The sequence below is a fragment of the Streptomyces sp. NPDC002779 genome (assembly GCF_042888685.1).
Lineage (GTDB): Bacteria > Actinomycetota > Actinomycetes > Streptomycetales > Streptomycetaceae > Streptomyces.
This window is the reverse complement of record NZ_JBIAQC010000001.1, coordinates 513,516-628,448: the sequence shown is the minus strand read 5'-3', so window position 1 is coordinate 628,448 and position 114,933 is coordinate 513,516. Positions and strand designations below refer to the sequence as shown.

96 protein-coding genes (2 of these 96 running past the window's edge) are annotated in these 114,933 nt (G+C 71.6%); 62 read left to right on the top strand and 34 right to left on the bottom strand.

The window, feature by feature from the left end:
- Positions 1 to 459 carry the 5' end (the start) of an APC family permease gene (locus ACFYW5_RS02815; RefSeq protein ID WP_389415134.1) on the bottom strand. Its footprint begins 906 nt before the window's first position, so the window shows 459 of its 1,365 coding nt (coding positions 1-459); the start codon lies at positions 457 to 459; its stop codon lies beyond the left edge, outside the window.
- A 63-nt stretch (positions 460 to 522) separates the two neighbouring features.
- Here ACFYW5_RS02815 and ACFYW5_RS02810 point away from each other — a divergent pair, with 63 nt between their 5' ends.
- On the top strand, positions 523 to 1,533 hold the full coding sequence (locus ACFYW5_RS02810) for a 4-hydroxy-3-methylbut-2-enyl diphosphate reductase (RefSeq protein WP_389415133.1): 1,011 nt from the start codon (positions 523 to 525) through the stop codon (positions 1,531 to 1,533).
- Positions 1,534 to 1,562: 29 nt separating this feature from the next.
- On the top strand, positions 1,563 to 2,306 hold the full coding sequence (gene ppgK / locus ACFYW5_RS02805; RefSeq protein ID WP_389415132.1) for a polyphosphate--glucose phosphotransferase: 744 nt from the start codon (positions 1,563 to 1,565) through the stop codon (positions 2,304 to 2,306).
- Position 2,307: 1 nt separating this feature from the next.
- Here the strand turns inward: ppgK and ACFYW5_RS02800 are convergent, their stop codons facing one another.
- Positions 2,308 to 2,886: a DUF6542 domain-containing protein gene (locus tag ACFYW5_RS02800; protein ID WP_389415131.1), complete on the bottom strand. Its 579-nt coding sequence runs from the start codon at positions 2,884 to 2,886 to the stop codon at positions 2,308 to 2,310.
- A 168-nt stretch (positions 2,887 to 3,054) separates the two neighbouring features.
- Between ACFYW5_RS02800 and ychF the strand changes: the two genes are divergently transcribed.
- From ychF to ACFYW5_RS02785, 3 genes are all read left to right on the top strand, one after another.
- Complete coding sequence (gene ychF, locus ACFYW5_RS02795; RefSeq protein WP_250077448.1) at positions 3,055 to 4,143, top strand: redox-regulated ATPase YchF; 1,089 nt, start codon at positions 3,055 to 3,057, stop codon at positions 4,141 to 4,143.
- A gap of 131 nt (positions 4,144 to 4,274) precedes the next feature.
- Positions 4,275 to 6,455, top strand: a complete 2,181-nt coding sequence (locus ACFYW5_RS02790) for a DEAD/DEAH box helicase (protein WP_389415130.1) — start codon at positions 4,275 to 4,277, stop codon at positions 6,453 to 6,455.
- Positions 6,456 to 6,594: 139 nt separating this feature from the next.
- Positions 6,595 to 7,773 carry an NAD(P)/FAD-dependent oxidoreductase gene (locus tag ACFYW5_RS02785; protein WP_389415129.1) on the top strand — a complete coding sequence of 393 codons (1,179 nt, stop codon included), beginning with the start codon at positions 6,595 to 6,597 and terminating at the stop codon, positions 7,771 to 7,773.
- A 10-nt stretch (positions 7,774 to 7,783) separates the two neighbouring features.
- Here ACFYW5_RS02785 and ACFYW5_RS02780 read toward each other — a convergent pair whose 3' ends face one another.
- Complete coding sequence (locus tag ACFYW5_RS02780; protein WP_389415128.1) at positions 7,784 to 9,085, bottom strand: M14 family zinc carboxypeptidase; 1,302 nt, start codon at positions 9,083 to 9,085, stop codon at positions 7,784 to 7,786.
- 222 nt (positions 9,086 to 9,307) lie between these two features.
- On the opposite strand from ACFYW5_RS02780, the gene ACFYW5_RS02775 reads away from it, so the two are divergent.
- Positions 9,308 to 10,483, top strand: coding sequence for a HesA/MoeB/ThiF family protein (locus ACFYW5_RS02775; protein ID WP_389415127.1), 1,176 nt, complete (start codon positions 9,308 to 9,310; stop codon positions 10,481 to 10,483).
- Positions 10,480 to 11,721, top strand: coding sequence for a hypothetical protein (locus tag ACFYW5_RS02770; RefSeq protein WP_389415126.1), 1,242 nt, complete (start codon positions 10,480 to 10,482; stop codon positions 11,719 to 11,721). The genes ACFYW5_RS02775 and ACFYW5_RS02770 overlap by 4 nt, the downstream gene beginning before the upstream one ends.
- On the opposite strand, the gene ACFYW5_RS02765 is transcribed toward ACFYW5_RS02770, so the two are convergent.
- The 3 genes from ACFYW5_RS02765 to ACFYW5_RS02755 all read right to left on the bottom strand — a co-directional run bounded on the left by ACFYW5_RS02765 (position 11,701) and on the right by ACFYW5_RS02755 (position 16,624).
- Positions 11,701 to 12,000: a hypothetical protein gene (locus tag ACFYW5_RS02765; protein ID WP_389415125.1), complete on the bottom strand. Its 300-nt coding sequence runs from the start codon at positions 11,998 to 12,000 to the stop codon at positions 11,701 to 11,703. The two genes, ACFYW5_RS02770 and ACFYW5_RS02765, sit on opposite strands and share 21 nt — an antisense overlap.
- Positions 11,997 to 15,563 carry a WGR and DUF4132 domain-containing protein gene (locus tag ACFYW5_RS02760; RefSeq protein WP_389415124.1) on the bottom strand — a complete coding sequence of 1,189 codons (3,567 nt, stop codon included), beginning with the start codon at positions 15,561 to 15,563 and terminating at the stop codon, positions 11,997 to 11,999. Before ACFYW5_RS02760 ends, ACFYW5_RS02765 begins: the two co-directional genes overlap by 4 nt.
- 149 nt (positions 15,564 to 15,712) lie before the next feature.
- Complete coding sequence (locus ACFYW5_RS02755; protein WP_389415123.1) at positions 15,713 to 16,624, bottom strand: LysR family transcriptional regulator; 912 nt, start codon at positions 16,622 to 16,624, stop codon at positions 15,713 to 15,715.
- A 95-nt stretch (positions 16,625 to 16,719) separates the two neighbouring features.
- Here ACFYW5_RS02755 and ACFYW5_RS02750 point away from each other — a divergent pair, with 95 nt between their 5' ends.
- The 8 genes from ACFYW5_RS02750 to ACFYW5_RS02715 all read left to right on the top strand — a co-directional run bounded on the left by ACFYW5_RS02750 (position 16,720) and on the right by ACFYW5_RS02715 (position 26,138).
- The gene (locus ACFYW5_RS02750; protein WP_389415122.1) at positions 16,720 to 17,550 is read left to right on the top strand and encodes an oxidoreductase; all 831 of its coding nucleotides are present in this window, start codon (positions 16,720 to 16,722) and stop codon (positions 17,548 to 17,550) included.
- Between the two features lie 235 nt (positions 17,551 to 17,785).
- Positions 17,786 to 19,357: a S8 family serine peptidase gene (locus ACFYW5_RS02745; protein WP_389415121.1), complete on the top strand. Its 1,572-nt coding sequence runs from the start codon at positions 17,786 to 17,788 to the stop codon at positions 19,355 to 19,357.
- Positions 19,358 to 19,602: 245 nt separating this feature from the next.
- Entirely contained in the window at positions 19,603 to 20,787 is a 1,185-nt protein-coding gene (locus ACFYW5_RS02740) for a DUF4190 domain-containing protein (protein WP_389415120.1), read from the top strand.
- Positions 20,788 to 20,934: 147 nt separating this feature from the next.
- Positions 20,935 to 21,687, top strand: coding sequence for a GntR family transcriptional regulator (locus tag ACFYW5_RS02735; protein WP_389415119.1), 753 nt, complete (start codon positions 20,935 to 20,937; stop codon positions 21,685 to 21,687).
- Positions 21,688 to 22,015: 328 nt separating this feature from the next.
- Positions 22,016 to 22,207: an SPOR domain-containing protein gene (locus tag ACFYW5_RS02730; RefSeq protein ID WP_389415118.1), complete on the top strand. Its 192-nt coding sequence runs from the start codon at positions 22,016 to 22,018 to the stop codon at positions 22,205 to 22,207.
- 33 nt (positions 22,208 to 22,240) lie between these two features.
- Positions 22,241 to 22,645: a (deoxy)nucleoside triphosphate pyrophosphohydrolase gene (locus ACFYW5_RS02725; RefSeq protein WP_389415117.1), complete on the top strand. Its 405-nt coding sequence runs from the start codon at positions 22,241 to 22,243 to the stop codon at positions 22,643 to 22,645.
- Positions 22,646 to 22,813: 168 nt separating this feature from the next.
- Positions 22,814 to 23,239: an ATP-binding protein gene (locus ACFYW5_RS02720; protein ID WP_389415622.1), complete on the top strand. Its 426-nt coding sequence runs from the start codon at positions 22,814 to 22,816 to the stop codon at positions 23,237 to 23,239.
- Between the two features lie 259 nt (positions 23,240 to 23,498).
- Complete coding sequence (locus ACFYW5_RS02715) at positions 23,499 to 26,138, top strand: SpoIIE family protein phosphatase (protein ID WP_389415116.1); 2,640 nt, start codon at positions 23,499 to 23,501, stop codon at positions 26,136 to 26,138.
- Between the two features lie 67 nt (positions 26,139 to 26,205).
- On the opposite strand, the gene ACFYW5_RS02710 is transcribed toward ACFYW5_RS02715, so the two are convergent.
- On the bottom strand, positions 26,206 to 27,663 hold the full coding sequence (locus tag ACFYW5_RS02710) for a hypothetical protein (RefSeq protein WP_389415115.1): 1,458 nt from the start codon (positions 27,661 to 27,663) through the stop codon (positions 26,206 to 26,208).
- Positions 27,664 to 27,833: 170 nt separating this feature from the next.
- Here ACFYW5_RS02710 and ACFYW5_RS02705 point away from each other — a divergent pair, with 170 nt between their 5' ends.
- Positions 27,834 to 28,757, top strand: a complete 924-nt coding sequence (locus ACFYW5_RS02705) for a class I SAM-dependent methyltransferase (RefSeq protein WP_389415114.1) — start codon at positions 27,834 to 27,836, stop codon at positions 28,755 to 28,757.
- On the opposite strand, the gene ACFYW5_RS02700 is transcribed toward ACFYW5_RS02705, so the two are convergent.
- The 4 genes from ACFYW5_RS02700 to ACFYW5_RS02685 are packed head-to-tail and all read right to left on the bottom strand — an operon-like array spanning position 28,749 to position 32,608.
- Positions 28,749 to 29,528 carry a succinate dehydrogenase/fumarate reductase iron-sulfur subunit gene (locus ACFYW5_RS02700; RefSeq protein WP_389415113.1) on the bottom strand — a complete coding sequence of 260 codons (780 nt, stop codon included), beginning with the start codon at positions 29,526 to 29,528 and terminating at the stop codon, positions 28,749 to 28,751. The genes ACFYW5_RS02705 and ACFYW5_RS02700 overlap by 9 nt on opposite strands.
- A complete protein-coding gene (locus tag ACFYW5_RS02695) occupies positions 29,525 to 31,477 on the bottom strand; it encodes a fumarate reductase/succinate dehydrogenase flavoprotein subunit (protein ID WP_389415112.1) in 1,953 nt (650 codons plus the stop codon). The genes ACFYW5_RS02700 and ACFYW5_RS02695 overlap by 4 nt, the downstream gene beginning before the upstream one ends.
- Complete coding sequence (locus tag ACFYW5_RS02690) at positions 31,477 to 32,298, bottom strand: hypothetical protein (protein ID WP_389415111.1); 822 nt, start codon at positions 32,296 to 32,298, stop codon at positions 31,477 to 31,479. The genes ACFYW5_RS02695 and ACFYW5_RS02690 overlap by 1 nt, the downstream gene beginning before the upstream one ends.
- A gap of 19 nt (positions 32,299 to 32,317) precedes the next feature.
- Positions 32,318 to 32,608 carry a hypothetical protein gene (locus tag ACFYW5_RS02685; RefSeq protein ID WP_389415110.1) on the bottom strand — a complete coding sequence of 97 codons (291 nt, stop codon included), beginning with the start codon at positions 32,606 to 32,608 and terminating at the stop codon, positions 32,318 to 32,320.
- Positions 32,609 to 32,931: 323 nt separating this feature from the next.
- Here ACFYW5_RS02685 and ACFYW5_RS02680 point away from each other — a divergent pair, with 323 nt between their 5' ends.
- From ACFYW5_RS02680 to ACFYW5_RS02625, 12 genes are all read left to right on the top strand, one after another.
- Positions 32,932 to 35,091: an ABC transporter family substrate-binding protein gene (locus ACFYW5_RS02680; protein ID WP_389415621.1), complete on the top strand. Its 2,160-nt coding sequence runs from the start codon at positions 32,932 to 32,934 to the stop codon at positions 35,089 to 35,091.
- Between the two features lie 195 nt (positions 35,092 to 35,286).
- Complete coding sequence (typA, locus tag ACFYW5_RS02675; protein ID WP_389415109.1) at positions 35,287 to 37,194, top strand: translational GTPase TypA; 1,908 nt, start codon at positions 35,287 to 35,289, stop codon at positions 37,192 to 37,194.
- 361 nt (positions 37,195 to 37,555) lie between these two features.
- Positions 37,556 to 38,602 carry an ABC transporter permease gene (locus ACFYW5_RS02670; protein WP_389415108.1) on the top strand — a complete coding sequence of 349 codons (1,047 nt, stop codon included), beginning with the start codon at positions 37,556 to 37,558 and terminating at the stop codon, positions 38,600 to 38,602.
- Positions 38,603 to 38,703: 101 nt separating this feature from the next.
- On the top strand, positions 38,704 to 40,494 hold the full coding sequence (locus ACFYW5_RS02665; RefSeq protein ID WP_389415107.1) for an ABC transporter substrate-binding protein: 1,791 nt from the start codon (positions 38,704 to 38,706) through the stop codon (positions 40,492 to 40,494).
- A 97-nt stretch (positions 40,495 to 40,591) separates the two neighbouring features.
- Positions 40,592 to 41,569, top strand: coding sequence for an ABC transporter permease (locus ACFYW5_RS02660; RefSeq protein WP_389415106.1), 978 nt, complete (start codon positions 40,592 to 40,594; stop codon positions 41,567 to 41,569).
- A 16-nt stretch (positions 41,570 to 41,585) separates the two neighbouring features.
- On the top strand, positions 41,586 to 42,647 hold the full coding sequence (locus ACFYW5_RS02655) for an ABC transporter ATP-binding protein (RefSeq protein WP_389415105.1): 1,062 nt from the start codon (positions 41,586 to 41,588) through the stop codon (positions 42,645 to 42,647).
- A 14-nt stretch (positions 42,648 to 42,661) separates the two neighbouring features.
- Positions 42,662 to 43,771 (top strand): ABC transporter ATP-binding protein, encoded by a 1,110-nt coding sequence (locus ACFYW5_RS02650; RefSeq protein ID WP_389415104.1) that lies wholly within the window; start codon positions 42,662 to 42,664, stop codon positions 43,769 to 43,771.
- A gap of 211 nt (positions 43,772 to 43,982) precedes the next feature.
- Positions 43,983 to 45,611: an ABC transporter substrate-binding protein gene (locus tag ACFYW5_RS02645; protein ID WP_389415103.1), complete on the top strand. Its 1,629-nt coding sequence runs from the start codon at positions 43,983 to 43,985 to the stop codon at positions 45,609 to 45,611.
- Positions 45,612 to 45,617: 6 nt separating this feature from the next.
- Positions 45,618 to 46,541 carry an ABC transporter permease gene (locus ACFYW5_RS02640; RefSeq protein WP_389415102.1) on the top strand — a complete coding sequence of 308 codons (924 nt, stop codon included), beginning with the start codon at positions 45,618 to 45,620 and terminating at the stop codon, positions 46,539 to 46,541.
- A complete protein-coding gene (locus tag ACFYW5_RS02635; RefSeq protein ID WP_389415101.1) occupies positions 46,534 to 47,511 on the top strand; it encodes an ABC transporter permease in 978 nt (325 codons plus the stop codon). The genes ACFYW5_RS02640 and ACFYW5_RS02635 overlap by 8 nt, the downstream gene beginning before the upstream one ends.
- 3 nt (positions 47,512 to 47,514) lie before the next feature.
- Complete coding sequence (locus tag ACFYW5_RS02630) at positions 47,515 to 48,498, top strand: ABC transporter ATP-binding protein (protein WP_389415099.1); 984 nt, start codon at positions 47,515 to 47,517, stop codon at positions 48,496 to 48,498.
- Positions 48,491 to 49,528 (top strand): ABC transporter ATP-binding protein, encoded by a 1,038-nt coding sequence (locus ACFYW5_RS02625; protein WP_389415098.1) that lies wholly within the window; start codon positions 48,491 to 48,493, stop codon positions 49,526 to 49,528. Before ACFYW5_RS02630 ends, ACFYW5_RS02625 begins: the two co-directional genes overlap by 8 nt.
- Positions 49,529 to 49,650: 122 nt before the next feature.
- Here ACFYW5_RS02625 and ACFYW5_RS02620 read toward each other — a convergent pair whose 3' ends face one another.
- Complete coding sequence (locus ACFYW5_RS02620) at positions 49,651 to 51,765, bottom strand: prolyl oligopeptidase family serine peptidase (RefSeq protein WP_389415097.1); 2,115 nt, start codon at positions 51,763 to 51,765, stop codon at positions 49,651 to 49,653.
- Between the two features lie 177 nt (positions 51,766 to 51,942).
- On the opposite strand from ACFYW5_RS02620, the gene ACFYW5_RS02615 reads away from it, so the two are divergent.
- From ACFYW5_RS02615 to ACFYW5_RS02600, 4 genes are all read left to right on the top strand, one after another.
- Positions 51,943 to 52,137: a hypothetical protein gene (locus ACFYW5_RS02615; protein ID WP_250077487.1), complete on the top strand. Its 195-nt coding sequence runs from the start codon at positions 51,943 to 51,945 to the stop codon at positions 52,135 to 52,137.
- Positions 52,138 to 52,170: 33 nt separating this feature from the next.
- Positions 52,171 to 53,064, top strand: coding sequence for an N-acetyl-1-D-myo-inositol-2-amino-2-deoxy-alpha-D-glucopyranoside deacetylase (gene mshB / locus ACFYW5_RS02610; protein WP_389415096.1), 894 nt, complete (start codon positions 52,171 to 52,173; stop codon positions 53,062 to 53,064).
- Positions 53,064 to 53,477 (top strand): DUF6113 family protein, encoded by a 414-nt coding sequence (locus ACFYW5_RS02605; protein WP_389415095.1) that lies wholly within the window; start codon positions 53,064 to 53,066, stop codon positions 53,475 to 53,477. Before mshB ends, ACFYW5_RS02605 begins: the two co-directional genes overlap by 1 nt.
- 158 nt (positions 53,478 to 53,635) lie before the next feature.
- Positions 53,636 to 55,837, top strand: a complete 2,202-nt coding sequence (locus ACFYW5_RS02600; protein WP_389415094.1) for a hypothetical protein — start codon at positions 53,636 to 53,638, stop codon at positions 55,835 to 55,837.
- Between the two features lie 60 nt (positions 55,838 to 55,897).
- Here the strand turns inward: ACFYW5_RS02600 and ACFYW5_RS02595 are convergent, their stop codons facing one another.
- The gene (locus tag ACFYW5_RS02595) at positions 55,898 to 56,764 is read right to left on the bottom strand and encodes a tetratricopeptide repeat protein (protein WP_389415093.1); all 867 of its coding nucleotides are present in this window, start codon (positions 56,762 to 56,764) and stop codon (positions 55,898 to 55,900) included.
- Between the two features lie 30 nt (positions 56,765 to 56,794).
- Positions 56,795 to 57,805: a GNAT family N-acetyltransferase gene (locus ACFYW5_RS02590; RefSeq protein ID WP_389415092.1), complete on the bottom strand. Its 1,011-nt coding sequence runs from the start codon at positions 57,803 to 57,805 to the stop codon at positions 56,795 to 56,797.
- A gap of 140 nt (positions 57,806 to 57,945) precedes the next feature.
- Here ACFYW5_RS02590 and fdxA point away from each other — a divergent pair, with 140 nt between their 5' ends.
- Both fdxA and ACFYW5_RS02580 read left to right on the top strand, forming a co-directional pair.
- Positions 57,946 to 58,266, top strand: a complete 321-nt coding sequence (gene fdxA / locus ACFYW5_RS02585; protein ID WP_003985062.1) for a ferredoxin — start codon at positions 57,946 to 57,948, stop codon at positions 58,264 to 58,266.
- A gap of 109 nt (positions 58,267 to 58,375) precedes the next feature.
- Positions 58,376 to 59,470 carry a bifunctional succinyldiaminopimelate transaminase/glutamate-prephenate aminotransferase gene (locus tag ACFYW5_RS02580; protein WP_389415091.1) on the top strand — a complete coding sequence of 365 codons (1,095 nt, stop codon included), beginning with the start codon at positions 58,376 to 58,378 and terminating at the stop codon, positions 59,468 to 59,470.
- A 62-nt stretch (positions 59,471 to 59,532) separates the two neighbouring features.
- Here ACFYW5_RS02580 and ACFYW5_RS02575 read toward each other — a convergent pair whose 3' ends face one another.
- Both ACFYW5_RS02575 and ACFYW5_RS02570 read right to left on the bottom strand, forming a co-directional pair.
- Positions 59,533 to 59,988, bottom strand: coding sequence for an ATP-binding protein (locus ACFYW5_RS02575; protein WP_389415090.1), 456 nt, complete (start codon positions 59,986 to 59,988; stop codon positions 59,533 to 59,535).
- Positions 59,989 to 60,300: 312 nt separating this feature from the next.
- The gene (locus ACFYW5_RS02570; RefSeq protein ID WP_389415089.1) at positions 60,301 to 61,269 is read right to left on the bottom strand and encodes a heavy metal transporter; all 969 of its coding nucleotides are present in this window, start codon (positions 61,267 to 61,269) and stop codon (positions 60,301 to 60,303) included.
- An 83-nt stretch (positions 61,270 to 61,352) separates the two neighbouring features.
- Between ACFYW5_RS02570 and dapE the strand changes: the two genes are divergently transcribed.
- Both dapE and ACFYW5_RS02560 read left to right on the top strand, forming a co-directional pair.
- Positions 61,353 to 62,432, top strand: coding sequence for a succinyl-diaminopimelate desuccinylase (gene dapE, locus ACFYW5_RS02565; RefSeq protein ID WP_389415088.1), 1,080 nt, complete (start codon positions 61,353 to 61,355; stop codon positions 62,430 to 62,432).
- Between the two features lie 101 nt (positions 62,433 to 62,533).
- Positions 62,534 to 63,292 (top strand): TIGR00730 family Rossman fold protein, encoded by a 759-nt coding sequence (locus tag ACFYW5_RS02560; protein WP_389415087.1) that lies wholly within the window; start codon positions 62,534 to 62,536, stop codon positions 63,290 to 63,292.
- 30 nt (positions 63,293 to 63,322) lie between these two features.
- Here the strand turns inward: ACFYW5_RS02560 and folP are convergent, their stop codons facing one another.
- Positions 63,323 to 64,183: a dihydropteroate synthase gene (gene folP / locus ACFYW5_RS02555; RefSeq protein ID WP_389415086.1), complete on the bottom strand. Its 861-nt coding sequence runs from the start codon at positions 64,181 to 64,183 to the stop codon at positions 63,323 to 63,325.
- A gap of 133 nt (positions 64,184 to 64,316) precedes the next feature.
- Here folP and ACFYW5_RS02550 point away from each other — a divergent pair, with 133 nt between their 5' ends.
- A complete protein-coding gene (locus ACFYW5_RS02550; protein WP_389415620.1) occupies positions 64,317 to 64,661 on the top strand; it encodes a DivIVA domain-containing protein in 345 nt (114 codons plus the stop codon).
- Positions 64,658 to 65,287 carry a DNA-3-methyladenine glycosylase I gene (locus ACFYW5_RS02545; protein ID WP_389415085.1) on the top strand — a complete coding sequence of 210 codons (630 nt, stop codon included), beginning with the start codon at positions 64,658 to 64,660 and terminating at the stop codon, positions 65,285 to 65,287. Before ACFYW5_RS02550 ends, ACFYW5_RS02545 begins: the two co-directional genes overlap by 4 nt.
- A 14-nt stretch (positions 65,288 to 65,301) precedes the next feature.
- On the opposite strand, the gene ACFYW5_RS02540 is transcribed toward ACFYW5_RS02545, so the two are convergent.
- A complete protein-coding gene (locus ACFYW5_RS02540) occupies positions 65,302 to 66,093 on the bottom strand; it encodes an enoyl-CoA hydratase/isomerase family protein (protein WP_389415084.1) in 792 nt (263 codons plus the stop codon).
- Positions 66,094 to 66,437: 344 nt separating this feature from the next.
- Here ACFYW5_RS02540 and ACFYW5_RS02535 point away from each other — a divergent pair, with 344 nt between their 5' ends.
- A complete protein-coding gene (locus ACFYW5_RS02535) occupies positions 66,438 to 66,605 on the top strand; it encodes a DUF3117 domain-containing protein (RefSeq protein ID WP_003966491.1) in 168 nt (55 codons plus the stop codon).
- Positions 66,606 to 66,691: 86 nt separating this feature from the next.
- On the opposite strand, the gene ACFYW5_RS02530 is transcribed toward ACFYW5_RS02535, so the two are convergent.
- The gene (locus ACFYW5_RS02530; RefSeq protein WP_383312304.1) at positions 66,692 to 67,390 is read right to left on the bottom strand and encodes an O-methyltransferase; all 699 of its coding nucleotides are present in this window, start codon (positions 67,388 to 67,390) and stop codon (positions 66,692 to 66,694) included.
- A gap of 162 nt (positions 67,391 to 67,552) precedes the next feature.
- On the opposite strand from ACFYW5_RS02530, the gene sigE reads away from it, so the two are divergent.
- The 5 genes from sigE to ACFYW5_RS02505 all read left to right on the top strand — a co-directional run bounded on the left by sigE (position 67,553) and on the right by ACFYW5_RS02505 (position 72,619).
- Complete coding sequence (gene sigE, locus ACFYW5_RS02525) at positions 67,553 to 68,326, top strand: RNA polymerase sigma factor SigE (RefSeq protein WP_389415083.1); 774 nt, start codon at positions 67,553 to 67,555, stop codon at positions 68,324 to 68,326.
- Positions 68,323 to 69,297, top strand: coding sequence for an anti-sigma factor family protein (locus tag ACFYW5_RS02520; RefSeq protein ID WP_389415082.1), 975 nt, complete (start codon positions 68,323 to 68,325; stop codon positions 69,295 to 69,297). The genes sigE and ACFYW5_RS02520 overlap by 4 nt, the downstream gene beginning before the upstream one ends.
- A gap of 140 nt (positions 69,298 to 69,437) precedes the next feature.
- Positions 69,438 to 71,156 (top strand): trypsin-like peptidase domain-containing protein, encoded by a 1,719-nt coding sequence (locus ACFYW5_RS02515; protein WP_389415081.1) that lies wholly within the window; start codon positions 69,438 to 69,440, stop codon positions 71,154 to 71,156.
- Between the two features lie 153 nt (positions 71,157 to 71,309).
- Entirely contained in the window at positions 71,310 to 71,741 is a 432-nt protein-coding gene (locus ACFYW5_RS02510) for a sec-independent translocase (protein WP_389415080.1), read from the top strand.
- 221 nt (positions 71,742 to 71,962) lie between these two features.
- Positions 71,963 to 72,619 (top strand): hypothetical protein, encoded by a 657-nt coding sequence (locus ACFYW5_RS02505; RefSeq protein ID WP_389415079.1) that lies wholly within the window; start codon positions 71,963 to 71,965, stop codon positions 72,617 to 72,619.
- A gap of 44 nt (positions 72,620 to 72,663) precedes the next feature.
- Here the strand turns inward: ACFYW5_RS02505 and ACFYW5_RS02500 are convergent, their stop codons facing one another.
- From ACFYW5_RS02500 to ACFYW5_RS02490, 3 genes are read right to left on the bottom strand one after another with little or no spacing between them, the layout of a single operon-like run.
- Complete coding sequence (locus ACFYW5_RS02500) at positions 72,664 to 73,797, bottom strand: Mrp/NBP35 family ATP-binding protein (RefSeq protein WP_389415078.1); 1,134 nt, start codon at positions 73,795 to 73,797, stop codon at positions 72,664 to 72,666.
- Positions 73,798 to 73,840: 43 nt separating this feature from the next.
- Complete coding sequence (locus tag ACFYW5_RS02495; RefSeq protein ID WP_389415077.1) at positions 73,841 to 74,428, bottom strand: DUF1003 domain-containing protein; 588 nt, start codon at positions 74,426 to 74,428, stop codon at positions 73,841 to 73,843.
- Positions 74,418 to 75,716, bottom strand: coding sequence for a magnesium transporter MgtE N-terminal domain-containing protein (locus tag ACFYW5_RS02490; protein WP_389415076.1), 1,299 nt, complete (start codon positions 75,714 to 75,716; stop codon positions 74,418 to 74,420). Before ACFYW5_RS02490 ends, ACFYW5_RS02495 begins: the two co-directional genes overlap by 11 nt.
- 177 nt (positions 75,717 to 75,893) lie before the next feature.
- Between ACFYW5_RS02490 and ACFYW5_RS02485 the strand changes: the two genes are divergently transcribed.
- Positions 75,894 to 76,625: a hypothetical protein gene (locus ACFYW5_RS02485; protein WP_389415075.1), complete on the top strand. Its 732-nt coding sequence runs from the start codon at positions 75,894 to 75,896 to the stop codon at positions 76,623 to 76,625.
- A gap of 5 nt (positions 76,626 to 76,630) precedes the next feature.
- Here ACFYW5_RS02485 and ACFYW5_RS02480 read toward each other — a convergent pair whose 3' ends face one another.
- Both ACFYW5_RS02480 and ACFYW5_RS02475 read right to left on the bottom strand, forming a co-directional pair.
- Positions 76,631 to 77,143, bottom strand: a complete 513-nt coding sequence (locus ACFYW5_RS02480) for a hypothetical protein (RefSeq protein ID WP_389415074.1) — start codon at positions 77,141 to 77,143, stop codon at positions 76,631 to 76,633.
- Between the two features lie 33 nt (positions 77,144 to 77,176).
- A complete protein-coding gene (locus ACFYW5_RS02475) occupies positions 77,177 to 78,304 on the bottom strand; it encodes a magnesium and cobalt transport protein CorA (RefSeq protein ID WP_389415073.1) in 1,128 nt (375 codons plus the stop codon).
- Positions 78,305 to 78,769: 465 nt separating this feature from the next.
- On the opposite strand from ACFYW5_RS02475, the gene ACFYW5_RS02470 reads away from it, so the two are divergent.
- From ACFYW5_RS02470 to ACFYW5_RS02455, 4 genes are all read left to right on the top strand, one after another.
- Positions 78,770 to 79,354 (top strand): suppressor of fused domain protein, encoded by a 585-nt coding sequence (locus ACFYW5_RS02470; protein WP_389415072.1) that lies wholly within the window; start codon positions 78,770 to 78,772, stop codon positions 79,352 to 79,354.
- Between the two features lie 222 nt (positions 79,355 to 79,576).
- Positions 79,577 to 80,218 (top strand): DUF6758 family protein, encoded by a 642-nt coding sequence (locus tag ACFYW5_RS02465; protein ID WP_389415071.1) that lies wholly within the window; start codon positions 79,577 to 79,579, stop codon positions 80,216 to 80,218.
- Positions 80,219 to 80,424: 206 nt separating this feature from the next.
- Positions 80,425 to 81,282, top strand: coding sequence for a PHP domain-containing protein (locus ACFYW5_RS02460; RefSeq protein ID WP_389415070.1), 858 nt, complete (start codon positions 80,425 to 80,427; stop codon positions 81,280 to 81,282).
- A gap of 53 nt (positions 81,283 to 81,335) precedes the next feature.
- Positions 81,336 to 81,941, top strand: coding sequence for a MarC family protein (locus tag ACFYW5_RS02455; RefSeq protein WP_389415069.1), 606 nt, complete (start codon positions 81,336 to 81,338; stop codon positions 81,939 to 81,941).
- 81 nt (positions 81,942 to 82,022) lie between these two features.
- On the opposite strand, the gene ACFYW5_RS02450 is transcribed toward ACFYW5_RS02455, so the two are convergent.
- Positions 82,023 to 82,175 (bottom strand): hypothetical protein, encoded by a 153-nt coding sequence (locus ACFYW5_RS02450; protein WP_202485837.1) that lies wholly within the window; start codon positions 82,173 to 82,175, stop codon positions 82,023 to 82,025.
- A gap of 194 nt (positions 82,176 to 82,369) precedes the next feature.
- Between ACFYW5_RS02450 and ACFYW5_RS02445 the strand changes: the two genes are divergently transcribed.
- The gene (locus ACFYW5_RS02445) at positions 82,370 to 83,260 is read left to right on the top strand and encodes an NYN domain-containing protein (RefSeq protein WP_389415068.1); all 891 of its coding nucleotides are present in this window, start codon (positions 82,370 to 82,372) and stop codon (positions 83,258 to 83,260) included.
- A gap of 50 nt (positions 83,261 to 83,310) precedes the next feature.
- Here the strand turns inward: ACFYW5_RS02445 and ACFYW5_RS02440 are convergent, their stop codons facing one another.
- Positions 83,311 to 84,168 (bottom strand): alpha/beta fold hydrolase, encoded by an 858-nt coding sequence (locus ACFYW5_RS02440; protein WP_389415067.1) that lies wholly within the window; start codon positions 84,166 to 84,168, stop codon positions 83,311 to 83,313.
- A gap of 398 nt (positions 84,169 to 84,566) precedes the next feature.
- On the bottom strand, positions 84,567 to 87,299 hold the full coding sequence (locus tag ACFYW5_RS02435; RefSeq protein ID WP_389415066.1) for a DEAD/DEAH box helicase: 2,733 nt from the start codon (positions 87,297 to 87,299) through the stop codon (positions 84,567 to 84,569).
- A gap of 491 nt (positions 87,300 to 87,790) precedes the next feature.
- On the opposite strand from ACFYW5_RS02435, the gene ACFYW5_RS02430 reads away from it, so the two are divergent.
- Positions 87,791 to 88,546, top strand: a complete 756-nt coding sequence (locus tag ACFYW5_RS02430) for a ferritin-like fold-containing protein (protein WP_389415065.1) — start codon at positions 87,791 to 87,793, stop codon at positions 88,544 to 88,546.
- A 74-nt stretch (positions 88,547 to 88,620) separates the two neighbouring features.
- Here ACFYW5_RS02430 and ACFYW5_RS02425 read toward each other — a convergent pair whose 3' ends face one another.
- The 4 genes from ACFYW5_RS02425 to ACFYW5_RS02410 form a co-directional block, all read right to left on the bottom strand.
- On the bottom strand, positions 88,621 to 88,890 hold the full coding sequence (locus ACFYW5_RS02425) for a hypothetical protein (protein WP_389415064.1): 270 nt from the start codon (positions 88,888 to 88,890) through the stop codon (positions 88,621 to 88,623).
- Between the two features lie 203 nt (positions 88,891 to 89,093).
- Positions 89,094 to 89,321 (bottom strand): DUF3107 domain-containing protein, encoded by a 228-nt coding sequence (locus ACFYW5_RS02420; protein WP_351979974.1) that lies wholly within the window; start codon positions 89,319 to 89,321, stop codon positions 89,094 to 89,096.
- Positions 89,322 to 89,456: 135 nt separating this feature from the next.
- A complete protein-coding gene (locus ACFYW5_RS02415; protein ID WP_328873700.1) occupies positions 89,457 to 90,101 on the bottom strand; it encodes a TetR/AcrR family transcriptional regulator in 645 nt (214 codons plus the stop codon).
- A 197-nt stretch (positions 90,102 to 90,298) separates the two neighbouring features.
- A complete protein-coding gene (locus ACFYW5_RS02410; protein ID WP_389415063.1) occupies positions 90,299 to 90,523 on the bottom strand; it encodes a hypothetical protein in 225 nt (74 codons plus the stop codon).
- A 201-nt stretch (positions 90,524 to 90,724) separates the two neighbouring features.
- Between ACFYW5_RS02410 and ACFYW5_RS02405 the strand changes: the two genes are divergently transcribed.
- The 7 genes from ACFYW5_RS02405 (at position 90,725) to moeZ (ending at position 99,716) form a co-directional block, all read left to right on the top strand.
- Positions 90,725 to 91,795 (top strand): alpha/beta fold hydrolase, encoded by a 1,071-nt coding sequence (locus ACFYW5_RS02405; RefSeq protein WP_389415062.1) that lies wholly within the window; start codon positions 90,725 to 90,727, stop codon positions 91,793 to 91,795.
- Between the two features lie 7 nt (positions 91,796 to 91,802).
- The gene (locus ACFYW5_RS02400; protein WP_389415061.1) at positions 91,803 to 93,251 is read left to right on the top strand and encodes a DUF3152 domain-containing protein; all 1,449 of its coding nucleotides are present in this window, start codon (positions 91,803 to 91,805) and stop codon (positions 93,249 to 93,251) included.
- Between the two features lie 190 nt (positions 93,252 to 93,441).
- Positions 93,442 to 95,154: a DUF3492 domain-containing protein gene (locus ACFYW5_RS02395; RefSeq protein ID WP_389415060.1), complete on the top strand. Its 1,713-nt coding sequence runs from the start codon at positions 93,442 to 93,444 to the stop codon at positions 95,152 to 95,154.
- Positions 95,155 to 95,480: 326 nt separating this feature from the next.
- Positions 95,481 to 96,647 (top strand): hypothetical protein, encoded by a 1,167-nt coding sequence (locus ACFYW5_RS02390; RefSeq protein ID WP_389415059.1) that lies wholly within the window; start codon positions 95,481 to 95,483, stop codon positions 96,645 to 96,647.
- 130 nt (positions 96,648 to 96,777) lie between these two features.
- Complete coding sequence (locus tag ACFYW5_RS02385; protein WP_383312041.1) at positions 96,778 to 97,737, top strand: NAD-dependent epimerase/dehydratase family protein; 960 nt, start codon at positions 96,778 to 96,780, stop codon at positions 97,735 to 97,737.
- A complete protein-coding gene (locus ACFYW5_RS02380; protein WP_389415058.1) occupies positions 97,725 to 98,474 on the top strand; it encodes a spherulation-specific family 4 protein in 750 nt (249 codons plus the stop codon). The genes ACFYW5_RS02385 and ACFYW5_RS02380 overlap by 13 nt, the downstream gene beginning before the upstream one ends.
- A 63-nt stretch (positions 98,475 to 98,537) precedes the next feature.
- A complete protein-coding gene (moeZ, locus tag ACFYW5_RS02375; protein ID WP_389415057.1) occupies positions 98,538 to 99,716 on the top strand; it encodes an adenylyltransferase/sulfurtransferase MoeZ in 1,179 nt (392 codons plus the stop codon).
- Between the two features lie 62 nt (positions 99,717 to 99,778).
- Here the strand turns inward: moeZ and ACFYW5_RS02370 are convergent, their stop codons facing one another.
- The 3 genes from ACFYW5_RS02370 to ACFYW5_RS02360 all read right to left on the bottom strand — a co-directional run bounded on the left by ACFYW5_RS02370 (position 99,779) and on the right by ACFYW5_RS02360 (position 105,815).
- Positions 99,779 to 101,329 carry an alpha/beta hydrolase gene (locus ACFYW5_RS02370; RefSeq protein ID WP_389415056.1) on the bottom strand — a complete coding sequence of 517 codons (1,551 nt, stop codon included), beginning with the start codon at positions 101,327 to 101,329 and terminating at the stop codon, positions 99,779 to 99,781.
- 137 nt (positions 101,330 to 101,466) lie between these two features.
- Positions 101,467 to 103,011, bottom strand: coding sequence for an alpha/beta hydrolase (locus tag ACFYW5_RS02365; protein WP_389415055.1), 1,545 nt, complete (start codon positions 103,009 to 103,011; stop codon positions 101,467 to 101,469).
- A 74-nt stretch (positions 103,012 to 103,085) separates the two neighbouring features.
- The gene (locus ACFYW5_RS02360) at positions 103,086 to 105,815 is read right to left on the bottom strand and encodes a YbhN family protein (RefSeq protein WP_389415054.1); all 2,730 of its coding nucleotides are present in this window, start codon (positions 105,813 to 105,815) and stop codon (positions 103,086 to 103,088) included.
- A 186-nt stretch (positions 105,816 to 106,001) separates the two neighbouring features.
- Here ACFYW5_RS02360 and ACFYW5_RS02355 point away from each other — a divergent pair, with 186 nt between their 5' ends.
- The 4 genes from ACFYW5_RS02355 to ACFYW5_RS02340 form a co-directional block, all read left to right on the top strand.
- Complete coding sequence (locus ACFYW5_RS02355) at positions 106,002 to 106,388, top strand: MGMT family protein (protein WP_389415053.1); 387 nt, start codon at positions 106,002 to 106,004, stop codon at positions 106,386 to 106,388.
- Positions 106,389 to 106,645: 257 nt separating this feature from the next.
- Positions 106,646 to 109,981: an ATP-dependent helicase gene (locus ACFYW5_RS02350; protein ID WP_389415052.1), complete on the top strand. Its 3,336-nt coding sequence runs from the start codon at positions 106,646 to 106,648 to the stop codon at positions 109,979 to 109,981.
- 91 nt (positions 109,982 to 110,072) lie between these two features.
- On the top strand, positions 110,073 to 113,603 hold the full coding sequence (locus ACFYW5_RS02345; protein WP_389415051.1) for a UvrD-helicase domain-containing protein: 3,531 nt from the start codon (positions 110,073 to 110,075) through the stop codon (positions 113,601 to 113,603).
- A 10-nt stretch (positions 113,604 to 113,613) separates the two neighbouring features.
- On the top strand, positions 113,614 to 114,933 hold the 5' portion of the coding sequence (locus ACFYW5_RS02340; protein ID WP_389415050.1) for a dipeptidase. 93 nt of this gene lie beyond the right edge of the window; the window shows 1,320 of its 1,413 coding nt (coding positions 1-1,320); the start codon lies at positions 113,614 to 113,616; its stop codon lies beyond the right edge, outside the window.

Genomic DNA, 114,933 nt, shown 5'->3' with positions numbered 1-114,933 from the left:
TACGCCCCACAGGTTCAGCAGCGTCGTCAGGACCACCGCGATCGCCGTCCACACCCAGCGTGAGACCTCCGGGACCAGCGCCTCCATGGCGATCCCGGAGAAGAGGTAGGCGACCGCGGGGATCAGCAGATAGTCCAGCATCGCCATCCAGCCCGCGACGAACCCCGCCCGCGGCCCGAGCCCGGCCCGCGCGTAGGCGAACACCGAACCCGCCTGGGGGACCACCCGCACCATCTGCGCGTAGCTGAATGCGGTGAACGCCATCGCCACGGTGGCGACGAGATAGACGAGCGCGACCGCCCCGTGCGACCTGGCGTCCAGCGTGCCGAACACGCCGACCGGGGCCATGGGCGCGATGAACAGCAGCCCGTAGACCACCAGGTCCCGGAAACCGAGGCTGCGCCGCAGAGCGGAGGGCTCCGCCTCGGCCGCGGAGGAGGCCGTACCGATGTCGGACATGCCGCCAGTGTCCAGAGCCGTCCTGCCCGGCGCGATCTTTGACCCGCCGAACGCGGCCTTACGATGGGACGCATGACTGCTTCGCCTGGCCGCCGTGTCCTGCTCGCCGCCCCCCGTGGCTACTGCGCGGGTGTGGACCGCGCCGTGATCGCCGTCGAGAAAGCCCTGGAGCAGTACGGGGCCCCGGTGTACGTCCGGCACGAGATCGTGCACAACAAGTACGTCGTGCAGACCCTGGAGCGCAAGGGCGCCGTCTTCGTCGAGCGGACCGAGGAGGTGCCGCCCGGGAACATCGTGATGTTCTCGGCGCACGGCGTCGCCCCCGTCGTCCACGAGGAGGCCGCCCGCGGCAAGCTCGCCACCATCGACGCCACCTGCCCGCTCGTCACCAAGGTCCACAAGGAAGCCGTCCGCTTCGCCGATGAGGACTACGACATCCTCCTGATCGGCCACGAGGGCCATGAGGAGGTCATCGGCACCTCCGGCGAGGCCCCCGACCACATCCAGCTCGTCGACGGCCCCGAGGACGTCGCCAAGGTCGAGGTCCGCGACGAGTCGAAGGTCGTGTGGCTGTCGCAGACCACGCTGAGCGTGGACGAGACGATGGAGACCGTCGACGCCCTCAAGGAGAAGTTCCCCCAGCTCATCTCCCCGCCCAGCGACGACATCTGCTACGCCACCCAGAACCGCCAGCTCGCGGTGAAGCAGATGGGCGCCGAGGCCGAACTGGTCATCGTGGTCGGCTCGCGCAACTCCTCCAACTCCAAGCGGCTGGTCGAGGTCGCCAAGCTCGCGGGCTCGCGCGAGGCGTACTTGGTGGACTTCGCGAGCGAGATCGACGAGGCCTGGCTGGAGGGCGTCACCACGGTCGGCGTCACCTCCGGCGCCTCCGTCCCGGAGGTCCTCGTCGAGGAGGTCCTGGAGTGGCTCGCCCAGCGGGGCTACGGCGATGTCGAGCTGGTGAAGGCGGCCGAGGAGTCGATCACCTTCTCGCTGCCGAAGGAGCTGCGCCGGGATCTGCGCGAGGAGGCCGCGGCCCTGATCGCGGAGCGGACCGGCACCTCGCCGGAGTGACTGTCGGTCCCGCGTCGTAACGTAGAGCCATGCAGATCTTCGGTGTGGACATCGGTGGGTCCGGAATCAAGGGTGCCCCTGTGGATCTCGACAGGGGCGACCTTGCCGAGGAGCGCTTCAAGGTGCTCACCCCGCATCCGGCGACGCCCGACGGGGTGGCGGACGGCGTCAAGCAGGTCGTCGACCACTTCGGCTGGACGGGACCGGTCGGGCTGACCTTCCCCGGCGTGGTGACCGACGGGGCGACGATCCGTACGGCGGCCAATGTCGACAAGGGCTGGATCGACACCGACGCGCGCGCGTTGTTCGGCGAGCGTCTGGGCGGCCTGCCGGTGACGGTGGTCAATGACGCGGACGCCGCGGGCGTCGCCGAGATCGCGTTCGGCGCGGGGCGGGACCGCAGAGGCACCGTCATCCTGCTCACCTTCGGCACCGGCATCGGCAGCGCCCTGTTCGTGGACGGCACCCTGGTGCCCAACACCGAGCTGGGCCATCTGGAGCTGCACGGCCATGACGCGGAGAAGCGGGCCTCCAGCAAGGCCAAGGAGGACGGCGAGCTGACGTGGGAGCACTGGGCGCACCGGGTCCAGAAGTACCTCGCCCATGTGGAGATGCTGTTCTCGCCGGAGCTGTTCATCATCGGCGGCGGGGTCAGCCGTAAGTCGCAGAAGTTCCTGCACTACATCGAGGGCATCAAGGCGGAGATCGTCCCGGCCCAGCTGCAGAACAACGCCGGCATCGTGGGCGCGGCGATGCGGGCGGCGCAGCGGTAGGTCACACCGGCGGCCGGCTCCTGGCCACCTGGTGCCGCATCAGCCGCACCTTGCGCACGGTGACGATCACGCCGGTGACCAGGGTTCCGCCGTACAGCCACCCGGCCTGCGTCGCCAGCGCCGTGAACAGGCCCATCAGCCGGTCGCCGGTCCCGTCCCCGCCGTCGGCGACCGGCACCAGACCCAGCGCGAAGGCGATCGGCACGACGATGACCGCGGTCACCAGGTCCGCGCGGCGCACCCATGCCGCGGTCAGGACGCACACCGGCAGGAACAGCACGCCGTAGACCGTCAGCGACGACCCGAACAGCAGGGCGACCAGGCCGCCGAGCGTGATCGTCAGGGCGGTGCAGAACAGCCCGACGCCCAGTCCGGTGAGCCGGGGGTTCGGCATCCGGCGCACCGCCCGCACCCACGGGGGCAGCGGCCGCCGGACGGCGGCGGGGGGACGGCGGGGGGCGTCGGCGCGGGCCGGCGACCCCGGGGCGCTGCCCCTGGCCTGCGGGGGCAGCGGCGGGGTCCCGCGGCGCGTGCCGTGCTGCTGCCCGTGCTGCGCTGGGCGCGTCCTGTGTTGCTCCACTGGACCAACTTAGGTCTGTTTATGTGTCGAACGGCCCTCGGGACACGCCGAGGGGCGGACCTTGGCCAAGCGTTCGATACGTCGCCGATGGGGGGCGGGGCACGCCGTAGACTGGTGGATCGGCCCCATCGGCCGCCAGTCCTCCACTCACGTACGGGAAGTCGCAACGTGTCGCTCACGATCGGAATCGTCGGTCTGCCGAATGTCGGCAAGTCGACCCTGTTCAACGCCCTGACCAAGAACGACGTGCTGGCGGCCAACTACCCGTTCGCCACGATCGAGCCGAACGTCGGAGTGGTCGGCGTCCCGGACGCGCGCCTGGCCAAACTGGCCGAGATCTTCTCCTCCCAGCGGGTGCTCCCGGCGACCGTCGACTTCGTCGACATCGCGGGCATCGTGCGCGGCGCCTCCGAGGGCGAGGGGCTGGGCAACAAGTTCCTCGCGAACATCCGCGAGTCCGACGCGATCTGCCAGGTCATCCGCGCCTTCAAGGACGAGAACGTCGTCCATGTCGACGGCAAGGTCTCGCCCAAGGACGACATCGAGACGATCAACACCGAGCTGATCCTCGCCGACCTCCAGACCATCGAGAAGGTCCTGCCCCGGCTCCAGAAGGAGTCGCGGATCAAGAAGGACATCGCGCCGAAGGTGAAGGCCGTCGAGGAGGCCAAGGAGATCCTGGAGAAGGGCGACACCCTGTTCTCCGCGGGCATCGTCCAGGGCTCCGGCAACGAGGAGCTCCTGCACGACCTGCATCTCCTCACCACCAAGCCCTTCCTCTACGTCTTCAACGTCGACGAGGACGAGCTGACCGACGAGGCCTTCAAGGAGGAGCAGCGCGCCCTGGTCGCCCCCGCCGAGGCGATCTTCCTCAACGCCAAGCTGGAGGCGGAGCTCGCCGAGCTGGACGAGGCGGACGCGCTGGAGCTGCTGGAGTCGGTCGGCGCCGAGGAGCCCGGCCTCGCCACCCTCGCCCGGGTCGGCTTCAACACCCTCGGCCTGCAGACCTACCTCACCGCAGGTCCCAAGGAGTCCCGCGCCTGGACCATCAAGAAGGGCGCCACCGCCCCCGAGGCCGCCGGAGTCATCCACACCGACTTCCAGAAGGGCTTCATCAAGGCGGAGGTCATCTCCTTCGCCGACCTGGTGGAGACGGGCTCGGTCGCGGAGGCCCGCGCGAAGGGCAAGGCGCGCATGGAGGGCAAGGACTACGTCATGCAGGACGGGGATGTGGTGGAGTTCCGCTTCAACGTCTGACGTCTCGCGTGTGAAGACCTGTGCCCGACCCGCCTGCCGACGGGTCGGGCATGTGTTTCTGTCCGCGAAGATCCCCGCCGCCTGCTCGTAGTCGGGGAGGATGCGGGGACTGCGAGAGAGGGGCGGGGCGCGTGGGGCGTGGGGAACGGGACGCGGTCGCGAGGGGAGCACGACTGTACGAGGCGGCCCAGGCAGTGGCCGTCGACCACGGCAGGGCGGTCGAGGCGGTGCGGGCGGCGCTGAAGCCGATTCATGACGCGGAGGTCGCCCGGGAGCTCGACGCCATCCCCGTCGCCCGGCTGCAGGACGTCACTGAAGGACGGCTTCGGCTGGGGAACGTCGAGAAGAGCGGCCTCGGCACGGTGGGCCGTGTCCTCGAAGCCGGTCCCTACAGGTTGCGGCAGATTCCCGGTGTCGGGCAGCGCACTGTCGACCAGATCATCGCCGCCGCACGCCGGCTGTCCGAAGCGGTGCACGAGACGGTGGCCGTCCACATCGACGTGGACCGGCCGGAGCCGAGCACCACCGCGCTCGTCATGGCCCTGCACGTACTGGTGGAAGCAGGCCCGGACGCCCGGCGCGCGGTGGACCGCGCCGCGGCCCTGTCGGAACGGCTCGGCCCGTTGCTGGTCGACGCGAGGCCCGCCACGGGACATCTCAGGATGCTGCTGGCCGGCCGGGAGAAGAAGGCACGTGCGCTGGCGGCGGTGGCCGACCTCCGCTCACTGGTGGACGAGGCGGAGCAGGCCGGAGTGCCCGAGCTGCTCGCCCAGGCCTCGGTGGACCTGCTGCGTGGATCGTCGTCCGACATCGCGGCATGGGTGGACTTCGAACTCCGCTCCGCGGAGTACTACAGCCTGCTCGCCGAGATCTCCGGGCGGCAGCCGGACGCGGCAGCCGCCGAGGGGTTCCTGCCGGAGGAGATCGCCGAGCGGGTACGGACGCAACAGCTCGACGACTCGCACCGGCGGGTTTCCCTTCGCGGTTACCAGGCGTTCGGCGCTCGATTCGTCCTGGCGCAGCGCAAGGTGATACTCGGCGACGAGATGGGGCTCGGGAAGACGATCCAGGCGATCGCCGTGCTGGCACACCTGGCCGCGGAGGGGCAGAGCCATTTCATGGTCGTCTGCCCGGCGAGCGTTCTCGTGAACTGGACCCGCGAGATCGAGGCCCGCAGCGCTCTTCGCGTCATGGTGCTCCACGGCCCCGACCGGCACCACGCGTTCGCCGACTGGAAGGGCCGGGGCGGGGTGGGGGTGACCACCTTCGACGCACTGCGCGGTTTTCCGGTGCCGGGCGGCGGGGAGGTCGGGCTGCTCGTCGTCGACGAAGCGCATTCCGTGAAGAACCCCACGACCAAGCGGTCCCGGTCGGTCGCCCTGTGGACGGAGCGTTGTGAGCGCAGCCTCTTCATGACCGGAACCCCGATGGAGAACCGGGTCGCAGAGTTCCGCACCTTGGTCCGGATGCTCGATGAAGACGTGGCGGACTCCCTCGGCGAGCGGGACGCGTTGGCGGGTTCCGTCGCCTTTCGCAAGGCCGTCGCGCCGGTCTACCTGAGGCGCAACCAGGAAGACGTGCTGACGGAACTCCCGAGCCTTCAGCAGACCGACGAGTGGGAGGAACTGAGCGCGTCGGACGAGGAGGCCTACCGCGAAGCCGTCCGCGAGGGCAACTTCATGGCGATGCGCAGGGCCGCGTACCTGCGCCCCGAGAAGTCGGCCAAGCTGGACCGGCTCCGCGAGATCGTTCAGGAGGCCGGCGAGAACGGGCAGAAGACAGTGGTCTTCTCCTACTTCAAGGACGTGCTGGGCGTGGTGCAGGCGGCGCTCGCCGAGGGGCCCACCGCCGGCACCCCGATGCTGGGTCCGCTCACCGGCGGCGTCCAGGCCGGGCGGCGGCAGCAGATCGTCGACGACTTCGCCGGGATCCCGGGGCCGGCGGTGCTCCTGGCGCAGATCCAGGCGGCCGGCGTCGGCCTCAACATGCAGGCCGCGTCCGTCGTCATCATCTGCGAACCGCAGATCAAGCCGACCATCGAACACCAGGCGGTGGCCCGGGCCCACCGCATGGGCCAGGTCAGGCCGGTTCACGTGCATCGCCTTCTCGCCACCGGGGGAGTGGACGAACGCATGGTACGGATGCTGGAGTCGAAGACCCGCCTGTTCGATGCCTACGCCCGCCGCAGCGCCGTCGCCGAAGCCACCCCGGACGCGGTCGACGTGTCGGACACCGAGCTGGCCCGCCGGATCGTCGAGGAGGAGCAGGCGCGCCTGGGTATGACGAGCGGGAGGCGCACGGCAGCTGAGTGAGGACGGCCTCCAACTGCCCTGGAACCGGGCCCTGGCCGGTGTGACGTGGGTCTCGTCGGGCCCATGTCGCGCCCGGGGCGGGTCGCTCGTCTCATGGGCGTCACCGGTACGGAGCCGGTGCGAACAGTGGGAGATCGAGATGACCGACCATCACCACATCGTCGTTCTCGGCGCCGGTTACACGGGCATGTTCACCGCGGTCCGGCTGGCCCACCGCATCCGCCGGACCGGCGTGAGGATCACCCTGGTCAACCCGTCGAGCCGGTTCGTCGAGCGGCTGCGGATGCACCAGATCGCCGCCGGGCAGCACCTGGCCCACCACCGGATCCCGAGCCTGCTCGACGGGACCGGCGTCCGGTTCGTCGAGGGCACCGCCACCACCATCGACCCCGAGGCGCGGCGCGTCACCGTCGACGGTGACATGTCCCTCGGGTACGACACCCTCGTCTACGCGCTGGGCAGCTCCACCGACACCGGCACGGTCCCCGGCGCCGACACCCATGCGTTCACCCTCGACGGCCCGGAGTCCGCCGGCCGGTTCGCCGCCCGGCTGACCGAGGTCGCGGCGGCCGGCGGCACGGTCACCGTCTGCGGCGGCGGCCTGACCGGCGTCGAGGCGGCCGCCGAGATCGCGGAGAGCCACCCCGGCCTGAACGTCACACTGATCAGCTCGGACGAGGTCGGCGGCATGATGGGCGCCAAGGCGCGCGCCTACCAGCACCGCGTGCTGGACCGCCTCGGTGTGACCACGGTGACCGGCGCCCGGGTCACCAAGGTGCTGCCCGACGCCGTCGAGCTGTCCGACGGCCGGACCGTCCGCTCCGACGCCTTTCTGTGGACGGCCGGGGTCAAGGTGTCGCCGCTGGCCGCCGACGCCGGGATCGCCACCGACGAGCGCGGTCTGATCCTGGTCGACGGCACCCTGCGGTCGGTGTCCCACCCGGAGATCCACGCCATCGGCGACGCCGCCGCCGTACGCCTGGCCTGGGGGCCGGTCCACGGCACCTGCCAGAGCGGTCTGCCCACCGCCCAGTACACCGCCGACACCATCGCGCGACTGCTGCGCGGCAGGACGGTCGAGCCGTTCCGCTTCGGCTACTTCCACCAGCCGGTCAGCCTGGGCCGCCGGGACGCCGTCATCCAGTTCACCAAGGCCGACGACAGCCCCGCGCGCTGGTGGCTCAGGGGTCGCGCGGCCGTCGCCTACAAGGAGTTCGTCAGCGGCAGCCCGCTGCTGACGTACCGGCTCAGCAAGCGCATGAACGTCACCACCGTCGTCTCCAAGGGCGGTCGCGCCACCCGCAGGCCCGCGATGTGAGGGGGTCGTCCTACCACCCCAGAGCCCGCAGCGCGCTGTCCGCGGTGGCCACCACCGTGCGTGCCTGGTGCTCCACCTGATGGCGTACCGGGACCCAGCGCAGGCGCAGGGCCTTCTCGAAGTCCGCGCACCAGAGGGTGAACAGTTCGGTCAGCTCACGGTGGAGCTCCGGAGCCGCGGCGTGGTCCGCCGCTCGCAGCAGGCGGAGCAGAAGGCCCGCCGCCCGCAGCGGTTGCCGACGGGCGACCACGTCCAGCGAGCAGATCTGTGCCGTCGTGAGCGGCACCGGGCCACCGGGGCCCGCCTGCCGGGCGAGCGGCTCCCAGGAGTCGGCGACCAGATCGTAGAGGTCGTCGGCCATCCACTCCAGCACGCGTCTGAGCGCGTTCTCCCGGGCCGGCGGCAGGAACGGGCGCGCCCTGTCGAGTACGGCGGTCACCTGCCGTCCGCCGTCGCGCACCAGGCCGGACAGGTCGCGCAGCGCCTCGGCGGCCGCCGGATGCGGGGACAGGTCGTCGGCCAGATCGGTCGCCCACATGGGCACTTCGACGATCGCGGTGACACCGCCGTACCGCATCGGTGCGCACCAGGTGGACGAGGTGATGTTCTCGGACCCGGCGGCCAGCCGGGCGGTGCTGTCCGGCGGGGGCAGTACGTGGATCCCGGGGCTGGGGTTTTCCCAGTACAGGGCGTCGTACGTGCCGTGCTGGACCGGGATGCCCAGCGTGCCGGCGGACGTCTGGAACGGCGCGGCGAGTTCGGGCAGGGCGTTCGTCAACTGCACCCAGCTGCCGCCCGCTTCGACGCTGTGCAGGGAGCACTGGAGGAACGGCCGCAGTTCGTCGATCGCCCGGAACAGCGCCTGGCTTTCGGGCAGTTGGCGCGAGACGATCGGTGCCCACTCCGGCTGTTCCGCCGCGATCGGGCGGAAGGCGGCGCCGTAGTAGCTCTCCAGGGTGGGCGCGGGCCCGGCCGTCGCCGCCTCGACGCCCTCGCTCAGCGCGGCGCCGTCCGGGTCGAGGCACAGCACGATGTCCCAGGTGACGAGGGTGGGGTCGGTCGCCGGGGAGCGCCCGCGGCCGTGTGCCACCCGCTCCGCCAGCGCGAGCGCGGTGGCGCCGCCGACCGGTTCGTCGGGGTGCGGCCGGGCCACCACCAGGACATGGCGTGGCCCGTGTCCCACGGACAGCATCAGCAGCGGACGGCCCGCGCGGGACGTACCGATCCGGCGCAGGCGGCCGGTGCCCGGGAACCGGGAGACCAGCCGCCGCGCCGACTCGGCGACGTCCGCGACCGTGGGGTAGCGGTCCATCACCGGCGTCCGGTCAGGAACCGCCGTTGCCACCGCTGTCGCCGGTGGTCTCCTTCTTGTCCAGCGGACGAATCTCGATCTTGTTCGGCATGCCGTGTCCTCCCGGTGGTGGCTGTGGCGTGCAGTGATCCGTTGTGCTCTTGCAAGACTTCGTTGCCCCGGTCACTGTTGTCAATGTCCGTTGATCACGGGTCAGTTGGGGCTGAGGAGATTGGCGCGAAAGTGACGGTGCACAGGATGCGGCGGCCCCGGATCAAGCCGGAGCACCGGGCGTACCGGACGGTCGAGGGCCATCTGCGGATCGGCAGCGTCGTCCACGGCATCGGTGCCGAGGTCAAGGATCCGGACGGCTGGGTGTGGACGCTGGTCGAGGCCATGGACGGCACGCGCAGCGCCGCGGACGTCGTCGCCGAGGTGACCCGCCGCCACCCCGAACTGCGGCTGCCCGCCCCCGACATCGCCCAGGCGATCACCGACCTCACCATGGCCGGTTACGTCGAGGACGCCGGCGCCCCGCCCCCCGCCGAGCTGTCCGAGGACGAACGCGAGCGCTACAGCAGGGGCATGACGCTGCAGCGCTGGATGGACCTCCGGCCGAGACAGAACCCCTGGGAGCCGCAGCTGCGGCTGCGCCGTGCCCGGGTCCTGCTGATCGGGGCCGGCGGGACGGGCGGGGCCGCCGCCCGGGACCTGGTGGCCTCCGGCGTGGGGCGGCTGCACTGCGTCGAGCCGGACGTCGTGGAGCTGTCCAACCTCAACCGGCAGACCCTCTACCGCGAGTCGGACCTCGGCGCACCCAAGATCGACGCGGCGCTGACGGCGTTGCGCGCCCTGAACCCGCACCCGACGGTCACCGGCGAACGCCGTGAGGTACGCGGCCCGGCCGACCTCGAGGAGCTGCTGGCCGACGGCTCCGGCACGGGTGCGGCGTACGACGTGCTGCTGCTGGCCGCCGACCGGCCCGCCGCCATCCGCCGCTGGACCAACCAGGTCTGCCTGGCCTCGAACACACCCTGGGCCGAGGCCGGTTACCGCGGCCCCCTGGTGAGCGTCGGCGTCTTCACCCCCGGCCGGGGCGCGTGCTGGGAGTGTCTGCGCAGCGCCGAGATCGAGCGGCGCGATCTGCGGCTCGCCCCCGGCCAGGACGAGGACGTCGCCTCGCCGCGCATGCCGTGGAACCCGGTCAACGCCGTGACCGCCGGCCTCTCCGGCAGCCTCCTCGCCCACGCCGCCCTCGCGCTGCTGTGCGGTGTCCCGCGGATCGACCCCGGATGCCGCTTCGGCCTCAACCTCATGCTGCCCGGCGACCCGGTCCTGCAGCGCGCTGACCGCCGTACCGACTGTGCCGCCTGCCGCCCGGAACCGGCGGTGAGCACCGGCCCGCAGGAGCCCGCGTGACGGACACCGCGGCGGAGGGCCGCCCCCGTATCGAGCCGTCGACCCGGGTCCGGCTGCACGACCTGGCGGTACGGCGCGACCGGGACGAGTGGATCGTGGGCCGGATGGCCACCCGCACCTTCGTCGCCCTGCCCGCCGCCGGGGCCCGCGCGGTGGAACTGCTGGGCGAGGGGCTGAGCGTGGGCCGCACGGCTCAGCGGCTGCGGGAGGAGACCGGTGAGGAGTTCGAGATCCCGGACTTCGTCAGGGATCTGACCGCGCTCGGGTTCGTGGCACGGATCGGGGACCGCCCGGTACCGGACCCCGAACCGCCGCGGGCGACCCTGCCGTGGCTGCGCCCGGCCCATGTCCGCCTCGCCCTGCACCCGGTGCTTCCGGTGCTCGTCGGCGTGCTGATCACGGCCGCCGTCGTCGTGCTGCTGCGCCGCCCCGATCTCCTTCCGGGCTACCGCGACCTACTGTGGAGCCCGCACGGCAGCCTGGTCCTGCTCAGCGGGGCGGCGGCCGGGTGGACGCTGCTGCTGGCCCACGAGCTGGCGCACCTGGTCACCGCCCGCGCCGCGGGCGTGCCGGGGAGGATGCGGCTGGGCACCCGGCTCCAGTTCCTCGTCATGCAGACCGACATCAGCGGCATCGAACTCGCCTCGCGCAGACACCGGCTGACGGCGTATCTGTCCGGCATCGCCCTCAACCTGTCCGTGGCCTCGGCCCTGATCCTGGTCCTGGCCGGGACGGACCCGGGGACGACCGCCCACCGGCTGCTCGCCGCGGCCCTGCTGCTGGCCCTGCTGCCGCTGCCCTTCCAGTGCATGGTGTTCACCAGGACCGACCTGTACTTCGTCCTCCAGGACCTCACCGGCTGCCGGGACCTGTACGGCGACGGTCTCGCCTACGCGCGCTACGCCTTCCGGCGCGCGATGCGCCCCGTGCGCCGGAAGGCGTACCGCGCCGGGACGGCCGACCCGAGCACCCGGCTGCCGCCGCACGAGCGCCGGGCCGTCCGCCTCTACAGCGTCGTCCTCGTGATCGGTACGGCGGCCTGCCTCGCCTTCATGGCCGCCGTCACCCTGCCGCTCGACATCGCCCTGCTGGTCGCCGCCGCCCGGGGTATCGGGCCGGACCACGGGCTCGCGGGCAACGCGGACTCGGCCGCGGTGCTGATCGTCCTCGGCGGGATCAACGTCCTGTGGCTGGTCACCTGGTGGCGCAATCGCCGCTCACGCCGGAGCCCGGTGTAGTTCCAGCGCGGTCACCAGATGGATCTGGGCCTCCACCCAGGCCGGGACGGCCGCCCCTCGGCCATCCCGCACAGCTTCCCCTACGAGCATCAGACCGCGGTTGGTGGCGAGCGTGACCAGGGCCCGCTCCACCAGGGAGACGTCGCCGACGAACTTGCGGCTGATCCCGGCCGCTTCCTCCCCGACCACGAAACGGCGGGCGGCGCGCAGGGCGGCGAGCTCGCCGGTGTGCCGGACCTCGGCGGGCGGGCGCTGGAGCTGCTCCTCGGTGACGGTCACTTCGCGGTCACCTCGGTGAGGTCGGCGAGCAGCTCGGAGGCGATGACCGGATCGAGCCCCGCGAACGTGAGCCCGTTCTTCCGGTTGTGCCAGTAGTCGTCGGGCATCGTGTTCAGCCATACGGCGTTGAAGGTCTGGTCGCCGAGCATGTCGACGGCGCCGACGGCGATACCCGGGTCGAGGTCGATGACGAGGTACCGGCCCTCGTCGATCCGCCGGTGGAACCAGCGCTCCACGCCCGCGTCCTGCGGGGTGCCCCGTTCCCAGCCGCGCTTGGTGAGCCCGAGGAGCTTGCCGACCGGCACGGTGGCGCCCTCGAAGCGGGCCAGCCGCTGGTCGGCGGCCTCCTCCTCGGTCAGGGCGTGCACGGCACGGCCCAGCTGCGGGAAGGGCTGCAGGATCTCGTAGCCGGCGAACAGCTCCGACCAGGCGGCCAGTTCGGCACCCAGGTGCAGCGGATGGGCCAGCCGGACGCTCGCCTCCTCGGGCAGCGTCAGCTCGTCGTCCCGGACGTCGGCGAACGTACGGTCCTCCGCGACCCGGAACGCCGTCACCGCGCCGTCGGCCTCACCGAGCCAGACCAGCCGCCGCACCAGATGCCACACCAGCGGATGGGCGACGAACAGGTCCCGGAACTCCCCGGCCGTCCAGGTGCGCTGCGACACCATCGCCGCCTCCAGCCGCCGTACCTGGTCGGCGGCGACCGTACGGACGTCCTTCTTCAGCGCGGCGAACCGCTTGCGCTCGGCCGGGGCCAGCTCCGGGTCGTCCTTGGCGGCCGGGGCGGGCAGGGCCTTGCGGTGCTTGCCGTCGGCGTCGCGGACGTAGGGCCGCAACTGCTCGTCGAAGCCGACCGTGAACCGCCGGGTGCCGTAGTCGATGACCGTGCTGCCGTCCGCGTCCAGCCCGAAGTCCGGCACCAGCCGGTCGCCCAGCTGCTCGGCGCTCAGCCCGAGTCCCTCGGCGACCTCGGCGATCTTCTCCTGGGCGCGGGTCTTCAGCGCCTTGAACGGCACCCGCTGGGCGATGCCGTGCAGATGCAGCAGCGCCACATCGCTGCCGATCGCGGCGAGGACGTTCAGCCCCTCCACCGCGCGGTGGTGGGCGGACTCGCCGGGCCAGGCGCGCACCACGGGCGTGAGCCGCCGTACGGTCTCGTCGTCGCCGAGCCAGCCCAGGGCGTGCAGCGCCCAGCTCTCCTTCGGGGGCATGCCGGCCAGCCGCCACTGCTCGAACAGGCCCCAGGCGAACGCGGCGAGCGAGTCGGCGGTGCAGTGCTCGGTCAGCACGTCGAGGCCGGGGTAGACATCGCCGGGCTTGGACAGCGCGAGGACGGTGAGCGCGTTGCGCACCGCGTCGGCGGGCAGGGCGCCGCCCTCCTTGAGCAGGATCTGCGGCATCAGCGCGGGCTCGGCCCAGGCGCCGACGGCCGGCATCCGCGCGGGCAGGGCGCTCTCCAGCGGATCGGCGGCCAGCGCCTCGGCGACGATGTCCGCCGTCTCAGGCCCGCATTCGGCGGTGGCCGCCAGCACGGCCTCGCGGCCGTGGGCGTCCGCCAGCAGGCGCAGCGCCCGCTCGGCGCCCCGCCGGGCGATCCCGGCCTTGCCCACCGCGTGCGGGAGCAAATAGGGGACCGTGGCGAGGCCGTGCCGCTTCAGCCAGGCGCGGGCAAAGGCGTCGGCGGACTTCAGCCGGGCCAGCCAGTCGCTGACCAGAGCGGCGACCCCGACGCTGAGATACGGCATGACCAGCATGCTCAGGGTGGCCGGGTGCCGGGTCGCGGCGCGCAGCATCAGCGGCAGGGCGTCCGTCCCGAACCGCGCGGCCACCGGCTTCAGCGCTGCCTCGCCGTCCCAGTAGTCCTCGGGGGCGCAGTGCGCCAGCAGCGGGCGGACCACGTCCGCGGGCGCGGTGACGAACAGCCGGGCCGCGCGGACGTCCGCCAACTGCCCGCCGTTCTGCAGGGCGTTGATCTCCTCCTTCCATTCGTACGTGCCCCGCCACTTGGAGTACCAGGAGGTGACCCCGGCCCAGCGCTGCTGCTCGTCGGGTTGCCAGACGACCCGCGGCTCCGGAACGAGAGGCGCCTCCGCCGCCACGCGCGCCTTCGCGGCCTTGCGCTGCTTCGCCCACGGCGGGCTGACCAGCAGCGCGGGCAGGGCCTCGGCCGGCGCCTCGGCCACCCGGTCCCGGCGGGCGAGCCGCGGCTCGACGTACTCGGCCACGTGCGCGGGAAGTCGGGGCAGCACCGCCGCGGTCAGCTCCGGGTGCGCCTGGATGTGCGCGGCCAGCAACTGCCCCACCATCGAGGCGTTCTTGGCCGTACCGGTCGCCGCCGCCCCCATCAGTCGCAGCGCGCGCACGGGCCAACGCCGCATCGCCTCCATCAGATACGGCCGTACGTTCTTGTCCTCGACGCGGGCCAGCAGCACCCGGAACGCCTCGTCCGTCGGCAGTTCCACCAGGGCGGCCGAGAAGGTGCGCACCCGGTCGGAGCCGTACGCCTGCTCGACGCCCTGCTCCAGCACGGGTGCGATGTGCCCGCCCACGCCCTCGGCGAGCGAGGCCACCATCGGCATCCCCCAGTCGTTCCAGCCGAGGCGGAAGGAGGTGCCCACCACACGGTCGAGCTGCCCGGGGGAGTTCAGCGAGCACAGCAGCATGGCGCGCAGGGTCTCGTCGATCGTGTCCGCGTCCGCGCAGGCGTCCTCGACCCAGTCGTGCTCGGTGGGCACGACGTACGACACGACGACCCGGCGGCGCACGCTGTCCCGGCACTTCTCCAGCACGGTCACGGCCTGCCGGTAGGCGTCCTCGTCGGCCACGGCCAGCAGGTCGCGCAGCCGGTCGGCGAAAGCGCGGGCCCAGTGGCCGTCCGCGGTGGTCCCGCCGACGCGGAAGCCGATCCAGGGGTCCTGCCGCTGCGAGCCGTACTGGATCCAGTGCGGCTCGACGTCGAAGTACTCCACCACGGCCCGCGCGGCGAAGGGCAGGCCGTACTCAGTGGCCCAGGCGTCCACGAACACGCCGTCGGGCAACTGGTAGTGCATGGTCAGCGACGCCAGGGCGGCAGCCCCGAGCGGGTTGCGACTGCCGTTCAGATGCGCACTCAGGGCCTCGACGATCCGCGGCTCGCTCTGCGGGGCGGCGAGCATCTCCTCGATCCAGCCGGCCTCCTCCTTGCGGCGGCGGGCGACCGACTCCAGGGCGTCCGCACGCAACGGAGGCACCGTACGCGGGATCCCGCCGCGCCTCGGGTGGACGAGCCGGCGCCAGGAGGCCGGCATGACGAAGGTGTCCTCGTCCGGAGCCTGCGCCGGGTCGGCAACCGCCGCGGTGGCCGCCGCCCGCTCGGCAACCATCACCTCCTGGTACCCCTTGCGCTCCTTCTCCGCGATCACCTTCGCCAGATACGCCTCGGCCGCCTCCGCCGAGGCCAGCTCCTTCGGCTGTGTGCGCCCCTGCGTCCCGACCCGTCCGTAGCGCACGGTGACCGTCGTCCCCTCGGCCTCCGCCTCCCAGAACTTCGCCGAGCCGTCACCCGCAAACTCCCAGCGCCGCACAGCCCCTCCCCTCCGTCCGGCCCCCCGGCCGACCGCTCGATCATCTGGCTGTCACCGTAGCCGCCCCCACTGACAGTGACCGTCCGCAGCCCGCGGCGCCCGAACCCCGGGCACTTGAACGGCTGGGGGCCCGTCACGGCCCCCGCCCGTCACAGCCCCCCGACCACCCGCGCGCACACCTCCGCATACGCCCGTACCGCCGCCCGCCCCCCGTCCTCCCGTCGCCATGCCAGCGCGTACCGGCTCGGTGAGAGCCCCCGCACCGGACGGGTCGTCACCCCGCCCAGCGTGATCAGCGGAGCGTTCCCGGTGGCGACCAGGCAGACCCCGAGCCCCGCCACCAGCGCCTCGTACGTCTCCTCCGTCCCCGCGATCTCCGCGCCGATCAGGGGCGGACGCCCCGCGCGTTCGTCCATCGCGAGCCAGTGGTCCCGCAGCGGTCCCGCGCTCGGGGGCAGCGCGAGGAACGGCTCCTCGAAGAGGTCGGCGAGGTCGATCTCCGCGTGCCCGGCGAGCCGGTGGCGCTCCGGGAGGGCGACCAGCCGGGGCTCCTCGGCGACCACGACCCAGTCGTAGCGGCCCGTGTCGGGCAGCGGCAGCCACACGAAGGCCACGTCCGCCTCACCGTCCGCGAGCCCCGCCGTGGGATCGTCCCAGCTCACCTGGCGCAGCCGCAGCACGGTGTCCGGGTGCGCGGCCGTGAACCGGGACCGGATCGCGGGCAGCAGTCCGCCGCGTCCGGGACTGGTGCTCATCCCCACCACCAGCGTCCCGCGCGCCGCGGCCCGCGCCGATTCCAGCGCCGCCGACCCGTCCGTCCAGGCGTCCAGCACTCGCCGGGCGTGCGGCAGCAGGGCCGTACCGGCCGGGGTGAGCGTGACGCCCCCCGGCCCCCGGTGGAACAGCGCCACGCCCAACTGCCGTTCCAGCGCGCGCACCTGCTTGCTGAGGGCGGGCTGGGAGACGTACAGGCGCTCGGCGGCGCGGGTGAAGTGCAGTTCGTCCGCCACCGTCACGAAGTAGCGGAGGTCGCGCACATGAACGTCCGTCGTCATGCCCATCGGTTATCACCGTAGGTCTTGGACAGGCAACTCGCCCATCCCACAGCCTTGTTCACGCAAGCCGACTGCGACTGACGGGACCACGGGGAGCTGTGATGAACAAGGTGTGGCTGATCACGGGTGCGAGCAGCGGGTTCGGCCGGGCGATCGCCGAGGCGGCGCTGGCGGAGGGCGATGTGGTGGTCGGCGCGGTACGGCGCCCGGAGGCGCTGGACGAGCTGGTGGCCGCCCATCCGGACCAGGTGGAGGCGCTGCGCCTGGACGTCGGCGACACCGCCGCCGCCGAGGCCGCGGTCCGGGACGTCCTCGCCCGGCACGGGCGGATCGACGTCCTGGTCAACAACGCGGGCCGCACCCACGTGGGCGCCTTCGAGGAGACCACCGAGCAGGAACTGCGGGACCTGTTCGACGTGCACGTCTTCGGACCGGCCGCCCTCACCCGCGCCGTGCTGCCGCACATGCGGGAGCGGCGGTCCGGGGCGATCGTGCAGATGAGCAGCATGGGCGGGCAGATGTCCCTGGCGGGTTTCTCCCTGTACAGCGGGACGAAGTTCGCCCTGGAGGGCATGTCCGAGGGGCTCGCCGACGAGGTCGCGGAGTTCGGGATCAAGGTGCTGATCGTGGAACCGGGTGCCTTCCGCACCTCGCTCTTCGCGGCGGACCGGGCCGGGGCCAGCGCGGACAGCGGGCTGTACCCGAAGGTGAGCCGGACCCGAGGCTTCGTCTCCGGCGGCGACGGCTCCCAGCCCGGTGACCCGGCGAAGGCCGCGGCCGCCGTCCTGGCCGCGCTCCAGGCCGAGCGGACCCCGCTGCGGCTGCCGCTGGGAGCCGACGCGGTGGACGCCGTGCTCGGTCATCTGGACCAGGTGCGCGAGGACGTCGTCGCCTGGGAGAAGCACACCCGCGCGACCGCGTTCGACGAGTAGGAACAGCCGGGACCAGGGCCCCGCGCGGGATGACCGCATGTCATGTCTGGCACATGGCACGTGTGTTACGTCCGTGCAGGGCCCTTGTGCAATTCCTGTGGAAGCCTCAATCTTTCGGCGGGTGCACCGAGTCCGCCCGGGATGCAAGTTGACATGATCACGCCCATTCGGGCGGTCTTCGGCGTGCCTGCACCGCCCCCCACCAGCGCACCACCGATTGAGGAGGACCCCTCAGATGGCAGTGATGCGTTCTACCCGGCGAAGACTGGCCGCGATCAGTGTGGCCGCCTCCGCGGTCCTGACCGCGGGCCTCGTCTCCGCCCTCCCCGCCGGCGCCGCCCCGACCGCCGACGAGGGCCGTGTCCTGTACGCGGGCGCGGCCAACGCCGTTGCCGAGAGCTACATCGTGACCCTCAAGCCGGAGGCCCGCGCGGGCTCCGCCGAGGGCCGGGCGCTCGCCAAGAAGTACGGCGCCGACATCGAGCGCACCTACACGAAGGCGCTCAACGGCTACGCGGTGGACGCCTCCGCGGCCGAGGCGAAGAAGTTCGCCGCCGACCCGGCCGTCGCCTCCGTCGTGCAGAACCGTACCTTCAGCATCACCGCGACCCAGCCGAACCCGCCCTCCTGGGGCCTGGACCGGGTCGACCAGCGCAACCTCCCGCTGAACAGCTCGTACACCTACCCGGACACGGCCGGGCAGGGCGTGACCGCGTACGTCATCGACACCGGCGTCCGCATCACCCACAGCGACTTCGGCGGCCGTGCCTCCTACGGCTACGACGCCGTCGACAACGACAACACCGCCCAGGACGGCCACGGCCACGGCACGCACGTGGCGGGCACGGTCGCCGGTACCGCCTACGGCGTCGCCAAGAAGGCGCGGGTCGTCGGCGTCCGGGTGCTGAACAACTCCGGTTCCGGTACGACCGCGCAGGTCGTCGCCGGTATCGACTGGGTCGCCCGGAACGCGGTCAAGCCGGCCGTCGCCAACATGTCCCTCGGCGGCGGGGCGGACACCGCGATCGACACCGCGGTCCGCAACGCCATCGCCTCCGGCGTCACCTTCGCCGTGGCGGCGGGCAACGAGTCCACGAACGCCTCGACCAGGTCCCCCGCACGCGTGACGGAGGCCATCACGGTCGGCGCCACGACCTCGTCGGACGCGAGGGCCAGCTACTCCAACTACGGCACGGTCCTCGACCTGTTCGCGCCCGGCTCGTCCATCACCTCGGCGTGGAGCACCAGCGACACCGCCACCAACACCATCTCCGGTACGTCGATGGCGACCCCGCACGTGGCCGGCGCGGCAGCGCTCCACCTGGCCGCCAACCCCGCGGCCACCCCCGCGCAGGTCGCCTCGGCCCTGACGACAGCGGCCACCCCGAACGTCGTCACCAGCCCCGGCACCGGCTCGCCCAACCGGCTGCTCCACGTCGGCGGCGGCACCACGAACCCGCCCGGACCGCGCTTCGAGAACACCGGTGACTACACGATCGGCGACAACGCCACGGTCGAGTCCCCGGTGACGGTCTCCGGCGTCTCCGGCAACGCGCCCTCCGCGCTGGCGGTCCAGGTCAACATCGTCCACACCTACATCGGTGACCTCCAGGTCCAGCTGATCGCCCCCGACGGCACGGCCTACACCCTCAAGGCCTACGGCACCGGCGGCAGCGCGGACAACATCAACACCACGTACACGGTGAACGCCTCCTCCGAGGCCGCCAACGGCACGTGGAAGCTCCGGGTCAGCGACAACGCCACCTACGACACCGGGCGGATCGACGCCTGGGCGCTCCAGTTCTGACGCTCACCGTTCGCTGAAACTCGTCCTCGTCGCACGGCCTGGGATCCGTTCCCCGGCCCGCGGCGAGGACGAGTCGCGTTTCCGGGCACGGCGAAAAAGGGCTGCCTGGATCGTCCCCTTTGCGGCCCGCATTCCGCGCCCGCCCCGGCCGCGCTTACCATGCGCGTGCATTCCGTCGTACGTCAGTTCCGCGCCGCCCGGCCCCGCAGCCCGGCCCCGCCGCCCGAAACAGGAGCACGGTCCTCGTGTCGATACCCCCGCCCCACGGGCCCTACCAGCCACCCGGGCCCCAGGACCCCGCGGGACCCCAGGGACCGTACCCGCCGGGCCCGTACGCGCCGTACCCCTACCACCCCTACGGGCCCTACGGGCCCTACGGCCGTCCCGCGCCCGTGAACGGCGTCGCCATCGCCGCCCTGGTCCTCGGCATCCTCTGCTTCCTGCCGGCCGTGGGCCTGGTCCTCGGTCTGGTGGCGCTCGGTCAGATCAAGAAGAAGGGCGAGCGCGGCAAGGGGATGGCGATCGCCGGTTCCGTGTTGTCGTCCGTCGGGCTCGCGCTGTGGACGGTGACGCTGTCCACCGGTGTCGCCTCCGACGCCTGGGAGGGCTTCAAGGACGCGGCGAGCGAGGATGGCACCGCCTACGCCCTCGCCGAGGGCGACTGTTTCGACTCCCCGTCCGGCTCCCTGGAGGGCGCCACCTACGACGTGGAGGAGGTGCCGTGCGCCGGCCGGCACGACGGCGAGGTGTTCGCCGTCGTCACGCTGCCCGCCGGACCGTTCCCGGGCGACGACTCGGTGACCCGGACCGCCGAGGACAAGTGCTACGCGCTGGAAGCCGAGTACGCCATGGACCCCTGGGCCGTACCGGACGACGCGGGCGTCTCCTATCTCGTCCCGACCAGCCGGAGCTGGCGCTTCGGCGACCGCGAGATCACCTGCCTGTTCGGCAGCACCGACGACAAGGGCACCCTCACCGGTTCGCTGCGCAACGACGAGACCACCCTGGACGCGGACCAGATCGCCTTCCTGAAGGCCATGAAGGCCGTCGACGACGTGCTCTACGAGGAGCCGGAGGACTTCCCCGAGGACGACCTGCCGGTCAACCAGGACTGGGCGAAGGACGTCGAGGCCGTGCTCGGCGAGCAGATCGAGGCGCTGGAGGCACACGGCTGGCCGTCCGCGGCCGAGGAGCCGGTCGCCGGCCTGGTCGCGGAGATGGAGGACGCCCGCACGTCCTGGGAGAAGGCGGCCGCCGCCGAGGACGCGGACACCTTCTACGAGCACTACGACACCGGTTGGGAGTACGTCGACGGCCCGACGACAGTCACCGCGCGCGAGGCTCTGGGCCTCGCCACCACCGTGCCGTCCTACGACGAGGAGTACGACGACGGGAGCGAGAGTCCGGGCAGCGGGGGACTCGATGTGTGATCGCGGCTATAGCGGGGAGAAAGTGCCTGCGTAAAGGCTGCTGCGGGCAGAAGTCATCACATCGAGTGATTCTCTGGCCTTTGCTTGCATGGCACAACCCACGGTTGCCACGCTGTTGCTGTCTGTACAACCTGATGGGAGCGGCCAGTGACATTCGGTGAGCAGCCGGCGTACCTGCGTGTCGCGGGTGATCTCCGCAAGAAGATCGCCGACGGTTCGCTGCCACCGCACACCCGCCTCCCCTCCCAGGCGAGGATCCGCGAGGAGTACGGCGTATCGGACACCGTCGCCCTGGAGGCGCGCAAGGTGCTGATGGCCGAGGGCCTGGTCGAGGGCCGCTCCGGCTCCGGGACGTATGTGCGCGAGCGCCCGGTGCCCCGCCGGATCGCCCGCTCCGGGTACCGCCCCGCCGGCGGGGCCACGCCGTTCCGGCAGGAGCAGGCCGACGGCGCGGCGCGCGGCACCTGGGAGTCCAGCAGTGAGCAGGCCGAGGCGAGCGTGGCGGTCGCCGAGCGGCTCGCCATCAAGCCCGGCGACCGGGTCATGTGCACCCGCTATCTCTTCCGCGAGGCCGGTGAGGCGATGATGCTCTCCACCTCCTGGGAGCCCCTCGCGGTCACCGGCCGCACCCCCGTGATGCTGCCCGAGGAGGGCCCGCTCGGCGGCATGGGCGTCGTCGAGCGGATGCGCGCCATCGACGTCATCGTCGACAACGTCACCGAGGAGGTCGGCGCCCGCCCCGGCCTCGCCGAGGAATTGCACGCCCTCGGCGGCGTCCCCGGCCATGTCGTCGTCGTCATCCAGCGCACCTACTACGCCTCCGGCCGCCCCGTGGAGACCGCCGATGTGGTCGTCCCCGCCGACCGCTACCGGATCGCCTACCACCTGCCCGTAAAGTAGCGCACAACCCCGGGGCAGTTGCCCCCGGCACCGACCCAACCCGCGCCCGTTCCACGGGGGTTGGAATCTGGTCGTTCTCGCAGGTCGTCCCCGATGTGTCCGGCATGCCGCTGACTTGATGCGTCGGCGTGCGCGGGGGGCGCGGTCGACCCCGTGCGCCCCCTGTGCCCTGGCCGGTTGCGTACCTCTTTGTAAAAAGCCGTATTCGCTGCGTAAAGGTTAGGCGTAGGCTCGGGCATATGCGGATTGCGGTTTCCTTGGCGGGCGGGGCACGGCACAGGCCGCGAGCGGGACTCGGGCCCGGTGCGGGAAGGAGCGGTGGGGCGTGATGAACGACAGCACGATCACTCTTCCCTGGCTCGTCATACGACAGGACGACAACGGCAATCGGTACCGCGTGGGCCGGTACGCGACCCGGGCCGAGGCCCAGAAGACCGCGGACAGCCTCGACTCCCGCGGCCACAAGCAGCTCTACTGGGTCGAGCGGATCGCCCAAGGGGGCACCGACACCGCCGACTGAGGTGCGCCCCCCGGTTCCCGTAGGCTCCGGCGCATGACGGAACCGATCGTGGTGGTGGGAGCCGCCCTCCTGGACGACGGCCGCCTCCTCGCCGCGCGCCGCAGCGCCCCGCCCGAGCTGGCCGGCCGCTGGGAACTCCCCGGCGGCAAGGTGGAACCGGGCGAGACCCCGCAGGCGGCCCTGGTCCGCGAACTGCGCGAGGAACTCGGCGTGGAGACGGAACCGCTGGAGCGGGTCCCGGGCGAGTGGCCGCTGCGCGCCCCGTACGTCCTGCAGATCTGGACGACCCGCCTCCGCCCGGGCTCCCCGGCCCCGCAGCCCCTCCAGGACCACGACGACCTGCGCTGGCTGACCCCCGCGGAACTGTGGGACGTGGAGTGGCTGACCCAGGACGTCCCGGCGGTACAGCAGATCGAAGGGCGCCTGGGACTCCCTTAGGGGCGCGGGGAACTGCGACAAGCCACGACGGCGCCGCACGCGCACCACCACACCACCCCGAGTTCGCAGGCGCACTCGGAACACGGCGTACGCCGTTCGTGCTCCAACGCCCCCAACCCGGCGATACGAGATCCCAAAAATCGGGTATGTGCCCATTAACCCCGTGAAATAGGACACGCTGCCTGGGAAGTGATCGGTGTGATCGACACCGAAGGCGACTGCGTCGAGTGGACCTTCTCCGCCGAACCGGGCGCCGTCCGTGCCGCCCGTTCCGCCGTCCGCGGCCGACTGCACGACTGGGACCTGGACAGCCTCGCCGACATCGCGGCCCTCCTGGTCAGTGAACTCGTCACCAACGCCCTGCGGCACGCCACCGGCCCCATCGGCGTCCGCCTGGTCCGCCCCGCCCGTCTGGGCGGTGTCCTGCTGGTCGAGGTCTCCGACCCGATCCCCGGCTTCCCGCGCGAACGGATCGCGGCCCCCGAGGACGAGAGCGGCCGCGGTCTGCAGTTGGTCGCCCATTCCTCGCGCCGCTGGGGTACCCGCCCCGGGGGCGCCGGGAAGACGGTCTGGTTCGAGCTCGCGGTGCCCTGAAACGGGTCCGGACGCTGTACGGTCCGCCGGGCCCTGTAGACGGACTGGTTCAGGCCACTGGCGGCTGTCCGAGTCGGTGATTCGACAGCGTGTCGGCTGGTTAGAAGAGTGGAAGTGTTTCCGCGGTCCGGTCCAAAAACGATCGGGAACGTGCTGTGATCGTGAACACCGTGTCGTGCGGCGCCGTAGTGCTGGATACTGCGGGCAGCCGCCTCCGGTGACCGGTGCCGGACGCGGTGAGCTGGAGGGGACGGTTCGCGTGAGCGAGATACCAGCGAAGGCCACGGAGTCCGAGGACCCGTCGGGCGGCGCGAGGGCGGCGGCCACGGCTGCCGACAGGGGCGCCGCGGCCGACGTGACGCGCGCCTCCGGCGACGAACCGGCCTCCGACGGCATCTGGCAGAGCAGCCCGCCCGGCTCCATGTACGACTACATCCGGGTCGCGTCCTTCTCCATCGGCCCCGACGGTCTCGTCGAGCAGTGGAGCCTGCGCGCCGAGCAGCTGTTCGGCATCCCCGCGGAGCGCGCCGTCGGGATGGACCCCATCGCGGCGTTCATCGATCCCGACCGGCGCGAGCAGGGCCACCGCAAGATGGCGGAGATCCTGGACGGCCGGGAGTGGACCGGAGTCGTCCCCTTCCGCAAGCCGGACCCGGAGACCGGCGGGCGCGGCGAGGAGGCGCTCGCCGAGGTCTACGTCATGCCGACGCGGACCGAGGAGGGCGAGAAGGCGGCCGTCTGCATCGTCGTCGATGTGCGCACCCTGCGCAGGATCGAGACCGACCTCGCCGCCTCGCAGGCGATATTCGGCCAATCTCCCTTCGGCTTCCTGCTGATCGACACCGACCTGCGGGTGCGCCGCGCCAACCAGCGGTTCGCCTCGCTCTTCGGCGGCACCCCCGACGACCACCGGGGCAAGGGCGTCCACGACTATCTGCCGAGGCCGGAGGCGGATCGGGTCACCGCCACCCTGCGCCGGGTGCTGGAGACCGGCGACTCCATCACGGACATGCACGTCACCGGCTTCCTGCCCGAGTCGGACGAGCGCCGTCACTGGTCCATCAACCTCTACCGGGTGCACAGCGGCTCCGGCCGGCCCATCGGCATCGCCTGGCTCGGAACCGACATCACGGCCCGTCGGGCCGCCGCCCGCGAGGCCGCCGCGGCACGGCGCAATCTCGCCCTGCTGAACGAGGCCGGCGCCCGGATCGGGAACTCCCTCGACCTGGAGACCACGGCCCGCGAACTGCTCGACGTCGTCGTCCCCGGCTTCTGCGACCTGGCCACGGTCGACCTCTACCAGGGCCTGCTGGCCGGCGACGAGACCCCGCCCGGGCTCGCCGACGGCAGCGCGGAACTGCGCCGGGTGGCCTTCGCCAGCGCGGTCTCCGACGCGCCCTTCGTCGGTGGCGGCGCGGCGGTGGCGGTCGGCGCGGTCCATCACTACCCCTTCAACTCCCCGTGCGCGGACGCCCTGCGCACCGCCCGCCCGCGGTCCGTGCCCGCGGAGGAGGGCGGGCTCGTGCAGTCCACGCTGGCGGTGCCGATGGTCGCCCACGACACCGTCGTAGGGCTGGCGCAGTTCTCCCGGACCAAGGGCAGTGAGCCGTTCGGGGACCGGGACCGGGATCTGGCGGTGGAGCTGGCGGCGCGGGCGGCGGTGTGCATCGACAACGCCCGGCTGTACCGCAGGGAGCACGAGCGGGCGCTGATACTGCAGCGGTCCCTGCTGCCGCCGGGCGACCCGGTCGCCGCGGGGCTGGACATCGCCTGCCGCTATCTGCCGGGCGCCTCCTCCGCGGACCGGCCGAGCGAGGTGGGCGGCGACTGGTTCGACGTGATCGAACTGCCGGGACACCGTACGGCGTTGGTGGTCGGCGACGTGATGGGGCGCGGCCTGCGCGCCGCGGTGGCGATGGGCGAACTCCGCTCGGCCGTACGGACCTTGGCACTGCTGGACCTGGAACCGGCGGAAGTGCTCAGCGCGTTGGACGAGATCGCGCGGGGCCTCGGTGCGCCGGGAGGCGTCCAGCAGGCGACCCGCGCCGCGCGCCGCCCCCGCGAGGCCGACCTGTCCGAGGTCTACCTGGCGACCTGCGTGTACGCGGTCTACGACTCGGTGACCCGTCGCTGCACCTTCGCCAACGCGGGCCATCTGCCGCCCGTCCTGGTCGAGCCGGGCGAGGACGCGCTGATGCTGGACGTACCGCCGGGCATGCCGCTCGGGGTGGGCGGGGAGCCCTTCGAGGAGGTGGAGGTCGAACTGCCCGAAGGCGCGCTGCTGGCGCTCTACACCGATGGACTGGTCGAAAGCCGTGACCACCCCCTGGACGAGGGCCTGCAAGCCTTCGTCGGCGCCCTGACGGACCCTTCCCGTCCCCTGGAGGACGTCTGCGACCACGTCCTCAACACCCTCGACACCCACCACGGCGAGGACGACATCGCCCTGCTCATGGCCCGGGTCCAGGGCCTGCCCGCCGACTCCGTCGGCGACTGGACGCTGCCGCGCGAGCCGCGCAGCGTGGGCCGGGCCCGTGAGCACGCCCGCGGCCGGCTCCAGAGCTGGGACCTGGAGCCCTTGGTCGACACGACGGAACTCCTGGTCAGCGAGCTGGTGACGAACGCGTTGCGCTACGGCGAGGGCGACATCCGCCTCCGCCTCCTCCTCGACCGCACCCTGGTCTGCGAGGTCTGGGACGCCGGCCTGGTCCAGCCCCGCCGCCGCAGGGCCCGCGACACGGACGAGGGCGGCCGGGGCCTGCAGCTGGTGGGCCTGCTGAGCGCGGCCTGGGGCTCCCGCCGCACCCCCCGCGGCAAGACGGTCTGGTTCGAACTCCCCCTCCCCGACGGCGAAACAGGCCTCACAGACCCAGCAGAGGCCCTCCTGAGCCTCTTCTGACCCTCACCGGCGGAGTGCGAAAGCCGGCGGCGGTGAGGCCGGGGGCCGGGTAAGGGCCCCACGCCGGTCACTCGCGGCGGGTGTGGGTGTGGGGGCCGCCGTAGCTTGGGGGTGTCGGGGTGGGTGGGTCGTGGGCTTGGGCCGCCAGTTCGCGGGCTCGGCGGGCCAGGGCGTCGGCGGTGAGGTGGTCGGTGAGGCCGGGGTTGGTGGTGAGGAGGCGCCGGGCCTCCGCCAGCCGGGTGCGGGGAGTGCAGCCCGCCGCGCGGTGCGTGGCGATGTGGTCCTCCGCCGCCTCGGTGGAGCTGCGGGCCAGAAGCGCCGCGGCGGCCGCCAGCACCCCGGCCCGCCCGTCCGCGACCGGCACGACACCCCGCACGATCCGCCGCAGGGCGTCCATCGGGTCGTACGGCCCCCCGGTCACCTCTTCCCGTACCTCCGCCAGGACACCGTCCGCATGGCTGATCCGGGCGTCGGAGCGGCCCCGCTCCCGCGCCCCGGCGATCTCGGCCTCCCCGCCGGTCAGCGCGGGCGCGACGAGCCCCGCCGCGGTCGCCAGCTCCGCCGCACGGCGCTCGACGCCGTCGATGAGCACGGCGGCCTGGGCGACGGCTCCCTCGGCGGCCCGCAGGTTCCGTACGGCCCGCGCCGTCTCGCCCAGGTCCGCGCCCTGCCGGGCCTCGTTGAGCCGGGAGGTCGCGCACACCAGCCGGTCCTTGGCCAGCTCGACGTAACCGGACACCTCGGCCCCGGCCGCGGGACCGTACCGCTCGCCGAGCTCGACGAGCGTGGCGTCCGCGCTTCCCGTACGGGCGGTCAGTTCCCGGAACCGGGCCTCCGCGACCTCCAGCGCGCCGCGCGTATCCCCCTCCAGCCCGCGCAGCTGATCGAACCCGGCCGCCTCCGCGTCCAGCCGTCGCCCCGCCTCCTCGCACCGCCCGACGATCCCCGCGAGCACCTGGCGCCGCCGGGTCTCGTCCTCCGGGACGCCGTCGTCGTAGCGCTGCCGCATGCGGAAGGCGGAGGCCAGCTCGGTCTCGGCGTCGTGCAGGGCCCGCGCCCAGGGCGCCACGGCCTCGGCCCCCGCCCGGGCCTCGGCGAAGGAGAGCTCCTCCCGGCTGGTGCGCACCCATTCGTCGGCGTCGACGAGGAGCTGCCGCGCCCGTTCGTCGAGCTCGGCGAGGGGCGGACCGGCCGTCCGGGCGGGCTCACCGCCGGGAGTGGTCCGGGTGCGCGCCCGCCGGGTGCGCCGCAGATAGCCGTACCCGGCGACCGCCACGGCGGCCACGGCCGCGACGAGCGGCAGCACGAGATCACCGGCGGCGGAGTCCGCCGGTTCCTGCTGGGCGGAGGCGCTCGCCAGGGGCCGCTGCGAGCCGACCGCGACCGGAGCCTTCGGCCCCGACGTCATCCCCGGCCACACCAGCCACGCCACGGCGATCAGCACACCCACCACGGCATGCGCCACCAGCACGGATATCCGCCCGGTGGCCCGCCGAGGCCGGCCCCGGATCAAGGGTGAGGTCACCTTTCGGAGCGTATGAGGAGGAATCCGAGTACGCGACCGGGGGCGTCCGGGACACGGGCGGCGAAACCTGGGTGAGGTGAACATGTCGTGACCGGAACGTCATATGTGATTTAACTCGACGCACCCTTTTGTTTGTTGTGGAGGGGCTATGAGCGACCTACCGTCCACCAATGCGAACGCTAATCACCAGCAAGGCCGCTCGACGGGCCCTGCGTCCGATCGTTCAGCTGATCGACCAGCGCATCGAGCGAGAGGTCCGCCGCCATGTCGAGATCGCCTCGAAGGACGCGCTCCAGAAGGAACTGAGAACGCTGCGCAACCGGCAGCGTCCCCTGGAGCTGTTCTTCGACGGCACCGGGCGGGGCGCGTCCCGGCTGCCCTCGGCCTCCCACCTCAACACCACCATCTCCGAGCTGGAGCAGGTCACCGGCGCCGAACGGCAGGCCTGCGAGCGCACGGTCGCCCAGGCGTTCCGGCTGCTCATCGCGCTGGAGGCGCTCGGCGTCGGACGGATCGCCGGCGGCACCATGAACATCGTCGGCAAGCTCTCCGCGGTCCCGCTGCTCGACGCCCCGAACGACGAGATCCTCGAGATCGGCACTCTGTACGGGATGTTCGGCGCCGCGCTCATCCGGATGTCGGAGCGTGCCGGGCGGGCGCCGAGCCTGACCATCGTCGACCCGCTCGCCGGGACCCAGCTCCAGCCCGGCGCGACCATGGGCCACGACGCCTCCGGCACCCCGGTCGACCTGGCCGCCGTGCGCACCAATCTGAGCCTCGCCGGAGCGGCCGGTGCCGCCGCCCGCATCCAGCCCGGCTTCTCCGAGGACCCGGAGGTCAGGTCCCTGGTCTCGGACCGTTCCTACGGCGTGGTCATCGTCGACGGCGACCACTCCGCCGCCGGTGTCGCCGCCGACCTGGAGTGGGCGGAGCAGATCGTCGCACCGGGCGGGATCGTCGTACTCGACGACTTCGGGCACCCCAAGTGGCCCGGGATCAAGGAGGCGTTCGAGAAGCACATGATCACGGACACCCGGTTCAGGTTCCTGGGCCAGGTGGCGCACTCGGGGTACCTGCGGGCCGCCTCAGCCTGAGGACGCGGGCCGCCGCCGGATCTTGTTCCCCAGCCACACCAGCGGGTCGTACTTGCGGTCCACGGCCCGCTCCTTCAACGGGATCAGCGCGTTGTCCGTGATCTTGATGCCCTCGGGGCAGACCTCCGTACAGCATTTCGTGATGTTGCAGTAACCGAGGCCGTGTTCGTCCTGGGCGCTGCTCTTGCGGTCCAGGCCGGACTCGGCGGCGGCGTCCAGCGGGTGCATGTCCAGCTCCGCCACCCGCATCAGGAAGCGCGGCCCGGCGAACGCCTGCTTGTTCTCCTCGTGGTCACGGACCACATGGCAGGTGTCCTGGCACAGGAAGCACTCGATGCACTTGCGGAACTCCTGTGAGCGGTCCACGTCCTCCTGCATCATCCGGTACTCGCCGGGGCCGACCCCCTCGGGCGGCACGAAGGCCGGGATCTCGCGCGCCTTGGTGTAGTTGAAGCCGACGTCCGTGACGAGATCCCGGACGACCGGGAAGGCGCGCAGCGGAGTGACGGTGATCGTCTCCTCGCGGTCGAACACCGACATCCGCGTCATGCACAGCAGCCGCGGCCGGCCGTTGATCTCCGCCGAGCACGAACCGCACTTGCCCGCCTTGCAGTTCCAGCGGACGGCGAGATCCGGGGCCTGGGTGGCCTGGAGGCGGTGGATGATGTCCAGCACCACCTCGCCGTCGTTCACCTCGATCCTGAAGTCCTCGAGGCCGCCGCCGCCGACGTCACCCCGCCACACCTTGAAGCGGGCCTCGTAGCTGCTCACTCGTACAGCTCCTCTTCGGCGAGGTACTTGACCAGCTCCTCCTTGTCGAAGAGGGCGAGCAGGTCCGGGCGGATGGGGTCGGTGTGCTCGCGGCCGAGGTCGATCTGGCCGCGCTCCGGGTCGGTCGCCGCGAGACCGCCGGTGGGGTCGGCCAGCCGGCACAGCAGGTTGACGTTGCGCCAGGTGCGCTCCATGCCGGGATGGTCCTCGCGGGTGTGGCCGCCGCGCGACTCGGTGCGCTCCAGCGCGGCCCGCGCCACGCACTCGCTGACCAGCAGCATGTTCCTGAGGTCCAGGGCGAGGTGCCAGCCCGGGTTGAACTGCCGGTGCCCCTCGACCCCGGCCCGCCGGGCCCGGACCCGCAGCTCGGCCAGCTTCTCCAGCGCGTGCGCCATCTCGCCCTCGCGGCGGATGATGCCGACCAGGTCGTTCATGGTCTGCTGGAGCTCCTGGTGGAGGGTGTACGGGTTCTCCGGCGCGGCCTCGTCGGGGCTCTCCGCGGAGAAGGGGCGCAGCGCCTCGGCCGCCGCGGCGTCCACCTGGGCGTCGTCCACCTCGGGGCGCTCCACGGCGAGGGCCGCCGCGTACTCGGCCGCGTGCCAGCCCGCCCGGCGCCCGAACACCAGCAGGTCGGAGAGCGAGTTACCGCCGAGCCGGTTGGAGCCGTGCATCCCGCCCGCGACCTCACCGGCCGCGAACAGCCCCGGCACCCCGCGGGCCGCCGCCGTGTCGGACTCGACCGCGATCCCGCCCATCACGTAGTGACAGGTCGGCCCGACCTCCATCGCCTCGGCCGTGATGTCCACGTCCGCCAGCTCCTTGAACTGGTGGTACATGGACGGCAGTCGGCGCTTGATCACCTCGGCGGGCATCCGCGTCGAGACGTCCAGGAACACCCCGCCGTGCGGGGAGCCGCGGCCCGCCTTCACCTCGGAGTTGATCGCACGGGCCACCTCGTCGCGGGGGAGCAGCTCGGGAGGGCGCCGGTTGTTGTCCGGGTCCTCGTACCAGCGGTCGCCCTCTTCCTCGGACTCGGCGTACTTCTCCTTGAAGACGTCCGGGACGTAGTCGAACATGAACCGCTTGCCCTCGGAGTTCCGCAGCACCCCGCCGTCGCCGCGGACGGACTCCGTGACGAGGATGCCCTTGACCGAGGGCGGCCAGACCATGCCCGTCGGGTGGAACTGCACGAACTCCATGTTCAGCAGCGGCGCTCCCGCGAGCAGCGCCAGCGCGTGGCCGTCGCCGGTGTACTCCCACGAGTTCGACGTCACCTTGAAGGACTTGCCGATGCCACCGGTGGCGATCACCACGGCGGGCGCTTCCAGCACGAAGAAACGGCCGGTCTCACGGTCGTAGGCGAAGACGCCCGAGACGCGGCCCGCGGCGGAGCCGCTATGGGATGCTGTGTCTTTCAGCACCCTCGTGACCGTGCACTCCTGGAAGACCTTCAGCCGGGCCTCGTAGTCGCCGGTCTCCTTGAAGTCCTGCTGCTGCAGGGACACGATCTTCTGCTGCAGGGTGCGGATGAGCTCCAGGCCGGTGCGGTCGCCGACGTGCGCGAGCCGGGGGTACTCGTGGCCGCCGAAGTTGCGCTGGGAGATCCGGCCGTCCTTCGTACGGTCGAACAGGGCGCCCCAGGTCTCCAGCTCCCACACCCGGTGCGGGGCCTCCTGCGCGTGCAGTTCGGCCATCCGCCACTGGTTGAGGAACTTGCCGCCGCGCATGGTGTCGCGGAAGTGGACCTGCCAGTTGTCGTGCTCGTTGGCGTTGGCCATGGCGGCGGCGATGCCGCCCTCGGCCATCACCGTGTGCGCCTTGCCGAACAGCGACTTGCAGATCACCGCCGTACGGGCGCCCCGCTCGCGTGCCTCGATGGCCGCCCGGAGGCCCGCACCCCCGGCACCGACCACGACGACGTCCCACTCCTGCCGGTCCACCACGGACATCAGAACAACCTCGGATCGTCGAAGGCACCGGACGCGACGAGATAGACGTAGAAGTCGGCGAGCGCCACGCTCACCAACGACGACCAGGCGAGCAGCATGTGCCGGGCGTTGAGCTTGCCGACCCACTGCCACATCCGGTAGCGCACGGGATGCTTGGAGAAGTGCTTGAGCTTGCCGCCGACGATGTGCCGGCAGGAGTGGCAGGAGATCGTGTACGCCCAGATCAGCACGATGTTGACGAGGAACACCAGGGTGCCGAGGCCCATGTGGCCCCACGCGTAGTGCTCGTCGCGGAAGGTCAGCACGGTGTCGTACGTCAGGATGCCGGCGACCGGGATCGCGGCGTAGAAGAAGTACCGGTGGATGTTCTGCAGGATCAGCGGGAAGCGGGTCTCACCGGAGTACTTCTTGTGCGGCTCGGCCACCGCGCAGGCCGGTGGGGAGGCCCAGAAGCCCCGGTAGTAGGCCTTGCGGTAGTAGTAGCAGGTCAGCCGGAAGCCCAGCGGGAAGATCAGGATCAGGACGGCGGGCGAGAGGCCCCACCAGCTGCCGAAGATCTCCCAGTTGGGGCCGTTGCGCATCGGCTCGCAGTTCTCCGCGAGGCAGGGGGAGTAGAACGGCGAGACATAGGGCGCCGCGTAGTAGTCGGCGTTGGCGAACGCGCGCCAGGTCGAGTAGACGATGAACGCCAGCAGACCGGCCGCGGTGGCGGCGGGCGCCAGCCACCAGCGGTCGGTCCGCAGATGCGGGGCGGTGATCGCGGCGCGCGTACCGCTGCGTACACCGCCGCTGTTCAGATGGGGTTCCGTACCAGTGGCCAACGTTTGACTCCGGTCGGGTTCAGGGGGCTCGTCGGTCCCGGGCGCCTAGACCCTCGTCGTCCGTGTCGATCCACAGAGAGTCGTCGTACGGGGTGTCGGGGATGGTGACGAGATCGGGGCGCTTCTGTGCCGCGGGGGCGCTGGCCGCCGCGCGCAGCAGGGCCACGCTCTCGCGCAGGTGATCGCAGTCGGTGCGGACGCGGCGGATGTCCAGACCGTCGCTTCCGAGCTGCTGTTCCAGACGGCTCACCGACCTGTTCAGGTCGTCGAGGCACCGCTGCAGTGCTGTCAGGTCGTCGTGCACGGACATGACGTGACCTCGCTTCCGTCGGCCGCGCGGCCGTGGGTGGCAACGTTCATGCGCCTGCGAGTGTCGCGCGTCACACCTGTCGCTGTGAAGGGATGTGCACCGATTGGCCGAGGCGCATAGGTGCATCGCGTGGTGCGTTGCGCCGCACGGGTGGGGTTCCTGGCGTGGCCCGCCGTGTCGCCGCCCGTTGCCGAACCCTTTCCTCTTCAGTGGCCGCATAGATGTGATCAGCACCATATACCGCCAAAAGTGATCATAACCCCCGCGGCTCACGGAGGTAAGCAGAGATGTCCGACCAGCCACGACGCGCCCGCAGACAACCGATGGCCCCGCACGGCCTTTCCCGCGGAGCGCTGCGCTCGGTCATCTTCCTCACCGCGGGCGCGCTCGCGGTGACCGCCCTGGCGGGCTGCGCCTCCGAGGACCCCGCGGGCAAGCCGCTCGCCGGGCAGGACATCGCCCCCGCCGCCCGCTCCCTGGTCGCCGACGGCGGCACCCTGCGCTGGGCCGTCGACTCGGTGCCGGAGACCCTGAACACCTTCCAGGCCGACGCCGACGCCACCACTACCCGGGTCGCCCAGGCCGTCCTGCCGTCGATGTTCCGCCTCGACGAGCGCGGGCGCCCGGAACTGAACCCCGACTACCTGGAGTCCGCCAAGGTCGTCGGGACCGAGCCCAGGCAGGTCGTGCTGTACAAGCTCCACCAGCAGGCCGTCTGGAGCGACGGCCGCGAGATCGGCGCCGCCGACTTCGCCGCCCAGTGGCGCGCCCTGTCCGGCAAGGACTCCGCCTACTGGACCGCGCGCAACGCAGGCTACGAGCGCATCGAGCGGATCGAGCGCGGGGCCAACGACCTGGAGGTCAAGGTCACCTTCGCCCGGCCCTACGCCGACTGGCGCTCGCTGTTCTCGCCGCTGTACCCGAAGGACGTCATGGGCACCCCGGACGCCTTCAACGACGGCGCTCGCCGCAAGCTCAAGGTCACCGCCGGACCCTTCTCCGTCAAGAAGGTCGACCGCGAGGACGACGAGATCACCCTCACCCGCAATCCGCGCTGGTGGGGCAGCCAGGCCAAGCTGAACGAGATCGTGCTGCGCGCGGTGCCCCGCGACAAGCGGGCCGCGGCGCTGACCGCCGGCACGCTCGACCTGGCCGAGATCGACCCCGAGACGGTCCGCCGGATCGGGCTCGCCGCCCGCGCCGGCGGCAACGGCGCCGCCACCCCGCGCCAGAGCGCCACCCCCCTGGCCGGCCCCGGCAGCGACGGCTCCGACGAGGAGGCGGCCGAGGACGAGATCAGCGCGCGCAAGAAGGAGCGCCGGGCGCTCACCAAGGACGAACGCCGCCAGCAGGCCCTGCGCGGCTTCGAGGTGCGCCGCTCGCTGGAGCCCGCCTTCACCCAGCTCGCCCTCAACGGCGCCGACGGTCCGCTCGCCGACGAGCGGGTGCGCCGGGCGGTGGCCCGCGCGCTGGACCGCAAGGAGCTCGCCGGGGCCGTCCTGAAGCCGCTGGGACTGCCCGCGGAGCCCGTCGGCAGCCATCTGGCGCTCGCCGGACAGGCCGCCTACGCCGACAACAGCGGCGCGCTGGGCGGCCAGGACACCGCGGAGGCCCAGGCGCTGCTCGCGGACGCCGGGTGGGTGCGCGGCGGACCGGTGAAGCAGAAGAAGAACGAGAAGGCCGCAGGCGCCGAGGGCGAGCAGGACAGCGGGAAGAAGAAGGAGAGCAAGGAGAGCAAGGAGGAGAAGGAGAAGGAGTCCGGGGGCGGCGACGACGGCACGTACATCGTCGGTGACGACAAGGCGCCCGCCGAGGCGGACCGGGAGAAGAAGCGGCACGAGCTGAAGCAGGGCGGCGCGCCGGGCGCGTACGCCCCGAAGGGCACGGCGGCTCCCGCGGGCGCCGCGGCCGGAGCGCTGGCCAAGGACGGCAAGGCCCTGACGCTCCGCTTCGTGCTCCCCTCGGGCCCGGGCTCGCAGACGCTGCAGACGGTCGCGGAGCGCATCCGGCGGATGCTGGACCGGGTCGGCATCCGCACGGAGCTGTCCAAGGTGTCGGACGAGAGCTACTTCAAGGACCACATCGCCTCCGGCGAGTACGACCTGGCGCTGTACTCCTGGCCGGCCTCCGCCTTCCCGGCCACCGACGCCCGCCCGATCTACGCCAAGCCCGTCCCGGCCGCCGACGGCTCCCTGAACGTCGAGCAGAACTACACCCGGGTGGGCACCGACCAGGTGGACCAGCTGTTCGACCAAGCTGTCTCCACGCTGAACGAGGGCGAAACGAAGAGCCTCATCCGCAAGGCGGACTCGAGGATCTGGGCCGCGGCCGGCTCGATCCCGCTCTACCAGCGCCCTCAGCTGACGGCGGCGAGGAAGAACCTGGCCAACGCGGGTGCCTTCGGCTTCCAGACCCCGGTCTACGAGGACATGGGCTTCGTGAAGAAGGGCGCGCGACCGGCGGCGGGCCCGTCGAAGAAGTAGGGGTGACTTTTACGGGGCCGACGGTCGCCGTCGGCCCCGTAAACCCGCGTTCACCTGCACGGATGTATCCCGGCGCGCTTGCACACCGTGGGCCCCGTACCATGGGGTGAGGCCGTGGCATGTCAAGCCCGGCAGGGCCCGCGTAACACCTAGGTACGCGCAGGCCGTCCTCACACTCCGGGAGAACGCCGCAATATGGCCACGCGCCACGACATTCGTAACGTCGCCATCGTCGCTCACGTCGACCACGGCAAGACGACCATCGTCGATGCCATGCTCAAGCAGGCCGGCTCCTTCGCCGCGCACGCCGCCGAGTCCCTCGACGACCGCATGATGGACTCGAACGATCTGGAGCGTGAGAAGGGCATCACGATCCTGGCCAAGAACACGGCCGTCAAGTACCACCCGAAGGATGGCGGCGACGTCATCACCATCAACATCATCGACACCCCCGGCCACGCCGACTTCGGCGGTGAGGTCGAGCGCGGCCTGTCGATGGTGGACGCCGTCGTGCTGCTCGTGGACGCCTCCGAGGGCCCGCTGCCGCAGACCCGCTTCGTGCTCCGCAAGGCGCTCCAGCAGCGGCTGCCGGTCATCCTGTGCATCAACAAGACGGACCGGCCCGACTCCCGGATCGACGAGGTCGTCAACGAGACGTACGACCTCTTCCTCGACCTGGACGCCGACGAGGACCAGATCGAGTTCCCGATCGTCTACGCGTGCGGCCGTGACGGCATCGCCTCGCTGACCAAGCCGGAGGACGGCACCGTCCCGGCCGACTCGACCAGCCTGGAGCCGTTCTTCTCCACCATCCTGGAGCACGTCCCGGCCCCGACCTACGACGAGGCCGCCCCGCTGCAGGCGCACGTCACCAACCTGGACGCCGACAACTTCCTCGGCCGTATCGCGCTGCTGCGGGTCGAGCAGGGCGAGCTCAGGAAGGGCCAGACGGTCGCGTGGATCAAGCGTGACGGAACGATCAGCAACGTCCGCATCACCGAGCTGATGATGACCGAGGCGCTCACCCGCAGGCCCGCCGAGGTGGCCGGCCCCGGTGACATCTGCGCTGTCGCCGGTATCGCGGACATCATGATCGGCGAGACCCTCGCCGACCCCGAGAACCCCGTCGCGCTCCCGCTGATCACGGTCGACGAGCCGGCGATCTCCATGACCATCGGCACCAACACCTCCCCGCTGGTCGGCCGCGGCGGCACCGGCAAGGGCGCCGACGCCAAGGCGGCCGTCAAGGACCGCAAGGTCACCGCCCGCCAGGTCAAGGACCGCCTCGACCGCGAGCTGATCGGCAACGTCTCGCTCCGCGTCCTCGACACCGAGCGCCCCGACGCCTGGGAGGTCCAGGGCCGTGGTGAGCTCGCGCTCGCCATCCTGGTCGAGCAGATGCGCCGCGAGGGCTTCGAGCTGACCATCGGCAAGCCCCAGGTCGTCACCAAGGAGATCGACGGCAAGGTCTACGAGCCGGTCGAGCGCATGACGATCGACGTGCCCGAGGAGCACATGGGCGCGGTCACGCAGCTCATGGGCGTCCGCAAGGGCCGGATGGACAACATGTCCAACCACGGCTCCGGCTGGGTCCGCATGGAGTTCGTGGTGCCGTCCCGCGGACTCATCGGGTTCCGCACCGAGTTCCTGACCCAGACCCGCGGTACGGGTATCGGCCACTCCATCCACGAGGGCTTCGAGCCCTGGTTCGGCACGCTCCAGACCCGTAACAACGGTTCCCTGGTCGCCGACCGCGCCGGTGCCGTCACCGCGTTCGCGATGACGAACCTCCAGGAGCGCGGCGTGCTCTTCGTGGACCCGGGCACCGAGGTGTACGAGGGCATGATCGTCGGCGAGAACTCGCGCTCCGACGACATGGACGTCAACATCACCAAGGAGAAGAAGCTCACCAACATGCGGTCGTCCTCGGCCGATTCGTTCGAGGCGATCGTCCCGCCGCGCAAGCTCTCCCTGGAGCAGTCGCTGGAGTTCTGCCGCGACGACGAGTGCGTCGAGGTCACCCCGGAGGCCGTTCGCATCCGCAAGGTGAACCTGGACGCCCGCGAGCGCGCCCGCGCCGCGAGCCGCGCCAAGCACGGCTGACGCACCCTCACACAGAAGCCCCTCGGCAGCCGCCGAGGGGCTTCTGGTCGTGCGCCGAAGCCTCGGCTTCAGCGGCCCGTAACCCTTGTTCGAATATCGGTGCTCCGGAACTCAAGTTTCGGACGTGTAAACGGCAAAATTGAACTTAAATGTCTGATTTGACGGTTTGCCGTCTCACTTGTCAAGCGCGCGCAGGTGTCAATCTTTGCAATTTTTGCTCAAAATATTGACGGTAGGGAGATCCCTATGTCTTACGCCCTTGACGCGCGTTGATGCATTTGGCGACAGTTCCCCCAAACCGCAGAACCTGCCGGTAACTGTGCTGCGCTCAACTCTCCAACCCCCCGGGGGAAGAACACACATGACCAGTCCGACGAAGGCCGAGGGCTCCGGGTCCGCGGTCGCCTTGGACCCTGAACTCGAAGCAACCTCAGAGGTTGCCGACAAGCCAAAGAAGCTTGAGGGTCGATCTCCCGGGCAGTTGATGTGGCAGCGCTTCAGGCGTGACCGTACAGGGGTCTTCTGTGCCGGCGTAGTGATTTTTTTCTTCGTCGTGGCCTTGTGCGCGCCGTTGCTCACCGCGATCAGCGGCACCAACCCGTACACCCTGTACGGTCAGGATCCGACGTACGCGGACAAGCCGGTCCTGGACGAGTTCGGTCTTCCGCTCGGCTACTTCGGCGGAATGTCGGCCGATCACTGGTTCGGCGTGGAGCCGCAGTACGGCCGCGATCTGTTCGCCATGCTGGTGTACGGCATGCGGACGTCGCTGTTCATGGCGCTCGGAGTGTCGGTCCTGCTGACTGTGACCGGCGTGATCATCGGTCTGGTCGGCGGCTACTTCGCCGGTCGCACCGACTACTGGCTCGGCCGGGTCACGGACTTCTTCCTGTCCTTCCCGTCGCAGCTGTTCTTCATCGCCTTCATGCCCGTGGTGACCTCGTTCTTCGTGGACCCGCGGGACGAGACGCCCACGTACTTCCGGGCGCTGGCTATCCTGATCGTGCTGTGGGTGCTCGGCTGGATGGGTATGTCCCGTCTTGTCCGCTCGGTGGTACTGGCCCTGCGTGAGCGGGAGTTCATCGAGGCCGCCAAGGTGTCCGGGGCCTCACCGGGCCGGATCATCCGCAAGGAGGTCCTGCCGAACATCGTCACCCCGGTGCTGGTGCAGTTCACGTACCAGCTGCCCAGCACCATCCTCACCATCGCCTTCCTCTCCTTCGCGGGCGTCGGCTTCGTCGAGCCCACCCCGGACTGGGGGCGTCTGTTCGCCGCCGGCGCCGACTACACCCAGCAGGACCCAGCGTTCATCTTCTTCCCGGGTGTGGCGCTCGTGATCTTCATCCTGTGCTTCAACCTCCTCGGAGACTCGGTACGGGATGCCTTCGACCCCAAGTCCGGGCGCTGAGCCGTCCTTGGTGGGGGGTGGCTGCCGCCCCCACGTCGGCCTACCAGCCGCGTCAGGCAGTACATACGGACAACAACCGACAGGTAGGTGCATTCACCGCTATGAAGTCGTTCACCTCGCGCAGAGCGCGCGCCATCATGGTCGCCATCGCGGCCGGCTCCCTCGCGCTCACGGGCTGCTCGGAGAACACCGGAAACACCGGTGGGGAGAAGGGCGAGAGCCAGGACAAGGCCAAGGAGCAGTCCCAGGGTGTCGCCTACCTGGACGCCAAGGCTTCGACCGGTCCGGCCGAGGAGGTCCCCGGGGCCAAGCCGGGTGGCACCGTCACGGTCTACCAGGAGTCCGGTCTCTCGCACATGGACCCGGGCCAGATCTACGTCTCGGACGCCGGTCAGTTCGCCAACCTGGTCTTCCGTGGCCTGACCAACTTCGAGGAGGACGGCAAGGGCGGCGTCGCCGTCGTGGGTGACCTCGCGACCGACTCCGGTCAGTCGTCCAACGACAACAAGACCTGGACGTTCAAGCTGAAGGACGGCATCAAGGACGAGAACGGCAAGGAGATAACCTCCGCCGACGTCCGCCACACCGTCGAGCGCCTGTACGCCGAGTTCATCTTCGACGGCCCGACCTACCTCCAGACCTGGCTGAGCGGCCCGGACTACCGCAAGGAGCTGCCGGACGGCGGCTTCGGCAAGAAGCACCTGCCGGACTCGGTCCTGGAGACCCCGGACGACAAGACGATCGTCTTCCACTTCGACACCCCGCGTCCCGACCTGCCGATGACGCTGGCCATGCCGGGCTACTCCATCGTGCCGGAGGAGTCCGACACGAAGGAGAAGTACGACACGGCTCCGGTCGCCCTCGGCCCGTACAAGATCGCGGAGTTCAAGGCCGGCAAGACCCTGAAGCTCGTCAAGAACGAGAAGTGGGACCCGAAGACGGACTCGGTGCGTCACCAGTACGTGGACGGCTTCAACTTCGAGTTCGGCATCACCGAGTCGTCCCAGACCAAGCGTCTGATCTCCGACCAGGGTGACGCCAAGAACGCCATCCAGTTCACCGGCGGTGTCGACGCCACCCAGATCCAGGACGTCATCGGCGCCCCGGCCGTCAACAAGCGCACCATCAAGGGCTACCAGCCCTACGTGATGACGCTGACGTTCAACATGGACCGCGTCAAGAACAAGGCCGTCCGTGACGCCGCCACCTACGCGGTGAACTCCAAGTCGCTGATCGCCGGTGAGGGTGGCGCGTTCGGTGGCGACGTCGCCCCGAACCTGTTCGCCCCGACCCTGCCGGGCTACGACGCGAAGTACGACCCCTACGGCCGTCTGAAGACGCCGGCGGGCAACATCGAGAAGGCCAAGGAACTGCTCGCCGACGTTCCGGCGTCCGAGAAGAAGCTGGTCTTCGCCTACGCCAACTCCGAGGCGGGCCAGAAGCGCAAGGTCGCCATCGAGGACGCCCTCGGCAAGGTCGGCTTCGACGTCGTCTCCAAGGAGATCGACGCCGCGAGCTACTACGAGCAGATCGGCAAGCTCGACAACCCGTTCGACATCTACATCACCGGCTGGGGCCAGGACTGGCCGTCCGCCGCGACGGTCGTGACGCCGATCTACGACGGTGACCAGGTCGCCGACGGTGCGCCGAACTACTCCCACATCGACGACCCGAAGGTCCAGGAGCTGATCAATAAGGCCCTGACCGAGCAGCCGGAGAAGGCCGCCAAGACCTGGGAAGAGGCTCACAAGTACATCCTCGAGGAGGTCAACCCGGCCGCCCCGCTGTGGTACACCAAGCAGTTCCAGCTCTACGGCTCGAACGTCGGCGGTGCCCGCTACAGCACTGAGTCCAGCTACCTGGACGTGACTCGAGTGTTCCTGAAGTCGTAGCTCTCTACGGCTGTTCGCGGGGGCGCGCACCAGGCGGAGCGCGTCCCCGCGGTTCCGTGAACCCGTCCACCGTCTCCGCAGAGAGCAGCCCCCCGCCATGCTTCAGTTCATCCTCCGGCGCTCGGTCGGTGCCGTCGTCACCTTGTTCCTGATCGGCGCCGCAACCTTCTTCCTCTTCGTCGCCGCGCCGTCCGACTACGCCTCCCTGGCCTGTGGCAAGGACTGCTCGCCCGAGCGACTGGAGGACATCCGGCAGGCCCTCGGCCTCAACCAGCCGCTTGCCACGCAGTTCTGGGAGTTCATGTCCGGCATCGTGGCCGGCCGTGACTTCCCGCAGGGTGACTGCCCCGCCCCGTGCCTGGGCCGGTCGTTCTTCTACAACGACAACGTCACCGCCATCATCATGGACCGCCTCCCGCTGACCCTGTCCCTGACGGCCGGCGCCCTGGTCGTCTTCCTCGTCGTCGGAATCGGCGCGGGCATGGTGGCCGCCTACCGGCGGGGCACGATGATCGACAAGGCCGCCACCGGCGCGTCCATGGTGCTCAGCTCGTTCCAGATCTACTTCCTCGGCCCGATCGTGCTGCTGATCTTCGTGTACAGCACCGGCTGGGTGGAGAACCCGAAGTACGTCCCGTTCACCGACGACCCGTTCGGCTGGCTTGCCGGTCTGTGGATCCCCATGGCCGTCATGGCGACGATCTTCACCGGCCAGTACACCCGTATGGCGCGCTCCTCGATGATCGAGCAGCTGCAGGAGGAGCACGTGCGCACCGCCCGGGCCAAGGGCATGGGCAAGAAGTACGTGTTCTTCCGCTACGCCTGGCGCGGTTCGCTCATCCCGATCGTGACCATCCTCGGCATCGACCTCAGCTCGCTGCTCGGCGGCGGTGTCGTCACCGAACTCACCTTTGACCTTCAGGGGATCGGCCGCCTCGCCGTGGATGGAGCGGTCACGAAGGACCTCCCACTGACGATGGGCGTCATGCTGGTCGGAGCCTTCTTCATCCTGCTCCTCAACATCCTCGTCGACATCGCGTACGCCTGGATCGACCCGCGCGTCCGACTCTCCTAAGGAAGAACGAACCACCGTGACCACACTGACCAAAACCGAGGACGTCCCGGCCCCGACCGGGCCCGAGAGCTTCCTCTCGGTCCGTGACCTGCGGGTGCAGTTCTCCACCGAGGACGGCATCGTCAAGGCGGTCGACGGCCTTTCCTTCGATGTCGAACGCGGCAAGACCCTGGGCATCGTCGGCGAGTCGGGCTCCGGCAAGTCCGTCACCAACCTGACCGTCCTGGGCCTGCACAACCCGCGGACCACCACCATCGACGGCGAGATCGTCCTGGACGGCCAGGAGCTCGTCACCGCCAAGGAGAAGGAGCTGGAGAAGCTCCGCGGCAACAAGATGGCGATGATCTTCCAGGACCCGCTGACGGCGCTGTCGCCGTACTACACGGTGGGACGGCAGCTCTCCGAGCCGTACATGAAGCACATGGGGGCCTCCAAGAAGGAGGCCAAGGACCGGGCGATCCAGATGCTGGAGAAGGTCGGCATCCCGCAGCCCAAGGTGCGCTTCGACGACTACCCGCACCAGTTCTCCGGCGGTATGCGTCAGCGCGCGATGATCGCCATGGCCCTGATGTGCGACCCCGAACTGCTGATCGCCGACGAGCCGACCACCGCGCTCGACGTGACCGTGCAGGCGCAGATCCTCGACCTGCTGAAGGACCTGCAGCAGGAGTTCGGCTCCGCGATCGTCTTCATCACCCACGACCTCGGCGTCATCGCCAACATGGCCGACGACCTGCTGGTGATGTACGCGGGCCGGGCCGTCGAGCGCGGCTCCGTAAAGGAAGTGCTGCGCACCCCGAGGCACCCGTACACCTGGGGCCTGCTCAGCTCCATGCCGCGCCTGGACGGCGACATCGAGCAGGAACTGACACCGATCCCGGGCAGCCCGCCGTCGCTGCTGAACCCGCCGACCGGATGCCCCTTCCACCCGCGCTGCGCCTTCCGTGACAAGGTGCCCGGCAATCTGTGCAGCGAATCCCGGCCGCCCCTGGGCGAGGGCCGCGCCTCCGCCTGCCACCTCTCGGTGGAGCAGAAGCAGACCATCTTCATCGACGAGATCCAGCCCCGGCTGCGCTAGGGAGAACCGAGATCATGAGCGAGAACCTCACCCTCCCCGCACAGCAGGGCTCCACCACCTCCTCGGAGCCGCTCCTGGAGGTCACGGGCCTGACCAAGCACTTCCCCATCTACGGCGGCTTCCCGATCAAACGCAGGGTCGGCGCCGTCCAGGCCGTCGACGGCGTCGATCTGAGCGTCGGCGTGGGCGAGAGCCTGGGCCTGGTCGGCGAGTCGGGCTGTGGCAAGTCCACCACCGGGCGCCTGATCACCCGGCTTCTGGAGCCGACCGCGGGCCGGATCACGTACGCCGGTCAGGACATCACGCGTGCCACGCGCAGGCAGCTGGCGCCCGTACGGTCCGAGATCCAGATGATCTTCCAGGACCCGTACTCCTCGCTGAACCCGCGGCAGACCGTCGGCTCCATCATCAAGTCCCCGATGGAGGTCAACGGGATCAACCCCGAGGGCGGCCGGGAGAAGCGTGTCCGGGAGCTGCTGGAGCTGGTCGGTCTCAACCCCGAGCACTACAACCGCTTCCCGCACGAGTTCTCGGGCGGTCAGCGCCAGCGCATCGGTGTCGCCCGGGCGCTCGCGCTGAACCCCAAGCTGATCGTGGCCGACGAGCCGGTCTCGGCGCTGGACGTGTCCATCCAGGCGCAGGTGGTGAACCTGCTCCAGAAGGTCCAGGACGAGCTGGGCATCGCCTTCGTCTTCATCGCCCACGACCTCGCGATCGTGCGGCACTTCTCGCAGCGCGTGGCCGTCATGTATCTCGGCAAGGTGGTCGAGGTCGGCGACCGGGACTCCATCTACAACCGGCCCCGGCACCCCTACACCCACGCTCTGCTCTCCGCAGTGCCCGAGGTGCAGGTGGATGACGAGGTCGAGCAGCGGGAGCGGATCCGGCTCTACGGTGACGTCCCCTCGCCGATCTTCCCGCCGTCCGGCTGCCGGTTCCGCACCCGCTGCTGGAAGGCGCAGGACAAGTGCGCCACGGAGGAGCCCCCGCTCGTGCAGATCTCCGGCAACCGCGGCGGTCACCTGACGGCGTGCCACTTCCCGGAGGAGCCGACCACCGTGGCCCGCGACGAGGACGTCGTCATGGACCCGTCGCTCATCGCTCTCGAGGCCGACCAGGACTGAGTCCACTCTCCCTCTTCAGGGCCTGTCCACCGGAGCAGGTCGCACCCCGGCCGGGTGCGATCCGCTCCGGGGGCAGGCCCGTCGCGTTTGTAGCCCATAGGGCTGCAAGAGTGTGCGTTGTGTGGCATATCGGCCGATATTTGCCGGTAGTAGCCCAGCGTCCAGGCGCTGGAAACACAGCGCAAGCACAGCGCAGTCTGAGGAGGACTCCATGCGTGGAGCCACGCACGCCAAATGGGCCGCATGCGCGGCGGCGGTAGCGCTCGCGGCGTCGGCCTGCGGAGGCGGGGGCGGCGACAGCGGTGGGGACACCGGCGCGGTGCTGAGCTCCTCCTGGGGCGATCCGCAGAACCCGCTGGAGCCCGCCAACACCAATGAGGTGCAGGGCGGCAAGGTCCTCGACATGATCTTCCGCGGCCTCAAGCGGTACGACCCGGAGACCGGCGAGGCGACGGACATGCTCGCCGAGAAGATCGAGACGACCGACTCGCAGAACTTCACCGTCACCCTCAAGGACTGGTCCTTCAGCAACGGCGAGAAGGTCACCGCCAAGTCCTTCGTGGACGCCTGGAACTACGGCGCCAGCCTGAAGAACAACCAGAAGAACGCCTACTTCTTCAGCTACATCGAGGGCTACGACAAGACCCACCCCGAGGACGGCGGCAAGCAGAGCGCCGACACCCTCTCCGGGCTGAAGGTCGTCGACGACAAGACCTTCACCGTCAAGCTCAGCCAGAAGTTCTCCACGTTCCCCGAGACCCTCGGCTACCCGGCCTTCGCCCCGCTGCCGCAGGCGTTCTTCGACGACCGCGACGCCTGGCTGAGCAAGCCCGTCGGCAACGGCCCGTACACCGTCGACTCCTACGCCAAGGGCTCCCAGATGTCCCTGCGCACCTGGGACGCCTACCCCGGCGAGGACAAGGCGCAGAACGGCGGCGTCGACCTCAAGGTCTACACCGACAACAACACCGCCTACACCGACCTGATGGCCGGCAACCTCGACCTGGTCGACGACGTCCCCGCCGCCCAGCTCAAGAACGTCCAGGCCGACCTCGGCGACCGCTACCTCAACACCCCCGCCGGCATCATCCAGACGCTCGCCTTCCCTTACTACGACGACAAGTGGAACAAGGCCGGCATGGAGAAGGTCCGCACGGGCCTGTCCCGGGCCATCGACCGCGACCAGATCACCGAGACCATCTTCCAGAAGACCCGCACCCCGGCCACCGACTGGACCTCCCCGGTGCTCGGCGAGGACGGCGGCTTCAAGGAAGGGCTCTGCGGCGACGCCTGCGAGTACGACCCCGACGCGGCCAAGCAGCTCATCGAGGAGGGCGGCGGGCTCCCCGGCGGCCAGGTCAAGATCACGTACAACGCGGACACCGGCTCGCACAAGGACTGGGTGGACGCCGTCTGCAACTCCATCAACAACGCGCTCGACAACGAACGCGCCTGCGTCGGCAACCCGGTCGGCACCTTCGCCGACTTCCGCAGCCAGATCACCGACCTCAAGATGAGCGGCCCGTTCCGCGCGGGCTGGCAGATGGACTATCCGCTCATCCAGAACTTCCTCCAGCCGCTCTACTACACGAACGCCTCCTCCAACGACGGCAAGTGGTCCAACAAGGAGTTCGACGACCTCGTCGACCAGGCCAACGCCGAGACCGACACCGCCAAGGCGGTCGGCCTCTTCCAGGACGCCGAGGAGGTCGTACGGGACAACATGGCCGCCATCCCGCTCTGGTACCAGAACGGCAGCGCGGGCTACTCGGAGCGGCTGTCCGACGTGAAGCTCAACCCGTTCAGCGTCCCCGTCTACAACGAGATCAAGGTCGGCTGAGCGCCCATGGGACGGTACGTCGTCCGACGCCTGCTCCAGATGATCCCGGTCTTCATCGGGGCGACCCTGCTGATCTTCCTCATGGTGAACGTGATGGGCGACCCCATCGCGGGACTCTGCGGCGACCGGCAGTGCGACCCGGCGACGGCCGCCCAGCTGAAGAAGGAGTTCGGCCTCGACAAGCCGGTCTGGCAGCAATACCTGACGTACATGGGGAACGTCTTCACCGGCGACTTCGGCACCGCGTTCAACGGGCAGGAGGTCACCGAGCTGATGGCGACGGCGTTCCCGGTGACCATCCGGCTGACGATCGTCGCGATCCTCTTCGAGATCGTCATCGGCATCACGCTCGGTGTCATCACCGGGCTGCGCCGCGGCCGGCCCGTGGACACCGGGGTCCTGCTGGTCACCCTCGTGGTGATCTCCGTGCCGACCTTCGTCACCGGGCTGCTGCTGCAGCTGCTGCTCGGCGTGGAGTGGGGCTGGATCAGACCCTCCGTGTCCACCGACGCCACCTTCGGCGAGCTGATCGTGCCGGGCCTGGTCCTCGCCTCGGTCTCCCTCGCCTATGTCACCCGGCTGACCCGGACCTCCATCGCGGAGAACAAACGGTCCGACTACGTCCGTACGGCCGTCGCCAAGGGCCTGCCCCGGCGCCGGGTGATCACCCGGCATCTGCTGCGCAACTCGCTGATCCCGGTGGTCACCTTCATCGGCACCGACATCGGCGCGCTGATGGGCGGCGCGATCGTCACCGAGCGGATCTTCAACATCCACGGCGTGGGCTACCAGCTCTACCAGGGCATCCTGCGGCAGAACACCCAGACCGTGGTCGGCTTCGTGACCGTCCTCGTCCTGGTCTTCCTGGTCGCCAACCTGCTCGTCGACCTCCTCTACGCCGTACTCGATCCGAGGATCCGCTATGCCTGAACCCCGCGAACCCGAGGGTGCCATCGCCTCGACCGGCATGGGCGGCGCCATGGATCTGGCGACGTCGGAGGGGGAGAGCCTGGAGAGGACGCCGGGCGGCCCGGGCGGCGCGAGCCCGCAGGACAAGCCCCGCTCGCTGTGGTCCGACGCCTGGCGCGACCTGCGGCGCAACCCGGTCTTCCTCATCGCCGGGCTGGTCATCCTCTTCCTGGTCTTCGTCTCCCTGTGGCCGGGTGCCATCACCTGGATGAGCCCCCTCAAGTGCGACCTCGCCAAGGCCCAGCAGGGGTCCCAGTCCGGCCATCCCTTCGGCTTCAACGGCCAGGGCTGCGACGTCTACACCCGTACGGTCTACGGCGCCCGTACGTCCGTCACGGTCGGCGTCTGCGCCACGCTCGGGGTGGCGATCCTCGGCAGCGTGCTCGGCGGGCTCGCGGGGTTCTTCGGCGGGACGTGGGACTCGGTGCTCTCCCGGATCACGGACGTCTTCTTCGCGATCCCCGTCGTGCTCGGCGGGCTCGTGCTGCTGTCGGTGGTCACCAGCAACAGCATCTGGCCGGTCATCGGGTTCATGGTGCTGCTGGGGTGGCCGCAGATCTCCCGTATCGCCCGCGGCTCGGTCATCACCGTCAAACAGAACGACTACGTTCAGGCCGCCCGCGCGCTCGGCGCCACCAACTCCCGCATGCTGCTGCGGCACATCACGCCCAACGCGGTCGCCCCGGTGATCGTCGTCGCGACCATCGCGCTCGGCACGTACATCGCCCTGGAGGCGACCCTGTCCTACCTCGGCGTCGGCCTGAAACCGCCGAGCGTCTCCTGGGGCATCGACATCTCGGCCGCCTCCCCCTACATCCGCAACGCCCCGCACGCCCTGCTCTGGCCCTCGGGCGCCCTGGCGATCACCGTCCTGGCCTTCATCATGCTCGGCGACGCAATCCGCGACGCCCTCGACCCCAAACTGAGGTGAGACGTGCTGCTCGAAGTGCGTGATCTGCACGTGGAGTTCCGGACCAGGGACGGGGTCGCCAAGGCGGTCAACGGCGTCAGCTACGGGGTGGACGCGGGCGAGACCCTCGCCGTGCTCGGTGAGTCGGGGTCGGGCAAGTCGGTCACCGCGCAGACCGTCATGGGCATCCTCGACACGCCGCCGGGGCGGATCACCGCGGGCGAGGTCCTCTTCCGGGGCAGGGACCTGCTGAAGCTGAAGGAGGAGGAGCGCCGGAAGATCCGCGGCGCCGAGATGGCGATGATCTTCCAGGACGCGCTGTCGTCCCTGAACCCCGTGCTCAGCGTCGGCGACCAGCTCGGCGAGATGTTCGTCGTGCACCGGGGCATGTCGAAGAAGGACGCGCGGGCCAAGGCCGTGGAGCTGATGGACCGGGTCCGCATCCCCGCCGCCCGGGAACGGGTCAAGCAGTACCCCCACCAGTTCTCCGGCGGTATGCGCCAGCGCATCATGATCGCCATGGCGCTGGCCCTGGAGCCCGCCCTGATCATCGCCGACGAGCCGACCACCGCCCTGGACGTCACGGTCCAGGCCCAGGTCATGGAGCTGCTCGCGGAGCTGCAGCGCGAGTACAACATGGGCCTGATCCTCATCACCCACGACCTCGGCGTGGTCGCGGACGTCGCCGACCGGATCGCCGTGATGTACGCGGGCCGCATCGTGGAGTCGGCCCCCGTCCACGACATCTACAAGGCACCGGCCCACCCCTACACCCGGGGCCTGCTCGACTCCATCCCGCGCCTGGACCAGAAGGGCCGGGAGCTCTACGCCATCAAGGGACTGCCGCCGAACCTCATGCAGATCCCGCCCGGCTGCGCCTTCCACCCGCGCTGCCCCATGGCCCAGGACGTGTGCCGCACCGACGAACCGCCGCTGTACGAGGTGACCACGTCGGACGAGGACCGGGGCAGCGCCTGCCACTTCTGGCGGGAGTGCCTCCATGGCTGAGCCGCTCCTCCAGGTCCGCGGCCTGGTCAAGCACTACCCGCTGACCACGGGCGTCCTCTTCAAGAAGCAGGTCGGCGCGGTGAAGGCCGTGGACGGCGTGGACTTCGAACTGGACCGGGGCGAAACCCTCGGCATCGTCGGCGAGTCCGGCTGCGGCAAGTCGACGGTCGCCAAGCTGCTGGTCAACCTGGAACGGCCGACGGCGGGTTCGATCCGGTACAAGGGCGAGGACATCACCAAGCTCTCCGGCAAGGCCCTGAGAACCGTCCGCCGCAACATCCAGATGGTCTTCCAGGACCCCTACACCTCCCTCAACCCCCGGATGACCGTCGGCGACATCATCGGCGAGCCCTACGACATCCACCCCGAGGTGGCCCCGAAGGGCGACCGGCGCCGCAAGGTGCAGGACCTGCTGGACGTCGTCGGCCTCAACCCTGAGTACATCCACCGCTATCCGCACCAGTTCTCCGGCGGCCAGCGCCAGCGCATCGGCATCGCCCGCGGTCTCGCGCTGCGCCCCGAGGTCATCGTCGCCGACGAACCGGTCTCCGCCCTGGACGTCTCGGTCCAGGCCCAGGTCATCAACCTGATGGACCGCCTCCAGAACGAGTTCGACCTCTCCTACATCTTCATCGCCCACGACCTGTCGATCGTCCGGCACATCTCCGACCGGGTCGGCGTCATGTACCTCGGCCGCATCGTGGAGACCGGCAAGGACACCGAGATCTACGACCATCCGACGCACCCCTACACCCAGGCACTCCTGTCCGCCGTCCCCGTCCCCGACCCCGAGGCCCGGGAACACCGCGACCGGATCATCCTGACCGGCGACGTCCCGTCCCCGACGAACATCCCCTCCGGCTGCCGCTTCCGCACCCGCTGCTGGAAGGCCCAGGAACGCTGCGCCCAGGAGGTCCCCCTCCTCGCGGTCCCCTCCCACCTCAGCCTCCTGGCGGGCCCCGCCGCGCACGACTCGGCCTGCCACTTCGCGGAGGAGAAGCACGTCGTACCGTCGCAGGAGGCGGGGTAACACAGCGGCAACTCCCCTGACCCGGATCCGATATACGGACGCGTCAGTCTGGACACCGTACGGCCGTGCGGGTGCCGTAAACGGACCGGGGCACGCCATGTCGCCCCGGTCCGTTGCCGTCCCTACAGCCCCAGCGAGCGCTTCAGGAAGTCCACCTGGAGCAGCAGCAGATTCTCCGCGACCTGCTCCTGGGGCGTCATGTGCGTCACGCCCGACAGCGGCAGGACCTCATGCGGGCGGCCCGCCGAGAGCAGGGCCGAGGACAGCCTGAGGGCATGCGCGAACACCACGTTGTCGTCGGCCGTGCCGTGCACGATCATCAACGGGCGGTGGCCCTCGGCAGGGGCGGACAGCCCCTCGTCCGTCACCAGGGAACTCTTCGCGTACGACTCCGGATGCGCGGCCGGGCCGCCCAGGTACCGCTCCGTGTAGTGGGTGTCGTACAGCCGCCAGTCCGTGACCGGCGCGCCCGCGATGCCGGCGTGGAAGACGTCCGGGCGGCGCAGCACCGCGAGCCCCGCCAGCCAGCCGCCGAAGGACCAGCCGCGGATCGCCACCCGGGACAGATCGAGCGGGTGCGTTGTCGCGAGGTCCTGGAGGGCATCGATCTGGTCGTCGAGGGCAACCGTCAGATCGTGGTGGATCGCCTTCTCCCACGCGGGCGAGCGACCCGGCGTGCCCCGGCCGTCGGCCACGACCACGGCGAACCCCTGGTCGGCGAACCACTGCGAGGTGAGCAGCGCGTTGTGCGCGGCGACCACCCGCGGGCCGTGCGGGCCGCCATAGGGGTCCAGCAGCACCGGCAGGGAGGCGTCACCGCGGTAGTCCGTTGGCATAAGCACGGCGCACGGGACACGCCGTGCGCCCCCTTGGATGAACGTCACGCGCGGGGACAGACCAGGATCTTCTGCGTACGAAGGGATGATCGCCACCGGCTTCCCGTCCCGGAGGACCCGCACCCGCGGCCCCGGCCGGTCCAGCGAAGCGGACACCCATACGGTCACGCCCCCGGCCCGCACCGCCGAGTGCACCCCGGGCTCCTGAGACAGGCGCTCCACCCCGAGTTCGTTCACCCGATAGACATGCACCTCACCGATCTCCGGATCCGCCGCGGCCTCCCCGGCGGACGCCGAGACCAGCACGTCGTCGTCCGAGACGTCCAGCACCGCACGGATGTGCAACTGCGCACCCGTCAGCGGGCGTTCGCCCACCGTGAGGACCCGCGCGCCACCCTCGTCGATGATCCGCACCAGCTGCCCGGAAGGGGTCCAGCACGGCACCCCGGGGAAAAGTTCCAGCCAAGTTGGATCTTCGTCCGCGTGCACCATCCGGGTCACCCCCGACTCCGGGTCCACGGCCAGGAACAGCTGGCTGCGCTGGTCGCGCGCCTGGACGAGCAGCAGCGGAGCACCCGCCGCTGACCAGTGCACATGCGCCAGATACGGATAGCGGGCCCGGTCCCACAGCACCTCCGTGCGCCCCCCGTCGAGGCCGATCACGAACAGCCGTACGTCCGCGTTGGCGGTCCCCGCCGCCGGATACGCCACCTTCTGCGGCGCACGTTCCGGATGGGCCGGATCCGCGATCCACCACCGGCTCACCGGCGTGTCGTCCACCCGGGCCACCAGTAGCCGGTCGGAGTCCGGACCCCACCAGAAGCCCCGCGAACGCCCCATCTCCTCGGCCGCGATGAACTCCGCCAGACCGTAGGAGACCTGCTCGGGCTCCTCCTCGGCCAGCGTCCGGTCCCCCTCGCCCTCGGCGCCGACCACGTGCAGGGCGCCCCGGGCGACGTAGGCGACATGGCGGCCGTCGGGGGAGGGGCGTGGGTCGATCACCGGTCCGCGGACGGGGAGTTCGCGTGCCGTCCCGGCCCGCAGCTCGGCCACGAAAAGGCGGCCTGACAAGGTGAAAGACGCCAGCTCCAGGGCCGCGTCGGTGGCGTAACCGACGATGCCGGCGCCCCCCTCGCGGCTGCGTTCGCGCCGGGCGCGCTCCTGCGGGGACAGGCGTTCCGCCGTACCGCCCAGGAGGGCGCGCGGGTCCGCCGCCACGCGCTCCCCGCCGTCCCGGCAGTCGAGCACCCACAGCGCGTTCGCCCGGTCCGTACCGGAGGAGGAGCGCAGGAAGGCGACCCGGGAGCCGTCGGGCGCCACGGTGAACGCGCGCGGCGCGCCGAGCGTGAACCGCTGGGTGCGGGCGTGCCGTCGGGGAAAGGAGTCGGACCTCGTCGTCATGGACCGACCATATTGGCCATGCGCCCCCTTGTGCGGCCGTGCGCCATCCGATGCGCGCGTACGGATAGTTATGATCACTAGCGCATAGTGGGTATGAACCCGCTGGCTGCAATATGGATTTATCTGCCCCCCAAGTCCGACCCCCCGCGCTCCTGGGAACTTTGGAGGTGAGCCGCCGTGGCACTCTCGATTTCGGCGGTGGTGCTGCTGGCGATCATCGTCTTCTTGCTCGTCAAGAAGTCGGGACTGAAGGGCGGTCATGCGCTCGTCTGCATCCTGCTCGGCTTCTATCTCGCCTCCTCGACCATGGCGCCCACGATCAACGACCTGACCACGAGCGTGGCCAGCATGATCGGCAGCATCAAGTTCTGATCACCCCGGGGCCGCCCCCTTAGGGTGGGGACCATGACGGAACTGCCCTCCCGGCGTCTGCTGCTGGTGCACGCGCACCCGGACGACGAGTCGATCAACAACGGCGCGACGATGGCCGCGTACGCCGCCGAGGGTGCCCATGTGACCCTGGTCACCTGCACACTCGGCGAGCGTGGCGAGGTCATCCCACCCGGCTTCGCCCAGCTGTCCGGCACCGCCCTCGGTGAGCACCGCCTGGGCGAGCTGGCCGCCGCCATGCGCGCGCTCGGCGTCGACGACTTCCGTCAGCTCGGCGGCACCGGCCGCTACCGCGACTCCGGGATGATGGGCCTGCCCGACAACGACGACCCCGACTGCTTCTGGCAGGCCGACGTCGACGAGGCCGCCGGTCACCTCCTGGAGGTGATCCGCGAGGTACGTCCCCAGGTCCTCGTCACCTACGACGAGAACGGCGGCTACGGCCACCCGGACCACATCCAGGCCCACCGCGTCGCCATGCGCGCCGCGGAGCTCGCGGCCGAGGCGGGCTGCCCGGTCGCCAAGGTCTACTGGAACCGGGTCCCGCGCACCGTCGGCGAACAGGCGTTCGCCCGTCTGGCGGCCGCCCTGCCGGAGCTGCCGTTCACCGAGGCGGCCACCCTCGACGACGTTCCCGGAGTGGTCGGCGACGAGCGGATCACCACCGTCGTCGACGGCACCGCCCACACCGCGGCCAAGACCGCCGCGATGGCCGCACACGCCACCCAGATCGAGGTGGCGGGGGAGTACTTCGTCCTCTCCAACGGTCTCGCCCAGCCCGTCTTCACCACCGAGTACTACGAGTTGGCGCGCGGCGAGCGAAGCGAGATGGGGGTCCCCCCGGCCGAAGGCTGGGGGAGGGCCGCGACGCCGGAGACCGACCTGTTCGCGGGGATCGAGGACGCCTGATGAAGAACGACCGGACGCCGATGCTCGCCCAGCCCCTGGGGCCGCCCTCCTTCACCCGGTTCGCCCTGCTCCTCGGCCTGTTCGTGCTCGGCGCGCTCGTCGCCGCCGCCGGCGCGCTGATCCAGGGGGCCTGGTTCCCGGGCGGCCTGCTGCTCGCGCTCGCCGGGGAGATCGGGCTCTGCCTCGGCGGGGCGCTGATCGCCCGCGGCCGGGCCGGGGCCGTCGCGCCGGCCGGCGGCTGGATGCTCGCGGTCATCCTGCTCACCGCCAGCCGCCCCGAGGGCGACTTCGTCTTCGCCTCGGACGGCGGCTCCTACCTCTTCCTGCTCGGCGGCATGGCCACGGCTGTGATGTGCGCCACGCTCGCCCCCACGCGGCAACCGGACGACGATCGGGTCCGACTTGGGAAGTGACGTACCACTTCTCCGCGCCGCGCACGTGCGAGTCCCGTGGGGTTTCCCCGGCGGTCGTGGGATACGGGCCAGAGGTGGCCAGTATGGTGGTGGCGCCGCCGAGCCGCCCGGAGCAGTGAGGACGAGTCGGGCGGCGGAGCCAACCGGGAGAACCTGCCTTGAGTCGTGAAACTGACAGTCCGTCCTCCGGGCCCAACGGGCGCGGCGGAGCCGCTTACCCTTCGGGCACGCCGCCTTACGGGACGCCTGCGGTTCCCGACGGCGGTCCGGATGCGGGCCGTTCGGCCGCGCGGCCGGAGGAACGCAAGACCGAGACCACGCTGACCACCCGGATCCGGATCAACATCCCCGGATCGCGGCCCATTCCGCCGGTCGTCGTGCGCAAGCCCGTCGGGGACGGCGAGAACTCCGACGCGGGCGCCGGGACCGAGCCGCCCGCGCCGGGAGCCGCCGCGTCCGCGCGTCCGCCCGAGCCTCCCGCCGACCCCGCGGCTGCGGCCGAGGACAAGACGAGCGAGTGGTTCGTACCGCGTAAGTCCGCGGCCCCGAAGGGCGGTACCGGCGGCGGCCAGAGCAACGGCGCCGGTGCGCCCGGCGGTTCGGCGCCCTCGACTCCGCGCCCCGGTGCGGGTGCGGCCGGTGCGCCGGGTACGGCCGGTGGCGCGGGTGCGCCGCGGCCCGGTGGGGTCGTGGGCTCCATGAACACGCAGGGCGGGGCCCGTCCCGGCGCCACCAACGGCGCGGGCGCGACCGGCGGACCGGTGGCGCCCGGACACGGCGGCGGCACCGGCTCCTTCGACGTCACCGAGGCGCTGGCCGCCGGCCCGCGGGGCCCCGGCGCCCGCCCCGGCGACGAGGCCCACCGCGGCGACCTGCCGTACGTCTCCGGCAACGGCGGCCAGAACGGCAACGGCGGCTATGGTGCCCAGAACGGCTACGGCGCCCAGGGCATGCCCGGCGGCCCGGGCGGCGGCCCCGCCGGTCCCGGCGGCCCCAGCGGCTTCAACGGCCCCGGTGGACCCGGCGCCCCCGGCGGCCGGGGCGGACAGCAGGGCCCCGCCGGCCCGACGACCGGCCCCGTGACCGGCGACGGCCCGCTGGTGCCCCCCATGGGCGGCGTCCCCGGCACCATGGGCGGCGTCCCCGGTATGCACACCCCCGGCGGCGGCCTGAGCGACGACACCGCGATCCTCACCCCGCAGAAGCCGGCCCCCGAGCCCGGCACCCCCGGCTACGGCAACCCCGCCGACAACGTCTCCGGGCACACCGTCACCAGCGGCATCCCGGTGGTCCCGCCCGCCGTCCAGCACCCGTTCGGGCCGGGCGCGCCCACCGACGGACCGCTGCCCCACACGCCCCCGAAGCTGCCCGAGCCGGTCTCCCCGAACGTGCCCTCGGCGCCCGCGCCGAAGAAAAAGAAGGGCCGCGGCAAGCTGGGCCTGCTCACCGGCGGCGTGATCGTCCTGGCCGGTGGCCTCTACGGCGCCGGGCTGCTGATGAACCACTCCGACGTGCCCAAGGGCACCACCGTGCTCGGCGTCGACATCGGCGGCGGCACCCGGGACGACGCGGTCAAGAAGCTCGACGACGCCTTCGAGGGCCGGGTGAACAAGGAGCTGAAGCTGACGGTCGGCGGCAAGACCGTCGCCCTGGAGCCGGACCAGGCGGGGCTCCAGTTCGATGCCGTGGCCACCGTCAGCGAGGCCGCGGTGAGCGACTACCACCCGGTCTCCGTGGTGGGCTCGCTCTTCGGCCAGGAGCGAGTGGTCGAGCCGGTCATGCCGGTCGACGAGGAGAAGCTCCAGGCCGCGCTGGAGAACGCCGCCGGCGGCTCGGGATCGGTGGCCGACGGCACCATCACATTCGAGTCGGGCAAGGCCGTCGCCGTGTACGGCAAGGCGGGCCAGGGCATCGACGTCGCGAAGTCGACCGACGCGGTCGAGGAGGCGTACCGCACCCAGGTGGAGACCGGCACGGCCCCCGCGGTGCCGGTCGCGACGACCGCCAAGGAACCGACGGTCGACAAGGCCGAGGTCGACCGGATGATGAAGGAGTTCGCCGAGCCCGCGATGTCGGCCAACGTCATCGTGCGCACGGACGCCACCCGCTTCATCGAGTTCAGCCCGGAGAACTCCCTGTGGAAGTTCCTCCGCGTCAAGGCCGTCGACGGCAAGCTCGTCGACAGCCCCGACCTGAAGGCGCTCGAGGAGCTCTACGGCCAGACCTTCGACGGGGTGCAGATCACCCGGGGCACCGGCAAGAAGACGGCCGTCACCCCGCAGGACGTCTACGTCGCCCTGCGCCAGGCCCTGCTGAGCACGTCCGACCGGGACGTCACCATCGAGACGAACCCGAGCTGACCGGGCCCGGAGTGCCGCACGACCCGCGTCGTGCGGCACTCCGGACACCCGTCGCGGCGGTCAGTTGAGCATGGCCCGCGCGGCGTGCGCCTGCTGCTTGACGCGGGCCGCGGCACCCGGATCCACCGCCGCCACCACGTCCGCGTACGCCTCCAGCTCCACCGCCCCCTCGACGAAGCTCCCCCGCTGCACCAGCACCTGGGCCCGCTCGTAGCGCAGCCGCGCCGGATGCGAGGGCAGCAGCAGCGCCAACTCCACGGCCCACAACGCCACGTCCGACCGCTCGGGCCGGGCCGCGGCCCACGCCCGGACGTTGTTCAGGATCCGCGCGACGACCTCGAGCGGCGCCGCGGGCACCAGCATCGACGGATGCAGGGACGCCCCCGTGGCCCCGGCCACCAGCAGCTCGGCATCCGCCCCCGTCATGGCCCGGCCCCCGTCGAACGGATCGGCCAGCACCTGCTCGCCCGGCTCCCCGAACCCCACGACGAAGTGCCCCGGCAGGGCGAGGCCGTACACCGGCGCCCCGGCCCTGCGCGCCACCTCCATCCACACCACCGACAGCAGGATCGGCAGCCCGCGCCTGCGGCGCAGCACCTCGTGCAGCAGCGAGGACTCCAGCCGCTGGTAGTCCCCGGGGGTGCCCCGGAAGCCGAGCCGGTCGCCGAGCAGTTCGCGCAGGGACACGGCCCAGGAGCGCGGGCCGCCCGGCCGGAACGGCAGCTGCCCGGCCAGCCGGTCCAGTTCCATCTGGGCCGCGTCCAGGCCGTCCTCGTCCAGCGCGCCGTCCGCCTCGGCGCCCACCAGCAGACACAGCGTCGACAGATCGGGCCGCTCGCAGCGGGCCTCCTCGGCGAACCGCCGGCGCAGCTCGATGGAGCGTTCCGGAGGCGGGGGGTTGGGGGGAGGGGGATCGGGGGGAGGCATAGCAGGCTCGTGCCCTCTCGCGGCGATCGGTTACCGGCCGGAGCCGGAGTTCCCCGGCTCGCGGTAGTGGTGGTACGCGTGATGCGCCGAGAAGCCCGTCCCGGCGTACAGCGCCCGGGCCGCCGTGTTGTCCGCCTCGACCTGCAGCCAGGCCGCCGACGCCCCCTCGTCCAGGGCCCGTCCGGCCAGCGCGGCCATCACGGCGGAGGCGAGCCCCCGGCGCCGCAGCGCCGGATCGACCTCGACGGCGGCGAAGCCCGCCCACCGCCCGTCGACGACGCACCGCCCGATGGCGGCAGGGACGCCGTCCGCACCGGGAACGGTCGCGAACCACACTGAGGGACCGCTGCCCAGCACCTTCAGGGCGACCTCGCTCAGGCCCCTGCGCTGGTAGCGCGCCAGCCATGCCCGATCCGCCGACCGGGACAGCACGACCTCGGCCGGCTCCTCCCGGTCCGCGAGCGGGGCCAGCGCCCCGGTCCACAGCTCGGCGGTCACCTCACGCGTCCAGCCCCGCCGCTCCAGTTCCGCGCACAGCAGCTCCTGGGTGCCCTCGGCGCCGGTCGCGGTCTGCACGTAGGCGGGCAGCCCGCGCTCGCCGTACCACCGCCGTACGACGGACAGCGCCTCGTCCAGGGGCAGGCCCGGGTCGCCCAGCGGGAGCACGGAGTTGGCGCGGCGGGTGAAGCCGGAAGCGGCCCGCAGCTCCCACGCGCCGAGCCGGTCGCTCTCCACCGGGCGCCACGCGCGCGCCGAGACGTGCGCGAGCTCCTCGTACGAGGCGGCGGGGCCCCGGCGACGGGCCGGAGCGCTCGGCACCACCTTCCCCGCGACCAGCGACGATTCCGCGATGCGGACGGTTTCGCCGCTCTTCCGTGTGATCAGCAGCACACCGTCGTCCCATGATGCGAGAACACCCACCGTGTCGGTGAACTTCTCACCCGCCCGCGCAGGATCGTCCAGGCGCCGTACGGACACCCGTTTACCCACGTCAGCAGCGGTGATACGGACCTCAAGGCGCCCGGTCGCTGAGATTTCCACAGGTCTGTTCACCCCTCCTGTTCGGATCGTGCCCCGGAACGGAGATACTAGGGGCGGGCATCGACGACGCCGCGCTCCCGCGCGCCAGGCGGCGGAGCCTGTGGAGGCCCGCCAGCGCCCTATCGAGGAGGAACGACAGCGTGACCTACGTCATCGCGCAGCCTTGTGTCGACGTCAAGGACAAGGCGTGCATCGAGGAGTGCCCGGTCGACTGCATCTACGAGGGCTCCCGGTCCTTGTACATCCACCCGGACGAATGCGTCGACTGCGGAGCCTGTGAGCCGGTGTGCCCGGTCGAGGCGATCTTCTACGAGGACGACACTCCGGAGGAGTGGAAGGACTACTACAAGGCCAACGTCGAGTTCTTCGACGAGCTCGGCTCCCCCGGCGGTGCCAGCAAGCTCGGTCTGATCGAGCGGGACCACCCCTTCATCGCCGCGCTGCCGCCGCAGAACGGCTGAGAGCGGCCCGCATCACCGCGCCGCCTCGGTCCCGCACGGCCTGATCGCCTCCGATCGCCTGCGGGGCCGAGGCGTTTGCCGTACGGACGAGAAAGTGAGCCAGATCCCCGTGTCCGCAGTCTCCGACCGTCTCCCCGCCTTTCCCTGGGACAAGCTGACGCCGTACAAGGCGACGGCCGCAGCGCATCCGGGCGGCATCGTCGACCTGTCCGTCGGCACCCCGGTCGACCCGGTCCCCGAGCTGATCCGGAAAGCGCTGGTCGAGGCGGCCGACTCGCCGGGCTATCCGACGGTCTGGGGCACCCCGGAGCTGCGCGACGCGATCACCGGCTGGGTGGAGCGCCGGCTCGGTGCCCGCGAGGTGACCCACCGGCACGTGCTGCCGGTCGTCGGCTCCAAGGAACTGGTCGCCTGGCTCCCCACCCAGCTGGGCCTCGGCCCCGGCGACCGCGTCGCCTACCCCCGCCTGGCCTACCCGACCTACGAGGTCGGCGCCCGCCTCGCCCGCGCCGAGTACGAGGTCTACGACGACCCGACCGCGCTGGACCCCGAGGGCCTGAAGCTCCTGTGGCTCAACTCCCCCTCCAACCCGACGGGCGAGGTCCTGCCGAAGGAGGAGCTGACCCGGATCGTCGCCTGGGCCCGGTCGCACGGCATCCTGCTCTTCTCCGACGAGTGCTACCTGGAACTGGGCTGGGAGGCCGACCCGGTCTCGGTGCTGCACCCGGACGTGAACGGCGGTTCGTACGAGGGCATCGTGGCCGTCCACTCCCTCTCCAAGCGCTCCAACCTGGCCGGTTACCGCGCCGCCTTCCTGGCCGGTGACCCGGAGGTCCTCGCCCCGCTGCTGGAGATCCGCAAGCACGGCGGCATGATGACGTCGGCGCCGACCCAGGCGGCCGTGATCGCGGCCCTGGGCGACGACGACCACGTCCGTGTCCAGCGCGACCGCTACGCCGCCCGCCGCGAGGCGCTCCGGACGGCCCTCGTGCACCACGGCTTCCGCATCGAGCACAGCGAGGCCAGCCTCTACCTGTGGGCCACCCGCGGGGAGTCCTGCTGGGACACGGTGGCCCATCTGGCCGAGCTGGGCATCCTGGTGGCGCCGGGCGACTTCTACGGCGAGGCCGGCGCGACGTACGTACGCGTGGCGTTCACGGCGACGGACGAGAGGGTGCGGGAAGCCGTGCGGCGGCTGTCCTGAGGCATACGCCGAAGGGGTCCAGGAGAAGACTCCTGGACCCCTTCGGCGTTCGGCCGGGAGGATCAGCCTCCGAGCGGCAGGCTGCCGACCGGCAGGGAGCCGGCCGGCGGCAGGCCGCCGCCCTTGGTCAGGGAGTCCGTCGGCAGACCGTCCTTGGTCGCCGTGGACGCCGTGTCGCCGAGGACGTCCCCGGCCGACCCGGCCGCTTCACCCGCGGTCTTCTGCGCGACGGGCGTCGCCTTCTTGACCGCCTTGCCGCCGGTCTTGCCCGCGGCAGGCACCGCCTTCTCGACCGCCTGGGCGCCGGCTTCGCCCGCGAGCCCGGTGGCGCTCTGCGCCGCAGCGTCGGCTGTGTTGCCGACGCTCGCCGCGTCCAGGGCGGTCAGGCCGCCGAGGTTCTTGGCGGCGGGCAGTTCGGGGGCCGCGCTGGCGGAGCCGGCCGTACCGACCCCGGCGGCCGCTCCCGCAGCGACGAGCAGCGCGGCACGGGCGATGCGGCGGGTCAGGGGGAGGGTCATGATGCTCCTTCGACGGGTCTGTCTGGTGAGAACGGTGATGTCCTCGACCGGAGGTGATCTCCGGCCCCGGACGCAGTGACTACCGCTCGAAGCCCGCGAAGGTTGCGGCGAAGTAACGTAAAGACTTGGTAATGCGTCGCATTATCGGCTGTGGATAAAAACGGGCAAAGAGTCCGCGCCCGGAAAGCCTGCTGAATGCTTACAGCCCTTTGTTCTCAAGGGTTTTCCGGGATTCACGGATACCCGCGCCAAAACCCGCGCACCTCGGGAACCCCCGGCCCGCGCGGTAACCCGCACGGGTGACGTCCCGCACTACTGCGCGGTCACGATCCGGACCGGTCCCGCGTTCTTCTCGGCGCCCGCGGCCCCGTCGGTCTCGGTCGCGCGCCACTGGCTGTCCGTGTTCCCGGCGGTCCACTCACGCCCGGCGTACGAGACCTTTTCGATGCGCAGGGCGGAGGCGTTGGCCACGGCCCAGTGCGCGAGCTGCCAGCCGCGCTGCGTCACCCCGAGCCCGCCGCTGCCCTCGGTCACGGGCAGCGTGAGGGTCCTTGCGTCGCGTCCGGCGCCGGGGGAGGCCGCGGGAGTGGGGTCCCCGTCGCCGACCACGGCACCGGCAGGCTCCAGCACGTCCTGCCCGAAGTCCCGGGCGAGCGCGGTCCGTACCGCGTCGGTCCCCGCCACCCGCGTGGTGCCCGGGCGCCCCTCGCAGGTCAGCGTGGCGGCGGAGTGGCCGGTCAGGGCGGCGGCGAGCAGAGCGGCGTCCGGCTCGTGCTTGGCGTAGGCGTCCGGGAAACCGCTGCGCTGCACGCGCTGCGCGGCGACGGTGAGCGGCAGTTCCGTGTAGCCGTCCACCTTGACCAGGTGGTCGTAGAAGATCCCGGCCGAGTAGGTCGGGTCCATGACCTCCTGCTCGGTGCCCCAGCCCTGCGAGGGCCGCTGCTGGAACAGGCCGAGCGAGTCCCGGTCGCCGTAGTCGATGTTGCGCAGCGCCGACTCCTGCAGCGCGGTGGCGAGCGCTATGGTCACCGCCCGCTCGGGGAGGTTCCGCCCGGTGCCCACGGCGGCGATCGTCGCCGCGTTCACCGCCTGCTCGGGCGTGAACTCGTACGCCGCCCCGTCACCGTCGGCCGAGACGACCTTGCAGCCGGGCGCTCCGGCGCCTCCGGTGACGTACTGGACGACGAGATAACCCGCGACGGCGAGCAGGACCACGAAGGCCGCCCCGCAACGGTAGAGGCGGCCGCGGCGGCGTCGGGGAGTGGTGGACGGCTCTGGCACGCGTACAAGGTACTGGAGAGTAGAGCGACGCCGGAGTCCGGTGGGCAAAGTGCCCGGGAGACGGGAGCGCTAGGGTCGAGGGCATGCCCGAGACCCCGCTTGACCTCACGCTGGACGCCGCGCGGCTGACCGCGCAGCTCGTCGACTTCCCCTCCGAGAGCGGCACCGAGCAGCCCCTCGCGGACGCGATCGAGACCGCGCTGCGGGCCCTGCCCCACCTGACGGTCGACCGGTACGGGAACAACGTCGTGGCCCGCACGGACCTCGGGCGTCCGGAGCGCGTGATCCTCGCCGGGCACATCGACACCGTGCCGATCGCGGACAACGTCCCCTCCCGGCTGGACGACGACGGCGTCCTCTGGGGCTGCGGCACCTGCGACATGAAGTCCGGGGTGGCGGTCCAGCTGCGTATCGCGGCGACGGTTCCCGCCCCCAACCGCGACCTGACCTTCGTCTTCTACGACAACGAAGAGGTCGCCGCACACCTCAACGGCCTGCGCCATGTGGCCGAGGCACACCCCGAGTGGCTGGCCGGCGACTTCGCGGTGCTGCTGGAGCCGTCCGACGGCCAGGTGGAGGGCGGCTGCCAGGGCACCCTGCGGGTGCTGCTGCGGACGAAGGGCGAGCGGGCGCACTCGGCGCGCGGCTGGATGGGCGCCAACGCGATCCACGCCGCCGCCCCGATCCTGGCCCGCCTCGCCTCCTACGAGCCCCGCCGGCCGGTGATCGACGGCCTGGAGTACCGGGAGGGCCTGAACGCGGTCGGCATCTCGGGCGGGGTGGCCGGCAACGTCATCCCCGACGAGTGCGTGGTGACGGTCAACTTCCGCTACGCCCCCGACCGTACCGAGGAGGAGGCGCTGGCCCACGTCCACGAGGTGTTCGCGGACTGCGGGGTCGAGGAGTTCGTGGTGGACGACCACAGCCCCGGGGCGCTGCCGGGCCTGTCCCATCCGGCGGCGGCCGCCTTCATCACGGCGGTCGGCGGGACACCGCTGCCGAAGTACGGCTGGACGGATGTCTCCCGCTTCTCCGCGCTCGGCATCCCGGCGGTCAACTACGGCCCCGGGAACCCGCACCTGGCGCACAAGCGCGACGAGCGGGTGGAGACGGCGAAGATCCTCGCGGGCGAGGAACGCCTGCGGACCTGGCTGACGGCGTGAGGACGCGGGGATCGGCGGGCGCCGGACATGCCGATGTCCCCCCTCCGTAACCCGCGTAGATCTACGCTGAGGTGGAACGACGGCAAGTGGAGGGAGCGCACATGGCTACCGGGAACCCCGCGGGGAAGAAGCAGCCGCCGGAGGAACAGCGCCTGGGACCCGTCCTCCGGAGGCGCGGTCAGGTGCAGTCGAGCACGACGGACCAGAGACTGCTGGACGAGCGCGCACCCTCGGACTGGGTCCACACCGACCCCTGGCGCGTCCTGCGCATCCAGTCGGAGTTCATCGAGGGCTTCGGAACCCTCGCCGAACTGCCGCCCGCGATCAGCGTCTTCGGCTCCGCCCGGACCCCACAGGGCTCGCCCGACTACGAGGCGGGGGTACGCCTCGGGCGCGCCCTGGTCGAGGCCGGCTGGGCGGTCATCACCGGCGGCGGACCCGGCGCCATGGAGGCGGCCAACAAGGGCGCCTGCGAGGCGGACGGCGTCTCGGTCGGCCTCGGCATCGAACTGCCCTTCGAGCAGGGGCTGAACCCTTACGTCGACATCGGTCTGAACTTCCGCTACTTCTTCGTACGGAAGATGATGTTCGTCAAGTACGCGCAGGGCTTCGTCGTGCTTCCCGGCGGCCTCGGCACGCTGGACGAGCTGTTCGAGGCGCTGACCCTCGTCCAGACGCAGAAGGTCACCCAGTTCCCGATCGTCCTCTTCGGTACGGAGTACTGGGGCGGTCTGGTGGACTGGCTGCGCAACACCCTGGTGGCCCAGGGCAAGGCGTCGGAGAAGGACCTGCTGCTCTTCCACGTCACGGACGACGTGGACGAGGCGGTGGCCCTGGTGTCGAAGGAGGCGGGCCGCTAGCGCGGCACGCCGGGCGGGGGCGAGGAGGCCTTACGCCAGCCCCCGCCGGGCCACCGCCGGTGCGCGGTGGCCCGCGATCGACGCCACCATGTCCACCACCTGGCGCGTCTCCGCGACCTCGTGCACCCGGTACACCTGCGCCCCCAGCCACGCCGACACCGCCGTCGTCGCCAGGGTCCCCACGACCCGCTCCTTCACCGGCCTGTCCAGCGTCTCCCCGACGAAGTCCTTGTTGGACAGGGACACCAGCACCGGCCACCCGGTGGCCACCATCTCCGCCAGCCGCCGTGTCGCCTCCAGGCTGTGCCGGGTGTTCTTCCCGAAGTCGTGCCCGGGATCGATCATCACCGACTCCCGGGGCACCCCCAGCGCCACCGCCCGCTCGGCCAGCCCCACGGTCACCCGGAGGATGTCGGCCATGACGTCGTCGTACGTCACCCGGTGCGGCCGCGTACGGGGCTCGGCGCCTCCGGCGTGCGTGCACACCAGCCCCACCCGGTACCGGGCGGCCACCTCCGCCAGCCGGGGATCCACCCCGCCCCAGGCGTCGTTCAGCACATCCGCCCCGGCCTCGCACACCGCTTCGCCGACCTCGGCCCGCCAGGTGTCCACCGAGATCACCACATCGGGGAACCGCCGCCGCACCTCCGCCACGAAACCCACGGTCCGCCGCGCCTCTTCCGCCGCGGACACCTCGTCGCCCGGCCCGGCCTTCACCCCACCGATGTCGATGATGGCCGCGCCCTCCGCCACGGCCTGCTCCACGCGCGCGAGGGCCGGCTCGTCGCGGAACGTCGCCCCCTGGTCGTAGAAGGAGTCGGGGGTCCGGTTCACGATCGCCATGATCACCGGCTCATGCGTGTCGAACTCACGCCTGCCCAGCCTGAGCATCCCCTGTGAACCTCTCCGTACGTCCTGATCAACAGCCGTCTGCGACCCTAACTGTCAGAGTCGCATGGCACGATCGGACCCTGACACACTCGACCGCACACTTGCACCGACCGTGGGGGCCTCAGCGATGGTTATGTTCTTGTTCCTGGTCGTCGCGCTCGCCGTTGTGGTCGCCGCCGTGACCCTCGCGGTGGTGGGCGGCGGCGAGGGCGGCGGCCCGCTGCCGGAGGCCGCCCCGGAGCGCCTCCAGGACCCGCTCCCGCTCGACCGTCCGGTCCATCGCGCCGACGTCGACAGCCTCCGCTTCCCCCTCGCCGCCCGCGGCTACCGCATGGCGGACGTCGACGACGCCCTCAGCCGGCTCGGCGCCGAACTCGCCGAGCGCGACGCCCGGATCGCCGATCTGGAGTCCGCCCTGGCCGGTGCCCGTTCCGGCGCCCGCCTCTCCATGGAGAAGCCGGCCGAGGAGGACCGGTGACGGCGGCCCTCGCCGGTCCCGACGGCGCGCTGCGCTGCCCCTGGGCCGTGTCCACCCCGGACTACGTGTCCTACCACGACGAGGAGTGGGGCCGCCCGGTCCACGGCGACGACGCCCTCTTCGAGCGCCTCTGCCTGGAGGCCTTCCAGTCCGGCCTGTCCTGGCTCACGATCCTGCGCCGCCGCCCCGGCTTCCGCGCCGCCTTCGCCGACTTCAGGATCGAGAAGGTCGCGGCCTTCACGGAGGAGGACCGCGACCGGCTGCTGGCCGACGCGGGCATCATCCGCAACAGAGCCAAGATCGACGCCACCCTGGCCAACGCCCGCGCCCTGGCCGACTGGGCCCCGGGCGACCTGGACGCCCTGATCTGGTCCCACGCCCCGGACCCGGGCCCGGCCCCGGAAACCCTGGCGGACGTCCCGGCGGTGACTCCGGAATCGACGGCCCTGTCGAAGGCCCTGAAGAAGCGGGGACTGAGATTCGTGGGGCCCACGACGGCGTACGCCCTGATGCAGGCGTGCGGCTTGGTCAACGACCACCTGAAAACCTGCGTGGCGAGGGACGTACGTCAGGGGCGCGGGGAACTGCGCGCCCAGCCCGAGCGGCCCCGCACCCCCGAACGGTGAATCCGCCCCGCCCCCTACCGGCCCAAGTACTTCGGCTGCTCCTTGTTCACAAAGGCCTGCACGGCGATCGCATGGTCCTCCGACGCCCCCGCCCGAGCCTGCAACTCGTCCTCCTTCTCCAGCGTCTCCGCCAGAGAGTGAGAGAACCCGAAGGCCACGGCCTCCTTGATCGCCGCGTACGCGACCGTCGGCCCCGAGGCCAACGCCCGAGCCACCTTCTCCGCCTCCTCGCGGAGCGACCCGGCAGGGACCACCCGGTTCGCGATCCCCAGCTCGTACGCCTCCTGAGCCTTGACGCTCCGAGGGAAGAGCAGCAGGTCAGCAGCCCGGCCCGGGCCCACCACCCGAGGCAGTGTCCAGGAGATCCCGGAATCCGCGGTCAAGGCCACCCCGGCGAACGACGTGTTGAAGGCGGCCGAGTCGGCCACGACCCGATAGTCCGCGGCGAGGGCGAAGCCGAACCCCGCTCCCGCCGCGACGCCGTTCACCCCCGCCACCACGGGCTTGGCCATCGACGTCAGCGCCAGGGCGATCGGGTTGTAGTGCTCGCGCACCGTGCTCATCACCCGCCCGGACCCCTCGGCCAGCAGCCCGATGTGCTCCTTCAGGTCCTGCCCCACACAGAAGGCCCGGTCACCGGCGGCGGTCAGCAGCACGGCCCGCACGGCGGAGTCCGCACCCGCCTCGGTCACCGCCTCCCGCAGGGCGACCTTGGTCTCGATGTTCAGCGCGTTCATCGCCTCGGGGCGGTTCAGCGTGATCGTCGCGAGTCCGTCGCTCACCTCGTAGAGCACGGTGTCGGCCATGACGTATCCCCTCCGGTGTTCGCGGCTCCTGTCTGAGGACAGCATGGCGGAGATCGCCGGGAGCGCAGGTGTGACCTGCGTCAAAGAATTCGGACCCGTTTTCGTTCGGCGGATGGGCTCGGGGCGGCGCAGTATCGCAGTCACATCGCCGAATTGAGTGGTTTTGCTCGCGCGCGTTGCCCAAGCGATGCCGACCGATGTTGGTCATCGGGTCCTGCGATGCGGGATAATGGCTGGGAAGCAATGTGTTCGATGCCGGTGTCGCGAGTCCCGCCAGGACCGCGCATGCCCTCATGGGGTCGTCGGCTTTGACGATTGAGCTGGTTTCAGGAAGGGGAACGAGCATGGCGGCCATGAAGCCGCGGACGGGCGATGGCCCGCTCGAGGTGACCAAGGAGGGGCGGGGCATCGTCATGCGCGTTCCGCTCGAAGGCGGCGGTCGGCTCGTCGTCGAGCTGACCCCGGACGAGGCCGACGCACTGGGCGACGCCCTCAAGAAGGTCGTCGGCTGACGCGCAAGCGACCATACCCTTTCAGCTGCCCCGGCATCTCATGAGGTGCCGGGGCAGTTCTCTGCCCGGCCGTACCCCGTGCTGCCTCAGCGTTTGACCGCGCACAGCAGGCCGTCGCCCACCGGCAGCAGCGACGGCACCAGGTCCTGGCTCTCGCGCACCGCGCGCAGCAGCTCGCGCAGCCGCAGCACCTCCGTCGGCTGCGGGCCCGAGTCGACCGTACGGCCGTTCGCGAAGACGCCCTCGAAGACCACCAGGCCACCCGGACGCAGCAGGCGCAACGATTCAGCGAGGTAGTCGAGGAACTCGAGCCGGTCACCGTCGCAGAAGACCAGGTCGTAGCCGGCGTCCGCGAGCCGGGGCAGCACCTCCAGCGCACGGCCGGGGATGAACCGCGCCCGGTTGCTGGCGAAGCCGGAGGCCCGGAAGGCCTGCCGGGCGAACTGCTGGTGCTCCGGCTCGGTGTCCACGGTGGTCAGCACGCCGTCGGGGCGCATGCCGTGCAGCAGATGGATGCCGGAGACGCCGGTCCCGGTGCCGATCTCCGCGACCGCTTTCGCGTCCACGGTGGCGGCGAGCAACCGCAGCGCCGCGCCCGTGCCGGGCGACACCGTGCGCAGGCCGGCCTCGCGGGCCCGGTCGCGGGCCCAGCGAAGCGCGTCGTCCTCGGCGACATAGGCGTCGGCGAACGCCCAGCTCGTCTGCCGGTTGCCGGTAATGACCCTCTCCTGTCCCCGTGGTTGCCTGGGCGTGACTGTATCCGTTGCGGCCGGGAACCCGCAGATGGGACCAGGCGTTTAGAAGGGTGGGAGACGACAGGGGGGACACGGTTGGATCACGATGGCGGGGCGGGGATCGAGCACATGCTGACGCAGTCGCATGAGCCGTGCCAGCCCAGATCAAATTCTCGTAAAACCGCTTATCCGGAGCTAACGGGCGAGGTGGCTATGGTAGGGGCTCCACTGGACACCACCAGAGCCGACAGGGGAGGTGCGGCCGCACCTGTGGATCGCGCAGGAGTGCTCCGGCGCCTCCTCGGATCGGCGGGCAGGCCGAAATCCGTGAACGACAACGCTGCTGACCCCAGCCACGCCGACGACTACGCCCAGACCGCGACCTTCTCCACCGACGCGGACGGGCAGGCGTGGACTCCGCCCACGTGGGAGGAGATCGTCAGCACGCACAGCGGCCGCGTCTACCGCCTCGCGTACCGGCTCACCGGCAACCAGCACGACGCCGAGGACCTCACCCAGGAGGTCTTCGTCCGCGTCTTCCGCTCGCTGTCGACCTACACCCCGGGCACCTTCGAGGGCTGGCTGCACCGCATCACCACCAACCTCTTCCTGGACATGGTCCGCCGAAAGCAGCGCATCCGCTTCGACGCCCTCGGCGAGGACGCGGCCGAGCGCCTGCCCAGCCGCGAGCCGTCCCCGCAGCAGGTCTTCAACGACGCGCACTTCGACGCCGACGTCCAGCAGGCCCTCGACACCCTCGCGCCCGAGTTCCGGGCCGCTGTCGTCCTGTGCGACATCGAGGGGCTCTCCTACGAGGAGATCGCCGCGACCCTGGGCGTCAAGCTCGGCACCGTCCGCTCCCGTATCCACCGGGGGCGCTCGCAGCTCCGCAAGGCCCTCGCGCACCGCTCCCCGGAGGCCCGGGCGGGACGCCGGTCCTTCGTGCCGCGGGTGCCCGCCCTCGGGGGAGGGGGCGCGACCGCGTGAGTGGAACCCGGCCCGGTCCCGGCGAGCGACGCCTCGCCGAGCAGCACCTTGGAGACCGACTCTCCGCCCTGGTGGACGGGGAACTCGGTCATGACTCGCGCGAGCGGGTCCTCGCCCACCTGGCCACCTGCGCCAAGTGCAAGGCGGAGGCCGACGCCCAGCGCCGGCTGAAGAACGTCTTCGCGGAGGCGGCCCCGCCGCCCCCCTCCGAGAGCTTCCTGGCCCGGCTCCAGGGCCTGCCGGGAGGCGACCCGGGCAGCGGTGGCTCACCGCTGGGCGGGGGAGCCTTCGGCGGTTTCGCCGAGCCACCCGCCACCGGCGCCTTCGGCGTCCGGCGCGGCGAGCGCTTCGAGTTCGGCTATGTCCCCGCCCGGCCGCACGGCTCCGCGCTCACCGGCCCTTCGGCGGGCGGCTTCCGGCTGCACCCCGTGGGGCGTCCCGACGCCGACCGGCCGTCCTCGCGCGGGCTGCGGTTCGCCTTCGTCGCCGCTGGAGCGGTGTCGCTGGCCGCCATCGCGCTCGGCGGGGTCACCACCGGCGTCCCGGCCGAGACGGACACCCGCGGTTCGGGCTCCGGCAGCAATGTGACCCCGGCACGCAGCCAGGGCACCGGAGCGGCGACGACACCCGACAACCAGCGCCGCCGTGGCGTCGGGCCGCTGCTGGTCCAGGGGCAGGGCCCGCGGACGTTCGGCGACACCCCGGTCGCCCCGACCGCGGTGTCCGCGCCGCTGCTGCCCGGTGTCTCCGCCGGTCAGCTCCAGGGCGCCGGGGACTCCCTGACCAGCCCGGTCGCGGGCGCGGCCGTCATGTCCCCGCTCATACGTCCGCTCGGCACTGCCACGCCGCTCACCCTGACCACCTGGCACCCCGCCCCGGAGGTCGCCTCTCCCGGACTGCTCGCCGCGCTCGTCCCCGACCCGACCTCCTCCCCGTCCGTCTCGGTCACCTCCGCCTCCTCCGACCGCTGACCGGCCTCTGCGCGGCGGCCCGCGAACCTGGTTGAATCCGGGGTGGGCCGCGCTCACGGCAGGCAGCCGGGTGCGGAGGCGAAGTTCGAGGAGCCGCGGCGAGTGCCGACGAGCGTGCCGCGGCCGGCGGTGGGGAGAGCATGAACGAGGGGAAGCCCACGAAGGCGAAATGGTGGAGCCGTCCTCGGTTCCAGGGGCCTTCGGACCAGACGGACGGCGCGGCCGAGCCGTCGCCGTCCGGACCGGCCCCGGTGCCGAACGCGGACGGTGACTACGAACTGAGCCGACCCACCACGGAACCGGTCCCATCGGCCGGGGCCGCGGCCCTGGCCGCCTCCGGCGCCCTGGACGCCGTCACGGGTGCCGATACGCCCGTAACGCGGGCGGGCACCGCCGTGGCGCCGGGCGGCGACACGGCCGTAACGCCTGCGGACACCGCCACGGCGCTGGACACCGCCCCGTTGGCTGCCCCCGACGCGCGTCCCCGCCCCCTGCACGACCCCGACCCCTACAGCACCCCGCCCTACGGCGAGCCGGGCCCCTGGGCGCCCGCTCCTCCCGTGCAGCACCCGGCGACGACTCCGGCGCACGGCACGGCCGTACCGGCGCACGCGGCCCCCCTTCCGGCCCCGGCGCAGGCCACCGCCGCTCCCGCCCCCTGGCAGAACTACGACCCCTGGGCGGCGGCCCCCTTCCCCGGCCCCCTCCAGCACAGCGGCGCCGCCGTCCCCGCCAAGGACCAGCGCCGCAAGAAGGGCAGGCGGCGGCTGCTCACCGGCGCCCTGCTGCTCGCCCTCGGCTCCGGGGGCGTCGGCGGGGCCGTAGGGGCCCATCTGGAGCGGAACGGCGGTATGAGCGACGTGGAGCTGCCGCAGGCCGCCGCCGAGCCCAGCGGGCGGGCTCCGGACAGCGTGGCCGGGATCGCGGCGCGGGCGCTGCCGAGCGTGGTGACCCTGCATGTGTCCGGTGCCGAGGAGCAGGGCACCGGCACCGGGTTCGTGCTCGACGACCGGGGCCACATCCTCACCAACAACCATGTCGTGGAGCCCGCCGGGACCGGCGGCGAGATCACCGTGACCTTCCACAGCGGCGACACCGCCGAGGCCACCGTGGTCGGGCGGGACAGCGGATACGACCTGGCCGTGGTGAAGGTGACCGGTGTCAGCGGGCTGACCCCGATGTCCCTCGGCAACTCCGACAACGTCCAGGTCGGTGACCCGGTCGTGGCCATCGGCGCCCCCTTCGACCTGGCGGGCACCGTCACCTCCGGCATCATCAGCGCCAAGGAGCGGCCCATCACGGCCGGCGGCGAGGGCGGTGACGCCAGCGACGTGTCCTACGTCGACGCGCTGCAGACCGACGCGCCCATCAACCCCGGCAACTCCGGCGGGCCCCTGCTCGACGCCAGGGCCCGGGTCGTCGGCATCAACTCCGCCATCCGCTCCGCCGGCAGCGGTGCCGAGCCGGACGGCGGCCAGGCCGGTTCGATAGGGCTCGGCTTCGCCATCCCGATCAACCAGGGCAAGCGGGTGGCCGAGGAGCTGATCAACACCGGACGGGCCACCCACCCGGTCATCGGCGTCACCCTCGACATGGACTACTCCGGCGACGGCGCCCGCGTCGGCACCAAGGGCAGTGACGGCGGCCCCGCGGTCACCGCCGGCGGCCCCGGCGACCGGGCCGGCATCGAACCCGGCGACATCATCACCGAGGTCGACGGCCGACGCGTGCACTCCGGCGAGGAACTGATCGTCAAGACCCGCGCGCACCGCCCGGGCGACCGCCTCGAACTCACCCTGGAGCGCGATGGCGAGGAGCGGACCATCTCGCTGGTGCTCGGTTCCTCCGGCGGCGACTGACAGGAACCTCACAGGCGGGGGCGCCTGCCGTCCCCCACAAGGCAAACAACCGGAAAACCCTCCGTCCGCGCACACACGGAGCCGACGGGACAGTACCGGTCGTACGGGAACGGCAGGTACCGTGGACCCGGCCCGGATCGCAAGGAGCTTCAGGTGTTCAATGACATAGGACCGCTCGAGCTGGTGACGCTCATCGTCCTTGCCGTGCTCGTCTTCGGTCCGGACAAGCTCCCCAAGGTCATCCAGGACGTCATGCGGACGGTCCGTAAGATCCGCGAGTTCTCGGAGAGCGCCAAGCAGGACATCCGGCAGGAGCTCGGCCCGGAGTTCAAGGACTTCGAGTTCGAGGACCTCAACCCCAAGACGTTCATCCGCAAGCAGATGGACAATGACGAGCTGGGGCTCAAGGAGATCCGCAACGGCTTCGACCTGAAGAAGGAGATGGCCGAGGTCACGGACGCGGTCCACAGCCGCGACGCGGATGCTTCCGCGCCGGCCGCCTCGCCCTCCTCCGCGTCCGGCGAGCGCGTCGACATGACGAAGAAGCCCGAGGAACGCGCGCCCTACGACGCGGACGCCACCTGAGCCGTCGGCGCGTGTACGTGATGCGATTCATACCTTCGGCAGGCCTCCGCACGGCCTGAACACGCCGCCCGGGCGCCCCGCGCGCCGGGCGCTTTCCCGGCTGTTCACACCAGGGTGGCTATGCTGCCGAGTTGTTGTGCGGGCCGTACGCCAAAAAGCGAGGCCGCCCGAAGGGGGGCGGGCCGCCCCGGTCCGCCGAGAACGAGGAGGCGTCCGGGTACATGGAGACGACGAGTCGGGCAGTCGCGCAGGCGTCGGCCGCGGAGGGCGGACAACAGGTCCCCTCCGCCCGGCGCACGGTCGACGGCTACCTGGAGGCGCCCTTCCCGTGGTACGGCCTCGACGAGGCGTTCACGGGACCGCGCTGGCTGATGCAGGTGGGTACGGCGGCCGACGGGACGGTCGAGCACGGGTCGATCGGACACGGCGACGAGCCCTCGGTGCGCAATGAGGCCACGGAGGACCGGGAGAAGTTCGCGGTGGTCGTCACGGTGGCCGCGAATCCGTCCCGCAGGAGCGCCGACGGCACCGGGCTGCTGGAGGCCACCACGGTCTCCTCGGCGGCCTGGCTGGCCGGTGTGGGGCTGCTGTCGTTCACCTGGCCCGGCCAGATGGACCACTCGCTGCGGGACAGCTGGCTGGAGCAGCAGACGGAGACCGCGTGGGCCCTCGCCGACGACCTGGAAGGCGAGGAGTGGTCGACCCTCTCCCTGCCGGTCGACGGGGTCCCCACGCCCTTCCACTACCGCGAGTCCGAGTTCGGCTGGGTCCTCGCGGGGTCCACGCAGCAGGGCGTGCACGTGGGCGCGTACGGCAGAGGGATGAGTGCGTACGGGCTCGGCTTCGCCATGATCAAGGACATCGGCGAATACGCATGACGAAGGGGGCGCCGACATCCACGGCGCCCCCCAGGTGCGGCTCTCTAGAACTTGTTCCTGGGCGTGATCCCCAGGGACAGTCCCGAAAGGCCCCGCTGCCGCCCTCCCAGCTTTCCGGCGATGGCGCGCAGCGCGCTGCCCGCCGGGCTGTCCGGGTCCGTCAGGACCACCGGCTTGCCCTCGTCGCCGCCCTCGCGCAGGCGGACGTCGATCGGGATGGAGCCGAGCACGGGGACGGTGGCACCCGTTGTACGGGTCAGGCCCTCGGCGACCGTCTGGCCGCCGCCGGTGCCGAAGACGTCGACCATCTCGTCGCAGTGCGGGCAGGGCAGCCCCGACATGTTCTCGACCACGCCGACGATCTTCTGGTGGGTCTGGACGGCGATGGAGCCGGCCCGCTCGGCGACCTCGGCGGCGGCCTGCTGCGGGGTCGTCACCACCAGGATCTCGGCGTTCGGAACCAGCTGGGCGACCGAGATCGCGATGTCACCGGTGCCGGGCGGCAGGTCCAGCAGCAGGACGTCCAGGTCGCCCCAGTACACGTCCGCCAGGAACTGCTGGAGCGCCCGGTGCAGCATCGGGCCGCGCCACACCACGGGCGCGTTGCCCGGCGTGAACATGCCGATGGAGATCACCTTCACGCCGTGCGCGGACGGCGGCATGATCATGTTCTCGACCTGGGTCGGACGGCCGTCGGCGCCCAGCATGCGCGGCACGCTGTGACCGTAGATGTCGGCGTCCACGACACCGACCTTCAGCCCGTCCGCCGCCATCGCCGCCGCCAGGTTCACCGTCACCGACGACTTGCCGACGCCGCCCTTGCCGGAGGCGACCGCGTACACCCGGGTCAGCGAGCCCGGCTTGGCGAAGGGGACCTCGCGCTCGGTCTGGCCGCCGCGCAGCGCGGTCGCCAGTTCCTTGCGCTGCTCGTCGCTCATGACGTCCAGCGTCACGTCGACGTGGGTGACGCCCTCGACCCCGGACACCGCCTCCGTGACGCGCTGCGTGATCGTCTCCCGCATCGGGCAGCCGGAGACCGTCAGGTACACGGTGACCGCGACCGTTCCGTCCGCACCGATCTCCACCGACTTGACCATCCCGAGTTCGGTGATGGGGCGGTTGATCTCGGGGTCGTTCACCGTCGACAGTGCTTCACGCACCGCGTCTTCCGTAGCCATAAGGTCGATGGTACGGCGCCCCGCGGGGGCCCCGGGATGCCCGTCACCGGTCGTCTACGTCACGTCCGTGCGGCCGTTCTGCCGGGAATACGACCGGACCTGCGGCGCGATGGCCGTCCAGCTCCCTGAGCACGTCCTGCAGCTCGGAGCGGATCCAGTCCCGGGTGGCGACCTCGCCGAGTCCGATCCGCAGTGCGGCGATCTCCCGGGTCAGGTACTCGGTGTCCGCGATCGACCGCTCGTTCTGTTTGCGGTCCTGCTCGAGATTGACCCGGTCACGGTCGTCCTGCCGGTTCTGCGCGAGCAGGATCAGCGGGGCCGCGTAGGAGGCCTGGAGCGAGAGCATCAGGGTCAGGAAGATGAACGGGTACTCGTCGAACTTCAGGTCCTTGGGCGCGAAGATGTTCCACAGTACCCACGCGATGATGACGACCGTCATCCAGACGAGGAACCGCCCGGTGCCGATGAAGCGGGCGATGCGCTCGGAGAACCGCCCGAAGGCATCCGGGTCGTACTCGGGCAGGAACCGGCGGCGCGGCGCCCGGGGCTGGTCCAGCCGGGCGCGCGGCCGGGTGGACGCGGTCGCCCCGGACAGCGTGCGCTCCCGGCCGCCGTCGCGCTCAGGAGCCATGCGCCGCCGCCTCCTCGTCGTCCTCGTCCTCGTCGAGGTGGAACTCGGTCTCCCGCCAGTCCTCGGGCAGCATGTGGTCCAGCACGTCGTCCACGGTGATCGCGCCCAGCAGGGAGCCCGACTCGTCGACGACCGGCGCCGCGACCATGTCGTACGTGGCGAAGAAACCGGCGACGACGGGCAGCGCGGCGTCCGGGTCCAGCGGCTGCAGATCGTCGTCGAGCAGCGAGCTGACGAGCGTGTACGGCGGATCGCGCAGCAGGCGCTGGAAGTGGACCGTGCCGAGGTACTTGCCGGTCGGGGTCTCGTCGGGCGGGCGGCAGACGTAGACCTGGGCGGCCAGCGCGGGGGAGAGGTCGGCGTTGCGGACCCGGGCCAGCGCGTCGGCGACGGTGGCGTCGGGCCGCAGCACGATCGGCTCGGTCGTCATCAGACCGCCGGCCGTGTGCTCCTCGTACGCCATCAGCCGCCGCATGTCGGCCGCGTCGGCGGGCTCCATCAGGCTCAGCAGCCGCTCCTTGTCCGCCTCCGGGAGCTCGGAGAGCAGGTCGGCCGCGTCGTCGGGGTCCATGGCCTCCAGGACGTCGGCGGCCCGTTCCTCCTTCAGCTTGCCGAGGATCTCGATCTGGTCGTCCTCCGGCAGCTCTTCGAGTACGTCGGCCAGCCGGTCGTCGTCGAGGGCGGCGGCGACCTCGGCGCGGCGCTTGGGGGAGAGGTGGTGCAGCACGTTGGCGAGGTCGGCGGGGCGCAGCTGCTCGAAGGTGGCGAGCAGGCTCTCGGCGCCCTGGCCCTTCTCCTCCGCCGAGAACCCGGTGACGGCGGACCACTCGACGGTCAGCGACTCGCCCCTGGCCCGCCGCAGCGGCCCGCTCTTGCCGCCCTTGCGCACGAACACCCGGTCGATCTCCCAGTCCCGCCGGGCCGGCAGCTGCTGCACCGACAGATCCAGCACCGTGACCTCCTCGCCGGTCTCGACGAGGGTGACCCGGCGGTCCAGCAGCTCACCGAAGACCAGCCGCTCGGTCGGCCGCTGCTCGAAGCGGCGGACGTTGAGCACCCCGGTGGTGATGACCTGGCCGGACTCGATGCTGGTCACCCGGGTCATGGGCAGGAAGATGCGGCGCCGGGTGGACAGTTCGACGACGAGGCCGAGCAGCCGGGGCGGTCGCCGGCCGACGCGCAGCATGACCACCAGGTCGCGGACCCGGCCGACCTGGTCGCCGTTCGGGTCGAAGACGGCGATGCCGGAGAGGTGCGACACGAAGACCCGGGGAGTGCCCGCCGCCATTTCCGCACCTCCTCGGCCGATTCCACCGGCTATGCCCGCTCGGATGGGCTTCAGGCTAGCCCGTCCCGTTCGGATACGCCCTGGTGAGCGGTCCGGCCGGACTGGCTCCGTCCGGCTTCCGGGACCCCGGTACGCTGCCGTACGCCGATCAGGATCCGTCAGAAAGGCAGCCCACCTGTGACTGCGATTCCCCAGGGCCGCATCCGCCGGGCCGCGCTGCTGAGTGCGCTGAGTGCCCTGGCCGTGACGGGTCTGGCGGGGTGCGGCAGTGAGGATCCCGACGCGGGGACGAACGGTGTCGGCAAGCTGCCCGCCGACCAGATCCAGCGCAAGACCCTCGCCGCCGCCGAGTCCGCCGACGCGGTACGGCTGGCCGGGAGCGTGGTCACCAGCGGGCGCACGTACACCCTCGACATGCGGCTGAAGTCCGACGGGGGCGTGGGCTCGGTCACCGCCGAGGGGGCGACCTTCCGGCTGCTCAGGATCGACGACCAGCTGTTCCTGAAGGCCGACGCCGACTTCTGGAGCGACGGCGACGCGGACGCGGCGGCGAGCGCCAAGCTCAGCGGCAAGTACGTCAAGGTGCCGCAGGGCGATCCCTCGTACAAGAAGTTCAGCGGCTTCACCGATCCGGACGTGCTGCTGGAGGGCCTGCTCACGCTGCACGGCAAGGTCGAGACCGACGGCCGCCACGAGCAGTCCGGCACCCGCACGGTCCGCATCACCGGCGACGGCGGCTCCGGCGGCACCCTGGACGTCTCGCTGGAGGGCACGCCGTATCCGCTGCGGCTGGTGCGCGGCGGCGGCGCGGGCACGCTGACCTTCTCCTCCTGGGGCGAGAACTTCACCCTGGAGGAGCCGGACAAGACCGAGACGGTGGACTACGGCCGGCAGCTGCCGACGTCGTAGGGGCGCTAGGTGCGCTTGCGGCGCCTCATGAGCAGCTTCGGCAGCCCCGCGGGGATCGGCTCCCGCGTGGTCGCCGGCGAGTGCAGCGGGGCCGAGGACAGGTCGCCGTCCGGCAGCGGCGCGGTCGAGCCCGTGGGCTCCAGCCGCAGCACGCGGCACTCCCGCTTCCAGCGCTCCGGCATCGCCTCGCCGTCCGGGGCGTTCAGCCGCTTGCCCTTGAGCTCGGCGACCGTCGCCTCCCACCGCTCGGACCCCGAGGCCAGCTCCACGACCTTCGCCGTCCAGGAGACCAGCCGGCCGCCCTTGTCCTTGCTGCGGACCGTGACCTCGGCCTCGCCCCCGTCGACGAGCCCCGGCAGCGGCTGCTCGCCGGGCCCGTCGCCGACCACACACGCCGCGCCCTCGTGCCACACGTGCCACAGCGTCCGGGCCGGGACACCGGGCCCCTTGACCCAGATCAGCCCGGACTTCTTCGTGGCCTCCTCGACGAGGGCCTGATCGAGCAGCTCACTTGTCATGAGCCCAGCCTAGTCAGCCCCGCCGGACGCTCCCTAGAGCCAGCCGTTGCGCTTGAGCGTGCGGTGGATGCCGAGACAGATCATCACCGTGACACCGAGGACCAGCGGGTAGCCGAACTTCCAGTGGGTCTCGGGCATGTAGTCGAAGTTCATGCCGTACACCCCGCAGACCATCGTCGGTACGGCGATGATCGCGGCCCACGAGGTGATCTTCCGCATGTCCTCGTTCTGCGCCACGGACGCCTGCGCGAGGTTGGCCTGGAGGATGGAGTTGAGCAGCTCGTCGAAGCCGACGACCTGCTCCTGGACCCGGGCGAGGTGGTCGGCGACGTCCCGGAAGTACTTCTGGATGTCCGGGTCGATCAGCCGCATCGGCCGCTCGCTCAGCAGCTGCATCGGCCGCAGCAGCGGCGACACCGCCCGCTTGAACTCCAGGATCTCGCGCTTGAGTTGGTAGATCCGGCCGGCGTCCGTGCCGCGCGGGGTGCCCTTGCGGCCCGGCGAGAAGACGTCCGTCTCCACGTCGTCGATGTCGTCCTGGAGCGCGTCGGCCACGGCGATGTACCCGTCGACGACATGGTCGGCGATGGCGTGCAGCACCGCGGACGGGCCCTTGGCGAGCAGCTCCGGGTCGTCCTGGAGCCGGTGCCGCAGCGCCCGCAGCGAGCCCTGCCCGCCGTGCCGGACGGTGATGAAGAAGTCCCGGCCGGTGAAGCACATGACCTCGCCGGTCTCCACCACCTCGCTGGTGGCGGTGAGTTCGGCGTGCTCGACGTAGTGGACCGTCTTGAAGACGGTGAACAGGGAGTCATCGTAGCGCTCCAGCTTGGGCCGCTGATGGGCCTGGACGGCGTCCTCCACGGCCAGCGGGTGCAGTCCGAACTCCGAGGCGATACCGGCGAATTCGGCCTCGGTCGGCTCGTGCAGCCCGATCCACACGAACCCGCCGTCGCGCCGCACCTGGCGCATCGCCTCGTGCGGGCTGAGCTGCCGTCCGCACTCGACGCGCGCGCCGTCACGGTAGACGGCGCAGTCGACGACGGCGGAGGGCGTGCCGGGGTCACGGGTGGTGTCGTACGCGCCGCCGTCCATGCGCATGGCCTTGCTCAGGGAGGGACGGGACGGACGGACCGCGGCACGCAGGTCACGGATCATCGACATGGCAGGCTCCTTCGCGAGCAGGCAGCGACAGGCCGCTTCGACGGATGGAACTGCCCGGAATGGGGACGTCCTGACTGCGGATGTTTGGCACGTCCACAAAGCGGGGAGCACCGCACCGTCGCGGTGGCGTACTTCGCTGCTGATTCAGCTACTGCTGCTGACTGACAGATCAGGCAAAACGAAACGAAGGCTCTTCCGCGGTGAAAGGCAGGCGAGAGGTGGCAGCCGGCTAGAAGCAGAGCAGCTACGTCAGCGGCGGGAAGAGCGGGTGCTACTGCACGGTCGACTTCGATCCATTGCAGCCCCACCTCCTCCGGCCGGTCCCTCGTAAGGGAGTGTCGTCGGCGTCCGGGGCTTGACCGCGACGCTTCTGCGTGCTGCCCCGAACCACCGGGCCAGAGTAGCAGCAGGCCGAAGTGTCAAGGCGCTGCTTTGCCCGGTACTGACGAGTTCTATGCTCGCCGCATGGCTGATGTTCTTCCTCTGGTCGAGGCTCGCTTGCGCTCCGCGCTGGGCGAACCGGACGCCCGCGCCGCGGTCACCTTCCTCGGGACGGACCGCATCGAGGTGCTGCGTTTCCACGAGGACGACATCGTCCGCTACGCCACCCTCGGTATGTCCGCGCACCCCATGACGGACCCCACCGCGGTGGTCGCCGACCCCGTCAGGGGCCCCCGCGCGGAGCTGGTCCTCTCGGTCCGGGCGGGCCTCGCCGACACCGACAAGGTCCTCCGTCCGCTCGCCGTACTGGCCGCGTCCCCGCAGGTCGAGGGCGTGGTCGTGGCGCCCGGCGCCTCCCTGGACGTCGGTGAACCGCTGTGGCCCGGCGCCCCGTTCAGCTCGGTCCTGGTCGCCGAGCCGGGCGGTCTGGTCGAGGACCTGGAACTGGATGAGCCCCTGGACCCCGTCCACTTCCTGCCCCTGCTCCCGATGACTCCGAACGAGGCCGCGTGGAAGCGCGTGCACGGCGCCGGGGCCCTCCAGGAGCGCTGGCTGGCGAACGGGACGGACCTCAGGGACCCGGCCCGCGCCTCGGTCCCGCTGGCGTGAGCAAGGTCACCAACCGGCCATCGGGGACGGCCAGTTGGCGAACACGCTGACACCGTCCCCGGCGCGGCGTGCCGGGCCTCCGGCTCCTCCGCCAGCGCCTTCCTGGTGAGCCGGCTGCCCCAATAGATGCTGACTGCATCTAAATCGGGTCGGTCGGCTGCTTCCGCCCGGACGGGTGATCGTCCTTGACGTGGCGCGGAAGGGGTAGGACCGTGGAGCCCTATGAGGGGCGAACCCAGTTGCCCGAAGTGTGGTGGCCGGGTCAGGGCTCCCGGACTCTTCGCCGATTCCTGGCAGTGCGATGTCCACGGCACCGTGCATCCGCTGCAGCCCGTGATCCCGCCCAGCGTCGAGGCTCTCAGCGTCGTCGTGCATCGCACCCAGGTGCCGGTGTGGATGCCGTGGCCCTTGCCGGTCGGATGGCTGTTCACGGGCGTGGCCTGCGCGGGGGACGACCGCAGCGGCGGACGCGCGACGGCGGTCGCCTGCTCCGGTCCCGGACCCCTGGGCGGCCTGGGGGAGCTGATCCTGGTCGCCGAGGAGCTGGGGGTCGGGCTCGGGGCGCGGTACGCGGGGATCGACGGGCCGGACCCGGGGCCGTACATGAACGTCGACAAGCCGGCCCAGGCCAAGGTGCTGGCCGCCGGGCGGCCGACTCCGCTGTGGCATGTCACCAAGACGCCGGACGACCGGGCCGTGTTCGCCGGTGAGGCCCGGGGGCTGTGGCTGTGGGCCGTGGTCTGGCCCGAGCAGACGGGTCTGCTGATGTACGACGAGCTGGTGCTGACGGATCTGCGGGACGCGGGGGCCGAGCTGGACCTGGTGCCGTGCGGGGCGTTGTCGCCGCGCTTGCTGGAGCCCTAAGGGCGCCTCCCGGGGTGGGGGTGCGTGTTTGTTGGGCGGCTGCGGGGCGTCCTTGGCTGGTCGCGCAGTTCCCCGCGCCCCTTTCAGAGGCGTCGCACAGGGCGTTCGTAAGAAGTGAACCTGGGCTGCGGGTGTGACATGAGCGGCTGAATCAGCGGTTATCCTTGGCGTGTCCCCCGTCCGTCCCGGCCCGTTGGAGCACGCGCGTGCGTATCGATCTGCACACTCACTCCACCGCTTCCGACGGCACGGACACGCCTGCCGAGCTGGTGCGCAACGCCGCCGCTGCCGGGCTCGACGTCGTGGCGCTCACCGATCACGACACCACCCGTGGGCACGCCGAGGCCGTCGCGGCACTGCCCGAGGGGCTGACGCTGGTCACCGGTGCCGAACTGTCCTGCCGCCTCGACGGGATCAGCATGCACATGCTGGCCTACCTCTTCGATCCCGAGGAGCCGGCGCTGCTCGCCGAGCGTGAGCTGGTGCGGGACGACCGGGTGCCGCGTGCCCAGGGGATGGTCGCCAGGCTGAACGAGCTGGGTGTGCCGGTGACGTGGGAGCAGGTCCTGCGGATCGCCGGGGACGGCTCCGTCGGGCGCCCGCACGTCGCCTCCGCGCTCGTCGAGCTCGGGGTCGTGCCGACCGTGGGTGACGCCTTCACCCAGGACTGGCTGGCCGACGGCGGACGGGCCTTCGTGGCCAAGCACGAGACGGATCCCTTCGAGGCGATCCGGCTGATCAAGGGCGCGGGCGGAGTCGCCGTGTTCGCACACCCGGCGGCCGCCAAGCGAGGCCGTACGGTCCCCGAGTCGGCCATCGCGGAGCTCGCCGCGGCCGGACTCGACGGCATCGAGGTCGACCACATGGACCACGACCCGGACACCCGGGCGCGGCTGCGCGGCCTCGCCAAGGAGCTCGGTCTGCTGATGACCGGCTCCAGCGACTACCACGGCAGCCGCAAGACCTGTGTGCTCGGCGAGTACACGACCGACCCCGAGGTCTACGGCGAGATCACGCGGCGCGCGACGGGGGCGTTCCCGGTTCCGGGGACCGGCGGAGCCTGAGACACCTCCTCCCTCGTCCATCACGTTCGCTTCTTCGCAAGGCCTCTTCACTGATGTTCGACGTCGCCGTCTTCGGCTCACTCTTTCTGACCCTTTTTGTCATCATGGATCCCCCTGGGATCACCCCGATCTTCCTCGCGCTGACCTCGGGCCGTCCGGCCAAGGTGCAGCGGCGGATGGCGTTCCAGGCCGTCTGCGTGGCCGGCGGCGTGATCACCGTCTTCGGGGTCCTCGGCCACCAGATCCTCGCCTATCTGCATGTGTCCGTGCCCGCGCTGATGATCGCGGGCGGGCTGCTGCTCCTGCTCATCGCCCTGGACCTGCTCACCGGCAAGACGGACGAGCCGAAGCAGACCAAGGACGTCAACGTCGCCCTCGTGCCGCTCGGCATGCCGCTGCTGGCGGGCCCCGGTGCGATCGTGTCCGTCATCCTGGCCGTGCAGAAGGCCGACAGCGTGACCATGCAGGTCTCGGTGTGGACGGCGATCCTCGCCATCCATGTCGTGCTGTGGCTGGTGATGCGGTACTCGCTGCTGATCATCCGGGTCATCAAGGACGGTGGCGTGGTGCTGGTGACCCGGCTCGCGGGCATGATGCTCTCCGCGATCGCCGTACAGCAGATCATCAACGGCGTCACACAGGTGATCCAGGGCTCCTGAACCCCTCGGCACAGCGCAGAGCCCCCGTACGGCATCGGTGCCGTGCGGGGGCTCTGAAGCGTCAGCGGTGATCCGCGTCTGTTACGAGGCCGTGGTGTCGGCCGGGCGGATCCACAGGCGCTGCCCGATGGCGGCTGCCTGCTGCACGATCCGGTTGACGGAGGCGGCGTCCACGACGGTGCTGTCCACGGTCGTGCCGTCGACCTCGTCGAGTCGCATGATCTCGAAGCGCATGGCTTCTCCCTTCGTCTGGTCATCCTCCTGAGGAGAATTGCTGTGTACGTAGATAGTCAACGGCTTGTTTGTTACAAACATTCCCTACGCTAAAGAAATTTTTCGAACGGCTAATTACTGACCGGTAAGCGGCACGGCCGGGACCGAGCGGGACCGGTTGTGTTCGCAGCGTGACCGCCGGGACAATGGAGGCGATGAACGACGACCTCACGGCGCTCGGCGCCCGTATCGACCGCACCAACGAGTTGCTTCAGCGCATGCTCGCCGAGGTGGCGAAGACACCCTCGACCCATGCGATCTTCGTCGACGCGGGCTATCTGTACGCCGCCGCGGGCCGGCTCGTCGCCGGGACCGAGGACCGGCGCGCTTTCGACCTGGACACCGAGGGGCTGATCGAGGCGCTCATCGACCGGGCCCGGACGATCTTCGCGGACAGCAGACTGCTCCGCGTCTACTGGTACGACGGCGCCCGGCGCCGCATCCATACCGCCGAGCAGCAGTCGATCGCCGAACTGCCGGACGTCAAGGTGCGGCTCGGCAACCTCAACTCCAGCAACCAGCAGAAGGGCGTCGACTCCCTGATCCGCACCGACCTGGAGTCCCTCGCCCGGCACCGCGCCATCAGCGACGCCGCCCTCCTCGGCGGCGACGAGGACCTGGTCTCCGCGGTGGAGGCGGCGCAGGGGTACGGCGCCCGGGTCCATCTGTGGGGCATCGAGGCGCCGGAGGGGCGCAACCAGGCCGAGCCGCTGCTCTGGGAGGTCGACAGCCAGCGCACCCTCGACCTCGACTTCTTCAAGCCGTACGTCTCCCGGCGCACGGCCGCCTCCGAGGGGACCGCGGCCCGGCCCACCCGCGAGGACGTCCGTTTCGTGGGCGCCCAGATCGCGGCGAAGTGGCTGGCGGCACGGGGCAGGGAGGCTCTGGTGGAACTGCTCCCCGGGCACCCCTATCTGCCGGGCTCCGTCGACCAGGACCTGCTGGTGGAGGCGGAGGGGATGCTCCAGTACTCCCTGCGCGGCCAGGCGGACCTGCGGCGGGCGCTGCGGGACGGGTTCTGGGGGCATCTCCAGGCGCAGTACTAGGCAGGCCCTCCCGACTGGATCATCCGGCGTCGCGGGGTCTGATACGCGGGCTAACCGTCGCCGTCCCAGAAGTCGGCGAGGGCCTGGGCGGTGGCGAAGGGCTGTTCGGCGTTGGGGGAGTGCTCGGCGCCGGGGACGACGGTGCGGCGGGCGTGCAGCCGTAGCGCCATGTCGTCGAGGAGCGGGACCGGCCAGGTGTCGTCCTTCTCGCCCGACAGCACATGGAACGGCAGCGGTACGGCGGCCAGTTCGGCGACCCTGTCCGGCTCGGTGCACAACTGGTGCCCGGTGGCGGCGAGTTGGGCGGGCTTGGTGCCGAGCCAGCGGCGGCGCAGATGCTCGGGCCCGCCGATCCCGCGGGCCGGTCCGCCGACCTCCTCGGGCGGCCCCATGGCCAGGATCGCCTCCCACACCTCCGGCATCGTCATCACGGCGAGCGCGTCGCGGAGCAGCTTGACGCGCTGCTGCTGGGACACGGAGATCTCGGCGGGGCCCGACGCGACGAGCGTCAACGACCGGAAGGGGGAGGGGTCGAGGAGCACGGCGGCCCGGGCGATCTGGCCGCCGAGGGAGTGCCCGAGCAGATGGACGGGGGCGCCGACGGCTTCCGCCTGCGCGAGGACGTCTTGCGCCAACTCCTCTTGCGCGTATGCGGATTCGTCGTCCGCAGGGCCGTCCGACTCGTACTGTCCCCGACCGTCCACGGCCACGCTCCGGTATCCGCGTGCGGCGAGCGGCGCGTGCAGGAGGGTGAAGTCCTCCTTGCTGCCGGTGAAGCCGGGGAGCAGGAGGGCGACACCCCGCGCTTCCACTCCGGGGGATACGGGGGAGTCGATTACGGCGAAGTCTCCGCGGGGGGTGTGCAGGGGGTAGGCGCGGGGGGTGGGGGGAGGAGCGGGGGTGGTCACGGGGGCGAGGGTAGCGGGGTGGGGGGGGCGGGGACTGTCGTGGGTGGGGCGGGGCTCCGTCGGATGTGTGGCGGGCTCCGTCGGGTGTGGGGCGGGGCTCCTGCGCGGGGCGGACCGCGTTTGTCGCGGCCTGGGGCGGGGTCCTGCCGGGGTGGGCGTGCGTCCCTATGGGGGTGGGGCGGTGCTCCGTCGTGGGTGGGGCAGGGTTGCGTCGGGTTTGGGGTGGGCTCCTGCCCGGGGGGGGCCTGCGCCCTTATGGGGGGCGGGGTCGTGGGTGCGGCGAGGTTCTCACCGTGCTGGGGCAGGGGCCCTGCGCGGGCGGGTTGGGCCCACCGGCACTGGGGAAAGCGAACGGCCCGGTCCCACCTGGGGTGGGGCCGGGCCGTTCTGGTCGGAGATCAGCTCTCCGTGGGCTCTGCGGCGACCGTCGCCTTGCGCGTGCGGCGGGCCCTGGGCTTCGCCTCGGCGACCTCCGCGGTCTCCGTGGCCTGGGCCGGGATCACGGCCGTCTCGGCTGCCTTGCGGGTACGGCGTGCCTTGGGCTTGGCCTCGGCGGTGTCGACCGCCGCTTCCGCCGTCTTGCGGGTCCGGCGGCGCGGGGCCGTCGGCTCCTCGGCGGTGTCGACCACCGTCTCCGCCGTCTTGCGGGTGCGGCGCGGCTTGGCTTCGGCGGCTGCCTCCGGCTCGGACGCCGTTTCGGCGGCCTTGCGGGTGCGGCGGACCTTGGGCTTGGCCTCGGTGGCCTCCGCGGTGTCGAGCGCCGCTTCCGCCGTCTTGCGGGTCCGGCGGCGCGGGGCCGTCGGCTCCTCGGCGGCCTGGGCCGGGATCTCGGCCGGCTCGGCGGTCTTGCGGGTGCGGCGTGCCTTGGGCTTGGCCTCGGCGGTTTCGGCGGTGTCGACCGCGGCCTCCGCCGTAGCCGTCGCCTTGCGGGTCCGACGGGGCTTGGCCTCGGTGGCCTCCGCGGTGTCGACCGCCGCTTCCGCGGCCTTGCGGGTGCGGCGCGGGCTCGCCTCGGTGGTCGCCTCCGGCTCGGGCGCCGTGGCCGTCGCCTTGCGGGTACGGCGTGCCTTGGCCTCGGTGGCCTCGGCGGTGTCGAGCGCCGCTTCCGCCGTCTTGCGGGTCCGGCGGCGCGGGGCCGCCGGCTCCTCGGCGGTGTCGACTGCCGCCTCCGCCGCCTTGCGGGTGCGGGGCTCGGCCTCGGCCGTCTCGACCGCGGTCTCCGCCGCAGCCGTTGTCTTGCGGGTCCGGCGGGGCTTCGTCACCTCGGTCGTCTCGGCGGTGTCAACTGCGGCCTCGGCGGCTGCCGTTGCCTTGCGAGTGCGGCGGGGCTTGGCCTCGGTCGTCTCGGCGGTGTCAACTACCGCCTCTGCGGCCGCCGTTGCCTTGCGGGTCCGGCGGGCCTTCGGCTCGGTCGCCTCCGCCGTGTCGACCGCGGCCTCGGCGGCCGGCTCGGCCGTCTTGCGGGTGCGTCGGCGCGGCTTGGTGGCCTCCGGCTCGGGCGCCGTGGTCTCGGCGAGCGGTGCGGGGGTCTCCACGACCGTCTGCTCCGCCGAAGTCACCGTCGGCTGCGCGGACTTGCGGGTACGGCGGCGACGCGGCTCGGCCGGGGCCTCGGCGGTCGCCTCCGCCGTGTCGAGCGCGGCTTCCGCCGGCTCCGCCACGGCGGACGTGGCCGGCGCCGACTCCGGCGCTGCCCCGCCGCGGGTGCGGCGACGGCGGCGCGGGGTGCGGGCCGCAGTCTCCTCGGCGGCCGGGACCGCCTCGGGAACGTCCGTGGCGGACGGGGCGGGAGCCGCGGCCGGGTCCAGGGCCGTTCCGCCGCGGGTACGGCGGCGACGGCGCGGCGTACGGGCCTGACGCTCGCGCTCGGCGGAACGGGACTCGCCCCGGCCGTCACCGCGGCCCCCTCGACCACCCCGGTCACGCGCACCGCGACCGCCGGTCTCGCCGAGGTCCTCGACCTCCTCCGCCGCCAGCCCGGCGCGCGTACGCTCCGCGCGCGGCAGGACGCCCTTGGTGCCGGCGGGGATGCTCAGCTCCTCGAAGAGGTGCGGGGACGTGGAGTACGTCTCCGGCGGGTCGTTGAACCCGAGGTCCAGCGCCTTGTTGATGAGCTGCCAGCGCGGGATGTCGTCCCAGTCGACGAGGGTGATCGCGATGCCCTTGGCGCCCGCGCGGCCGGTACGGCCGATGCGGTGCAGGTACGTCTTCTCGTCCTCGGGGGACTGGTAGTTGATGACGTGCGTGACGCCCTCGACGTCGATGCCGCGAGCGGCGACGTCGGTGCAGACGAGCACGTCCACCTTGCCGTTGCGGAAGGCGCGCAGCGCCTGCTCGCGGGCGCCCTGGCCGAGGTCGCCGTGGACCGCGCCGGAGGCGAAGCCACGCTGCTGCAACTGGTCGGCGAGGTCCGCCGCGGTCCGCTTCGTACGGCAGAAGACCATCGCGAGACCGCGGCCGTCGGCCTGCAGTATCCGCGCGACCATCTCGGGCTTGTCCATGTTGTGCGCGCGGTAGATGTACTGCGCGGTGTTCGCGACGGTCGCGCCCTCGTCGTCCGGTGCCGTGGCCCGGATGTGGGTGGGCTGCGACATGTAGCGGCGCGCGAGGCCGATGACCGCGCCCGGCATGGTCGCCGAGAACAGCATGGTCTGGCGGCGGGCCGGCAGCATGTTGATGATCTTCTCGACGTCGGGCAGAAAGCCCAGGTCGAGCATCTCGTCGGCCTCGTCGAGGACGAGCGCCTTGACGTGCTTGAGGTTGAGCTTCTTCTGGCCCGCGAGGTCCAGCAGCCGGCCCGGGGTGCCGACGATGACGTCGACGCCCTTCTTCAGGGCCTCGACCTGAGGCTCGTAGGCGCGGCCGCCGTAGATCGCGAGAACGCGGACGTTACGCACCTTGCCGGCGGTCAGCAGGTCGTTGGTGACCTGCGTGCACAGCTCGCGGGTGGGGACCACGACGAGCGCCTGCGGGGCGTCGGTGAGGTCCTCGGGCTTGGCGCGCCCGGCCTCCACGTCGGCGGGAACGGTGACGCGCTCCAGCAGCGGCAGGCCGAAGCCCAGCGTCTTGCCGGTGCCGGTCTTGGCCTGGCCGATGACGTCGGAGCCCGAGAGGGCCACGGGGAGCGTCATCTCCTGGATGGGGAAGGGGTTGATGATGCCGACGGCTTCGAGGGCCTCGGCCGTCTCGGTGAGAATCCCGAGATCGCGGAAAGTCGTAGTCAGGGTGCTGCCTCTTCTGTGTGCGCGGTGCGAGGCGAGCGCGGGGGTCTTTGACGGACCGTGCCGGGGACGTCGGCTGCCATACGGTCGGGCCGTAAGGCACGGGACCACTGCCGACGCTCTAGCGCTCGTACCGCTGAGGGTGTCCCCCCGGGAATCCGTACGCACTGTGCCGTACGGACGAGGGGCTGTCGGGTCGGAGCCGATCGGGCCACCGACCGGGCATCCTCATACGTGCGGCCTGGAGAGACAGCGTCGAATTGCGTCGACGTACTCAGCAGGCGCATTACCACCATACCCCGGAATCGCGCACATGCGATGGCCGAATTGGTCACGTAGTCGTCGTCACAGTGATTGACCAGGGACTTCCCCCGTGCGACGAGCGAGCTATTGTGCGCTGCATGACCACCTCTGACAAGCCTGACCCCGCCACGGACAGCTCGGAAGCCCCCGTCGAACACACCGGCGTCGCCGCCCAGGACTGGGCGACCGCTTCCGCCGACCCGCAGTACCGCGCCGCGGTCGTGGACCTGCTCGGCGCGCTCGCGTACGGGGAGCTGGCGGCGTTCGAACGGCTCGCGGAGGACGCCAAGCTGGCGCCGACGCTGGCGGACAAGGCGGAGCTGGCGAAGATGGCGTCGGCCGAGTTCCACCACTTCGAGCGGTTGCGCGACCGGCTGACGTCGATCGGTGAGGAGCCGACCCGGGCGATGGAGCCGTTCGTCGCCGCGCTGGACGGCTTCCACAAGCAGACGGCGCCGTCGGACTGGCTGGAGGGGCTCGTCAAGGCCTACGTCGGTGACTCGATCGCCAGCGACTTCTACCGGGAGGTCGCGGCCCGGCTCGACTCGGACACCCGGGAGCTGGTCCTCGGCGTGCTGGACGACACGGGGCACGCCGGGTTCGCGGTGGAGAAGGTGCGGGCCGCCATCGACGCCGAACCCCGCGTGGGCGGACGGCTCGCCCTGTGGGCGCGGCGCCTCATGGGCGAGGCCCTGTCGCAGTCCCAGCGGGTGGTCGCCGACCGGGACGCGCTGTCGACGATGCTGGTCGGCGGAGTGGCGGACGGGTTCGACCTCGCTGAGGTCGGCCGGATGTTCTCCCGGATCACCGAGGCGCACACGAAGCGGATGGCCGCGCTGGGCCTGGCGGCGTAGCGCTCCGGGGGCCGGTGGTTGCGCGGCTCGGCCGGGGGGCTTGCCGCGCGAATCCCCGCGCCCCTAAAGCTCGTTCACGCCGTCGCCCTGCGGCCCAGTCTTCCCCCGGACGGGCGCAGGAGCAGCGACAGGGACGCTGTGGAAACCGCGGCCGCCCCCGCCAGGATCAGCAGCAGATTCCCCAGATCCAGTGCCGTGTGCGTGACGAAGGCGCCGAAGAGGGCGCCGGCCACACCGGTCGGCAGGACCAGGGTGCGGGCGGGCAGACGGTGGGGCAGGCGGTGCGCCGCAGCCCATGCCAGGGCCAGGCCGAGGATGGCGGAGCTCAGCGCTTCCAAGAGCATGTTGGGGTCCCTCCCACATGGCCGGCCTGCTCGAAACGGTCGTAGCCCCTCATTACCCCTGACCTGCGGAATCCAATCCTCCCCTGTGTGCGGCCTGTGCTCCATTCGTGAAGGAGAGCGGGTGGGGGAGCAGTGGAGGAACGACGGAGGAACGACGGAGGGCCCGGCGGTTTCGACACCGCCGGGCCCTCCTGTGCAGCTGCTTACAGCGCGCCGAAGCCCACCTTGCGGGGGGCCGGCTCGCCGAGCTCGACGTACGCGAGACGGTCGGCCGGGACGAGGACCTTGCGGCCGTGCTCGTCCACGAGGCTCAGCAGCGCCGACTTGCCGGCCAGCGCCTCGGACACCGCCTGCTCGACCTCCTCGGCGGTCTGACCGCTCTCCAGAACGATCTCGCGGGGCGCGTGCTGCACGCCGATCTTGACCTCCACGGCTATGTCCCTCCGACGGTCAGTGAAGTGCGCGACCTAACGCGCCGTACCCAGCACACATTAGCCCGGTGAGGGGACGTCCACGCTCCGCGCAAGAACGCCAGGAGCGAACAGCGGCCGGGAACATCCGGTCCCTCAGTGGTGCTGGTCGGTGCCGTGCAGCGGGAACCCCGCGATGCCCCGCCAGGCGAGCGAGGTCAGCAGCTGCACGGCCTGGTCGCGCGGGACACTGCGGTCGCTGTGCAGCCAGGAGCGGGCCACGACCTGGGCGAGGCCGCCGAGCCCGGAGGCCAGCAGCATCGACTCGGCGCGCGAGAGGCCCGTGTCCTCCGCGATGACGTCGCAGATCGCCTCCGCGCACTCATTGGTGACCTTGTCGACGCGCTCGCGGACCGCGGGCTCGTTGGTCAGGTCCGACTCGAACACCAGCCGGAAGGCGCCGCCGTCGTCCTCGACATAGGCGAAGTACGCGTCCATCGTCGCCCGTACGCGCTGCTTGTTGTCGGTCGTCGACGCGAGCGCGTGGCGCACGGACTGGATCAGGGACTCGCAGTGCTGGTCCAGCAGGGCGAGATAGAGGTCCAGCTTGCCCGGGAAGTGCTGGTAGAGCACCGGCTTGCTGACCCCGGCGCGCTCGGCGATGTCGTCCATGGCGGCCGCGTGGTAGCCCTGCGCCACGAAGACCTCCTGCGCGGCGCCCAGCAGCTGATTCCGACGGGCACGGCGCGGCAGGCGCGTACCTCGTGGGCGTGCCGCCTCTGTTTGCTCGATGGCTGTCACGCCGCCTCCCAATGTCGTCCACATGCGGTGTGCGCCGCGCCGCCATCGTACTTTTCGGTAACCCTGCTGTGCGCGGTGCGAGCGCAGAATTTCACGGACCGGACGGTGACGAAAGCCGTGCGGAAGGTTTCGAACTGGGGTGAGCGGGGCAAAAATCTCCCTCCCTCCTGTTCAGTGGCCCCTCGGGACATCGTCCGTCACCGATAGTCGTCCTCGTCGAGCGAGACGACCCGGGCCTGTTCCGCCAGGTCGGCGACGTTGGCGCGGTCCTGGGCGGCGTCGTCGAGCGGATCGTCGCGCTCGGGGGCGATGGCGGCCTGCTGCTCGGCCGCGTCGGCCACGGGGGCCTCGACGTCGAACTCCTGGCCTTCCTGGGCGTCCGCGTCCTCGAAGGTCTCGGGATCGCTGGGGTCTACGGCCATGGTGGGCTCCCTTCCTATGAACGTCCCTGAGAGAAGCAGGGGCCACACGGGTGCCCTCTGTACGAGCCTAGGAGACACCCGATTCGGACGCTATGCGATCCGTGTCCGGGCGGCAGGGCCGGCGGCCCGGGCGGAACACTGCTGCACTCTTGTGATGGCGAACACATGAACCAGTGCGTGATCGTCTCGTAACATTGCCGCATGTCTTCGACCGAGCTGCCGTCCGCCAGTCCGGCGGCCAACGTACTGCCGAAGGTGTCGCCCGTCAGGGTCGCGGAGGGCGAACGGCTGCGATCGGTCGGGCTGCCGGGCATCACGCTCACGGTGCGGTCCAGACCACCGGCGCGGACGGGACTGCCGCCCGCGTTGTTCGTGCACGGGCTCGGCGGCTCCTCCCAGAACTGGTCGGAGCTGATGCAGGTGCTGGAGGCGGACGTCGACGGCGAGGCCGTGGACCTGCCCGGCTTCGGCGACTCCCCACCGCCGGACGACGGCGACTACTCGATCACCGCCCACGCGCGGGCGGTCATCCGCTACCTCGACGCCTCGGGGCGCGGGCCCGTGCACCTCTTCGGGAACTCGCTCGGCGGCGCGATCGCCACGCGCGTCTCCGCCGTACGACCCGATCTCGTCCGTACGCTGACGCTCGTGTCCCCCGCCCTCCCGGAGCTCCGAGTCCAGCGCACCGCGGTGCCCACCGCGCTGCTCGCGCTGCCGGGCGTGGTCACCCTCTTCACCCGGCTCACCAAGGAGTGGTCCGCGGAGCAGCGAGTGCGCGGCGTCATGGGCCTTTGCTACGGCGATCCCGCGCGCGTGACCGACGAGGGGTTCCGCAACGCCGTCCAGGAGATGGAGCGGCGGCTGCAACTGCCGTACTTCTGGGACGCGATGGCGCGCTCCGCGCGCGGGATCGTCAATGCCTACACGCTCGGCGGCCAGCACGCCCTGTGGCGCCAGGCCGAGCGTGTCCTCGCCCCGACGCTCCTCATCTACGGCGGCCGGGACCAGCTCGTCGGCTACCGCATGGCCCAGCGGGCGGCCCGCGCCTTCCGCCGCTCCCGGCTGCTGACCCTGCCGGAGGCGGGGCACGTGGCGATGATGGAGTACCCGGACCTGGTGGCCCGGGCCTTCCGTGAACTCGTCGCCGACGCCGCGTCGGGGCAGGTGGCGTCCAGCGAGCCGGACGAGGGCTATGCGGCTTCGGGCGCACCGGCCCCCAACGCACCCGCCGCGCACGGTGGCGGGGCCCTGACCGAGACCTCGGGGAGCTGAGGCGCGGGTGGGACGCCACAGTCGGCGGGGGCCCGCGCCCAAGGGGGACGCGGCGGACAGAGCGGGACGGCGGGGGGCTCCCCGGGGGGCCGAGGGGACGCCGGCTCACGGGACTCCGGTGCATGGGACTCCGGCTCACGGGACGCCGGTGCGTGGGGTGCCGCGGTTCCCTGAGGGGACCCCTGCGCATGGATTTCCGCGGCTTCCTGATGGGACTCCGGCTCACGGGACGCCGGTGCATGGGGGGCCACGGTTCCCTGACGGGACTCCTGCGCATGGTTTTCCGCGGCTTCCCGACGGGACCCCGGCTCATGGTGTGCCGCGCTATCCCGACGGCACGCCCGCGCATGGCGTCCCTCCGGTCCGCGGTGGGCATCCCGAGCAGCGTGAAGCCGGGGGTGGCTGGGGGGAGGTGCGGAGCGGCTCCGTCCCGAGCGAGGCCGGAATACCACAGCAGCGCCCCCCGCACCTGCGGCGTGGGCCCCGCCAGGACTACGTCGACGCCTTCGACGAGGACACCGACGTCTTCACCCCCCGGACCTCCGCCGACCCGTACGCCTCGGTCACCGACTGGTCCGCCGACGTCGGCGTGCCGAGCGAGCCGGACGTCGCGCACCCGCCGCCGACCGGTGAACCCGCGTCCGGCAAGGGCTCCAAGGGGCGTGCCTTCGCCGGTATCGCGGCCGCCGCCGTCACCACCGTGCTCGCGGTCGTGGTCGCCGGGCAGGTCACGGACCGGCGCCAGGACCCCGACGTACAGGCGCAGTCCGCCACCGACCAGGCGCGGCACGCGCGGGACTCCGCCTCGCGAGGGGACGGACGGCCGACGCCGAAGGGACCGGCGGCGGCGCCGCCGCTGACGTACGAGCAGCGGATGGGCAAGACGTACCCGCTCAGCGCCACGCTCGACGGGTCGGGCGAGTTCGACGCCGTCAAGGGCATCGACAAGGCGCCCGGCATCGGGCAGAAGTTCACCTACCGCGTGGACGTGGAGAAGGGGCTCGGCCTGGACGGCGAGCTGTTCGCGCAGGCCGTGCAGAAGACGCTGAACGACGACCGGAGCTGGGCGCACAACGGCGCGCGCACCTTCGAGCGCGTCCACTCCGGCGAGCCCGACTTCGTGATCACGCTCGCCAGCCCGGGCACGACCGCGGATTGGTGTGCCAAGTCGGGCCTGGACACCACCGTGGACAACGTGTCCTGCGACTCGGCAGCCACCGAGCGCGTGATGATCAACGCCTATCGGTGGGCGCAGGGCTCGAAGACCTACGGCGACCGGATCCACGCCTACCGGCAGATGCTGATCAACCACGAGGTCGGCCACCGGCTCGGCTTCCACCACGTGACCTGCGACAAGGACGGCGATCTCGCCCCTGTCATGCAGCAGCAGACCAAGTTCCTCGACCACGACGGCATCAGCTGCCGCCCCAACCCTTGGGCTTACCCCGGCGCCTGACAGTGCGTAACCGTTCGATGTCTTAGCGCGACGGAACGCTACCCGCACAGGAAAGTTACGACCGTTCACCCCTTTTGGTGGCGCGATGGACAACCGTCCGTCGCGCCACCGCCTTGTCCGCATACGTTCGTCCCGCTGCGAGCCGCCGGGTCAACGGCGGCTCCCCTTAAGGGAGATCGGGGGTGCACTCGTGCGCATCGGACTGCTTACGGAGGGTGGCTATCCGTATGTGAGCGGTGACGCCAGGCTCTGGAGCGACCGGCTCGTGCGCGGGCTCGGGCAGCACGAGTTCGACGTCTACGCGCTCAGCCGCAGCGAGCGCCAGGAGGACGAGGGCTGGGTCCCGCTGCCGCCGCAGGTCAGGCGGGTGCGGACGGCCCCGCTGTGGAGCGCGAAGAGCGACGGGGTGGTGTACAGGCGGCGCGCGCGCCGGCGCTTCGCCGAGCACTACGGTGCGCTGGCCGCGGTGCTGTGTGCCGGAGCCGAGCCCCAGGACGGTGCGTCCGAGGGCCCGTCGGATGATGTGGCGGACCGTTTCGGCAACGCGCTGTACGGGCTCGCTGAACTGGCCCGCGACGAGGGCGGGGGCGGTCTGGCGGGCGCACTCCGCTCCGAGACCGCCGTACGCGCCCTGGAGCGCGCCTGCCGTGCGCCGGGCGCTCTCCGCACGGCGCGCGAGGCGCGCGTCCCCGATCTGCTCAGCGTCGCCGCCCACCTGGAGCGCGCACTGCGCCCCCTCTCGCTCGACTGGTACGACGACCAAGGGCTCGGCTCGGTCGACCTGTGCCACGCCGCTTCCGGCGGCCCGGCGGCGCTGCCCGGGCTGCTCGCGCGGCACTTCTCGGGCGTACCCCTGCTGGTGACCGAGTACGGCGTGCGCCTGCGTACGCACTACCTCGCCGCCACCGACGCCCCGCCCGCCGTACGAGCGCTGCTCGCCGCCTTCCACGGCTGGCTCGCGGCCGAGATCTACGGCCGGGCCGAGATCGTCACGCCCGGCAACGCCCACGCCCGCCGCTGGCAGGAGCACTGCGGCGCCGACCGCGCCAAACTGCGCACCGTCTACCCCGGCATGGACGCCTCCCGCTTCGCTGAGGCCGGCGAGGCCCCGGAGCGCGCGGACCGGGACACGCTCGTGTGGGTCGGCCGCGTGGAGCCCGCGAAGGACCTGGTCTCCCTGCTCCACGCCTTCGCCGAGATCCGCAAGGAGGAGCCGAAGACGCGGCTACGGATCGTCGGCGCCCCGGCCGGTTCCGAGGGTGCGGCCTATCTCGGCCACTGCAAGGCGCTGGCCGCGCAGCTCTTCCCCGATGAGGCGGACGGACTGCACGCCGTCGGCGACAACCCCGTCTCCTTCGAGGAGATCGGCGGCCCCGAAGTGCCCGCGCTCGCCGACGCGTACGCCGCGGGGGCCGTGACCGTGCTGTCCAGCGTCGTCGAGGGGTTCCCGATCAGTCTCGTCGAGGCCATGTTCTGCGGTCGCGCGACCGTGTCCACGGACGTGGGCGCGGTGACGGAGGTCATCGGTGGCACCGGGCTCGTCGTCCCGCCGCGCAACCCCAGGGCGCTCGCCGAGGCGTGCGTGGCGCTGCTGCGCGAGCCCGAGCGGCGTGAGCGCCTGGGCGCCGCCGCACGCGCGCGTGCCCTCGAACTGTTCACGGTCGAGCAGAACATCGCGGCATTTCACGGCATTTACCTGGAGATCGTCGCGCGCTGTCCGGTCCGCCGCGTCGTCCTCGACGAGACCGGCGAACCCCTGCCGTTCGCCGTCCCGGCCGAGGCCCATGTCCCCGGCCGCTGGAACGGCCCCGCCGCACGGCTCGGGGCCCGCGGCGGACCCGGCTGGGCGGCGGGACCGCCCGTCCGGGCGACCGCGCGGGTGGCCGCGGAGGGGGCGCGATGACCGGGCTCGGCGGACTGGACCGCCCCGGGAGACCGACCAGCCCGGGAGGCTGGGACGCACGGTCGCGGGACTCGCTGGGGGCGGGGACGGATGTGCGGGGGGTATCGGAACCGGGCGTGGCGGGGGGCGATGGGCTGAGGAGCGGCGTGGCTGGGTCCGGTGTGCTCGGGACTGGCGTGGCTGGGTCCGATGTGCTGGGAAGCGGCGTACCCGGGACCGGCGTGCTCGATACCGGCGTACCGGCAGCCGATGTGCTGGGAAGCGGCGTACCGGGGACCGGCGTGCTCGATACCGGCGTACCGGCAGCCGATGTGCTGGAAGCCGGCGTGCTGGAAACCGATGCCTTGGAAACCGGAGTGCCGGGAGTCGGGGAGACCGGCTGGGCGCCAGTGTCGGAGCGCCGCCCCCGCCGCACCGGCGTCGATCCCGTCAAGGCGCTGATGCACCGGCACCGCGAGCTGTGCGAACGGGCCGTGGACCCGCTGGAGATCGCCGCGGGCCTAGAGGCGCACGGCGTCACCGACCGCACCGCGGCACGCTTCCGTCACCGGGACGTCTTCTCCCTGGCCGAGGAGATGTACGCGCGCATGCCCCGCGACGGGGACGCGCCGGCGCGCCTCACGACCCCGAGCACCCCCCGGGTCCGGGCCGACTGGGTCGTCCTCGCGCTGCTCCCCGGGGCGTTGTGCGCGGCAGCGGTGACCGCCCTGCGGCTCGCCGAGGGTCAGGCGCGCCTGATCGTCGCCGTCGTGGGCGTCCTGGCCGTGGCCGTGGTGCTGCGCGTCGCCGTGTCCCGCGGCCCGCTGCGGGTCGCCGACCGCACCCAGCGCCCCACCGCGGCGTGGATGTGCTGGCTGACCGGCTACGCGGCCCTCGGCGACGGACTGCTCGGCGCGGCCCTCGCCGACGGCCCCGCGACCCTGCCCACCGGCTCCCCGGACGGCGCCTGGCCGCTGGCCGTCACCGGTGTCCTCGCCCTCACGCTCTCCTTCGCCCCCGCGGCCTGGTGCGCCCACCTCTTCACCGTCCGCGCCCGCCGCAGACTCGCGGCCAGCCGGGGCCTGGAGGAGTACGCCACCTCCGTACAGCCCCTGCTCCTCGGCACGTTCGCCCTGTACCTGGCCTCCCTCACCGCCCTCGCGGCCCTGACCGGCGCCGCCCTGGACGAGCCCGCGGCCCATCCCCACGTCCTCACGCTGGGCGCCCTCCTGCTGCTCGCCCGGCTCCTCGCCGCCCACGGCTTCACCCACGCCCCCGCGGTGGTCCTCGGCGCCGCCGCGACCGCCGAGGCGCTGGCCCTCGCCTCGGTGTTCCTCGCCCGCCTCCCCGGCTGCGGCTTCCTGGCCACCCCCGTGGAGTCCCTCGCCACGGCCTGGGGACCGGGCGCCGTCCCCGCGCTCGTCTGCGGCGCGGGCGCCCTGACCCTGCTCATCCACTCCTCCCGCACCCTGACCCGGGCCTCGGCCCACGCCACGCCGGACGCGCCGTGCTGACGCGCCGGCCGCGAGCGAACGCGCATTCCCCCCACGCGCGAAGGCCGCCCAAGGCACCGCACCATCCCTCCGAAGGAGAACCGCACATGATCACCTCCCGACCCGAACCCTCGGCCACGGGAGCCGCGCGATGAGAGTCCTGCTGATCGGAGCCAACGGCTACCTCGGCCGCTTCGTCGCCGACCGCCTGCTCGCCGACCCCGCCGTCCAGCTCACCGCCCTCGGCCGCGGCGACGACGCCGACGTCCGCTTCGACCTCGCGTCCGGCAGCCCCGGCGCCCTCACCCGCTTCCTCGACGCGGTCCACCCGGGCGTCGTCATCAACTGCGCCGGCGCCACCCGGGGCGGCGCCCGGGAACTGACCCGCCACAACACCGTCGCCGTCGCCACCGTCTGCGAGGCCCTGCGCCGCAGCGGCTGCGGCGCCCGTCTGGTGCAGATCGGCTGCGGTGCCGAGTACGGCCCCAGCCAGCCCGGCTCCTCCACCGCCGAGGACGCCGTCCCGCGCCCCGGCGGCCCGTACGGCGTGAGCAAACTCGCCGCCACCGAACTCGTCCTCGGCTCCGGCCTGGACGCCGTGGTGCTGCGCGTCTTCTCACCGGCCGGCCCCGGCACCCCCGCCGGATCGCCGCTCGGCCGGCTCGCGGAGGCCATGCGCCGCGCGATGCAGTCCGGCGACGGTGAGCTGAAGCTCGGCGGGCTCGGCGCCCAGCGCGACTTCGTCGACGTACGCGATGTCGCCCGCGCCGTGCACGCGGCCTCCCTCTCCGCCGCCCAGGGCGTCATCAACATCGGCTCCGGCCGCGCGGTCCGCCTGCGCGACGCCGCCGCGGTCCTCGCCCGCGTGGCCGGATACGGCGGCGCCCTCCACGAACTCGACGGCCCCCCGGGACCGCTGCGGGCGACCATCGGACACCCCCGCTCCGAATCGGACCACGCGGCCCCCGTCGCGTACCCGTACCCGGACGGCTGCGGCAGCTGGCAGCAGGCCGACGTGCGCACCGCACGCGACCGGCTCGGCTGGCGGCCCCGGATCAACCTCGAAGAGTCCCTCGCCGACATCTGGATGGAGGCGGCATGCCGCATCTGACCAGCACCACATCCGGCACCGCCCACACCGACCTGCGCACCGGGCTCGGTGTCCCCGGCCTCGCCCACCCCCTCGTCGCTCCGGCCGAGTGGGCCGAACTGGTCCGCCCCGGCACCCCCGTCCACTGGGCCGCGCTCGACGTGGCCGACGGTCCCGGCAGCCGCCCCGACCCGCACTGCCTCGCCGCTGCGGCTCGGCTGCGCAACGCCGGTGTCCGGCTCCTCGGGCGCCTGGACAGCACCTACGGCGCCCGCTCCTTCGGGGAGGTGATCTCCGAGGCCCACCGCTATCTCGACTGGTACCAGGTCGACGGCTTCCTGCTGGACCGCTGTCCCACGGAGCGGACGGCGCTCCCGGAGATCCGGCGCACGGCCACCACCCTGCGGGCGCTGCGCGACGACGCCCATATCGTCCTCGGCCACGGCACCCACCCGTACCCCGGCTACGCCGAGCACGCCGACCAGCTGGTCACCTTCTCCGGCCCCTGGAGCGATTACCGCTGGTCGCAGGTGGCGGAGTGGACCGCCGACTACCCCGCCGACCGTTTCTGCCACTTCGTCCACGGAGTGCCCCACGGCCACCTGGCGGAGGCGCTGCGCATCGCCCGCTGGCAGGGCGCCGCCACCCTCTGGTTCACCGACCGCACCGACCGCGGCGGAAACACCGACCCCTGGGCCACCCTGCCCGGCTACTGGGACGACATCGTCTCGCGGATCGGAACAGGTGTCTCGGAATGAAAAAGGCCATGGCACTGTTACGGAGAGAACAACCGTAGTGATGAACCGACCAACGGAGCCCCCGTGTCGCTGCCACCCCTGGTCGAGCCAGCTCCTGAGCTCACCGTAGACGAGGTCCGCAGGTACTCCCGCCACCTGATCATTCCCGACGTGGGCATGGACGGGCAGAAGCGGCTGAAGAACGCCAAGGTGCTCTGTGTGGGCGCCGGCGGCCTGGGCTCGCCGGCGCTGATGTACCTGGCCGCCGCGGGCGTCGGCACCCTCGGCATCGTGGAGTTCGACGAGGTCGACGAGTCGAACCTGCAGCGCCAGATCATCCACAGCCAGGCGGACATCGGCCGCTCCAAGGCCGAGTCCGCGCGCGATTCCGTGCTGGGCATCAACCCGTACGTGAACGTGGTCCTTCACGAGGAGCGGCTCGAGGCCGACAACGTGATGGACATCTTCAGCCAGTACGACCTCATCGTCGACGGCACCGACAACTTCGCCACCCGTTACCTGGTGAACGACGCCTGCGTGCTGCTGAACAAGCCGTACGTATGGGGCTCGATCTACCGGTTCGACGGTCAGGCCTCGGTGTTCTGGTCCGAGCACGGCCCCTGCTACCGCTGCCTCTACCCGGAGCCCCCGCCGCCGGGCATGGTCCCCTCCTGCGCCGAGGGCGGCGTGCTGGGCGTGCTGTGCGCGTCCATCGGCTCCATCCAGGTCACCGAGGCCATCAAGGTCCTCACCGGCACCGGTGAGCCGCTGGTCGGCCGGCTGATGATCTACGACGCCCTGGAGATGCAGTACCGCCAGGTGAAGGTCCGCAAGGACCCCGACTGCGCGATCTGCGGCGAGAACCCGACCGTCACCGAGCTGATCGACTACGAGGCCTTCTGCGGCGTCGTCTCCGAGGAGGCCCAGGAAGCGGCCGCCGGCTCGACGATCACTCCCAAGCAGCTCAAGGAGTGGATCGACGACGGCGAGAACATCGAGATCATCGACGTCCGCGAGATCAACGAGTACGAGATCGTCTCCATCCCGGGCGCCAAGCTGATCCCGAAGAACGAGTTCCTCATGGGCACCGCCCTTGAGGGCCTCCCGCAGGACAAGAAGATCGTCCTGCACTGCAAGACGGGTGTCCGCAGTGCGGAAGTCCTCGCGGTCCTGAAGTCCGCGGGCTTCTCCGACGCGGTCCACGTCGGCGGCGGCGTGATCGGCTGGGTCAACCAGATCGAACCGGAGAAGCCGGTCTACTGACCTTCCTTCTCCGTCACGGCGGGGGCTCCGGACGCCCAGGGTGTCCGGGGCCCCCGCCGTCGTCATGAGCAGACCTTGCCGTCCTTCGGGACGGTGCCCGACAGCAGGTAGCCGTCCACCGTGGAGTCGACGCAGTCGCTGCCGCTGCCGTAGGCACCGTGGCCCTCGCCCTTCCAGGTGAGCACCACGCCGACACCCTCGCCGAGTTCGTCCGCCATCTTCCGGGCGCCCTCGTACGGGGTCGCCGGGTCGCCGGTGTTGCCGATCACCAGGACAGGCTCCGCACCCGGCGCACTCACCTCCGGGTCGTCGTGCTGTCCGGGCACCGGCCACTCGTGGCACCAGCCGGCCGTGTCCCAGCCAAGGAACGTCCCGAACACGGGCGAGATCTTCTCGAACTCGGGCAGCAGCTTCTTCGTCTGTGCGACGGTCGGCCGCTGCTTGGCGTCCAAGCACGATATGACCCGCTGCGAGTGGGTCGTCGTGCCGTAGCTCCCCGAGGCGTCCCGCTCGTTGTAGCTGTCGGCGAGCGTCAGCAGCTCCGAGCCGTCGCCTGCCTCCGCGGCTTCCAGTGCGCTGGTCAGCGTCGGCCAGTAGGACTCGTCGTACAGCGGCAGCACGATGCCGGTGACGGCCAGCGTCTGGGTCAGCTTCCGCTTCGACGACGTAGGCAGCGGGTTCGCGTCGATCCGCTCCAGCAGATCCGCGATTTTCCGCGAGCCCTCCTCGGGGTCCTGCCTGGTGGACTTCAGGTAGTTGTTCAGCGCCCGCTGGAAGCCCCGGGCCTGGTTCTTGGCGTGGTCCACGGTGTCGGCGCTCGGGTCGACCACGGCGTCGAGGACCAGCCGCCCCACGTTCTCCGGGAACAAGTGGGCGTAGACACCGCCGAGTTCGGTGCCGTAGGAGATGCCGAAGTAGTGCAGCTCGGCGTCGCCGAGGACCTGGCGCATCAGGTCCATGTCGCGGGCGGTGTCGGTGGTCGACACATGGGACATCAGCTTCCCGGCCGACTTGGCGCAGCCCTTGCCGAAGTCGGCGGCGTCCTTCAGGTACGCCCTCTCCTCGGCCGCGGTGTCCGGAGTGGCGTCCAACGCCTCGGCGGCCTGGATCTCCTTGTCACCGCGGCAGCGCACCCCCTCGCTGGCGGCGACCCCGCGCGGGTCGAAGCTCACCAGGTCGTAGCGCTTGTGCAGCGTGGGCACGGTCGAGCTGTAGTACGGCATCATCGAGATGCCGGAGCCGCCGGGCCCGCCGAAGTTGAACAGCAGCGAGCCGATGCGGTCGTCCCCGGTCGCCTTGGAGCGGATCAGGTCGACCCCGATCGTCTCCCCCTCCGGCTCGGCCCAGTCCAGCGGCACCTCGAGCGTCGCGCACCGCCAGTCGCCGCCCGGCGCCGCCGAGTCCTCGGTGGCCTCGCACTCCTCCCAGTCCAGCTTCTGGGAGGTCAGGGAGGCCGGCAGCGGCGCCGCGGAGCCGGAGGAAGGAGCCGACGGTGTCGTGCTGCCGGTCTCCTCGCCCTTGCTGTCGCTGTCCCCGTCGCTCCCCGAGCTGCAGCCCGTGACCAGGAGCGCGGTGGCGGCGGTCAGCGCCGCCCACCGTACGAAACGCGCCATGTGCACTACCCCCCTCGCAGGCCGTCCGCACCGTGCGGCGGATGGCGGTCAAGCCATAGTAGGCGGAGTGCCCCAGACCCGCTCCAGCCTGTGGATAACCTTCTGACCTGGGAGTTTGTGCAGGGCGGGTGGTGATTTCAGGAGCAGACGGTCCCGGTCGCGGGCACCTTTCCGTCCAGCAGGTAGCCGTCCACCGCGCTCTGCACACACTTGTTCTTGGAGTCGTAGGCGCCGTGCCCCTGACCCTTGTACGTCAGCTCGACACCCACGCCCGGGCCGAGCGCCCGCACCATCTTCCGTGCCCCCTCGTACGGCGTGGCCGGGTCGCCGGTGTTGCCCACCACGAGGATCGGCGCCGACCCCGGCGCGCTCACGTCGGGGTGGTCGGCGGCACCGGCCACGGCCCAGTCGGTGCAGGAGACCATGCCCCAGGCCAGGAAGTCGCCGAACAGCTCGGAGGCGGCCCGGAACTCGGGCAGCTTCGACCGCACGTACTCGGCGGTGTAGCGCGGCTTGTCGTCGGCGCAGTTGATGGACACGTTGGCCGCGGTGATGTTGCTGTACTCGCTGTTCTCGCTGCGGCCGTTCATCGAGTCGGACAGCAGCATCAGGATCCGGCCGTCACCGTCGTACGCCTGTTGCAGTCCCTCGGTGAGGTACTCCCAGAAGTCCGGTGAGTACAGCGCCTGCGCGATGCCGTTGGTCGCGGCGGTCTGGGTCAGGTCGCGCGGGAAGATGCCCGGCAGCGGCTTTGCGTCGAGGTCCGCCAGCAGCTTGGCGATGCGGTCCTTCACGTCCTGCGCGCTGTCCCCGATCGGGCAGTCCTCGACCTTCGAGGTGCAGTCCTCGGCGAAGTTGTCGAGCGCCAGCTGAAACCCCTTGGCCTGGCCCAGCGAGCCCTGCTCTGGGTTCTGCGTCGGGTCGACGACCGCGTCGAAGACGGCACGGCCGACGCGCTTGGGGAACAGGTGCGCGTACACGCCGCCGAGTTCGGTGCCGTAGGAGATGCCGAAGTAGTGCAGCTTGGCGTCGCCGAGGACCTGGCGCATCAGGTCCAGGTCGCGGGCGGCGTCGGTGGTGCGCACCCGCGGCAGCATCTTCTCGGAGTTCTTCTCGCAGGCCGCGTTGAACTCCTTGGTGTTGTCCAGCAGCTCGGTGCGCTCCGCGGCGTCGTCCGGGGTGCCGTCCTGCTGGAAGTAGGCGTCGAGCTGCTGGTCGTCCTGGCATCGCACGGGGGCGCTGCGGCCGACCCCGCGCGGGTCGAAGCTGACCAGGTCGTACCGGGTGCGCAGTTTCGCGTAGTCCTGGCCGAAGGCGGGCAGGGTGGTGACGCCCGAGCCGCCGGGCCCGCCGAAGTTGAACAGCAGCGAGCCGATGCGCTTGCCCTTGTCGCCGCTGGCCTCCGCGCGGATCAGCGCGAGACCGATCGTGTCGCCCGAGGGCTCGTCCCAGTCCAGAGGGGCCTTCAGGGTGGCGCACTGCCACTCGTCGCCGTTGGGCAGCGGAGAGGGGGCGGCGCCGCCGCCTTCCGCCCGGGAGGGGGCCGGGCAGTCCTTCCAGCTCAGCTTCTGGGCCGTCAGATCCTCGTCCGTGGAGTCGTCCCCGCATCCCGCCAGCAGCGAGGACAGCAGCACGGCGGAGGCGGTCAGGACGGCGGCCCGCAGGCGGGAGGGGTTCGGCATGATCCCATCCTGCGGTCGCGCACGACGGGACGCTCGGGGCACGGTCCGTACGAGGTACGGGGGCAGGGGGCGTGCTAGAGCGCGCCCTTGCGGGTGAGGTGGTTGAAGGCGAGCCAGCCCGGCAGGACGGGCAGCCACAGGGTGAGCAGCCGGAACAGCAGCACTGAGGGGGCGGCGACCTCGCTGGGCAGGCCGACGGCGATCAGGCCGACCGTCAGGGTCGCCTCGACCGCTCCCACACCGCCCGGCGTCGGGGCGGCGGAGCCGAGCGCGTTGCCCGCCAGGAAGACCACGGCGACGCTGGCGATGCTGATGGACGTCTGCTCGTTGCCGAACGCGCGGATCGAGGCGTCCAGGCACATCACGAAGCACGCCGTCAGCAGCAGCATCCCGCCGATGCCCGTGATCAGCTTCTGGGGCCGCTGGAGCACATCGAGCATGCGCGGCACCACGCCCGCGAAAAGCGACCGCACGCGCGTGACGACGAATTTCCGCAGGAACGGCACCGAGGTCACCACGAGCACCAGCACCGCGACGGTCAGCAGCCCCGCGATGACCGTCCGGGACGGCGACAGCGACGGTGTCTTCTCCGTACCGGTCAGATAGCCGAAGGACAGCAGCATCAGGATGTGGCAGCCGAGCCCGAACAACTGCGACGCGCCCACACTCGCCACCGCCAGCCCCGGCCGCACGCCCGCGCGTTGCAGGAACCGGGTGTTGAGGGCGACCCCGCCGACCGCGGCCGGCGCGACGATCTTCACGAAGGATCCGGCGACCTGCGCCCCCACCGTGCGGATGAACGGCACCCGCTCCGGCACGAACCCGAGCAGCGCCATCGCCGCCGCGAAGTAGCTGGCCGCGGAGAACAGCACGGCCGCGGCGACCCAGCCCCATTCGGCGTTGGCGACGAGCGGACCGAACTCGATGTGGGTGAGCTGCGTCAGCAGGAAGTACGCGGCGATGGCACCGGCGATGAAGCTGATCAGGGTGCGCGGCCGGACCCGCTCCAGCCGGGCCGGCTCGACCGGGGCCTGCGGCCTGATCCGCAGTACCTCGTGCCGGATCTGGGTGAGCAGGTCCTCTTCGCGCGCTTCCTCGATGGCCTCGCCGATGGCCCGCTTCTCGGCCCGCTCCTGAGCGCGTACGGCCTTCTTGGGGGCCTTCTCCAGGATGACGGGCCCGGCTTCCTCGGCGGCGGCTTCCACGCGCGCGTGCTTGGCCTGCCGGGAGGCCTCCAGGACCGCCTCGCGCTCGCGCTCCGCCCGCTCCCGGGCGAGCCTGCGCAGCGTCGCGCGCGTGGAGCGCGTCAGCGCGATGGGCTGGAGCATCGGCAGGCAGTCGGCCACGGCGTCGGGGCCGAGGACGCCGACCGCCGAGGCGACGGCGCGTTCGGCGCCCACCCGGAGGCCGAGCGTGGTCACGAGCTGGGCGATGTCCATGCGGAGCAGCAGCTCGCCGGCCGCGATCTCACCGCCGCGCAGATCGGTGAGGATCACCGTGCCGGAACGATCCACCAGAATCGCGTCACCCGCGAGCCTGCGGTGCGCGATGCGCCGGGACTGCAGCGCCTGTACCTGGTGCCAGGTGTTGCGCAGGAGGTCGTCGGTGATCTCCTCGTCGGCGAGGGAGTCCAGGGTGCGTCCGCCGCTGTGCTCGTAGACCAGCATCACCGCGTCGGGGCCGAGCTCGGAGGTCGCGATCAGCTTGGGCGCGTTCGCACCGGCCGCGATGGCCGCGTAGGCGAGCAGCGCCTCCTGCTCCAGCGCCTGGCGCAGCGACTGCAGGCTGCGGCGGGTGGCGAAGCCGCGCAGCGTCAGATTGCGCCACACGCGGTAGAAGAAGCCCTGTGCCTGCTGTTCACGGTCGACGACCGTGACGTCCAGCGGCGGGCCGTCCTCCAGGGTGACGAAGTACCGTCGGCCGCGGTCGCCGCTGTCGCTGTGGTCCGCGGTCTCGTCCCGGGCCGCGCTCACGGGATGGAAGCCGACGGTCCGCAGGCCCGCCATCAGCGTCCGGCCGGTGGGACGGACGTTGGGCGAGCCGACCGCGTACAGCGTGCCGTAGGCCACGCTCCAGCCGATCAGCACCGTGAGGATGATCGAGAACGGGGTGGTGTACCCGGTGACGAGCATCGAGAAGGCGTCCAGCAGCAGCACGATCCACAGCACTGCGCGCCACCGCGGCCGGCGGGACATGCCGACCGCGGTCATGTACGCGATGACCGGGGCCAGATAGCCGTGCACCGGGTCGGTGAGGGCGTTGAGGTCGCCGGGGGAGGGCTGGGTGAGCGCCTCCTGGATCGAGTCGGGGGCGGCCTGGGCGACCCAGAGGTCGGTGGCGAGCGTCACACCGTGCGCGAGGACCGCGGCGAGCACGCCGTCGGCGATCCGCAGCCCGTCGCGCTTGATCAGCCGTTCGATCGCGAAGGCCACCGGCACCAGCAGGATCGCGATGCTGGAGGCCAGTCCCGCGATCTTGATGAGTAGGTCGGGCGCCTGTCCGGTGCCCTTGCTGATGTCCTGTTCGAGCCCCGAGGTGGTGCCGTGCGCGAACGCGGCGATGGCGATCAGCACGGCCACCGCGAGGACGCCCACCAGCAGCCGCATGAGGTCGGAGGGGCGGTGCACGCGCGCGGGGAGCAGCGGTTCGTCGCCCTCCACCTCGTCGGCGTGCACCTCGTCGTGCGCGGCGGGCCCGTCGGCGTCGTTCGTGGCGGCGCCCTTCCTGGCGTCGGCGGTGTCCGGGCGCGACGAAGCCTCAGAGGTGCTCTCCGCATCCTCAGGGTGCACACCCTGCTGCTTCATCGACTCTTCTTGATCTCGTATCAACGGTCACCGCCCGCACGATGGTGGCATGCCCCACCGACACATGGGGGCGTCAGGGTGCAGATGCGGGGGCGCACAGTCTGCCGGAAGCGCCGCCGCGGAGCGAGGGCCACGCACCGTCGCGGGCCCGTCACATTGTCGGTGGGGTGGGGCAGGATGGGGCGGATGAGCGAGGAGAGCCTTCCGGAGGACGCCCGCCCGGAGTACGCGGACACGCTGCCCGAGTACGCCGAGCGGGTCCTCGAGGTGGCCGAACTGATTCCGCCGGGGCGCGTCATGACGTACGGGGACGTCGCCGAGTGGCTCCAGGAGGGCGGCCCGAGACAGGTCGGCCGGGTGATGGCCCTGTACGGCGGAGCCGTTCCGTGGTGGCGTGTCGTCCGCGCGGACGGTGCCCTGCTCCCCGGGCACGAACTGCGGGCGCTCGGCCACTACCGGGCCGAGAGCACTCCGCTGAAGGAGGCCGGCCGGACCACCGAGGGACACCTGCCGCGCCTCGACATGAGACGGGCGCGATGGGACGGCGGCGAACGCGCGGAAGGTCACACCTGACAGCTTCCGCCATCGGACGGGCCCTCGTGTGACCCGTGATCCGTACGGGGGAACAGGGGCACGTCCGTGGCATGACGTACGTTCGTGAGTCGAGGGGCGCGGGTGACGCGAGCGCCCCGAGGGATGAATCGGAAGCCCTGCTTCCGCCGGATCCCTCGGCGTAGCGTCGGCTGCACACGTCCCCCTCATCCCGCCGTCACCGCCCTCCACGCGCGATGGCCAGCCCACCAGCACACCCACCAGGACCGGCGAACCACGTGAGCTCCTCTTTCTCCACCAGGCGACTGCCGCACCCCCAGGCGCGGCAGGGGAGTCGTGGCGCTTACCGACTGATCCGTACCCCGCCGGCCAGGATGGACCCCCCTCGTCTGGACGCCGCACAGCGCTCCGTGGTTGACCACGGCACCGGCCCACTGCTCGTCCTCGCAGGTCCGGGCACCGGAAAGACCACGACGCTGGTCGAGTCCGTGGCCGAGCGGATCACCCGGGGCACGGACCCCGCGCGGATGCTGGTGCTGACGTTCAGCCGCAAGGCTGCCGTGGAACTGCGGGACCGTATGGCGCTGCGCACCGGTGCCGCACGAGCGCCCCGGGCGACCACCTTCCACTCGTTCTGCTACGCCCTGGTCCGCGCCCACCAGGACAGCGAACTGTTCGTGGAGCCGCTGCGGCTGCTGTCCGGTCCCGAGCAGGACGTGGCCGTGCGCGAGCTGCTCGCGGGCCAGCCGGACCTGGAGCGGCTCGGGCTCGCCCCTGTGCGCTGGCCGGACGAACTGCGCGCCTGCCTGACCACCCGCGGCTTCGCCGACGAGGTCCGGGCGGTCCTCGCCCGCAGCCGTGAACTGGGCCTCGGCCCCGACGCGCTGGACGCCTTCGCCCGCAGTATCGGCCGACCCGACTGGCGGGCGGCGGCCGCCTTCCTCGCCGAGTACCTCGACGTCCTCGACCTCCAGGGCGTTCTGGACTACGCCGAACTCGTCCACCGCGCGGTGCTCCTCGCCCAGCGTCCCGAGGTCGGCCGGCAGCTCGCCGAGCAGTACGACGCGGTGTTCGTCGACGAGTACCAGGACACCGACCCGTCCCAGGTACGGCTGCTGCACGCGCTCGCCGGCGGCGGTCGCACCCTGGTCGCCTTCGGCGACCCCGACCAGTCGATCTACGCGTTCCGGGGCGCCGATGTGAACGGCATCCTGGAGTTCCCGCACGCCTTCCCGCGCGCGGACGGCCGTCCGGCGCCGGTCGCGGTGCTGCGCACCTCCCGGCGCTCCGGCGGGGGGCTGCTCGCCGCGACCCGGCTGCTCACCCAGCGGATGCCGCTGACCCGGCTGCCCGCCGAGAAGGTCCGCGCCCACCGCGACCTCGCGCCGGTCCGCGACGGGGGCGGCGTCGAGGTGTACACGTACCCCACGCCCGGCACGGAGCTGGACAACATCGCCGACATCCTGCGCAGGGCACATCTGGAGGACGGCGTTCCGTGGCGCGAGATGGCCGTCCTGGTGCGCGCCGGCTCCCGCACGATCCCGACGGTCCGCCGTGCCCTCACCTCCGCCGGCGTCCCCCTGGACATCGACGGCGACGACCTCGCCCTGCGCCACGAACCGGCGGTGGCGCCCTTGTTGACGGCACTGCGGGCGGTGGCGGAGGCGGAGGCGGGGAACCGGGGGAGCGGGCAGGAGGCGGACGGGGATTCCGACTCTGTCGAGCAGGACTCGGCCCCCTGCTGGCTCGGCACCGAGACCGCCCTCACCCTCCTCGCCTCCCCCCTCGCCGGTATGGACGCGGCCGACCTGCGCCGTCTCGGCCGCGCCCTGCGGGACGAGGAGCGCGCGGCCGGGGTGGCGCTGCCGCCGCCCTCGGACGAACTCCTCGCCCGGGCGCTGGCCGAACCGGAGCGGCTGGTCGCGCACGACCCGGCGTACGCGCGCGGTGCGCAGCGGCTCGGCGCGCTGCTGCGCAAGGCCCGGGAGCGCCTCGCGGGCGGCGGTACGGCCGAGGAGGCGCTGTGGGACCTGTGGGAGGGCACCCCGTGGCCCGGGCGCCTGGAACGGGCCGCGCGGCGCGGGGGAGCCGCCGGACGCAATGCCGACCGCGACCTGGACGCCGTGTGCGCGCTGTTCGCGACCGCGGCCCGCTCCGAGGAGCGCACCGGCGGCCGTGGCGCCCTGAACTTCCTGGAGGAGATCGAGGCCGAGGACATCGCCGCCGACACCCTCACCCGGCGCGCCCTGCGCCCCGACGCCGTACGCCTGATGACCGCCCACCGCTCCAAGGGCCTGGAATGGCGGCTGGTCGTCGTCGCGGGCGTCCAGGAGGGCCTGTGGCCCGACCTGCGCCGCCGTGGCTCCCTGCTGGAGGCCGACCGGATCGGGCGCGACGGACTCGCCGAACCGCTCACCCCCGGAGCGCTGCTCGCCGAGGAGCGCCGGCTGTTCTACGTGGCCGCCACGCGCGCGCGTGAGCGCCTTGTCGTCACCGCGGTGAAGGCCCCCGCGGACGACGGCGACCAGCCCTCCCGCTTCCTGACCGAACTCGGCGTCGAACCCAAGGACGTCACCGGACGCCCACGGCGCCCCCTGTCGGTCGCGGCGCTGGTCGCCGAGCTGCGCGCCACGACCGTCGACCCGCGGGTGTCCGACACCCTCAGGGAGGCCGCCGCCCGCCGCCTGGCCCGGCTCGCCGCGCTCGCCGACGAGGACGGCCGCCCGCTGGTGCCCTCCGCGCACCCCTACCGCTGGTGGGGCATGTTCGAGCCCACCGAGAGCAAGGTGCCGCTGCGCGACCGCGACCAGCCCGTGGTGCTCTCCGGCAGCGCCCTCGACCAGCTCGCCAACACCTGCTCCCTCCAGTGGTTCCTGGGCCGCGAGGTGAAGGCCGACGCGCCCGCCACCGTCGCCCAGGGCTTCGGCAACGTCGTGCACGTCCTCGCCGACGAGGTCGCCTCCGGGCACACCCCGGCCGATCTCGCCGTGCTCATGGAGCGGCTGGACTCCGTGTGGAACGCCCTCGCCTTCGACGCCCCGTGGAAGTCGGCGCAGGAGAAGGAACACGCGCGCGTGGCGCTCGAACGCTTCCTGCAGTGGCATGTCACGGACCGCACCGGCCGTACCCCCGTCACCAGCGAGCACGACTTCGACGTCACCCTCGAAGCGGGCGAGTACGAGGTCCGCATCCGCGGCCAGATGGACCGCGTCGAGGCCGACGGCGACGGCCGCGCCTATGTCGTCGACTTCAAGACCGGCAAGCAGGCGCCGAGCTCGGCCGAGGTGGCCCGGCACCCGCAGCTCGCCGTCTATCAGCTCGCCGTCCGCGAGGGCGCCGTGGACGAGGCCTTCGACGGGGTGCGCCCGGAGGCGGGCGGTGCCGAGCTCGTCCATCTGCGGCAGGGCGCGGCGAAGCGGGACGGCGGCGAGACCCTGCCCAAGGTGCAGGCCCAGGAGCCGCTGGAGGGGGAGTGGGTCGGCGAGCTGCTGGCCACCGCCGCCGGCAAGGTCCTGGACGAACGGTTCACGCCGACCGCGGGCCAGCACTGCACGCACTGCGCGTTCCGCGCCTCGTGCAGCGCGCGCCCCGAGGGGCGGCACGTGGTCGAGTGACGGACGGCACCCCACGTGCTGACCTGCGCTTCGCCGCTCACGGCAGCCGATTCGGCCTCGACTGTCAGTGGCCGCCGCTAGCCTCTCTGAGGTGCCACCACGTATCACCGACCCCGAGCAGCTCAAAGAGCTCCTCGGCATCCCCTTCACCCCGGAGCAGACGGCTTGCATCACCGCGCCGCCCGCCCCGCAGGTGATCGTGGCCGGAGCCGGGTCGGGCAAGACCACGGTGATGGCCGCGCGCGTGGTGTGGCTGGTCGGCACCGGTCAGGTGGCCCCCGAGCAGGTGCTCGGCCTGACGTTCACCAACAAGGCCGCCGGTGAACTCGCCGAGCGCGTCCGCAAGGCCCTGATCAGGGCGGGCGTCACCGACCCCGACGTCATCGACCCGGACAACCCGCCGGGCGAGCCGGTGATCTCGACGTACCACGCCTTCGCGGGCCGCCTGCTCACCGACCACGGCCTGCGCATCGGGCTCGAACCGACCTCCCGCCTGCTCGCCGACGCCACCCGCTACCAGCTCGCCGCGCGGGTGCTGCGCGAGGCCCCGGGCCCCTACCCGGCGCTGACCCGCTCCTTCGCCGACCTCGTGAGCGACCTCCTCGCGCTCGACGCCGAACTCGCCGAGCACCTGGTACGCCCCGAGGCGCTGCGCGCCCACGACGCCGAGCTGCTGCTCACCCTGCACGGCGTCAAGCTCACCAACGCCGATCTGCGCAAGGTCCCCGAGACGGCCGCCGCGCGCCGCGAACTGGCCGACCTGGTGGTCCGTTACCGCGCCGCCAAGCGCGAACGCGACCTGCTCGACTTCGGCGACCAGATCGCCCTGTCGGCACAGCTGGCCCGGATCCCCGAGGTGGGCCGCGTGCTGCGCGACGAGTTCCGCGTGGTCCTCCTCGACGAGTACCAGGACACCTCGGTCGCCCAGCGGATCCTGCTGGCCGGCCTGTTCGGCGGCGGCACCGGCCACCCGGTCACCGCCGTGGGCGACCCCTGCCAGGCGATCTACGGCTGGCGCGGTGCCTCCGTGGCCAACCTGGACGACTTCCCCGAGCACTTCGCGCACGCCGACGGCCGCCCCGCCACCCGCCAGGCCCTCAGCGAGAACCGCCGCAGCGGCGGCCGCCTCCTGGACCTCGCCAACGGCCTCGCCGAACCCCTGCGCGCCATGCACGCGGGCGTGGAGGCGCTCCGCCCGGCCCCGGGCGCCGAACGCGACGGCACGGTGCGCTGCGCGCTGCTGCGCACCCACGCCGAGGAGATCGACTGGATCGCCGACTCCGTCGCCCACCTGGTGAACACCGGCAAGGCGCCCGGCGAGATCGCCGTCCTGTGCCGTACGGCCACCGACTTCGCCGAGATCCAGGGCGCGCTGGTGGCCCGGGACGTCCCTGTCGAGGTGGTCGGCCTGTCCGGGCTGCTGCATCTGCCCGAGATCGCCGACCTGGTCGCCGTCTGCGAGGTGCTGCAGGACCCCGGCGCCAACGCCTCCCTGGTCCGGGTACTGACCGGCCCGCGCTGGCGCATCGGCCCCCGCGACCTCGCCCTCCTCGGGCGCCGGGCGCGCCGATTGGTGTCCCACGCGCGCGTGGACGGCGACGACGACCCGGACCGCCGGCTCGCCGAGGCTGTCGAGGGGGTCGACCCCGCCGAGGTGATATCGCTCGCGGACGCCTTGGACACGTTCGTGGAGACGCCCTTCGACAGTGCCGGGGACGACGACGGGCTGCCCTTCTCGCCGGACGCGCGCGTGCGGTTCGCGCGCCTGGCCACCGAACTGCGCGACCTGCGCCGGTCGCTGGCGGACCCCCTGATGGACGTCCTGCACCGCGTCCTCGCCGTCACCGGCCTGGAGGTCGAGCTGTCGGCCTCCCCACACGCCCTGGCCGCTCGCCGCCGTGAGACCCTGTCGAACTTCCTGGACATCGCCGCCTCCTTCGCCGCGGGCGACGGCGAGGCCAGCCTGCTGGCCTTCCTCGGCTTCCTGCGCACCGCCGCCCAGTACGAGAAGGGCCTCGACAACGCCCTCCCGGGCGGCGAGAACACCGTCAAGGTGCTCACCGCGCACAGGTCCAAGGGCCTCGAATGGGACGTCGTCGCCGTCCCCGGCCTGGTCACCGGCACCTTCCCGAGCACCCAGGGGCGCGAGAAGTGGACCTCTCAGGGCAAGGTGCTGCCGCACGCCCTGCGCGGGGACGCCGACACCCTGCCCGACGTCGACTCCTGGGACTCACGCGGCCTGAAAGCCTTCCACGAGGCGATGAAGGAGCACCAGCACACCGAGGAACTCCGCCTCGGCTACGTCACGTTCACCCGCCCCCGCTCCCTGCTCCTCGGCTCCGGCCACTGGTGGGGCCCCAGCCAGAAGAAGCCCCGCGGCCCTTCCGCCTTCCTCCAGGACCTCCACGACCACTGCGCGGCCGGGTACGGCGAGATCGAGGTGTGGGCGGACGAACCCGCCGAGGACGAGGAGAACCCGGCGCTGCACACGGCCGGCGCCGACCAGGTGTGGCCGCTGCCCCTGGACGAAGCGGCGCTGGCCCGGCGCAGGGCGGCCGCCGAGACGGTCCTCGCGCACCTCGCCTCCCACGACGACGACCACCCCGGCACCGCGCACGACCCGGACTGGCCCCCACCGCCGGACGACGAGGACCCCTACGGCCACCCCGCCGAGGATCCGTACGGCCCTCCCGCCGAGGACCCCTACGACCTCCCCGACGAGGACCCGTTCGCGGCCGACCCGGCCGACCCCGCCGACTGGGACTCCTGGCCCGCGGACCGCCCCACCGTCCCCCGCCAGGCGCCACCCCCCGAGCCGGAGCCGACCCACACCCGCCTGGCCTCGGAGGAGGCCCGCACCCGCCTCACCCCGGAGCCGACCCCTAGCCGCCTCACTCCGGAGGAGGCCCGCACCGTCGCCTCCTGGGACCGCGACCTGGACGCCCTCACCGGAGAGCTCCTGCGCGCGCGGGAGGCCGTCACCGACGTACCCCTGCCGGCCTCCCTGACCGCTTCCCAGGTATTGCGGCTGGCCGCAGACCCGGACAGCCTCGCCCAGGAACTGGCCCGCCCCATGCCCCGCCCGCCGCAACCCGCGGCGCGCCGCGGCACCCGCTTCCACGCGTGGGTCGAGGCCCGCTTCGAAGAGCTGACCCTGCCCATGCTGGAGCCGGAGGAGCTGCCCGGCGCCGAGGCCGAGATCGCCGACGAGCGGGACCTGGAGGCGCTCAAGGAGGCCTTCGAGCGCACCGAGTACGCCCAGCGCACTCCGTACCGGGTCGAGGCCCCCTTCCAGCTCGCCCTCGCCGGCCGCGTCGTGCGCGGGCGGATCGACGCCGTGTACAAGGAGGGCGACGGCGAGCGGGCGACGTACGAGATCGTCGACTGGAAGACCAACCGCGGCCGCGACGCCGACCCGCTCCAGCTGGCCGTGTACCGGGTGGCCTGGGCGGAGCAGCAGGGGGTGCCGCTGGAATCGGTCAGCGCCGCGTTCCTGTACGTGCGCGGCGGCGAGATCGTCCGTCCCGAGGGTCTGCCGGACCGGGCCGCGCTGGAGCGGCTGCTGACCGAGGACCCGTCATGTGACGAACCGCCCAGCAAGGATGTCGGTGCGGGCCGATAGGCTCGTGACCATGAGCCATCCCGTTGACAGCGTCGTCAGCGCCGTCCGTACGCACATCGAGCAGCACCGCGCCGCCTTCCTCGACGACCTCGCCGCATGGCTGCGCATCCCCTCCGTGTCGGCCCAGCCCGACCACGCGCCCGATGTGCGGCGCAGTGCCGGCTGGCTCGCCGCCAAGCTCACCGGGACCGGCTTCCCGACCGTCGAGATCTGGCGGACGCCCGGCGCCCCCGCCGTCTTTGCCGAGTGGCCCTCCGCGGACCCCGGCGCCCCCACGGTCCTCGTGTACGGCCATCACGACGTGCAGCCCGCCGCCCGCGAGGACGGCTGGGACAGCGACCCCTTCGAGCCCGTCGTCCGGGGAAATCGCCTCTACGCGCGCGGAGCGGCCGACGACAAGGGCCAGGTGTTCTTCCACACACTCGGCGTCCGCGCCCACCTCGCGGTGACGGGCCGCACCACCCCGGCCGTCAACCTGAAGCTGCTGATCGAGGGCGAGGAGGAGTCCGGTTCGCCGCACTTCCGGGCCCTCGTCGAGGAGCACGCGGACCGGCTCGCCGCCGACGCCGTGATCGTCTCCGACACCGGCATGTGGTCCGAGGACACCCCCACCGTCTGCACCGGCATGCGGGGCCTCACCGAGTGCGAGATCCGGCTCCACGGCCCCGATCAGGACATCCACTCCGGTTCCTTCGGCGGCGCCGTGCCCAACCCGGCCACCGCCGCCGCCCGCCTGGTCGCCGCCCTGCACGACGAGCACGGGCGCGTGGCGATCCCCGGCTTCTACGACGGCGTCGTCGAGCTCACCGACCGGGAGCGGGCGCTCTTCGCCGAGCTGCCCTTCGACGAGCAGCGATGGCTGCGCACCGCCAAGTCCCACGCCACCCACGGCGAGGCCGGCTACTCCACGCTGGAGCGCATCTGGGCCCGCCCCACCGCCGAGGTCAACGGCATCGGCGGCGGCTACCAGGGCCCCGGCAGCAAGACGATCATCCCGTCCGACGCCATGCTGAAGCTGTCCTTCCGCATGGTCGCCGGCCAGGAGCCCGAGCACATCGAGAAGGCCGTCCGCGCCTGGGCCGCCGAGCAGGTGCCCGCCGGGATCCGCTGCGAGGTCGTCTTCGGCTCGGCCACGCGCCCGTGCCTGACCCCGCTGGACCACCCCGCCCTGCAGTCCGTGGCCCGCGCCATGGGCCGCGCCTTCGACAAGCCCGTCCGCTACACCCGCGAGGGCGGCTCGGGACCGGCCGCCGATCTCCAGGAAGTCCTCGGCGCCCCCGTGCTCTTCCTGGGCATCTCGGTCCCCTCCGACGGCTGGCACGCCCCGAAC

What these genes read in the sequence shown, in the direction of transcription:
- ACFYW5_RS02810 (WP_389415133.1), top strand. Translation starts at nt 523, where the DNA reads ATGGGACGCATGACTGCTTCGCCTGGCCGCCGTGTCCTGCTCGCCGCC.
- ppgK (WP_389415132.1), top strand. Translation starts at nt 1,563, where the DNA reads ATGCAGATCTTCGGTGTGGACATCGGTGGGTCCGGAATCAAGGGTGCC.
- ACFYW5_RS02785 (WP_389415129.1), top strand. Translation starts at nt 6,595, where the DNA reads ATGACCGACCATCACCACATCGTCGTTCTCGGCGCCGGTTACACGGGC.
- ACFYW5_RS02780 (WP_389415128.1), bottom strand. Translation starts at nt 9,085, where the DNA reads ATGGACCGCTACCCCACGGTCGCGGACGTCGCCGAGTCGGCGCGGCGG.
- ACFYW5_RS02755 (WP_389415123.1), bottom strand. Translation starts at nt 16,624, where the DNA reads ATGGGCATGACGACGGACGTTCATGTGCGCGACCTCCGCTACTTCGTG.
- ACFYW5_RS02750 (WP_389415122.1), top strand. Translation starts at nt 16,720, where the DNA reads ATGAACAAGGTGTGGCTGATCACGGGTGCGAGCAGCGGGTTCGGCCGG.
- ACFYW5_RS02745 (WP_389415121.1), top strand. Translation starts at nt 17,786, where the DNA reads ATGGCAGTGATGCGTTCTACCCGGCGAAGACTGGCCGCGATCAGTGTG.
- ACFYW5_RS02730 (WP_389415118.1), top strand. Translation starts at nt 22,016, where the DNA reads ATGAACGACAGCACGATCACTCTTCCCTGGCTCGTCATACGACAGGAC.
- ACFYW5_RS02725 (WP_389415117.1), top strand. Translation starts at nt 22,241, where the DNA reads ATGACGGAACCGATCGTGGTGGTGGGAGCCGCCCTCCTGGACGACGGC.
- ACFYW5_RS02705 (WP_389415114.1), top strand. Translation starts at nt 27,834, where the DNA reads ATGCGAACGCTAATCACCAGCAAGGCCGCTCGACGGGCCCTGCGTCCG.
- ACFYW5_RS02695 (WP_389415112.1), bottom strand. Translation starts at nt 31,477, where the DNA reads ATGTCCGTGGTGGACCGGCAGGAGTGGGACGTCGTCGTGGTCGGTGCC.
- ACFYW5_RS02685 (WP_389415110.1), bottom strand. Translation starts at nt 32,608, where the DNA reads ATGTCCGTGCACGACGACCTGACAGCACTGCAGCGGTGCCTCGACGAC.
- ACFYW5_RS02680 (WP_389415621.1), top strand. Translation starts at nt 32,932, where the DNA reads ATGGCCCCGCACGGCCTTTCCCGCGGAGCGCTGCGCTCGGTCATCTTC.
- typA (WP_389415109.1), top strand. Translation starts at nt 35,287, where the DNA reads ATGGCCACGCGCCACGACATTCGTAACGTCGCCATCGTCGCTCACGTC.
- ACFYW5_RS02670 (WP_389415108.1), top strand. Translation starts at nt 37,556, where the DNA reads ATGACCAGTCCGACGAAGGCCGAGGGCTCCGGGTCCGCGGTCGCCTTG.
- ACFYW5_RS02665 (WP_389415107.1), top strand. Translation starts at nt 38,704, where the DNA reads ATGAAGTCGTTCACCTCGCGCAGAGCGCGCGCCATCATGGTCGCCATC.
- ACFYW5_RS02660 (WP_389415106.1), top strand. Translation starts at nt 40,592, where the DNA reads ATGCTTCAGTTCATCCTCCGGCGCTCGGTCGGTGCCGTCGTCACCTTG.
- ACFYW5_RS02650 (WP_389415104.1), top strand. Translation starts at nt 42,662, where the DNA reads ATGAGCGAGAACCTCACCCTCCCCGCACAGCAGGGCTCCACCACCTCC.
- ACFYW5_RS02645 (WP_389415103.1), top strand. Translation starts at nt 43,983, where the DNA reads ATGCGTGGAGCCACGCACGCCAAATGGGCCGCATGCGCGGCGGCGGTA.
- ACFYW5_RS02640 (WP_389415102.1), top strand. Translation starts at nt 45,618, where the DNA reads ATGGGACGGTACGTCGTCCGACGCCTGCTCCAGATGATCCCGGTCTTC.
- ACFYW5_RS02635 (WP_389415101.1), top strand. Translation starts at nt 46,534, where the DNA reads ATGCCTGAACCCCGCGAACCCGAGGGTGCCATCGCCTCGACCGGCATG.
- ACFYW5_RS02625 (WP_389415098.1), top strand. Translation starts at nt 48,491, where the DNA reads ATGGCTGAGCCGCTCCTCCAGGTCCGCGGCCTGGTCAAGCACTACCCG.
- ACFYW5_RS02620 (WP_389415097.1), bottom strand. Translation starts at nt 51,765, where the DNA reads ATGACGACGAGGTCCGACTCCTTTCCCCGACGGCACGCCCGCACCCAG.
- mshB (WP_389415096.1), top strand. Translation starts at nt 52,171, where the DNA reads ATGACGGAACTGCCCTCCCGGCGTCTGCTGCTGGTGCACGCGCACCCG.
- ACFYW5_RS02605 (WP_389415095.1), top strand. Translation starts at nt 53,064, where the DNA reads ATGAAGAACGACCGGACGCCGATGCTCGCCCAGCCCCTGGGGCCGCCC.
- ACFYW5_RS02595 (WP_389415093.1), bottom strand. Translation starts at nt 56,764, where the DNA reads ATGCCTCCCCCCGATCCCCCTCCCCCCAACCCCCCGCCTCCGGAACGC.
- ACFYW5_RS02575 (WP_389415090.1), bottom strand. Translation starts at nt 59,988, where the DNA reads ATGACCCTCCCCCTGACCCGCCGCATCGCCCGTGCCGCGCTGCTCGTC.
- dapE (WP_389415088.1), top strand. Translation starts at nt 61,353, where the DNA reads ATGCCCGAGACCCCGCTTGACCTCACGCTGGACGCCGCGCGGCTGACC.
- ACFYW5_RS02560 (WP_389415087.1), top strand. Translation starts at nt 62,534, where the DNA reads ATGGCTACCGGGAACCCCGCGGGGAAGAAGCAGCCGCCGGAGGAACAG.
- folP (WP_389415086.1), bottom strand. Translation starts at nt 64,183, where the DNA reads ATGCTCAGGCTGGGCAGGCGTGAGTTCGACACGCATGAGCCGGTGATC.
- ACFYW5_RS02550 (WP_389415620.1), top strand. Translation starts at nt 64,317, where the DNA reads ATGTTCTTGTTCCTGGTCGTCGCGCTCGCCGTTGTGGTCGCCGCCGTG.
- ACFYW5_RS02540 (WP_389415084.1), bottom strand. Translation starts at nt 66,093, where the DNA reads ATGGCCGACACCGTGCTCTACGAGGTGAGCGACGGACTCGCGACGATC.
- ACFYW5_RS02535 (WP_003966491.1), top strand. Translation starts at nt 66,438, where the DNA reads ATGGCGGCCATGAAGCCGCGGACGGGCGATGGCCCGCTCGAGGTGACC.
- sigE (WP_389415083.1), top strand. Translation starts at nt 67,553, where the DNA reads ATGGTAGGGGCTCCACTGGACACCACCAGAGCCGACAGGGGAGGTGCG.
- ACFYW5_RS02515 (WP_389415081.1), top strand. Translation starts at nt 69,438, where the DNA reads ATGAACGAGGGGAAGCCCACGAAGGCGAAATGGTGGAGCCGTCCTCGG.
- ACFYW5_RS02505 (WP_389415079.1), top strand. Translation starts at nt 71,963, where the DNA reads ATGGAGACGACGAGTCGGGCAGTCGCGCAGGCGTCGGCCGCGGAGGGC.
- ACFYW5_RS02500 (WP_389415078.1), bottom strand. Translation starts at nt 73,797, where the DNA reads ATGGCTACGGAAGACGCGGTGCGTGAAGCACTGTCGACGGTGAACGAC.
- ACFYW5_RS02495 (WP_389415077.1), bottom strand. Translation starts at nt 74,428, where the DNA reads ATGGCTCCTGAGCGCGACGGCGGCCGGGAGCGCACGCTGTCCGGGGCG.
- ACFYW5_RS02490 (WP_389415076.1), bottom strand. Translation starts at nt 75,716, where the DNA reads ATGGCGGCGGGCACTCCCCGGGTCTTCGTGTCGCACCTCTCCGGCATC.
- ACFYW5_RS02480 (WP_389415074.1), bottom strand. Translation starts at nt 77,143, where the DNA reads ATGACAAGTGAGCTGCTCGATCAGGCCCTCGTCGAGGAGGCCACGAAG.
- ACFYW5_RS02475 (WP_389415073.1), bottom strand. Translation starts at nt 78,304, where the DNA reads ATGTCGATGATCCGTGACCTGCGTGCCGCGGTCCGTCCGTCCCGTCCC.
- ACFYW5_RS02470 (WP_389415072.1), top strand. Translation starts at nt 78,770, where the DNA reads ATGGCTGATGTTCTTCCTCTGGTCGAGGCTCGCTTGCGCTCCGCGCTG.
- ACFYW5_RS02465 (WP_389415071.1), top strand. Translation starts at nt 79,577, where the DNA reads ATGAGGGGCGAACCCAGTTGCCCGAAGTGTGGTGGCCGGGTCAGGGCT.
- ACFYW5_RS02455 (WP_389415069.1), top strand. Translation starts at nt 81,336, where the DNA reads ATGTTCGACGTCGCCGTCTTCGGCTCACTCTTTCTGACCCTTTTTGTC.
- ACFYW5_RS02450 (WP_202485837.1), bottom strand. Translation starts at nt 82,175, where the DNA reads ATGCGCTTCGAGATCATGCGACTCGACGAGGTCGACGGCACGACCGTG.
- ACFYW5_RS02445 (WP_389415068.1), top strand. Translation starts at nt 82,370, where the DNA reads ATGAACGACGACCTCACGGCGCTCGGCGCCCGTATCGACCGCACCAAC.
- ACFYW5_RS02435 (WP_389415066.1), bottom strand. Translation starts at nt 87,299, where the DNA reads ATGACGCTCCCCGTGGCCCTCTCGGGCTCCGACGTCATCGGCCAGGCC.
- ACFYW5_RS02430 (WP_389415065.1), top strand. Translation starts at nt 87,791, where the DNA reads ATGACCACCTCTGACAAGCCTGACCCCGCCACGGACAGCTCGGAAGCC.
- ACFYW5_RS02425 (WP_389415064.1), bottom strand. Translation starts at nt 88,890, where the DNA reads ATGCTCTTGGAAGCGCTGAGCTCCGCCATCCTCGGCCTGGCCCTGGCA.
- ACFYW5_RS02410 (WP_389415063.1), bottom strand. Translation starts at nt 90,523, where the DNA reads ATGGCCGTAGACCCCAGCGATCCCGAGACCTTCGAGGACGCGGACGCC.
- ACFYW5_RS02405 (WP_389415062.1), top strand. Translation starts at nt 90,725, where the DNA reads ATGTCTTCGACCGAGCTGCCGTCCGCCAGTCCGGCGGCCAACGTACTG.
- ACFYW5_RS02385 (WP_383312041.1), top strand. Translation starts at nt 96,778, where the DNA reads ATGAGAGTCCTGCTGATCGGAGCCAACGGCTACCTCGGCCGCTTCGTC.
- ACFYW5_RS02380 (WP_389415058.1), top strand. Translation starts at nt 97,725, where the DNA reads ATGCCGCATCTGACCAGCACCACATCCGGCACCGCCCACACCGACCTG.
- ACFYW5_RS02370 (WP_389415056.1), bottom strand. Translation starts at nt 101,329, where the DNA reads ATGGCGCGTTTCGTACGGTGGGCGGCGCTGACCGCCGCCACCGCGCTC.
- ACFYW5_RS02365 (WP_389415055.1), bottom strand. Translation starts at nt 103,011, where the DNA reads ATGCCGAACCCCTCCCGCCTGCGGGCCGCCGTCCTGACCGCCTCCGCC.
- ACFYW5_RS02360 (WP_389415054.1), bottom strand. Translation starts at nt 105,815, where the DNA reads ATGAAGCAGCAGGGTGTGCACCCTGAGGATGCGGAGAGCACCTCTGAG.
- ACFYW5_RS02355 (WP_389415053.1), top strand. Translation starts at nt 106,002, where the DNA reads ATGAGCGAGGAGAGCCTTCCGGAGGACGCCCGCCCGGAGTACGCGGAC.